Source organism: Bacteroides sp. HPS0048, assembly GCF_964240755.1.
Lineage (GTDB): Bacteria > Bacteroidota > Bacteroidia > Bacteroidales > Bacteroidaceae > Bacteroides > Bacteroides nordii.
Window position 1 is genome coordinate 1 of record NZ_CAXSVC010000017.1, and the last position, 115,343, is coordinate 115,343.

Here is a 115,343-nt window from a genome sequence, read left to right on the forward strand (position 1 = left end):
TATCTTTCGTAGTTAACATTTATTAAAGCAATATTCTGCGGAAACATTTGGTTTTAATAGAGTATACGAGGAACGGGGCGATCCTCTACGAAGAACAAACAGACAATACATAAGATATTACAGAATGAAAAGAAAAAAAATAATCATCAATATTAATTGTAAATATAAAATCCAACAATACAATTAACAGAACTTTTAATCGGACTTCTCAAAGGCCAGGGTATACACTTTTACAAACTATATCATTGCCAGTTATTCACTTTCACTCAACTTATAGTTTTTCTTCCCTAATATATTCGGGTCTTTTTATATAATATATCCATTTTATTAGAGTATTTAATAAAATATTTAATTAAATACTTGCAAGTTTATAATTTTATTGTTTTATTTGCCGAAAAGATTGAGACATTCTTAGAAAAACAGGTTTCTAATCTCCTATAAATAGAAGATTAGAAAAAGGATGCACAAAGAAAGTGCAACAAACTACTATCCATTAGAATATATACTATTTTTAGAAAACCAATAATCTGTACAATCATAAAAACCAGGAAATATGAAAATCAACAATCGGAGGGAATTTTTAAAGAAATCAGTATTGGCAGGCACCGCCGCTATTACCTTACCGTCATGGCTCTCTTCATGCATTTCAAAGGAGCGAGAAACTACAACTGACGAAATCCGGAACAAACTCATCGTTCCCACAAATAATGCACTAAAAATAACCGGAACTTTTCTGGATGAAATATCTCATGACATCCCTCATCAGAACTGGGGAGAAAAAGAGTGGGATGCCGATTTCCGACACATGAAAGCAATTGGTATAGATACTGTCATTATGATCCGCTCAGGATATCGTAAATTTATTACTTATCCATCTGAATATCTGATCGGTCAGGGTTGCTATAAACCTTCGGTCGATCTTTTGGATATGTATCTGCGACTGGCTGATAAATATGGTATGAAGTTCTATTTTGGCTTGTACGACTCCGGAAGATATTGGGACACAAATGATCTCACCTGGGAAATAGAACACAACAAACATGTAATTGATGAAGTCTGGAAAAATTACGGAGAGAAGTATAAAAGCTTTCAGGGATGGTATATCAGTACGGAAATCAGCCGGAAAACCAAAGGTGCAATCGGCACATTCCACGCATTAGGAAAACAATGCAAAGATATTTCAAACGGACTGCCTACGTTCATATCTCCATGGATTGACGGAAAAAAAGCTGTACAGGCTTCAAGCGCCATGCTCAGTAGGAAAGATTCAATTTCAGTGAAGGAACACGAAGAAGAATGGGATGAAATATTTGCCGGAATCAGTGATGTAGTAGATGCTTGCGCTTTCCAGGACGGACAGATAGATTATCATGAACTGGATGCCTTCTTTGAAGTAAACAAAAGACTGGCCGATAAATATGGATTGAAATGCTGGACAAATGCCGAATCTTTCGACAGAGATATGCCTATTAAGTTTTTCCCTATTAAATTTGATAAATTACGACTTAAACTTGAGGCAGCTCAAAGAGCCGGATACGATAAAGCCATAACATTTGAATTCTCTCATTTTATGAGCCCGCAGTCAGCTTATCTCCAGGCCGGGCATCTGTATGATCGCTATAAAGAATATTTCGATATCAAATAATAAGCAGAAATGAACCAATCAAAAACAAATATAGGATATATCATATTTCTATCGGTAGTGGCCGCTTTAGGAGGTTTCCTATTCGGATATGACACAGCCGTTATTTCAGGAACAATAGCACAGGTATCACAACAATTCGGGCTAAACACCCTTCAGGCCGGATGGTACGTAGGTTGTGCGTTGATAGGCTCTATCGGTGGTGTCGCCTGCGCCGGAATTCTAAGCGACAGAGGTGGCCGGAAAAACACAATGATTCTCTCGGCCATACTATTTTCGGCATCTGCCATAGGTTGTGCGTTAGCATCCTCCTTCAATGAACTGGTGATATACCGTATTATCGGTGGAGTCGGTATCGGTGTCGTTTCTATTATTTCACCATTATATATATCCGAAGTATCCGTTCCCCAATACCGGGGACGACTGGTATCATTATACCAATTAGCCATAACCATCGGTTTCTTAGGGGCTTATCTGGTCAATTACCAATTAGTGCTTGGAGCCGATGCCGCTGCCCAATCGAGTAACCAATGGATCGTTAAAATCTTTTCAGACGAGATATGGAGAGGAATGTTGGGTATGGAAACAGTTCCGGCATTACTCTTTTTCTTAATCATTTTCTTTATTCCCGAAAGCCCCCGTTGGTTGGTCCTTAAAAATAAAGAAATGCGGGCAAGTCGTATTCTGCAACGAATTTATGGCAGTAAAAGCGAATCCGAGGTACAGATAAGTGCCATACGGCAAGTTGCCGGCGGAGAATCCAAGTCCGAATGGTCTCTACTTTTGCGGCCCGGTATACTCAAAGCAGTAATTATCGGGGCATCCATCGCTATCTTAGGGCAATTCATGGGAGTGAATGCCGTACTTTATTATGGCCCGTCTATCTTTCAGGAAAGTGGCCTCTCCAGTGGAGATTCTCTTTTCTACCAGGTGTTGGTGGGAATGGTTAACATGCTCACTACCGTACTGGCATTGGTTATCATCGATAAGGTCGGACGAAAGAAACTCGTTTATTATGGCGTTTCGGGAATGATAATCTCGTTAGTGCTTATTGCATTTTACTTCATCAAAGGAGCCGAATTGCAAATACCAAGCACTGCATTATTGATATTTTTCCTAAGCTACATATTCTGTTGTGCCATATCCATATGTGCTGTTATCTGGGTACTTCTATCCGAAATGTACCCTATCAAAGTCCGGGGACTGGCTATGTCCATTGCCGGATTCTCGCTTTGGATCGGAACATTCCTCATCGGACAACTTACCCCCTGGATGCTACAGAACCTTACTCCGGCGGGTACATTCCTCATCTTCGCAGGCATGTGCGTTCCATACATTCTGATTATATGGAAATTAGTTCCCGAAACCACCGGAAAAAGCCTCGAAGAAATAGAAAAGAACTGGAATGAAAAATAATTTAATAAATAAAATATATGTAAATAAAACCTAACTATTTATTATTCACGCACATATTCAAGTTCCGTGATAATAGGAAGATGATCTGACAATAATGAGTGAACCGCCTGGGTTCGTACTACTCTCCACCCCTTTTGAGGACGGGCGTATAGATAGTCAATTTTTACTTTAGGTTCCCAGGCGGGAAAAGTTAAAGCCGAATCGGTTGCATCCCACCAATGACGAGCCATAATTTTCTTTATGACTTTAGAATTGGGTTCAGCATTAAAATCTCCGCCAATTATCACAGGATAAGAAGAAGTTTTAAAATAATCAGTGATGTATTGTGCTTGTAATTCGCGAGTTTTCTCGTCTGTCACATCCAAATGGGTGGCTGCAAAAAAGATAGTATCTGATTTCCCAACCTCAAACAATCCTTCAAGAAGAGCGCGAGGTTCCGCCCCTTGAGGATTAGGCAACATTAATTTGTTTACACTTATATAAGGATGTTTGGAAAGTATTCCAATACCGTAATAACCACCACTGAAATGAATCGTTTTTCCATAGAGTCCGAACATATTTGTTTTTCCGGCCAATTCAGAGAGCATATCTCTGCCGTTTTGATGAGGCGCAAGTGTCCGGTGGGTATTTACATCCACCTCTTCAAGAGCTACGAAATCAGGTTGAAAAGCTTTGATGTGTTCCGCTAACTGATCAATAGTTGCAAGTTCACCGAATCTCAGATTATAAGTCATCACCCTGAGTTTCAAAGTGTCCTGAGCATTTATATTCAAAGTGGATAAAAGAATGAGAATAAAAAATAATTTTTTCATGGCATACTCGATTTTGGAAACAAATATATTATTAATATTTATTTTTAGTTACTAATATTGCAATTTATTAACGCAAAAGGATGAAAAGGGCAAGTAATTATCAAATAATTGCATTTTGCAATGATAACTTTAAATTTTAAACGAATTTCAAGTTACAAATGAATTAAGAAACCCGATAAAATCAGATTTTTCAATCCAATAAGACTAAAATAAATAATATTTTTAGAGAACCATCGCAATTATCATACAAATCCGTTTTTTATGAAAAAACAAAACGATATAGAATCTTTTATTTCCGGCAATAGAGAGACCTTTGAATCACTCTACAACAGTTATGTAGGAAAGATTTTCAATTATATAAATTCGTTTATATATGACTCAGACCTGGCGAAAGATATTACTCAAAACACGTTTCTCCAATTATGGGATTCACGATCAAATCTCGATGTGAATGGCAATATTGAAGGCTATATATATTCTATTGCCCGAAATTTATTATTCCGTGAAATACGCCGTCTCAATATCTTTAAAAGTTATGCCATCAAGGTACAGGAAACCGCCAAAGAAGAGGAAGAATCGGACATAGAAGAAAATTTATCACGCGATATGATAGAACAACAAATTCTTTCTCTATTGGCCGAACTTCCGGAAGCACGTCGCAGAATATTCCTGATGAGATGGAGCAAAGGACTGTCTAACAAAGAAATAGCACAGGAACTTTCTATTTCAGAAAAAACCGTTTCTACCCAAATACATCGTACGATTAGTTTTCTTAAGTCCAAAATGGGCTCTGCTTTCATGATCTTTATTTCAGTATCTTCGATAAATTTCTAAAATATTTCATTTTCTTGTAATCCTTTTGTGGGAGCTGTGGATATATACTATAAATAACCACAGAAGATGAAGATAGAACGCATAAAACATTTAATCACGAACCTGCTCACAGGCTCTTCTTCAACATCCGAACGTGCTGAACTGGCCAAATGGATGAATTCTGAAGATGCCGAACGCAATAGCAGGGAAGCATGGGAAAGTGCCTCCGAAGATATTGATGAATCGCTCAAAAGTGAAATATGGAATAACATTCAGCTAAAAATCAAAGGAGCCGTTTCTTCCAAACCTGTATCGCCCAAACATAGCATCAAACGTCGTATTTACTCCATTCCAGGAGTTGCTGCCGCTATTGCAATTATAGTATGCTCAACATTTACTGCATACTTACTATACAATAATTTTGCAGAACATCAAGAGAATATGGAGAGTAACATCTATACTTTTGAAGTGGAACCGGGCCAAAAAGGGAGTATGCGCTTAGCAGACGGTACCATAGTACATTTGAATTCTGCATCTAAGATATCATTTTCCGGTAATTACAATTCCGAAGAGCGCATGGTAAGTCTTAATGGGGAAGCTTATTTTGAAGTAGCCAAAAATCCTGATAAAAGATTTGTTGTAACATGTAACGGAGTAGACATTGAAGCTTTAGGTACTGAATTTAACGTAAAAGCATATCCTACTGACAGCCTTATTACTACTACTCTTGCCAAAGGAAAAGTCAAAGTCTACAACAACAAAGAGAGTGTGACTCTTCTTCCTAACGGAGTAGCTACTTATAATCTGAAACGACAGACTATCAAAGCATCAGTAACTGATGATATTTCAATCGCCAATTATTGGAGAACAGGACAGCTTGTTTGTAATGCCGAACCCTTGTCTTCCATTGCGCAAACCATCGAAAGGATGTATAACGTAAAAATCAATATTAACGATGCAAAGCTGAGAAATATGAAATTCACCGGTACCATTCAGAATAACTCATTAACTAATGTCCTATATGTGATGAGCCTGAGTTATCCGCTGACATATACAGTAACCGACTCTGTAATAACAGTCTCTGCCCAAAAGAATATAATAAAAAAACATAGATAAAAATAAACCAGTTAACAAATTAAGCCTATGAAAAATAATAATTTAAAACCGTTTAAGCTGTTATGCCTGTTAGTGTTATTAGTTATAACCTATCCGGTTCACGCACAGCATTCTGTTAGTATTGCCGATAAAACAATTGCACAGGCAATCAAAATAATTGAGGGAGACACCGGTTATAAGTTCTTTTATGCAGAGAACTTACCGGATTTCACTAAAAAGGTCAGTTTCAAAACAGAGAATAAATCCATTGAAACCATACTCAATAGTTTATTCAAAGATACCGAAATTGCATATATTATTAAAAGTCAGAAACAAATCATCCTGTCAAAAAGGAGTACACAATCAAACCCTCAATCGGTCGGAAAAATTATAATTAAAGGTCAGGTAAAGGGAAGTGACGGTGAAGCTTTGATAGGAGCTTCCATCATATCCGACAACAACGTTGGAACAATCACGGACATTGACGGTAACTATGAGTTACAATTAGAAAAACCGACTACACTAACTTATACGTATATAGGTTATACTCCGCTAAAGATTAAGGTAAACAAATCTGAAATCAAGAACATCATTCTGGATAGTTCCAATGTTCTTCTTGACGATGTAGTAGTCGTAGGATATGGTACCCAAAAGAAAATAAATCTCACGGGATCAGTACAAAGTGTGAACAGCGAAGATATTCTCAGACGAAGTGTTTCTACAGGCTCCGCTGCACTACAGGGTGTAATCCCCGGACTTACTGCCATTCAATCATCTGGTCAACCGGGAGCAGACAATGCCTCTATCAAGATTAGAGGGTTGGGCTCACTGAACTCAGCAACCTCTCCATTGATATTAATCGACGGGGTAGAAGGTGACATGAACCGCATCGATTTGAATTCGGTAGAATCAATTACTGTATTAAAAGATGCAGCTTCTGCCTCCATCTATGGTTCAAGGGCTTCAAATGGGGTAATATTGGTTACCACAAAACGAGGTTCCGAAGGAAAAGTGAAACTAACATTTAATGGCTATATGGGTTATAATAAACCAACCACACTGCCTACGCCTACAAACGCCATCGAGTACATGCAGGCAGTAGATGTGGCACGTGTCAACGCAAGCCAAGAACCATTATACACCCAAACCATCGATATTTATAAAAACGGGGGTGTAGACAACATTAATTATTACGATACGGATTGGCGAAAAGAAGTAATCAAAGACCACGCAACCACCCAAAATTATTCTGTTAGTATCAGTGGCGGTAACAATATAACAAAACTTTTTGCTACAGCAGGATATTATGCACAAAACGGCCTTATCGATAATAACAAATTCACACGAACTTCTTTACGCGTAAACACAGACACCCAAATTAATAAATGGATGAAACTCGGAGTAGATATAGGCATACGCCAGGCTACTGCTAAATCTCCCGTAATGGATACTCCCGCCAATATCATAGGCAAAGCCCTGACCATGACCCCCATCATGTCGGGCATCAACGCCGATGGTACATGGGGGTATGGCATTAACGGAACCAATCCCATTGCTATGGTACAAAGCGGATGTACAACAAATAGTATTGCTCCCGAATATACTGCAAGAACAACTTTGTCTATCGATCCCTTCAAGGGCTTCAATATTTTCGGAGCATATTCATGGAAACGCGCAGATGGCGAAACTAATGCATTTGTAAAACCCTATCAGGTATACGAAAGTGGCGTATCAAAGGGAGAATTTCCAACGACAGGATCATCAAAATCAGAACATAGAACAAAAACAGTTACCAAACAATATAATCTGCAGGGAACTTATGAAAAGAATTTCCATAAGAACTACCTGAAAGCGTTAGTTGGATTTCAAAGCGAAGAATTACATAACACTTATCTGTTAGCCGGTCGTAAAAATTATTATTACGATGGATATGAAGAACTTGTAAATGGTGACGTTAGTACCGCATCGAATTCCAGTTCAAAATACGCATGGTCTATGCTGTCATACTTCTTTAGACTAAATTATGCATACAATGACAGATATCTGCTCGAAGTCAACGGTCGCTACGATGGTACTTCAAGATTCAAGAAAGGACATCGCTGGGGTTTCTTCCCTTCGGTATCCGCCGGATGGAGAATATCCGAAGAGAACTTCTTTGAATCGGCTAAAAGTGTAGTAAGCAATCTGAAACTAAGAGCCTCCTATGGAGAATTAGGTAACCAGGCTATCAGTGGCTATTATCCCTATGCTTCATCTATAGGAAGCACTACCACCTATGGATATTGGTTTGATAAAGAGCTTGCTGCCGGTGTCGCACAGATTCAGTTGGCTAACGAAGCAATAACCTGGGAAAAATCAAAACAAATTAATGCGGGTATCGATATTGGTATGTTTAATAACCGTTTGAATGCAACCTTCGATTATTATATAAAAAATATCACAGACATGCTTCAGCAATTCCCCGTTCCATTGTTCGTAGGAATGACGGCTCCATGGGAAAACGCCGGTTCGATGAGAAACAGCGGTTGGGAACTTTCGCTATCCTGGCAAGACCGTATCGGTAGTGTAAACTACTACGTCAAAGGAAATCTTTCTGATGTAAAAAACAAAGTAATAGACTTATATGGGAAAGAGTACGTAGGCACTACAACAATCACCAAAGAAGGCGAAGAATATAACTCATGGTACGGATACGTTGCCGACGGTTATTTCCAAAGCCGGGAAGAGATCAACAACTCTCCCGTATACGGTGGTAATCCCAACAATATAAAACCGGGATATATTAAATATAAAGATATCAGCGGTCCGGATGGAGTTCCCGATGGAAAAATAGATAATTACGACCGTACGATACTCGGCAACTCTACTCCGCGATATGAATTCGGACTGACATTAGGCGGCGATTGGAAAGGTCTTGATTTCTCCTTGTTCTTTCAGGGAGTGGGTAAAAGAGATGTATATTACTCCGGAGCAGGGGCACGTGCTTTATCCGGCAATTACACGATATATAAATATCAACTGGATTATTGGACTGAGGACAACCCCCATGCAAAATTCCCGATTTTACTTGAAGATCCCAGCGGAACCAATCCAAACAATATGATATCAAGCTTCTGGGTAAAAAGCGGAGCCTATTGCCGCCTGAAAAATATTGTATTAGGATATACGCTGCCGCAAACATGGATACAGAAAGCTGCGCTATCCAAAGTGAGAATTTATGCAAGTGCACAGAATCTGTTTACCATAAAAAACAACTTTTACGAAGGTTTCGACCCTGAAAACAGTATCGGATCAGGCGCAAGCTGCTATCCGTTGAACAAGACATTTATATTCGGACTCAATGTGGAATTTTAATTGATGAAAAAGATGAAAAAGACAACCTTATATAATTTAATAGCTACGTTTTTTATCACGATGGGTGTTAGCTCATGTGCCGATTTTCTCGACCAGGAAAACCCTGCCTACGATGCCGAAGGATTCTATGCAACCGAAGCAGGATTGAAAGAAGGCGTTACCGGTATTTATCCTCTTTTGTATTTCGATATGAACTGGGCAGTACCTGCATGTATTGTGCTCGACCATTATACGGCATACGGACTCGAACAAGATGAAAATAGTTCGATTGGTGCAGGGGGAACGTTAAATCCCGACAATGGAAAGATTCAGGCGTTCTGGACCGGAGAATATCAAATAGCCGCCCGTGCCAATTCTGTAATTTACGGTGCCAAAGATGCCGTAGCAGGAATGAGTGATGCGGCCAGGCAGTATTATGCCGAAGCACGCGTACTAAGGGCTTATGCTTATTATAATCTTATATCGGCATTTGGCGATGTACCTTTCTTTACTGCTCCTGTAACTATCGATGAGTACAAGGTAGGACGTACTCCAAAAGGAGAGATTATCGATTTTCTGATAAAAGACCTGAACGATGCTGCCGATTATCTCCCGTGGACCGCAGCCCAACGGGGACGGGTAGACAAAGCCGTCGCATACGGATTAATAGCACGTATAGGATTATTTGGTGGAAGCTTTAATGTAGAAAATAAAGCCGCCGAGTACTTCAGCATAGCCGCCGATGCAGCAAGTAAGGTGATCGGTAAACGTAAATTGGCACCCAAATTCTCCGACTTGTTCAATCTGACCGGCCAGGCTAAGAGTGAAGTCCGAGACGAACTGTTATGGGAATTAATGTATTCTACAAACGGAACGAAAAAATTGCATACAGTAGGTTATGGACATTCATCGCGTAACTATGCATCATCGGTACGTTTCCCGAGTTCTCTGATTGTAGATACTTACGAATGTATCGATGGAAAACGTATAGACGAATCTCCTCTTTATGACCCGAAACAGCCTACCTTAAACAGAGATCCGCGTTTTAATGCCACATTAGCAGGACATGGTGACACAATAAACTATACCATTACCGACGGCAATAACCCTCAAAAACTTATTCTAAACATTTATGATGATAAAACCCGGTTCTATCCCCGTAGAAACGCCTGGTATACCGCACCGAATGTAGATGTCACTTCTACCAGCCCCTCACTTGTGAACAGTGGAGTAGGATATTTATGGCGCAAATATGCCGATGAAAATACCGAATTGCTGATGAGTTCTTCAAGCAATCTTATTCTGATGCGTTACGCCGAGATACTCCTTTCGTATGCCGAAGCCAAAATTGAACTCAATGAGTTGGACGAATCGGTATATTCGGCCATTAACGAAGTACGCAAACGCGCCGGAATGCCGGAGGTTTCGACAGACAGGAAAGGAGATCAAAACAAAATGCGACAGTTAATACGACGCGAACGCAAAGTTGAATTGGCGCTCGAAGGATTACTCTTCGTTGATGTTCGGCGCTGGGGTATAGGTGATATGCTTAACGAGCATCCCTCTTACGGACAACCTAAACCGGACATCAGATATGAAGGATTAGAGCCAACTGATATTCCTGATTTTAAGACAGACGAACGGCACGACCTTAATGATATTCCTTCATATGAGGCTTATAAAGACAAACTCAGGGTGCGCGACAGAAACAGATATTGGGATCCGAAATTCACATGGTGGCCTATCCCACGTTTGGAAACAGACCGCGACCCGAATCTTACTAACCCTGATTATTGATAATCACCATATAATACCCGTAAACTCATAGATTATGACGAAAAGTTGTTTAATATCTATTCTTGTCTCTCTCGTAAGCTTAACTGCATCGTGGGGCCAAGCCAAAGGTACGCAAATTACCGAAACCGACTCGACCGTGACACTCCGGAATAGCAAAGTGAGAGTTGAATTTCCTAAGGGCGAAGCTTTCGATATCTCGAAACTCACCCTTAGCGGAAAAGAATTAATATTGGGCAAAGGATATAATACTGTTCCGTGGACACTCACCTATAAAGGTCCCCAAGGAGAAAATCCGGTGCTTTTCCCTTCTCATGGAGAATATACCGGATGGTCGAAAGGAACAAAAAACGGTAATACTGCCATTGCTTTCAAGTGGAACATGAGACTCACTTACAATGATTTGGTCCCGGTGGTAATGACTGTTTCTGTTCCTGACGATTCAGAACTTATCTATTGGGATATCCAGGCGGGAACTCCCGAAGGTTGGTTGATAAGTAATACCCAGTTTCCACGCGTAACCGTAACGCGTCCTGATGATGCCAAATTAATCACCTCAGCAGGCTGGGGTGCGGAGTACGAGCTGAAGAATCCTCAGGTGTATTCTTCAAGCTACCCTTCGGTAACCGGTTCTATGCAGCTCCTGCTTCTTCACAATTCAGACGGTTCAGTCTATTACGCTACCGAAGATAAAGAAGCTTGCGGCAAAGACTTCAGAGCTGCCGTAGGCGAAAAGAGTGTTACTCTATTAACAGATATTGTAGCTTCCGAAGGTTGGTCGGACGATACAACCGAAACATTTACTGTTCCATGGTCAACAGTTATCGGATATTCAAATATCGGTTGGCAAGATGCCGCAACGAAATGGTACCGCCCTTTCACTTTTACTACCGAATGGGGAAGTAAACCTTTGGCATCCCGTAATATACCACAGTGGCTTTTGGATACCGATATCTGGATTAGAGCAAAAGGAGTAAACGACACCGTAAGAAGTGCCGTAAATAAAGCCATCGACCTGTATGGCAAAAACACCTTTGTTCACTGGTACTTCTGGCACCATTATCCTTATGATACGCATTATCCCGACTACTTCCCGCCAAAAGCCGGCTTTGCCGACATGATAGCCGAAGTAAGGAAAAGAGGTTGTCATACCGTTCCCTACATTAACGGCCGGTTGTGGGATCCTGACAGTGACAGCTATAAAACTCTGAACGGGGCTTCTGCCTCGTGCAGAAAACCAGACGGTACACTTTATACCGAAATTTACCCAACGTCACAGGTATTGAACACTGTCACCTGTCCCGCATCCGGACTGTGGCAAAACATCATAACCGATCTTGTAATAAAAATCCAAAAAGAGTTGAAAACAAACGGAGTATATATCGACCAGATAGCGGCAGCAGCCCCTCAGCCCTGCTGGGCTACCAACCATGGACATGCCTGTGGCGGAGGTGATTACTGGCATAAATCTTACCGTCATCTGATGGACTCTCTCCGTACTCATCACCTGGAACCGGGCAACATACTTATAAGCGAGGAAAATGCGGAATGTTACATCGATATGTTCGATTTGTTGCTTACGGTCAATTCTCCTCACAACGGCTGCAAGATTGTGCCTTTGTTCCCGATGGTTTATTCCGACAGGCTCATCACCTCGGCTTATACTTACTCTCCTACCGACAGAGTGAATCGTGGTGATTTTCTGTATCAAACCATGCAATGCTTTCTGTATGGCTCCCAATTAGGATGGGTAGATCCAACTTTGTTAATGAAAGACGAAGCCAAAAGAGAAGCTAATTTTTTAAAGACTCTTTCTACGTTACGCAAAAAACAACATGACGTTTTTGTTGGCGGAAGATATATAAAAGAAATCATACCGGAAGGAGATAATCCGTCAATAGATGTCCCCGGATTCGGAGAGATGAATGTTGTTGCCGGTTCCGAATGGCTCTCTTCTAAAGGTCAGAAAGTTCAATATTACGTGAATATGGACAGTGTCGATCATGAAATAGTATTGCCTGACCATAAAAAGATTACTGTAAAAGCCCTGCAAGGCATAAGAATAAATTTATAGAGTCATGAAAAACAGATATTCTTTACCATTATTTTTATTGAGTTGCCTCACATTCAGCTCTTTTGCTTCCAATACCTGGAAACTGCAAAATGTCGAATATCGTGTGGATACTTTATCGCACATAGTGATAGGTCCCGGAACTACCCAAACAACTTTAGCTCTGGAAGGACCGGTAAAGCTACGTGTGTTTTATACAACCACCGATATGACCAACCCGAATGTAAACCTGAAATTAATAATGGGGAAAGATAATCTGACAAGTAACGTAACCGTACCGAACATGCCGGCATCTCACAACGATCCCGAAAATATATATTTTGCCGGGGTGAATGCCGATTTCATTGGTGGTATGGGCCCTGTAGGTACAACTGTGGCAGATGGCGAACTCTATAAGAGTTATAAGGGAACCGGCTGGTATGCAATAGGTATTGATAAAGATAAGAAATTCTGTTCTGGTGCCCCCTATACGACATTTAAATTAGTCTCGCCAAATGCCGGACAGGCATCTATCAAAGCTGTCAATGCAGTACGTAGCGATAATGAACTGATATTATTCACTTCGCGTAAAGGAAGTACTACAGGTACCAAAGGTGCGGGAGTAGAAGTAGGAGCTGTACCTGTCGATGGCCCATTGAAAGCCGAGGGAACAACTAAAATGCGTGTCACCATTGCACCGGTCAAAGACGTTGGCAATATGTCAATCCCGGAAGGAGGGTTTGTCTTATCCGGTACAGGATTTACAGCAAATACATTAGCCAAAATGCAATTAGGTGAAGAGTTTGAAGTGACTCCAACCCTCTATTTTGACAACGTAGTGAAAACAGATATCATGGAAATGTGCGGCGGATGCCCGATACTCTTACAGGGAGGCAAAATCCTTGAAACGCAAGGTGCATTGGATCATCTGGCCAACCGGGAACCCCGTACGGCAATAGGCTATAATTCGGACGGGACAAAGGCCATACTGCTGGTTGTCGATGGTCGCCAAACAGGAGTATCGGTCGGTGTACCTTCAAAAGACCTGGCTGCAATCATGCTCAATCTGGGATGTACGGAGGCTCTGAATTTCGATGGCGGCGGTTCCTCTACTTTATATGTCAAAGAATTGGGAGTGGTCAATACACCAAGTGAAGGGAGCCTGAGAGCAGTCAAAAACGGACTGTTTATCACAACTCCCGTCACTGAGGACAAGGTAATAGCAGAAATTCGCTTTGCCGACTACGCTAAAAAAGTGGAACGCAATAGTTATTACTCTCCGGTGATATACGGCTACAATGCACAGGGTGTGTTGATTGATACGAATGTAAAAGGAATCATGCTTTCCTGCAGTGCGAAATTGGGAAAAGTACAAGAAAACGGGAGTACGGTACTGTGTAATGGTACAGGTACTCAACTACTAACAGCCTCTTTAGATGAATTGACATCAACAATACTCGTTACAGTAGAAAGTTCCGGAACAGGAATAACTTCCATAGCTGATGGAGACAAGGATGTAAATATCTACCCCAACCCCATAAGAACAGGAGAGCAAGCCCGTATCAATTTCAACGGAAGCGCAAAAATAAATATTTATAATGCTACCGGACAATTGGTAAACAGTTTTAATTGTGAAAATAGCGAAGACGCCGCGGTAACACTACCGACCGAATCGTTAAGCCCAGGGTTTTATATGATTTCAATATCAGGTGAAACATCCAATAAGATAGCCAAATTACTGATACAGTAATTCAATCAAAAATAGTTCTATTGTTTAACTTAAATTTCAAAGGTGATGAAAAAACAATTACTTACAGCAGCGTTAATGCTAACCGGCATGTTCGCTTTGACTCCTTCTGTTGCAGATGCGAAGTCTACTATGGATTCAAATCTTACTTTGTTATGGATGAACACGGATGTGGCTCCATTGACATTGGACGTACGCCAAGGTTTTGGTAGAGATGGAAAATTCTATCTTCAAAACAAGGCAGCCAAGACAATCGAAGTATGGAATGAAACCGGAAAAATCCAAGAAATTCCTTCCGGAGCAGGTACTAACATTACTTTCGATGATGCAGGAAACATCCTCGTACGTATCGGTACATTTCCTGATCCTTTTAACAAGGATATCAATGAATTGAGAATTATTCCTGCCGACGGCTCAGCAGCGATAGATATTGCATTAAGCGGTATCACAGGAGGACGTCTCGACTTTTGGGGACATGTTCAAGGCAACGTACTTGATAAGGAAACCGGCGGTATCATATACATGGGTACCACCTATTACCCCCAGCTGGTAGAAATACCTATCATAGACGGTAAACAAGATGTGGCCAACACATACACTTACACATATGCAAGCCCCTTCGAAGTCGCAGGAAACTTTGCCACTACTACGATCATCTCAGCTTGGGAAGGAAAAGAAAATGTGTCTATTTTAAGTCCGTTATTTAATAAGACGAATTGCAATTCCATCCAAAAATTATCATTGGATGAAGACGGAAACTGGTCGCACGACTCTTATTATATAACACCCCGCCACAGCGGATGCGCAGGATTCTATATCTTCAAACTCGGAGGACAAGATTACATCGTATATCCTTCCGGCTCAAACAACGCTGACGGCTTCACCGTATCAAAACTGGCTACGAAAGCTATCCCTGATGTTGAAGAGAGTGATGAATCGGTAAGAATAGCAACAAAATATTCAGAACAAAAAGATGATGGTAATCCCATGTATATCGGCAACGCTTTCTACGGAAATCATCTTTCGGCTGAAGCTATCAGCGAAACCCAGGCTCATATTTATCAATACTTCCCCAGTGGATACATTGCAAAATATTTATTCACAGTTGAAGGTGGTACCGGTGTTGCAAAAGTAGAAACTCCCAAAGCAACAATTATCGGTGGTAAGGGTGAAATAACCATCGAAGGTGAACCGACTTTTATCGAGGTTTATACCATTGGCGGTACTCTTATAAGCCGAAACGAACACAATGTTAAGTGCATTCCGGGAACATATATTGTTAAAACAGATAACAATGTAACTAAAGTTATGGTTAAGTAAATGCCATTCGTTCAAATATCATTTTCTTAACATAACCAGTTACACAGGATAACAGAGAGAAGAGGTTGTAGTATTTTCTTTCTACAGCCTCTTTTTATCAATCACATTTACCTAACTATAAGAAACCATCTACACCATGAAGAAAGCCATAATACCTATATTATACGCTCTCGTCTTTTCATTTGGCAACGTACTGGCCGGTAATAAGCCATTACCTAAAGATATAAATTCGATTATAAACCAACTTACTTTAGAACAAAAAGCCCGGCTTCTGGTAGGATGTACGGGTAGTGATAACGGCTTAAGCCACATGGTTGCAGGTTCCGCAGGATATACCTTTCCTATCGATTCTTTAGGCATTCCCTCCATCAACCTGGCAGATGGTCCGGTCGGTGTACGAATCACCCCTGTTCCATCGAATTGGAAATACATCATATATGATTCTCTGGGCATCCCCTCTACAGGCCCGGCAGAAAACCCGGTAAGCGGGAAATCCCCCTATCCAATTAAAAAATACACCTCTTATTGCACCTGTTTCCCCTCCACTACCGCATTAGCCGCCACCTGGAATAAAGACATAGCACGACTGGAAGGCAATGCAATAGGCGATGAAGCCAGGGCATATGGTGTCGATATCGTACTTACACCGGGAATCAATATCATGCGCAATCCTCTTTGCGGACGCAATTTTGAATATTTCTCCGAAGACCCTTACCTCTCAGGCATCATGGGAGCAGCCATGATTAACGGAATTCAGGACAAAGGCATTGGGACCAGCCTAAAGCATTTTATAGCCAATAATCAGCAAACCGGCAAACTCTATAACGACGCACGCATCTCACAACGCGCACTACGCGAAATTTATCTCAAAGGATTCGAAATCTGTATAAAAAACTCCGATCCATGGACCGTAATGGGTTCTTATAACAAAATTGGAGGTAAATATACTCAGGCTAATCCGGAACTACTTCAAACAATTCTTCGCGACGAGTGGAAGTACAACGGACTGATAGTGACCGATTGGTATAAAAAAAGGGATACCGCCGACCAGCTTAACGGTGGAACAGATTTAATGATGCCGGGAGAACAATCTCAAATAGACGAAATAATAGCCGGAGTAAAAAGTGGCCGGATCAGTGAAGCTACTTTAAACAAAAGTGTAAAATATACATTGGAACTCATTTTCAAATCTATTTCTTATAAAAACTGGAAGTATACAGAAGCTCCCAACCTTTCCGAAAATGCAGAATTAGCGCGTAGTATAGCCACCGAAGGAATGGTATTACTGAAAAATGACAACTCTTTTCTTCCCATACCCAAAGGGACTAAAATTGCTCTGTTCGGTGCTACTGCATACAAGTCTATTGCAGGCGGTACAGGTTCATCAAATGTAAATAAAGCTCATATTACTGATATATCTACCGGACTTGAAAATGGCGGCTATCAACTCAACAACAGATTGAAAGGAATCTACACAAAATTCGTAGAATTCCAGAATGATCTTCTTGATAAACACCCCCAAAGTACTGACTGGGAAAAATTATCTTATAACAGGACAGTCATTCCCGAAATGGATCTGACAAAGGCAGAAAATACCATCGAACAGGAAGCTAAAAATTCTGATATTGCACTAATCGTTATCGGTAGAGGCTCCGGAGAAGAATCCGACAGAAGGTTAGAGGGAGATTTCTATCTTACTCCCGAAGAAAAATTTATGATCGATAAAGTATCCTCCCAATTTCATGCCTTAGGAAAAAAAGTAGTTGTAGTAATGAATGTCTGCGGCGTAATGGAAATGAATTCCTGGAAAGAGAAACCGGACGCTATACTGCTGGCATGGTTTCCGGGGCAAGAATGTGGAGATGCCATAACAGATATAATTAGTGGGAAAGTAAACCCTTCCGGAAAACTCCCGATGACTTTCCCGACAGATTATTTCGATATTCCTTCTTCTAAAAACTTTCCAATGGTAGGAGAGACCAAGAGTGGCAAAAATTTCGATTATACCAATTATGAAGAAGATATATGGGTGGGCTACCGTTACTTTAATACAGTAAAGCAATCGATTGTTTATCCTTTCGGATATGGACTATCTTATACCAATTTCTCTTTCAGCAAACCCAAAATAGAAAGAAAAAATAATAAATGGATCGCAAATATTGAGGTGACCAATACAGGTAATGTATCCGGCAAGGAAGTGGTACAACTCTATATTTCTGCTCCTGAAACCTTCATTCAAAAACCCGATATAGAATTAAAAGCCTTTGGAAAAACCCGGGAGTTAAAACCCGGAGAAAGTGAAATAATAAAACTTCAGTTTACCGATTATGATATAGCTTCATTCGATGAAAACAATTCGCAATGGCTTACATCAAAAGGGAAATATCTCCTGTCTTTCGGTTCTTCAAGTAATGACCTTAAGGTTACCATTCCATTCAGTATCCGTAAAGATAAAACCTGGAAAGTGAATGATGTACTAAAACCCGTTGAGAAAGTAAACGTTATGAAACTCTCCATTAAATAACCGGTTTACAAAAACGATTACTACCATTATTGAAAAAAGTCATAACTGATAAAAAGAAAAGAATGTTTATCACAACACTTAAAAAAAAATATATAACACTTATAGTCATAATAAGTATCCTTACCGGAGTAAATACGACACTGGCAGCTTACCAGACTGATGTAATATCAGATATGGCTCTTATCTATCAGGGAGGTACTCATCGCCCCGAATGGACGGAAGACGAACTACGTCCCTATGTCATACATACTTTTGCCGATGGACGTATGGACTGGTTTTTCGACTCTTTTTTATTTTTTGAATTTACAGATAACTGGCAGATAGCATTCGGGTATAATTATGGAGCACGAAATGCCAGAAAGAGTGATTGGGAATGGTTACTCAACAGAATCTTTGAAAAAGGTAAATCCCTCGATGCATTGAATTCGTGTATCGAACATTATAAAACGATTATCGGAGAACCTCAGTTTAAACACAAAATAGTATTAGGGGTAGTATCGCCTATTACTGATCAAACCGATTGGGGAAGCCTTGATGGAGAAGTATTAAACTTTGCACATCGGAATGACCAGATAAAAGCTGCAAAATGGTACATTGACCAACTCACAGAACGATTTAACGAAGGAGCATACGAGAATCTCGAACTAACAGGGTTTTATTGGCTTGAGGAGAGCACTGCTAAATGCGGAGATTTACCAAAAGATGTAAGTGACTATATCCACCAACTGGATAAACGATTTTACTGGATTCCATACTGGAATGCTCAGGGGTATAACTTATGGAGAAAGTTAGGATTTGATACTGCTTTTTTACAACCGAATCATTTCTTTGACAAAGAGATAGCAGATGATCGCCTCCTTCAGGCATGCAATACTGCAAATAAATTCAATATGGGATTGGAAGTAGAGTTCGATAGTCGTGTATTATACGAAAACGAAGATTCATATTACAGTAGACTGGAGAGTTATATCAATGCTTTTGAAAAGAATAATGTCTTTGAAAATTCGGCAATAGCCTATTACTCAGGAACAAAAGGTATACTTGATATGTATCGTTCAAATTCTATCGAAAACACTCTTATTCTTGATAGAATAGCCAATCATATATTAAAAAGGCGTAGCCGGAGCGTAGGTATTGAAACTACCAATGACCCGAAGACTGATGTTATTGTGGCAGGGGGTATCGGAGAATTACGTATAGAGGGAATCGCCGAATCGATCAAGATATACACTATAAATGGAATACTTGTCAGTGAAAATACCAGAAAGCTACAATGCGCACCAGGTGTTTATATAGTAAAAATTGACGGAGAAACCAGAAAAGTTATTGTACGATAATAAACTAATAGAAACTTATTTATAAAAAGAACAAACATGAAAAAGATTTTATATTTCTTAGTGATACTAATCATTGTAGCTCCTATACATCTGATAGAAGCTCAAAATAGTCAAAAGAACAAGTATAAAACCAGTAAGATCAGAGATCTTGCATTAATATACCAGGGAGGTGTACAGAGAATCGACTGGACTCCTGATCAGTTTGTCCCGTATGTCACCCATCAGTTTGCCAACGGCACGAAAGACTGGTTATTCGATGGCTTTCTGTTCCTCGAGTTTGCCGATGGTAAAGGTCATAATTATGCCTATGGATATGCCAAAAAGCAGGCACGAAAAATAGAGTGGGAATGGCTTCTCGACAGGTTGTTTGAAAAAGGGAAAGCGCTGGATGCATTAAACCAGTGCATTGAAAATGAGAAAAAAAACATCGGAAAACCATCCTTCAAACATCAAGTCATTTTAGGAATTGCTATACCATTACCTAAACAAAAAGACTGGGGAAGCATCGATGGAAATCCTCTTGATTTTAATCAACAGTCTGACCAGGTTAAAGCAGCCCAATGGTATATAGACCAACTCATGACCCGTTTTAAAAAAGCTAAATACAAAAATCTGGAACTTGCCGGTTTCTACTGGGTAGATGAAGATATAGCAACCTGTAAAGATCTTCCTAAATATGTAAGTCAATACATCCACTCAAAGAAAAAAGAGTTTGTATGGATCCCCTATTGGAAGGCCAAAGGATACGAACAGTGGAAAGACTTGGGATTTGATATCGCATATCAACAGCCGAACCATTTCTTCACAAAGGATATCCCTGACTCCCGGCTGGACGAAGCTTGTGAACTCGCTTTGAACAATGGAATGGCTATGGAATTCGAATGTGACAGCAAGGCTCTTTACGATTGTGAGGATTCTTCGTATGACAGAATGTTAGCCTACATCGAGGCATTTGAGAAACACAAAGTATTTGAGACCTCTGCCATTGCATATTACACCGGAAGTAAAGGATTTATTGACATGTATAATTCTACTTCTCCGGAGGATAAGAAGATTATGGATCGCCTGGCACGTCATATTACTGCCCGTAGAAATATGAAAGCATTAACCAAATAGATGGACCGGATTATATTAATTATATGTATGTTTATTTCCCTATCGTCTTATTCTCAAAACAAACTGAGCATAATAACGAAGACAGGGGAAGATGTATATATATCTTCTATGATCGATGACCGTCATGTAATAAACTACTGGTTCAAAAAATGCATGGCCAATGACTTATTTACATTTTACCGTGTTTCCATTACTTCCGATTCCACTAATACTCAAATAGTAAATGAAACCTATAGCGATAATATAGGTCCATTTAACATTCTGGAAGGCGGTTGGTGTGGCGGTAACCATCTGTTCCTGGATGAAAAAACCCAAACAGCCGAAACATTTTCTATCAAATTGTATGCTGATGGGCGTAGTATCACTACTGATACTACGCTCAAAGCACATACAATTAAAATTGAAGTAAAAAATTACATTATTAACCCGCTCAGTGCAAAAGAAAGAGATAATCAGATATACTTCACCGATACGCTGTGCACTGAAAATGTAAACTACACAGTAAACGGTAATAGTATCCAGGTAGATTTATCCCATGATTATACCAATAGAATCCCGGTTATAATAGAAAAATATTATGGGATGCAATCTATGTTTAAAAACGAAAAACAACTTCTTACTCCTTCAGGTGAATATGCGTATTGGACTGATATAAAGAAAGTAAGCAGGTTCAAGAAAAAAGATTTCCCCCGGTTCAACCGATATATTGAGAAGGGAGATTCTTACTTTCAAGCCTCCTTTCTCCTCAATCGCAGTTTGGGAACACACAATGAACTTCCTGATGATGATGTTATTTTCATAGGTAATTCATGGACCAAATGCTATCATAAACTGATAGGAAACGTACCACGTACTGCCGGTGACTACGATTCATGGAGTGGAGTTTATACCTGGATTACGACACCACTACTCGACAATGAATCCTCATTCGCCTATGACGGATTTATTGATGGAAAAAGAGCTATCTTCTTCAGCAATAATATAAAAGGGAATTTTACCATTCCTTTCCCGGACAGTACAATATACAAGAAAATAAATAGTATAGAAAACTCCTCTGATTCTAAAATCAAAAGAAAAAACGGTTTTATTTATCTTTCTTGCAACTCACCGGGGAGTGTAATTATCTCATTGAAAAAATAATCTCAAATTTTAGAATATATGAAAAAGAAACTAACATTGATTTACTTAACAGGACTTCTTACAATCAGCATTACAAATGTAAATGCCCAGCCAAAGGTCGTCGCCCACCGTGGACATTGGGATACCGAAGGTTCAGCCCAAAACTCCATCAGAGCACTAATTAAGGCAGATTCCATTAAATGTGACGCATGTGAATTTGATGTATGGTTAACGGCCGATAAACAGCTTGTGGTAAATCATGATAATACTATAAACGGTTATGAAATAGAAACCACTTCCTCTGATACCATCCTCAGCCAAAAGTTAAAAAACGGAGAGCTCTTACCCTCATTAAGTCAATTCTTGGATGTTGCAAAACTTCTCACAGTAGATCTCGTACTGGAAATAAAACCTCATAAAAATAGAAAGCACGAAGCAGAAGCCGTCAGCATGGTACTCAACATGGTACAAGAAAAAGGTTTGGAAAATAGAACCTCATACATTACATTTTCCAGAAATGCTTTTGATGAGCTTGTAAAACAAACTAAACGACCGATTCTTTATCTGAATGGAGTAGCACCGGATGTATTAAAAAGTATTGGAGGCACAGGAGCCGACTATCATATTAATGTATTCAAAAAAAATCCCGAATGGATAAAACAACTTCATAATTTAGGGCTTGAAGTTAACATCTGGACAGTTAGTGATCCTGAAGGGATTCAATGGTGTATTGACAATGGTGCCGACTATATTACTACAAACAATCCCGAATTAGTACAGAAAATGATTAAAGAACACTATAAATAACAGCGGTATTAAACAGCAATTTTACATAGAAGATAGAAAAAAAATCATTTATAATGCAAAAATTACTATATTTGTGTTGGAGAGTAAAAACCAATGCATATAAATAAAGAACAGGAAACCTCATTTTCACCCTCAAACAGGCAAGAAAATCATCTTTGGATTGATTTTATTAACGGAGATGATAAAAGTTTCGAACTGATTTACAAGAAGTATGTCGGGGTTCTTTTTCGTTATGGCATTCAATTCACTCAAAACGAAGATATTGTAAAAGATGCTATACATGATGTTTTTGTCCGCATATATAAGAATCGCACACAATTGAAGAAAGAAGTTAATATCAAATTCTATCTTTTCACCGCTCTCAAAAACAGTCTGTATAACACATTCAAACGCGAAATGGTATTCGAGAAACTCGAAGAACAGGAATTATATAATATATTAGACCATTCAGATGAAAACAAAGCGTTGTCAAGTCTGGAACAGGAATCGACAAGAAAAGTAATTCTGCAACTAATGAACCAACTGACGGACCGGCAACGCGAAGTCATTTATCATCGCTTCATAGAAGAACTCTCTATGGAAGAGATAGGCATCCTGATGCAGATGAATACTCAGTCCGTACAAAATCTCATTCAGCGCTCATTAAAAAAAATGCGCGAAAGCCGGTTACCTCTTCATCTATATATTTCATTGATATACAAAGTTATAGATACTGTATAATCTATTCCCGTACAACCACTTTTTCACTTTTCATAAAAAAAATCACTTAAGGTGAGTATGTTTTCCGCTACCAATTGTATTCTGTATGTTACCGTAAACACAAGGAAAGGATTAAAGAATACATGAATTATAAAGGATACACCTATAAAGAACTACTACAGGATGATTTTTTCCTGGAATCACAGCTCACTCCAACAAATGAAAGTATCCGTTTCTGGGATACTATCATAAAGAATGACGAGGCATTAGCTTCTGAAATCAACCGGGCACAGGAAATTATTTGCAGAATACCTTTCCGGAAAAAAGAAATTTCAACAGATGCGCAGGATGAATTACTAAACAGAATTAATCAAAGCATTGAAGTTACTAAAAAGGAAAGGAGCAAAAAGCATTTATGGATCACTGTATCGGCAGCAGCAAGTATTGCATTATTCTGTATATTGGGTTGGACCTACTACAGTGATTTTTACTCAAATGATAATTTAATGGCTATTGAAGAAGTAGCAAAGCCCACCCAGTTCCCCTCAGAAGTACAACTCATACGAAGTAACAACAACGAGATGACTATCCAGGGAGAAGAATCCGTCATTCAGTATGATGAAAAGGGTACACTTTCTATCAATTCCGAAAAAGTGGCTACTAAAGAAAATGACAAACCGGAAAAAAAGCAATCAAAATTCAATCAGTTAATTGTACCACCATGCAAACGTTCATTCTTGGCACTCTCAGATGGGACCAATATATGGGTAAGTGCCAATAGCCGTGTCGTTTATCCGGAAATATTTGAAGACGATAAGCGAGAAATTTTTGTAGAGGGAGAAGTATATCTGGAAGTATCACCGGACAAGAAAAGGCCATTTATAGTAAAAACAAATCAGCTGGATGTAAATGTATTGGGAACAAGTTTCAATGTATCTGCTTATGAAGGAGACAGTAATACAGCAGTAGTGCTTGTCAGCGGAAAAGTAAATATTCATACCAAAAATAACCTGGAAGCAACACTCGCACCAAGTGATATGCTTTGCTTTGAATCCGGTAAGATTTCCCAAAGTAAAGTCAATACAGAAAATTACACCTCCTGGCGTTATGGTACTTATATGTTTGATAACGAAGAGTTTTCCAATATATTAAACAAACTATCCAAATATTACGGTCGGAAAATAGTATGGACGAAAGGAGTTGAAAAACTTCACGGATCGGGAACACTCAATTTAAAAGATGATATATTTAAACTGCTAAAAGGTCTGGAAGCTGCAGCACCAATAACCTTTACTCCAAAAAGTGATGAAATATTTGTAGATGTTAAACCCTAAAAAAAAAGTAAATTTATGATAACTTAGAAAAACACAATAACCCTAAAAAACCGGACGATACTGCAATATCATCCGGCTGTAGATTTCTAATAACTGGACTGACTGCAACCAGTCCAATTTTATTCAAACAAAAATCATTGTAAATGTATGAAAAACATATGTATAATTGGCAAAAACAGATGCCAATTAAATAAATTTATGAAAATCGGTCTTATAACTTTCTTAGCCACTACGTGCATAATCATCGACTCATTTGCAAACAGTAGCTATGCCCAGGCAACACATATTTCTATAGATGTTGAAAACACGACTTTAAAAGAAGTATTCAGAGAAATAGAAAGAAACAGTGAATTTGTAATTTTCTACTTAGAAGAAGACGTAGATTCCAATAGAAAAGTATCCTTAAAAGTCAAGAACCAGACAGTAGACAAAGTTCTTGACAAAGTATTGGCAAAAACCAATAATTCTTATCTGATAGACGACAAACAAATCTTTATTACTAAAAAGGATAAAATGGCTTCTCCGGGTATTCCGGCCGTCGCTCAACAAAAGATAACCGTGAAAGGCGTGGTAACAGATATAAACGGCGAAAAGTTACCCGGTGCTACCGTTGTAGTAGAAGGTACTCCCAGGGGAGCTATTACAGATATTGACGGTACTTACACTATCGACGTAAATAAGAATGAGAAACTTACTTTTTCTTATCTTGGAATGGCGAGCCAGACAATTGCTGTCGGAGATAAAAAGATTATCAATGTAACACTGAAAGAAAAGGAAGATATGCTGGAAGAAGTAACAATCGTTGCTTTTGGAAAGCAAAAAAAGGAGAGTGTAATCTCCTCCATTCAGACAGTACATGTCAAAGACCTGAGAGTTCCCTCCAGTAATCTGACAACAGCCCTTTCAGGACGTATAGCCGGAGTCATTTCTTATCAGACGAGTGGTGAACCGGGACAGGACAATGCGGAATTCTTTATCCGTGGTGTAACCTCTTTTGGCGCAGGAAAGGTAGACCCGCTTATCCTGATTGACAATGTGGAAGTATCTTCCAATGACCTGTCACGACTACATCCGGACGATATTCAAAGTTTCTCTATCCTGAAAGATGCTACGGCAACTGCTTTGTACGGTGCTCGCGGTGCAAACGGTGTAATCCTCGTTACAACCAAAGAAGGAAAAGAAGGGAAAATAAAAGTCTCCTTCCGCGTAGAAAATTCCTTTTCTTCACCCACCAAGAAAATAGAGATGGCAGACCCCATCACTTATATGCGGCTTGCCAACGAAGCGGTAACCGCCCGGAATCCCCTGGCTCCGGTACCTTACTCAAACAGCAAAATCGATAATACCATCCGCGGAACAAATGAGTATGCGTATCCGGCAGTAGACTGGATGAAGATGTTGACCAAAGATGTAGCCATCAATCAAAGAGCCAATCTGAATATTTCGGGAGGTGGTAAAGTAGCCCGGTATTACATTGCAGGTTCTTTTTCTCAGGACAATGGTATTCTGAAAGTAGACAAGCGCAACAACTTTAATAATAACATCAATCTGAAAAAGTATCTGATCCGTTCTAATATAAACATCAATCTGACCAAAACGACAGAAGCAATCGTTCGTGTACATGGTACTTTCGATGATTATTCGGGGCCTATCAGAGGAGGCAGCGAAATGTACAGGAATATTCTGAATGTAAGCCCCGTACGTTTCCCTGCTTATTACGAACCGGATAAAACCTATGCCGGTACTACACACATCCTGTTTGGTGGTAATGAGGGGGTGCAATATATGAACCCCTATGCCGAAATGGTAAAGGGCTACAAGCAGGAAAGCAAAACAGTAATGATGGCCCAGATGGAATTGAAACAGGATTTTGGAAAATGGGTAAAAGGGTTGACAGGCCGCTTGTTGGGTAATACAATCCGTACTTCCGGTTTTGATGTAACAAGAGCATACAGCCCGTTCTACTATGAATCAACCTATGACAGACTCACAGATAGTTATACCCTGACAGAACTAAATCCGGACACTGGTGAAGAATTTATCAGCTATAATCCGGGAAGTAAAACGGTTATCAGTTCATTCTATGGAGAAGCTTCTCTTGCTTACAATCGCGATTTTAAAAAGAATGCAGTAAGTGGTATGTTAGTAGCCATTGCGCGTAACTCGCTGACAGGTAATGCTTCTACTCTTTCCGAGTCTTTACAGAAAAGAAACCTGGGATTATCAGGACGTTTTACCTATGCATACGACTCCCGTTACATGGCAGAGTTCAACTTTGGATATAATGGCTCGGAGAAGTTTGACAAAGGGCACCGCTGGGGATTTTTTCCTTCATTCGGACTTGGATGGTCTATCTCCAATGAAGACTTCTGGACAGACAATCTGAAAAAAGTTGTATCCAAACTCAAATTACGTGCCACATACGGTCTGGTAGGTAATGACGAAATCGGAAAAGAGAGTCAGCGTTTCTTCTATCTTTCACAAGTAACCATAGGTGGCGGAGATAGCTTCAGCACCGGATACGAATTTAACGGAAGAACCCGTAAAGGAGTAAAAATCAGTAATTATCCCAACTCCGAGATCGGATGGGAAATAGCTTACAAAACAAACCTCGGTGTTGAGTTCGGACTGTTTGACGGAAAGGTAGATATCATGGCTGACTTTTTCAAAGAACGCCGTACCAACATTCTCCAGTCCAGAGAAGATATTTCCACTTCAATGGGACTATGGGCTACTCCGGATGTTAATGTGGGAGAAGCGAACGGTAAAGGTATCGATATATCAATAGATTACAACCACTCTTTCCATAAAGACTTGTGGATGGTAGGACGAGCCAACTTTACATATGCCAAATCTACCTACCGCTTCTATGAAGAACCTGATTATAGTGCCATTCCCTGGAAATCAAAAATGGGTATGCCTATTTCGCAGAAATGGGGCTATGTGGCCGAAAGACTTTTCATCGATGATGCAGATGTTCAGAACTCTCCCCGGCAGGATTTCGGTGAATATCTGGCAGGCGACATCAAATACAAAGACATCAACAATGACGGTGTTATCAATGAAATAGATATGGTACCCATCGGATATCCTACCACACCGGAAATCAACTACGGATTCGGACTTTCCTTCGGATATAAGAACTTCGACCTCTCCGTATTCTTTCAAGGCTCCGCCCGCTCCTCATTCTGGATAGACGCTGATAAAATGTCTCCATTCAACCAATCCACTGCCAACGGAAGAGTGATTGAAACCGGATTGGCCAAATTCATTGCAGACGACCATTGGTCATTGACCTCTCAGAATCCGAAAGCATACTGGCCAAGATTATCAAACACGCTTATTGCCAACAACAACCAACGCAGTACTCAATTTATGCAGGACGGTAGTTTTCTTCGTTTCAAAAGTGCGGAAATAGGTTATACACTTCCCAAGAGTTTTACGAACAAGATGAGGCTGACCACCTGTCGTTTTTATGCAAGCGGTACCAATCTGTTATTATTCAGTAAGTTCAAACTTTGGGATGTAGAAATGGGTGGTAACGGATTAGGCTATCCTATCCAGCGCGTTATTAACTTAGGACTTAATCTTTCATTCTAAAAACATATACATTATGAAAACATATCTGACGATTTTTAAAACCTTTATCCTGATACTCTGCATTTCACTGGCATCCTGTCAGGAATATTTAAATGTAGTTCCGGACAATATCCCCACAGTAGATCATGCATTCAAAAACCGGCACGAAGCAGAAGGATTCCTTTATGGCTGCTTTTCCTTCCTCCCTTCATTTGCCGATGCCGGTTCCAATCCGGCACTTCTTGGTGGAGACGAAGTATGGTATATTGATCCTGTAACCGGCATGAGCCCTCGCCTTTGGTACATTGCCCGTGGCGACCAGGGTACCAATGCTCCTTTGGCAAACTATTGGGGTAGCAAACAGAATGGCGATGATCTGAAAGGAGGTAAAGCAATATTCACAGCATTGAGCGATTGCAATATCTTTCTTGAAAACATTCACAAACCTTATGATCTGACAGAAGAAGAACGGACCAGATGGGTTGCAGAAGTAAAATTCTTAAAAGCATTCTATCATTTCTGGCTCTTCCGCATGTACGGACCTATCCCATTAATTAAAGAAAACCTGCCTATCAGTTCCACATCCGAAGAAGTACAAAGATACCGGGAACCGGTAGACGAGGTAGTAAGCTATATCGCATCCTTACTGGACGAAGCTGCCAGTGATCTTCCGTTACAGATAGAAGATCTGATGAATGACCTGGGAAGACCTACCCAACCGATGGCACTGGCTGTAAAAGCGCAACTCCTTACGTTAGCTGCCAGCCCGCTCTTCAACGGTAATCCCGACTATGCGGACATTACCGACAACAGAGGTATTCATCTTTTCCCGCAAAATTACAGTGCAGACAAGTGGAAAACAGCCGCAGATGCACTCAAAACGGCCATTGATGTAGCACATGAAGCCGGTCATGATTTATTTGACTTCAAGCAGACAAACTATGCAAGCAAACTGAATGAAAAGACAATCCTGGCTATGCAAGTGAGGGGAGCCGCTACAGAAAGATGGAACAAAGAAATCATCTGGGGCGATTCTAATTCAAACACAGACAACCTGCAACGTGCCTGCCACCCCATCTTCATGAGCGGACAAGGTACAGGCGGCCTGCGGAAATGCTATGCCCCTCCTTTAAGAATGGTTGAACAGTTTTATACCGAAAACGGAGTACCGATCGAAGAAGACAAAGACTGGGTAGGAGTAGATCCAATGGGAATAAAGACAGCATCTGCCAGTGATAAGTTGTATATCCAGGAAGGATTTGAGACAATCAATCTTCACTTCAAAAGAGAAGCCCGTTTTTATGGTTCTATCATTTTCGACGGAGGTACATTTTATGGTAACAGCAGGACCACTTCCGATGATAATCTTTGGGTAACCCAATTGAAATTCGGCAATATCGGTGGAGGTACCAATCCTTCAGACAGACATTCCAGCACTGGTTACCTGTGCAAGAAAATGATCCATTATTTATCGTCCGTACCTGACAACAGCGACCAGTTTACCCAACACAGATATGCTTTTCCTATTATACGCCTGGCCGATCTTTACTTAATGTACGCCGAAGCACTGAACGAATGGAAAGCAGCCCCGGATCAGGATGTATATGAATACATCGACAAGGTGAGAGCCAGAACCGGACTGGAAGGTGTGGTAAAAAGTTGGCAGGAACATTCATTGACTCCGGACAAACCGAAAAACAAGGAAGGAATGAGAGAAATTATACGCAGAGAACGTATGAACGAGCTGGCTTTCGAAGGCGTTCGTTTCTGGGACCTGAAACGATGGAAACTGGCAGAAACATACCTCAACAAACCGATACGTGGCCTGAATATTCTGGGCGAAACAACACAGGATTTCTATCAGGTGAAAACTGTCTATCAATTGAAATATACAAAGAAGGATTACCTGTGGCCAATCAAACAAAGCGTTTTGTTAAGAAACAAAAACCTGGTACAAAACTTAAACTGGTAATTGTAAACAGATTAGTAACAGTTTAACAATAAAACAAAATGAAAAGAAATTATATAGCATACATATTGTTAACAGTTTCCCTGATGTGGAGCTGTTCGGAAGTAAAAGACTGGCAGGATGAAAAAGACAATATTCCTCCTAAAAGTGTAACAGACGTAGTAGTAGAGAATATAAACGGTGGTGCAATAATCACCTATAAACTACCCGATGATCCCGATCTTCTGGCTGTAAAAGCAGTGTACTACTACAAAAAAGGAGAAGACCTGAAGGAAGCATATTCATCTGCATTCAATAATACAATTTCACTGGAAGGCTTTCCTGATGTAAACGAACGTACCGTACAACTATTTGCCATTGATAAAAGTATGAATCACTCTGCCCCTGTAGAAGTACAGATCAAGCCTCTCCTTCCTCCGGTAGAAATGATTCGTAAATCACTAAAAGTAAACCCTACATTCGGTGGAGTCTATATGCTATGGGAAAACGCACAGGAAGACGAGATATCTATCACTCTTTATAGAAAAGATGCTAAAGGTGACATGGCATTCTATGATGCCTATTACAGTAAAGCCAAAGAGGGCAAATACACGTTCAGAGGATTGGAAAACGCGGAACAGGAGTTCTATTTCGAGATCAAAGACAAATGGGGAAATTATTCAGCTCCGCTGGATACCATACTGACTCCTTTGTTTGAAGAAGAGATCGTTGGACGTAACAACAGTGGCGATATCTGGCAAAGATGGGGATGGGACGATAAATCTTGCATTTACAGAGGTGACATCGTAGGGCAAGAAGCCGCTGCCAACCGTCAGTTCCGCCTGATTCATGATGGTAACACCTGGAATAATTCTACCTGGTGGCATACCAAGGGCAACAAGCTGTCCGACTTTATCGACTGGCCTAATGCCGAATATACAGTAATGCCCTTGTACTTCACCATTGATATGGGCAAAAAAGCCTCTTATAGCCGGCTCAGGTATTGGATGAGAAGCCGTAGTCCCATCTTCTCAGCACAAACATTTACGAGTTTCGAAGTATGGGGTACCAACAATCCCAAACCCCTCAACCAGATAGGAGACGGAAGTAAAGAAGATAACCTGAAGTACTGGACGGAATGGTCGGAAGTAAACGGTACGGATGAGTGGAAGAACGATTGGGAAAAACTGGCAGATTTCAAACTGACTTTACCCTCAGGAGCCACGGACCCCAATTTACTGACCAATGAAGATACCGAATTTATAAAAGCCGGATTTGAAGTAGAAATGGACCCGAAATACGCTAATGAACCTTTCCGTTACATTCGTTTTGTGGTTCGTGAATGTAGGGAACCCAGTGCTCAGATTCAGCTAAGTGAACTTAAATTCTGGGGAGCGTATAAAGAATAATTATAGAAAAGTATACCAAAGAGATGATTGACTGAAACGCAGATTAACCCGGATTCCCGCAAAGTAAATAAACGGAAAATAAAAAAGAACCGTCTTTCTAATTTGCACGAATTTGTGTTAATTTGCGTTCTATCGAATTAATTCATTTCTCATAAATGCATCAAAGTAAATGTCGACAAAAGTCCTGTATATCATTATCTTTACTATATTTGCGTCAACCTCTGTGGCGCAAAATAGGATTCTGAAGAAGTTTCCCGAAGGTTACACTCCGGAAGAGGTAGGAATCAAGGTTGCCAACCGCTTTTTATCCGGTAAACACATGCTACATGGTGGTAAATGGATACATTATGCTGAAGTATGTACCTGGTACGGAGCAGTGCGTTTTGCCAGCGAAAGCAAGAATAAAGAGTTATCCAGGCAGTTACAAGAACGTTTTGACTATTTGTATACAGCAGAAAGAGATCTCCTGCCCATCAAAAATCATGTCGATTTGAACATGTTCGGATGCCTTCCTCTGGAACTCTATCTGATAACAAAAAAGATGCAATACCTGGATTTGGGAATTTCTTATGCCGACACACAATGGGAACTACCTGCGGAAGCCTCAGCTGAAGAAAAAAGGTGGTCCGACAAAGGACTTAGCTGGCAAACCCGCTTGTGGATAGATGATATGTATATGATAACCATCTTGCAATCGCAAGCCTACAGAGCAACGGGCAACCGGAAATACATCGACCGGACTGCACGTTCAATGGCCGTCTACCTGGACGAATTGCAACGCCCTAACGGGCTGTTTTATCATGCCCCGGATGTTCCTTTCCTTTGGGGAAGAGGCAATGGATGGATGGCAGCAGGTATGGCAGAACTTTTGAAAGTATTGCCCAAAGACAACCCGGATCGTCCGCGTATCCTACAGGGGTATCTTGATATGATGAAAAGTTTAAAACAATATCAGGCAGAAAACGGTATGTGGAATCAGTTGATAGACGCTCCCGATTGCTGGAACGAGACTTCCGGAACGGCGATGTTTACCTACGCCATGATCACAGGCGTAAAGCAAGGCTGGCTGAAAGCCCGGGAATATGCTCCTGCAGTCCGTAAAGCATGGCTATCACTGGTCTCTTATATCAATGAAGCCGGAGATGTAACAGAGGTATGTTCGGGCACCAATAAGAGAAATAACCGGCAATACTATTATGACCGACCCAAAAAAACAGGAGATTATCATGGACAGGCACCCGTACTGTGGTGCGCTTTCGCATTAATGGAAAACAAATAAATAGGTATGAAATTATATTTAAGTTTATTATGTACACTACTGTTATCCGGCTGTTCTATGACGCGGAATGAGAAATATGCAGACTACGTTAACCCCGTCATTGGTACAGACATACAAAGACATGCACGAGGTGACAAAGCACCCTCAGAAGAGAAAGGACAAACCATGCCGGCAGTCGGTGTACCCAACGGAATGACCAACTGGGTACCACAAACACTGGAAGGAGAGCATAAATGTAATCCCCCTTATTATTATTACCACGACGAAATACAAGGATTCCGTGCCAGCCATTGGATCAGTGGCTCATGTACACAGGATTATGGCAGTGTAACAATAATGCCTGTCACCGGTGAATTAAAAACAAATGCCAGAGAGCGTGCTTCCCAATTTAGCCATGATGAAGAAACGGCAAAGCCTTACTATTATCAGGTGATGCTGAAAGATTACCTGATTCATGCCGAACTTACAGGTTTGTCTCACGCAGGAATCATGCGTTTTAGTTTTCAATCGGATAAAGATCGTTATGTCATTATAGAACCCAATAGTGACAAGCAACAGGGGTATTTAAAAATTGATGCAAAGAGCAGGGAAGTAACAGGTTATAATCCCGCCTACAGAATCTATCAGGGAAGTGGAAAGAGTGCCGGATTCAGTGGATATTTCGTCATCCGGTTTGAAGAAGATTTCGACTCCTTCGGAACATGGAAAGACAGCGAAGTCACAACGGGAGAAACAGAAATAAAAGGGAACAAAAACAGGATAGGGGCCTGGATTAAACTCGCTCCTGAAAAAGGGAACAGCATACAGGTAAAAGTAGGTACCTCTTTCACCAGTATTGAAAATGCCCGTAAAAATCTGGAAGCAGAGATTCCCGGATGGAATTTCGAGAAAGTAAAGAAACAGTCGGCAGCCAGCTGGGAGAAAGCACTGAGCCAGATAGCTGTAAAGAGCAGCGATGAGAAGAAAAAGACTCAATTTTATACCGCTCTTTACAATGCCCGTATGCTGCCCCGCACTTTCAGCGATGTGGAAGGTTATTATCCCGGTTTCTCCGAAAATTACACCATCCATCAAGCCAAAGATTTCACCTATTATTGCGATTTCTCCATGTGGGATATCTACAGAGCCGTATTACCCCTCTACTCCATTCTTAGCCCGTCTCTCACAGGAGATTTTTCTAAATCTTTCATTGTAAAAGGGCAACAAGGCGGGTGGCTGCCTATCTTTCCACTATGGAATAATTATACGGCAGCCATGATCGGCGATCACGGAATAGCCATGATGGGGGATGCCATCCTGAAAGAGGTTCCGGGATTCGACTATGAGGAAGCCTACCGGCTTATGCGCAAAAATGCATTTGAAGTCAATACAGACCGGAAAAGTTATGTAGAAGGTAAAGGACGCCGGGGTCTGGAATCCTATCTTCAATACCACTATATCCCATTGGAAGACAATGTATGGGATGCATTCCATAAGAGAGAACAAGTATCCAGAACACTGGAATATGCCTATGATGACTTCGTTCTGGCACAAGTAGCCAGGAAATTAGGAAAAACAGATGACTACAGAACATTGGTAAAAAGGGCCATGAACTATAAAAACGTGATCGATCCGGAAACCGGCTATGCACGCGGACGTTATGCAAACGGAGAATGGATCGAACCTTTCGAATTCGATAAATTTGTAGATTATATATGCGAAGGAACACCTTACCATTACACATGGTATGTTCCCCATGATGTAAACGGACTGATGAAACATATCGGCAAAGAGCGTTTCCGGACACGTCTCGACACTTTCTTTGAAAAAGATTACTACTGGCACGGCAATGAACCGGGACATCATATTCCCTACCTTTTTGCTTTGGCAGGTGAAGCCTGGAAAACTCAGAAATGGGTACACAACATATTGAATAGAGAATATTATCCTACGCCCGATGGCCTGAGCGGTAACGACGATGCCGGACAAATGTCCGCATGGTTAGTGTTCAGTATGGTTGGATTTTATCCGGTATGTCCCGGTATGCCTTATTACGTCATTGGCAGTCCGGGCTTTGAAGAGAGTATCATCACGCTGGAGAATGGAAAAAAATTCAAGGTAGAGGCCAAAGGATATACAGAGGAAAACATCTATATCCAGTCGGCAACCTTAAACGGACAGCCTTACAACAAATGCTATATTCTGCATGAAGACATACTGAAAGGGGGTACTCTATCTTTCGTCATGGGAAATACTCCCAATAAGCAATGGGCATCCGATGCCGATGCAATGCCTTACGTTACAACAGAATAAGACACAATTAATATAAATACAAATCAAAATTATGAAGAAGTGGATATTAGGAGGGATAGGGCTCTGTATGTTTCTGCCTATCCTGGCACAACAAATTCAAAAAGAGGGATATCTGGTAATGGACATGGTACATCACAACCCCGGAGATGCCATGACACAGAGTGTTTTCCGCAAGCCGGAGAAGTTAGCCTCTTTTGGCATGAATGGCATGGTCATCAATGAGTTTAAGTTCCCGCAATGTGCCGTCAGTTTCTCAAAATTCGACAAGCGTATTTTCCCGAAAGGATCAGAAGAAAAAGCATGGATCGAAACACTGACAAAAGAAATCAGAACACAGATCAAAGCGTGTCACGAGAACGGTTTACAAGCGTTCTATTTCACTGATATCATTGTATTACCCCAAAAGTTAGTTGAGCTCTATAAAGACGAGATTTGTGACGAGGATGGAAAAATATCTTTCGAGAAGCCCAAAACCTGGGAGATTCACCGGATCATGCTGAAAGAATTATTCGAGCGTTTCCCGGAGATGGACGGATTGGTGATCCGTACCGGAGAGACTTATACCCACAACATTCCGTATCACATAGGAAACGGCCCGGTAGATTATAAAAACAGATATGATAAAAGCATTGAGATACATGCCCGGCTAATGAATCTGCTCAGAGAAGAGGTATGTGTAAAAAGAAATAAGAAGATTATATACCGTACGTGGGATTTTGGTTTCTTCCATGTCCGCCCGGATTATTACTTAGCCGTTACCGAGCAAGTAGAACCACATCCCAATCTCTATATGGCTATCAAACACACCAATGGAGACTACTTCCGGACTTTCCATTTCAACAAAACGATCACATTGGGTAAACACAAACAAGTAGTGGAGGTACAATGCCAGCGTGAGTATGAAGGAAAAGGAGCTTATCCGAACTATGTGGCAAATGCCGTAATCAATGGCTTTGAAGAGACAAAGCAGGATGCTTCTCCCCGTTGCCTGAACGATGTGAAAGATAATCCATTGTTCTATGGCGTATGGACCTGGTCGAGAGGTGGAGGCTGGTACGGTCCTTACATATCCAATGAACTTTGGTGTGACCTCAATGCCTACGTGATGAGCCAATGGGCCCTGAATCCTAACCGCACAGAAGAAGATATTTTCAATGAATACGCACTGAAAATTGGTATATCCCAAGAGACTCTCCCATTCTTCCGCCGTCTGTGTATGCTGACCCCCGATGCTATTATCCGGGGAAGAGGTTCACTCCTGCACTCCGTCAATGTGACCTGGACACGCGACCATTACTTAGGAGGAATCAACCAGCTAAAGAGAATCTTCGATGAAATCTTAAAGAAAAACATAGTCGACGAGTCATTGTACGAAATGAAACTTTCCGTAGCACTCTGGGAGGATATAGTAGAATTATCCGAAAAGATACAATGCAACGACAAAGCCATCGAACAGTATATCAAAACCTCTTCTCTATATGGACTCTGGCTCCACAGAATTATGGAACAAGGCTGGATTGTCATGCTTAAAGGATACCAGGGTGAGCAAACAGGTGTATATGATAAAACAGCAATTAAACTCGCACTCGAAAAATACGATCACTCATGGAATGAGTATCGCCAACTGAAAGAAAATAACGGGGATTGTGCCACACTCTATTATGATCAACACGTTAAATTCAATGTGGGTGGTGATCGTACTAAAATCGGATTTGTAGATGGTATGGGAGCAACCGTTAACAAGTATCGCGCAATGGTAGAATAACAGAGATTCAAATTAACATTATTAACAGAGTCTCTCAACTACCATTGTTAAGCTTACAAAAGTACGTACTTTATACCTATAGAAGTACGTACTTTTGGTATATAAAGAATACTAATTAACACACAGTTAAATACGTATCTTTATAATGCTCCTGATTAATAAATAAAGTATCTATGAAATACGGATTAGAAGAACAAACCCTACAAACCATCTTTCTTATATTCGGCAAATATCCGGAAGTAGAGGAAGTAATACTCTATGGTTCAAGAGCTAAAGGGAATTTCAAGCCTTTCTCTGACATAGACGTCACTTTAAAAGGGAAGATCTCACCAGAGACCTTACTCTCCATCAATTGTGCATTCTCCGAATCCTCACTGCCATATCTGTTTGATATTTCAATATTTAATGATTTAAATAATCAGAATTTGATTGATCATATCAACCGTTGGGGAAAAGTTATTTATACCGTCGCCTCAACCGATATATCAGCCAACCAGCCATAATCAAAGCAAATCCGATTACAATACCAAAGGCCCATCCTCCAAGCTCCATTTTAATAGACTCCCAACGAGATAACTGCTTCTCGATGGGATAAGGTACACAAATACTATCCGTCCGATTGATATAAGTCGTATCATATACAAGTTTATTTCTATATTCAACATGCCAACGATCACGAAAAACAGTATCCCCTTTCATAAACATAAAAATACTATCATGTACGTGGATAGAATCACGTAACCAGCGATCGCGATATTCTGTATTTATCTTAACCGTTTCTATCGGAACATATTTAATACTATTACAAGATACCAACCATGCCCCGATGGATAGGAGCATGGTCAGTATGTAAATAAACCGTTTCATGGTTTCACAATTGTGTTACGCAAAAAGTTATTAAACTCGCTTCGCACATCGAAGCACGGGCAGCTTTTGATATATTCTCCCGGTTCAACTTCACCACTGTCATCAAGATCAGGAGAAGTATCGCGATGTCCAAGCAACTCAATGATATCATATTCTTTAAATAACTTTGCAACCAGATCACGAAGAGAGTTCTTCTGCGCTTCTGTCCGGGTATCTGCCGGACGTCCATTCACATCGAGCCCACCAATGTAGCAGATACCAATACTGTGTTTATTGTATGACACCCCGGAAAATCCTTTCGTATTGCAGTGTGCACCATCAATAGAGAGTGGCCGTCCGTTCTCTACAGTACCATCAAGATCAATTACAAAGTTATAACCGATCCGGGTGAACCCCCTTTGTCTGTGTATACAGTCAATATCTTTTGCACGTAAATCCAGTCCGGCACGTGTGGCCGAACAGTGAATAATTATTGAATCAATTGTTCTCATTTTATTAATTAATAATCACTTGGTGGCTGCCGGTTGGCACATCCTCGTACATCACATTTCTTTATCTCAGCTTCTTTCAGTTTTAATTCAAGCTCATGTCGTTTATGAATTTCCTCCAAATGGGCTGACTGCTCCTGTCGGAGTTCATTATACAAAGAGTCAATCTTTATATCACGTTCGGCCATTCGCTTTTCCAGCCAATCTACCTGCTTACGTTCATTTTCATTCTCCATGCTGTCTGCTGAAGCATCTTCCTTCCGGGCATTCGTCTTACGATTCACCCAAAAAGTAATTAGCCAAGTAATTGTAGAACTACCACCTATAGCGCCTACTATTGCCAACCAATCATTTAATTCCATATTTTCTTTTTATCAAAAAGATAATACTACTTTTATACTGTTTTCATAGTATTATCCCTTTCGAGGGAAATATTTAAAGTTTTAGCCGTCCTGCTTGCGAAAGTTAGGCGGTTTTTGATTTGAGTATATCAAAACAATTTAACAAACACACACCAAATATTCAAGACACAAATGAACTACTGCTAAATTACAAAAGTAAATTTTAAATTATTCTGCACGCAGTTTTAAAAATCCATTTGAATCAACGTATAGTTTATTTAAATCAAATAGATAATTTCTAACTAATATTCCCGATGCAGAATACTCAATCCTATTTATTGGCACAGTATCATCCTCATAAGCGTAACTGTATGATCTAAAATATCCTTCCTGAGCATCAGAACTTGATTTCACACCTATAACACACATGGTCCTTCCGATTGAATCCTCGATTCTTAAATGTCTGTTATTCGGATCTATCACTACCTTATTTCCGTCTTTATTAGACGAAAAGATACCAGTCAAATTAACTATGCCGTCCTTGTCAACTTTAAAATTATCATTTACATTCAATCCTGATGCTTTTATAGCACTTGCGAGCATATTACCTGTCGTATTTACATTTCCTGCATCATCAATCGAGAAGACAATCTCACCATTTTTAAGTCCAAACATCCCTGAGCGTTTTACTCCATCAATTGTAATACAGTCTTTCCCTTGAGCCACTCCTGTCAATGTCCCATCGGCACTTTTTACTCCACTGAACATGGTGGGAGTAACAATGTATTCAGAACCAATCTCCGTTGCATAGCCATTCCATTTTTTCAACCAATCCGGAACATCTGCATCCAACCCCGGTTGTCCATCCTGCCCATCCACTAAAATAGGAATTGTTTCTTCATCAAGGATAATGGTTCTTTCTGAATTTTTAAGTAAAACTAATATGCTTGATGAATTACTATCAGCCGATATTGTCAAAGTTCCAGAAGTTGAGGTAACGGGATCATCGCTCCTATCATTTCTAGCCGAAATAAACACTTCACCATCAGCGCAAATAACAGGATCAGAAACACCTGTCTTTTTATATGCTTTAATCGTGAGTGTATTCCCATTCTTGAAATCTCCATCCTTGTCTAGCGAGAATAAAGAAGGAGAACATATAAGATAATATATCGTAGCCGGAATACCGTCTACACCTGCACAGACCTTTGTTATTGTCATTACAGTAGTAGCCACTACAACTCCGGAAATGGAAGCAGTAAAAGTCACAATCATAGGATCAAGGCCAGCAGACATATTATTTAGAGTGAATTCCATTCCATTACCATTTGTGATAAAACTATAATCGGTGAAATTAGTTTCAAAACTAACATTGTAAATTGCATTTTTAACCTCGGTAGCACCTAAGTATAGTTGAACTGTACTTTTTGCCAGTTCCTTCAAATCCGATAGGCTCAGAAGATTTCCATATTGATCGCATGGTATACTGGCGTTATCATTAGTAAGATCCAGTTTGTATACACTTGCACCGGGTTTACCATCCAGACCGTCCGCAACTTCAGGAAGTTCCTTCTGTGAAACTATTGAATTACCTTTTAACAGACGCAGTTTAATGCCATCTTGAAAGTACTGGGCGGACATCGTATCTTCAATGGACCACGGCAGGTATTCCGGGCTATAGTTTTCGTCCATAGGCGTTATATATTTAAGGGCTAACCCTTCGGTTGTCATGGCCTCATTCGTGGTTATATTTACAAATCGGTTACCGATCGTCTTCTTTATCGAATACTTCATCTCAGAGGGATAAGGCATCCCTTTTTTAGGATTGCGTATGACTGCCACAGGCGTTATGATCTCATATATGACTGCATCGTTCCCAGGCTCTCCTTTTATTCGTATCGGGCTCCCCCAAGTCCCCAAAGAAGCGTGTTCGGCTACTTTCTGACTCATCCAAACGACTCCACTTGTAGCATCAGTATGCCAACCTTCGGTTGTCCCGTCACCAGTAGGCAAATCCGGATCATCCGGATCATCATTGTAAGTTATAAAAACAGAAAGTCCGTCAGTTCCTTGCGCGCCATTAACACCATTATTTCCATCGGCTATCATTAGTTCCCATGCCATACCATTATAGATATATACCCGACCGTTATCCGTATCACGATATACCCAATTCTTTTGAGGAGTCGTAGGAGGAGTGGCGGAATCCCCTTTCCATATAATACTTAAACCATCTTTACCGTTAATACCATTCATTCCATCCTTACCATTCATTCCGTCCACAGTCATCAAATACCATGTATCATCTTGATAAACATAGCATCTCTTATCAGTGGTATTACGATAATACCAACCATTTTGAGGATTAACAGGATGCGAATCAAAATCACCTTTATAGAAAAGGCTGACTCCGTCTTCCCCATTAATACCATTTATACCATCCATACCCGGATTACCCTTGTCACCCTTATCCCCTTTCAAATTCTCTTTCGCTTCATCTGAAAGGTTATCCCAGGTCAAAACTACATCCTGCATTGTACATACATACTTCCCCTTCGATTCATCCCATTCCCAAGAAATTGTACCTCCGGCAATGTACCCGGATTTGTCAGCGTTAAATTGTGCAGAGCCATCACCGAACATGGCTGAACCGTCCGGCTTGATCTGATAAACAACATGTTTATTTACTGTTCCTTTTATCATACCATTCTCACAATAGAATCCTTTCATATCGCCTTCACCCGGTATGCTTCCTCCCATTCTCATATTAAGGCAACCCTCAAAGCTTTTCGAGTTTATATTAAAGAGGATATCAATAGCAGGTTGCCCTCCTTCGTCTGCATGTAAATAAATAGCAGATTGCCTGTCTTTATTTACTCGATTACCAAACTGAATAATTTCATCGCCCGGCTTCGGGATGTTCATTTCCCCACTACCACCAACATACTCAATTCCATCTTTATACTCAAGCGACCCCATAAATTCTGTAGCAGGAATAATAAGAGTAGTGTTATCATTAATAATATCAGTTATTTCTACCCAATAGAATTTCGCCACATTACTAAAATGCTGACAACGGATAAAATCATGGGGTACAAAAGACATCTCGTCTTCAATTGTGATATACCAATTACCATCTTCCTTCAATTCCGCTGTTTTAATCTTACCATTACCCTGTGAGATATTTAATGCACCTTTTATACAACGTATTTTACTAATCAGCATTTCAAACACAATCATTGTCCTTCGAACTACCAGCTCATCCGTTTCTATTCGCCATATACCGGACACACGTTCCCAGATTTTCCAACCATGCCCGGCAAAGCCGGACACAAAATCTTCTATATACTCCGGGATTAGCTTTCCCGCCTTATTCAATATTTGTTTTCCCGTAGCTTTTGCCGACGAGAGGAAACCGGATACTCCGGTTGATGATAATATAGCCATAATCAATATTTTTATTATTTTAAAGAAATCAGTTATTAACTTCATATAGTTTAGTAGGCATATATCCTGTGTAAGTAGATAAAGGATATATAATTGAAGCAGATCCGGACATAACACCAGACTTATATACGTCTACAGCTTCATCCGGTACATATATGGCACCCACACACCACAACCCTCCATAATTTATAGTTGTTGGTGGAATCATAGATTTGAAAATAACTGTCACATTATTACAATTCTCAAACATAGTCTGTCCAATTTTGGTAATATTGCCTTCAAATACAACTACCTTTAAATTAGAGCAGTTACCATAAGCCCTATAATTAGTTAGAATTATATTGGGCGGTACCAATGAAGCTGAGATCGGGGTAAGATTAAACATATTTTGAGGTAATGCATTAACTATACCCTTTATCTCACCAAAGTCACATTCTTCTAACGACACACATGCACTAAAGCTTAATAACGGCCAATCACTAGAACTTGCAGGATTGTCTGCTGTAAGTGTAAAAGAATTCATTTTGAATCGTTTTAAATTAGTGCAATCACTGAACCCACCATTCATTACGAAACCTTTATTAGCAGTAGCATGGTATATAAAGTCCTTCATAGTAAACTCCTCTAAATCAGAACAATCATAGAAAGGCATATACATATTACCTCCACCTGTTTCTAAGTAAGTAACAGAATCGGGCAGGTTAGCTTTTTTAATTTTACTCTTATAGAAACATCTGTTTCTTATAGTTACCAAATTAGGAGGGAAATAAGCATCCTCTAAACTACTCCCTTCAAAAGCTATATTACCATATAAAGTACAGTTAGTTAATTTTTCAAATCCTTTTAATGATTTGATTTCCTGATTACCCTTCAAAAATTCACTTGGTATTTGAGTGATTTGATTTGCATCTGATGCACTTATACCTCCATCTTTGTCAGTATCATATCTTGAAATCATCATTTGAGCTAACAACGGATCAGTAAACCTAATAAAATATTCACCCGTTATATTCAATACCAACTTCTTAAATGTATTCCTCAAAGCCTCAATAGAATCTTCATAGCAATTTGCATTGATATTCAACGTGCCGTCCAACACCGGATAGTCGTCCTCACCGGAAAGTCCTTCACTACTCAAACCAGAATAGGAGCCATCCGCCAGTTGTACCAGTTTATCCAACATCTCCGAACTCTCATAGTTCTCATCAAATCCAACGGCACGTATGCGCTTCAAAGCATGTGCTCCTCCCTGATCATCTTGTGTATTCATTATATCTACAAGCAGCCTCATCGGATCAATGCGTGGACAATCGACCACAAAGAAGTCAGTGATAATCCCTTTACACAAGTCAATTCCCACACCTTCATTGGTCATCAAAGAATAGTTTGCCAGCGTCAGATATTGATTGTATGCACTAAACTCCACCGTACGTAAACCACCACCGGCAGGAAGAATAACTTGTACAAGCGATGTTCCATCCGCATGTACCTCCTGCAAATGTGTACAAGCTGCCAGATTCAGTGTACCGGCCAATGTAGATATATTCGACAATAGCAGCCGTTGTAAGGATACGCAATTAGAAATAGTCAATGACGAAATAGAGATGACAATGGGTTCTGTCTTACTACCCAATCGGATATCACGTAACATCTGTCCCTGAATGATCATCGATCCCTGTACATTCTTATTATGCCAGTCACCTATATCCTGCAGATAAGAGGCCCCCTGAATAGCATTCTGCTGATCACCGGACCCGGACAGCTCTATCTCCATTTCACAAACATCACCGGACTTCGTACGTGTCCCCCGGATAATTGACGTACCATTGGCTATTGCCGGATACATATCCATAGCCGGAGTCAACTCATACTTTATGGTATTTCCGGCAGCACGAACAGTGATTGTATCTGTCCCTCCGGCACTGAAAGTCCCAAAACTATATTTAGACATCATATACAAGATGCGCTTGGTTATCCACCTCTGTTCTGCCAGATAATGATCGCCAAGGCTCTGTGTGATAGGATCGGTATCATTGGAGTATTTTCCCGCATTATAAGCAAGCTTACCATTCTCATAACAATACTTTGCATCCGCATTATAAGCGTTCTCCGGGAAATACTCCTGTGCATTGTCAAAGAAATACTTCTGATAAAATGCGTAAATCTTCTCCAGGTCATTACCACTCTTCAAGCCACCAAGTGTTTGCATGGCTGTCATCATTTTGCGCATACTTGTTACCTTCTCATCCGGAAAAGCCAGTTCCATCAGATTAAAGAAGTTGTTTGTCTCACCGTTCCAGATGGAAGCTCCCGTTTTGTCCACATCATGTGTTTCTACACTATATTCTTTGTCCGGCAATCCCCGGTTGGTGGTATCAAAACGAGTATCCGCATCATCTACACGCCATCTCCACTTCGATATTTCCGTTCCAAAACAGTAAGGGTACGTATTCTTTGCACGCTCATCCGTACCTGCATTAAATTCTACATTATTCATAAAGAACAACGTATCCTCCACATCCCAATACAGCGAAACTTCTTTCCTGAACTTAGCAATACGGGCATTGACAAAAAGCATATTCAGTTCATCGCCCGTTTTGTTTTCCAGATCGGTAGCCCCCAATCCATACCCTTTATCCACAAGCTGAGAGACAAGGTTTATCGTGCCATTACCTATATCGGAAGGAATAAATTTATTTTGTGAGGACTCAAAATAGTACACATTATATAGGTTTACATCCCCTTCTTTGGCTATCCAAAATTCACAAGGCTCATTGCGGTACGTTATCACTTGGGCATTCAGCTCATCCAATGTGCCATTAAAGGGTTTCAGACGTGGAGAACACTGATAAACCATATTATAAGCAGGAATGAATTTAGAGATTTTATCCAGTTCCCCCTCACCGAAGTTCCATGAATTTGCACCATTATACTGCCATGCCTCTTTGTCTTCGTTGTAAAACACGTTGTTATTCCACGGGACGCGAAACAAAGTACACAATGGAGAGTTATCCGATCCTTCAATGCTCAAAAGATCCGGGAACAGATCCGTATCAAATCCAAACGTATATTTATCCCCTTTATCCGGTCCGAAAGTATACAACCCTCTGAATATATAAATCGTTTCACCCTCATCATTTACCTGTTTTTCAAAGCATACAAATGGAATCTGATAAACAGCCACACGTGCATTTGCATATTTCTCTGTCTTCATCGCCTCATTCAGCAAGCCCACTTCCCGATACAGGTCCTCATAAGAATTCACCGAACCTATCTTATGTGAATGCATAGAGGAAGCAAAATTCTTCTTTGCCGTGAACTTCTGCCCTGCAGGAAGAAAAGGCGTCATCTGCCACTTCTTTGCAGAAGTAGTCCCATCGGCATGTGTTACCACAGAATTCACTTTATCGAGCTGATAACGGGTATTCCATATCCAGTACTTCATAGAAGAAGTTCCCTGTCCTTTGGCTGTCACATTGCTGATTGACACATTCCAGTCGGGATGATCGTAGAAAAATACCTCCAGTGTACCTACCCGCGAGGTCTGGTCGGCCATAGAAGGAATCGTGTTGTCATATACTATCACATTAAACTGATCTTTCGTATTTTCAAAGTCGATCTCCGAACCATTTGAGTCAAAAATATCATTATTTGCTTTGGCGGCCGTTTTCTCATTTATATCGGATAGCCAGTTGATATAGTTGGTCATCACCCCCTGTGAGGTCAATCCGGAGTCGTAAACACGTATTCCATAAATATCCACATCCGCATATTCAGATCCAATGACAATACCGCCACTATGCGCAAAGTAATCATTACTTTCATAGGTAAACTCACGATTCTTCACTCCGTTTACATAGAGAATACACAGATTGAATCCGGAGTTCCCGTATGCATCCGGAAGAATAGTCAGTGCCAGACGTGTACGTTTTCCTTCAAATGTATGCAAGCTCTGTATATCCTCATTTTTGAGTGACTGAGAATGCATAATAATCTCATCGGCATATATATTAAGCCCCACAAAGGAATCTCCCGAAGCAGATGAAATCGTAATAACAGGCTCCGTATAATCCGTCACATTATCAATCCTGTAATCCACTTCAATGGTTTTACCCTTGCGTGCGCACTCTACCTCAAAAGGTTTGTAGTCCATTGTCAGCATAGATCCTGCAAGTAGCCGGAGGGTTTTATTTCCATCCACATCCGTCATCCAACCATCATTACCCCAGTTCAGATTTTTCCAGACTCCGGTTATACAGGAACCATCTACCTCATTGATGATCGACTTATAGTTTTCCTGCCTGTTGGAACGTGTCTTCGGATTCATATAAAACACCGAACCTGCCACAGCAGAATATCCCAAAGAATTGTTCACAGAGAAAGAGATCGGACTTACCAGTTCCATTTCTCCATCCAGAATATGAATCACAATTTCAAAATCTGTGTTATCCATTGTTTCAATTTCCATCGGAAAAGAGAAAGTATGTTTAGTCGAACAGGCAATATTATCCTCGGTTGAGGTAAATACAGACATACTATCCTGCTTCACTACAAACTGTGCAGAAGTAGTCACATTATCACCATCGTACATGGCATACTCAAACAGAGTATTCTCGGACCAGTTGATAGCTTTGACCAATGCATTATTCACTGCCACCAACTTGACTTGTTCGCCCGGAACAGCACAAATTACATTGAAAGACACCGTCTTCGTCCTTATACTCCCATCAGAATTTGACACATAAGCAGATATTCGGAACACTCCGGTCTTTCCGGGATGAGGAATGGCATAATTGTAAGCAGTTTCCACATATACACTTGTACCTAAAGCCACCTCATAAGACTCATTATAATCTGTACCGGATATATTTACATACAGAGTTTTAGATACATTGCCACCAATATAAAGAGGAAGTGTCACGTTACCGGTGTAAGCTGTCCACCATTTAAAGTTACCGGCATCAACAGACAATGAAGTGAGCTGAACGGTGTACACAAATGCCGGTGTAGTAACCTCCGTCACTGTTCCCGTCACTTTAATCATCACATTATTAACTCCGGAAGTCAAAAACTCAGCTACATCAATAGTAGTTGGAACTGCAGAATTAACAGGTAGCTGTTTGACCACTGCATATTCATCACTATTACTGCTCTTCACTGATATCAGGCACACTCCACGTTCTCCCGTATCTTCATAAGCTTCACCGGAGTCATAGCGTTCCTGAGAAACAAAGGTGAACTTCAAAAGGCAAGGTTCCCCTTTACTTACCGAGATATTCTTGCTATCAAGGTTATTTGTAATACGTACATTACGTTGTATCCCGGTAGAGCCTCCTCCGCCTAACTCCTTCTTTTCCCAGGCAGTTCCTGTCCACTTATATAGTGCATCCTCATTAAACACATAGCACACGCATCCTTTGAGCAGATAAGAGGTATCAAGTGCATCTCTTTCGGAAGTTGTATTAACGGGAATCCAGCCGCTACGTATTAATCTCTCTACAGCCCACTCTTTCGTACCGGCTTTACGAACCAGAATATCATCCGTATCCGAAAATGTATCGGCAGTATCGTCTACATTGCGTAACCCGCCAAGCGTGGTGGCTCCATCACTTGCCGGAACTTCTATCAATGCAACAGAAAGGGGCTGTGAATCATCATCACTCTCTTCGATGATATTGGCTACAAGGCCGTCACCACCATCGTTCTGTTCTATCAACGCACCCAAAAGCTGATTACGTGCAGAACCCGATTTCACCAACAGCCCATTGTTAAACTGTGCCAATCCTTCAGAAGTCAATCCTTTCAAAAAAGTAATAAGCCCGTCTGCCTCATCATCTTGCTTCTTATTAATAAACTCGCTCAATGCACGTTTGGCCGAATAAGCATTCCGATCTCCGGGTTTTGTTTTGTCACTCGAAGTAATCAGATAAACACCACTGCCGCCGCTTCCGGTATACGTCTGTCCTTTGTAAGTCAACGAGTCCAGTTTACCTTCCAATTCTCCCAAACGAGAATAAGAAGCTGTTTCACCTATGGTATAAACAGGAGAATCATAAGGAAGGTCAAGATTATATTCAAACCCGATAATACGTGAAATCCGCCCTTGTTCAATATATGCCGGATGGATAAGGTTCACTCTGGCACCCACCTCAAAACTCTTCAACTTCCCGCCATTATAAATATAAGTGGAATTCATTTTGCAGGTATAGACAGACGGATCTTGCCTGGTCTTCTCTATATACTTCTGAGCTTTCTGCTTCAATTCATTTTCGGCATCACCCATCAGTCCGACAGATACAAACTTAGTATCATATCCATAAAGCACATAGATATCTCCTTCTTTGGGTACCAAAGTATCTCCCGGCAATTCACGTCCGAAATTATCATTGCGCACTATCTCGAATACCTGAGCCTGAGGATTGCACGAACCATTAGGCAACCGATCCGGAATAGGAGTTTCCCCACCCTCTTTATCACAAGGATTAAATATGACTGTAAAGTCCATTCCATTCAGGGCACCGGACTGAAAAATGATATGCAATTCCTGCCCCGGTAATCTATAATCTTTAGAAAAGACCAGTTTATTGGCAGTATCCGTTTTCTTATCTTCCGGGTTGTACTTACCTCCATCCTTAAATCGGAATGCGTTCCATTTTTTATAGACAGGCTTCTCCCCGTTTCCCTCCGTTTCATCTATATATACATGCGTCACTACATCGGTTATTGTGCCTATTCTATGCGGATAAACATCATCAAACACCACTACATCTTCTACCACTTCCTCAGCAGACATCCCCTCATAAGCATCCATATAAGGCGTATCGGCAGGAAGCATCAGCCGTCTTTGCACAACACCATCCACAACTACCGCTTCATCAGCAGGCCGATAGTCAGTTGGCAGATTACGAGTAGACCCAAAAGCATAAACACGGGTGGCAAATACCGACTGACTATCCTGCCGGCTCATCTCCGCCACATTAACACCAAATTCAAAATCTACAGGATCATTATACTCACAACGCCCGAAGTGAATAGATTTATTTGTTATCCACCACTCACATTCCCATGTTTCTGCCATCTTATTAAGGGCATCAATCAGGTTCATGTTGTCATAGGTGATCAATTTGGCAGACTGCTCTACCGTACTATCAATATCAATGCTAAAGTGTTCATCCTTGTATTTATAATCCAGAGCAACCAGGTTCTTCAGCAAGGCATTCAGATGGGTTTCCAAGGTAGCGGTAAGGCTCCATGAAGTCTCTTTCCGGATATACTCTGTTTTCCCGCCAACTGTCTTTTCGTAAACAAACATGAAAACTTTGTTTTTCCATTTCCAGTAATAAGCATCCAGCCTCAGCTCATAGTCATATCCACAAGTAGCATTGTTATAGGTTGGTTTTTGTATGTCTACCAGTTCAAAAATACCGGTAGTATCATCCGGCAACTCTACAAAATCCCCCAACTTCAGTTGTACAGGCTCCTTTGTACTGAATTTCAGAGTGACATAATCTTCCTTCATCAGCGTAAACTTACGCTTACTGCCGACATTGGCTTCAACGCTTTCGCATTTGCCTCCATCTCTATGTTTTATCTCTATCATATTGCTTCATCATTAGAGGTTGGTTTCTTGTTCATTCTATCACTTGGATCCGGCTCTATAAGCTTTAAACTGAATTTAGCAATGCCTTGCATAAACTGGCTGAACTGGCTGCACGAAACATAGATCGTTTTGTATACAACCTCCTCCTGGTATCCGGTTTCGATGTTCAATACTCCGGTAGCAAGTACTTCTTTGCAAAACAAATTATATTTATCAAAAAAAGCACTTTTAGTTGCTGCCGTCAGGTTGAGTTGAAGTGTCAGATTCCTTGCCTCCACTTTAGGATTGGCTACAAGTATCTGCTTTCCGTGTTGCAAGCGACTCTCATTCTCAATAAATGCCTTATTAGCAGGCGGCGTCATAAGCTCAGAGAGTGAAGATTCACCCAGACTGATCCCCCATTTTTCATCGGCATTTTCACCGTTTATAATCAATTTCTCTTTCATAATATCACTACTGTTTCGTCCTTATTTATTTCCACTTCACAATTCCCTACGTTCACCAACAGAATCACTGCATAGTTAGAGGCAGTAATTCTCGCTTTCGCACCGTGCATCAAAATCACTTTATGTACTTTGGTATTATCAGTGAACACCAGTTCGGCCTCCGTATCACCAATCAATGCTACCTTCTCATCATTGCATGTATTGACCGGCCCTGCATCCACGTAAACCCCGTATGCGGCAACTTCACTACTCATCTCCCGGAACATCTCCAATGACGGAAAATTATTCTCTTCACAAAACTCACGCCCTTGCGGAGTAAAAAACAGCCACACAAGGCTTTTCCAATCACTCACACCATTCGATTTGCTACATGCCCCGGACAAAGAGGCTGACTTCATTATCTCATCTACCGTTTTCATAGTCTTCCTGTATTTTGTTCTATTCTATCAAGCTTATCTCCAAACCCCAATAGCACTTTCGTGTGCTTTGCTATATCCTCCAGGTGTCCGTTAGACATCACTGCCAGGTTCCTCATTTCCGTCAAAAGAATATTCCCGTCGGATGCAGTAGTACACAATGAAGACAAATTGCCCAATACGAGTAGCATAGAGTTCTTTATCTCTTCATTAGATATTTGCAAGGCAGTGAATCGTCCGTTGAGTTCCGACCCCGTCTCCTGCGACATGCTTTCAAAACCACCTTTAGAAGAATCTGCCTGAGAAGTAGATTTCTCTTCTCCCTTCAAGTATTCATCCGCCCAGCCATATTTGCTGTCCAGTTCTTTTGTAATGGCTTCTGCATCTTTTTCTATCTGTTCACGTTCCCAGGTGGAAATAATACCATCGCTGTAGTAATCGGCGAGCTTTTTCCGTAATTCCTCCATCGGTTTTGAAGAAGCAGCTTTCAGCGATTCCATAATCATCTGTTTAATCATGTCTTTCACCAGATCTTTAGAAGACTTCGCCCGGTCATTTCCCGCCGACCACGCATCAGCATACGCCTGTGCAAATTCATCGATGGCAGATTTAAGATCGCTACCCATTATGGCATCAAGCTGTTTCTCTTTATTTTCTCCGATTTGCTTATCAATGGATTCAAGCTGATTTTGCCACTCTTCGATACGTCCGTTATCCGATTTCTTTTTATTCTTTTCTTCGGCAATCTGCCCCTGGATAAGTATCTTCTGCTGTTCCAACAATTCATTCTGCTGATCAATGAGCTCCGATGCATCCGTCGAGTATGCCTTTTCAATAGCCTCTCCAAGATTATCATACGATTTTTCAAGCCCTTCTACCTGTTCCTGCATGGCCTGTATACGCTTCTCATTTTTAGCATCATGTATCTTGGCAAGAGAAGAAGAAAGTGAAGACACTAAACCAATAGCAGCACCCGCAGCAGCACCCCAAGGTCCGAAAGCAGCCCCTGCTTTGGCGCCGTCCATCGCTCCACCTACGGCATCCATCGCCACGCCAATACCATCGGCTATACCTGACATAGTATCATTGCCGAAAGCATCTCCGATGCCCGCCAGTGTATTGGATAGAAACTGCCCCGCTTGCATGGCGCTATTAAGCCCCTGTTCTATTTCGGCAAGTCCTTCCTGTACTGTTTTTGCATCAGCTCCGGCGGCAAAAGCTTTCTTAAAGCCCTTACCCATTTTATTGAAGGAAGTTTCACAGGTATCGACTTCTCGATTTACATTCTTTATACCGTCTTCAATTATTTTTAATGTTCCGTTATCAGCCCCATCAGCATTCGTTTTTTTTAAAACATTAAATGTTGCCTCGGTCATATCCAAACTCTTACCTTTTTCCGGATCCCATTCACCGTTTTTAACAAAAGCCAAAGCTTCTTCTGCTTCACTTGCTATTTTTCTTAGTTCTTTTACGCTATGCGTACTCATATCTGAAAACAGCTTACCAAAAGCACTCGTACTTTTGATAGCTTCAATATCCAAATTGGATAAAGCTTGACGTGTTTCAGCCTCAATAATAGCTTGCTCAACTTTACTCTTTCCTTTCTTTTTGGCTTCCGCAAGGTCAATAATAGCTTGCCGTTTTTGCATATAATCGCCATACGCTGCAAGAAATTCATTCATAGTCTGCTTTTGGGACTCAAAATACACTTTCGTTTCTTGATCTTTTTTTATAGAAGCATTTGAATACTTCGCTTGTATGGGCTTGGCATTTTCTTTCGGCAGAGCTGTTATTTTTGGCGTGAACGTCCTCTTATTGGTTTCCCAATCTGGGTTATCCTTTTCCCATAAAGCGCGTTCTTCCTTTTGTAATTTTTGCAATAACTCACGCTCTTCTCTCTGTATTTCTAAATATCGCTTATCATAATTTAATTGAATTTGGGCAAGGGCTTTCTCCTCTCCCTCTTCTTTTAAGTCTATCATTTCTTGTTGATACTCCAACTCTGAATTTATTTCAGCTTCTTTACGAGCTTTGATCGCCTCTAATGCTGCTTCTTTCAGACGTTCTTGCTGAGTACGGGTTTTATTAATTTGCTCGTTCTGCCCATCAAAATCTTTACCTGTCTTCAATTTAAAGGATTCTTTCAATGCGTCAACTTTTTTTATAGCGCTTTCTAACACATCATCATTAATAATTCCTTTTTTCGACTGTTCGCGAAGATCGCTGACACTTTTCCCGGCATTTTTTATATCAGTAATAAGTTGACTCAAACTTTTGTTCTCCTTTGGTACATTAGTACTCTTTGTAATTGTATTACCAATAAGCATATTAGCAAAATCTTCGTCAGTTATCCGAAATTTTATTTTATACTCATCAATTATGTTTTCGGTAGCTTTCATCTCTTTTGCTATCTCCGAACGCAGTCCCAGTATATTATTCCGGAAATCAACTAATCCATCTTTTGCATTACTCCCCCATTTAACATCCCAGAATGTTGTATTTTCTAAATCCTTTATAATAGATGGAGATAGCGCTTCACCACGCATCGCACTATCAAAGAACTGTTTATATAAATTAGTTCCTTTATTCTGTCCATACTTATCAAGCAATGAGTTATAGGCAACATCCAATTTTTCACTAATAGTCTTATCCAAATTATCTTGTTCCGCTTTAAAGAAAGTCTCAAATTGACGTTGTCCTATTGACATACGCATATTTTCAACCAACTGAGTATACACGGTTGAAAGATTTCCAATCCGATCAATCTCACCGTCAATTCCTTGATAATACTGACCGTAATTATCTACAATGGTTTTCTTTATCTTTTCATATTCTTCTGTTCCTTTCTTTGTTTCTGCAAGCCTTCTCTCCAAAGAGGATAGTTTGGAAATCTCTGAAGCAACACTTTTTTCTACATCAGAATTAGCCTCACCTAAACGATTATGAGCTCTCTCCAGTTCCGTTTCAGCAGTAGCAACCTTAAATATCGCATAAGATACGCCGACTAAAGCAGCCGCCATGAGAGCAAATGGACCAGCAAGCATTGCTTTATTCAATATACCTTGCTGAACAGACAATATTTTCGTAGCTGCAATATTTTTCATCGTAGCTGCAAACTGTAGTTCCTTTGTAGCTATATCGTAAATTCCATAAGTCTTAGTGATAGCATAATAAGAGATAGTAGCAGCCTTATAAATCCCATAAGTAGCCACTAAGCTCATTAAAATACGTCCTACCTCCTCATAATTCTCAACCATATATTTAGCAATATCAAGTGAACCATTAATAGCTACTCCTTGTGATTTCCCTATTTTGTTCAACATAATATTCCAGGCATCCCCTAAATTATTAACTTTTCCTACAATCGTCTCAGATTGCTCTTCTATTAAATTATAGAACTTCCCACCTTCATTAGTCAAATCATTAATAACTTTCTTAATTTCCGGAAATCCTATTTCTCCGGCAGAAATCATTTTATTCATACTTTCCGTAGTAGTCCCACATGTATTTGCCAATTCTTGAAGCAGAGAAAATCCTGAAGAATTTAATTTTTCAAGTTCAGAAAAAGACAAGCTTCCTTGTGACATTACATTTCCATATAGAGTTGTCAACTGTTCAAGTGGAACCCCCAATCCTAAGGCAATATTTCCCAATTGAGTAAGAGTATCATTTACCGATTCTACCTCCAACCCATAAGATATCAATTGTTTTGCACCAGCCCCCAATTCTGTTACAGAAAAAGGAGTAGTACCAGCCAATTCCATTATTTGAGACATTAATGCATCTGCCTCCCCTTTGCTTTGCAATAATGTTTTAAAAGATACTTCAAGTTGTTGGAACTCACCACGTACTTTAACGACATCACTAATAAAACTTTTTAGTAACTCTGTTTTATTAATCTCTTTCCAAACTTTTTTAAAGGAAAGAGAGATCTTTTCATTAAGAGACATTACTTTTTTTCCTTCCTGTTGGTACTCGGAATATATGCCTTGAAGCACAATGCGTATCTGCTCTACATTCTTTATCAGATCAGCATTATTACCTGCAACATTAAAATTTACATCTGCCATACTATTTATAATTAAGTTAATACTGAACAAAAATATCTGGTATTTTCGGATCAAAGAAGAATCTACTAAGATGAGATGTGACATTAGAAAGATTGTCACAATAAAAAGAAAAAGGCCTTATAATCTGTTGCAAATAATGGAATGTTTTATGAAATATCGAAAAGCTTTTGTAAATTCAAGAAAAAAAATTATATTTGAAAAAAATATGCAATAAGATAATCATGAAAAAAAATCTATTATTAAGTGCCTTACTGATCTTATTTAGTAATTATGCCTTTACGCAAAACTTTAACAAAGAAAAAGACCATTTGATTGCCATGTCTAATGACAAATCGAAACATATTTTTGTTGAATTCTTAAAAGAATTTGGCATTAATCAGGAAATAGGCTTAGGTGATAATATCACTGCTTACAATGAATACAAAAAGAAAATAAAACTTGATAAAGAGGGAAACATTAAACTCAAGAATAATCCTTTTTTTACATCCATGGAATATGAAAAAAACAAATATGGCATTATAAAATCCATACGATTAAATTTTAAAGGTAATATGTTTCAACCGATTCAAGACAAACTAATTTCTTTGTGCGGAGAGCCGGAATCAAACAGCAACTCAGGCATTTTTTACATTCCCCACAAATATTATATACTTTTACGTACGTTCTCAGACATGTCTTATCTAAGAATTAATGCTATTGATTTTATGACAAACTATGCAAAATATGACGAATTTGGAGATGCAGGCATGGTTTACTTCGATGAAAGTCCCGCACACTTTTTAGGCAATTCAACAATGGATTATATTGATTTTGCTTATGTATATAAAAAAAAGGATTATAAAAAATTTGGTGTTAAAAACACCTATTCTGGAGAAGATTGGTTATTTATTGATAAGATTCAATTTCTGCTTGATGATGGAGAAATATTAAATTTAGCCGTTGAACCGAATCGTAGAGTTGAAACATTCGTACGTATTAACACGTGCAAAGAGGTGTCAGTATCAATGGTTTCCCTTGAATTTATTAATAAAATTTTAAACTCTTCAAAAGTAAAAGTAAAAGTAAATGGCGATAAGGGATACTTTGTATTTGAACTATCTCCGATACATAAATATCAAATATTAACGGCAAAGGAATATTATGATAATTATATTATTCCGGAAATACAAGAAGAGTAACATTATGAATAGATTATTTCCTTTATCAATAATCACACTATTTTGTTCTTGCATCTCCAGGATTCATGCGCAAAAGTCCATAGATGAAGATTACACACATGTCTAACTAAACTTGATGTAGGAGCCAAAAACTGTTATGGTACTATGACAAGAACAACTTATATTATTCAAACCCATGGATCTAATTAAAGTCAAACGTGATTATGAAGATTTAGGACAGATTGATATCAACGAATCATAAATTCAAATTACGAGATAATATACAGTAATTATGATTTACCGAATAATTATTATTGACTAATATTTAGCAATATAAAACCCAATATGTAATTTAGTACCATCAATTGATTTCCAGATCTTACCAAATGAAAAAGACAACTTATCGTTCATTTTCATAGCCTCTTTTCCTCCTTTCTGATACTCTGAAAATGTGTTTTGAATCACAACACGCATCTGTTCTACTTGATTAATAAAAACGGTATTATTACCCGCAACGTCAAAATTTAATTCTGCCATATATCTAACTCTTAAATTAATAATGAGCAAAAATATCTTGTATTTACCCAATTATAGATATTTTACATCACAGAAGCTTGACAATAGAACAATTGTCACAAATTATTTTGATTACAATATTATTTTATGTAGTTTTGAACAAAAAACAAACAGTTATGAAAAAAGTCATATTTATATTACTTACACTATTATCAATTCTTATTACCAGTTGTTCACAAACAAATGAATCAAAAGCAAAAAAAGTTATTAAAGAATATTTCAAAGAAACACTGGATGATTATGACAGTTACTCACCTGTATCTTTTTCAGAAATAACGATGGCAAAAACGAAATGGGAGTTGCCTAAAAAATTAGAACCAGAACTTGAGAAGTTAAAGAAAATTGCAAAAAAAATAAATCAATCGGGATATGGTAATATTAATATTACCTCCGATGCAGATTATCATATTCAGTATTTAGATAAGTATTCAGAGATAATATCTAAAAAAGAATCAAATGACAGCAAAGTAAAAGAAGCTAAAGAATGGAAAGCATTATGGCTTGAATTCAAACATTACCAAGACATTATATATGCTTCTAAAAATAGCTTTCAACCGGAATTCATAGGATGGAAGATGACACACAAATTCAGAGCAAAAAACAGAATGGGAGGTAATGAGTTAAATGAAATTGAATTTCAATTTGATAAAGACATCACAAAGGTAGTAAAAGCAAGAAAGGTTAAATAGGAATTAGTAATTTTTTCTTTGTACCTAATAATGTTTCATCAAATTATAACTATGAAAAAAGTTACATCTATTTTATTCGCACTGCTATCGATTCTTATTACCAGTTGTTCACAAACAAATGAATCAAAAGCAAGTCCAATAATAGATAAATAATGAAATAAACACTCAAACAAAATACAGTTATGAAAAGCACATTTATGATCTCCACTACCAACAATATAGAAGGTTGCCCTATCAAAAAATATATTGATGTAATATGTTCAAACATCGTAATAGGTACAAATATCTTCTCTGATTTTGCAGCTTCATTTACCGATTTTTTCGGAGGACGCTCCGATTCGTACAAAAGAAAGCTGGAAATCATATACAATGAAGCATCCAAAGAACTGAAACAAAAAGCACTGACCGTAGGAGCCAATGCGATTATAGGGTTTAAAGTTGATTTTGACGAAATCTCCGGAAAAGACAAATCCATGTTTATGGTATCAGCTATGGGCACAGCATGTGTGATAGACTACAAAGAAGAAAGTCCTTCTGTTATTAAAACCAATGAAATAATTAGCCAATTTGATATAGATAAAGAAATAAATAGAAGACACATTATAAGTAAAATCAATAAAGATGTAGCAATCACTGATGAATGGGTCGAATTCTTATTAGAAAATCCACAAATAGAAATAATTGATAATCTATTGAAAAGATATGTTGAGTATGACAGAAATTATGAAACGTACAAAGGGACAATTAACACCATCGAAAAACTCATCGCTATCTTCCCTAAAGAAGTAGTGATCCCTAAAGTATATGAAAAATACCAATCCCACAGCACTCATATCAAAACACTAATTGAGAATTGCAAACTTTTTAGTGCAAGTAAAATTCTGGAATTATGCGATAAGGACATTCATCTGGCCATTGATATACTTGATACCAAAACAGATTATTATAAATCGGATGATTTAGAATTAATGCAGAAAATCATCAATAAATTATCTTCTCTTCCAGACACGGGCAAAATTGAAATGGTGAAAGGTGGGCTACTAAGTAAGGAGCAAGAAAAATTCATATGTCAGAACGGACATAAAAATTCACTTGAGTCAGAATACTGTGAAAGCTATAATTGTGGAATCAATATGAAAGGATTAACCCAGGATGAAACGGAACATATCAATATGTTAAAACAAAGAATAGACGTTCTTAAAAGCATTATACAAGCCTAATTTTAAGAAATATAAGATTACACAGTGGAGCAAAAACATGAAATATTCAAATATTTAAAGAAAACATTGTACAATATTATATTTTTTAATAACTTTGCCAAATATTAATTAAAACATACAAACTTATGAAACAAACTTTATTATTTCTTACTATCGCCCTGTCGATAGTTTTCACCTCCTGTTCTAAAGATGATGATGAGCCAAAGTTTAATTATGACATTAATACCCTCATTGGTACATGGGAGATAACTGAGGTTGATACCGGAGATGGATACACTATCTGGATTCTTGGAGCAACATCTGCAACATTCAATTCGGACGGAAGCTATGTAGGAAAAGGATATTTCGGAAATGGAAGTGGCACTTATAAAGCTGAAGGAAACACCATTACTTGTTTTGTAGACGGTAAAGAGTTTTTAAAATACGATGTTATAAATTTAGCATCAAATAATTGTGAACTAAAAATGTACGTAGAAGATGGGACATCCATAAAGATAAAGTGCAAAAAAAAATAAAGAAGATTGTTGTGATGGATGATTCCGAAGCACCAAACTTCTACCACATAGATCCCTAATATAAAAGGAACAGCGCATTCTTAAATTTTGGATGCGCTGTTCCTTTTTTATCCATCGTAATCACTTATCATCTTCCTCACCAAATCCTTATTGCCGGGATCATCTGCATTAACAACCGTTCCTCCACCTTTACCAAACTGCCTGCGTTCTTCATCGGTGAGATACACCGTTGTGATAGCATCGGCAAACAACATATTCAGATTTACATAACTAATACCCCAAAGAACATAATCCATCGTCCATCCATAACGCTGACAGGCGAAATCAATCAACAGCCCATAGATACTCTTTCCGCCAAAAGTAAGGCTGTTACCTTCTCCCTTGATTTTTCCAATACGTGCTTTCTGTTCCCGATCGGCATCAATGCCGAAATACTTGATAAATTCTTCTGTTTTATCACTCGAAAAAATGACAGACAAGATAGTAGCCAGGTCTTCCACCGAAGTATTATCCTTCAAAAAGACAGCACGTTGATATACTTTCTCCACATTCAGAAGGTTCTTTCTATCGGCAAATGTAGAATAAGAGATGATGCGGCACACAATATCCGGATATTCTTTGCATACTCTCATTGTCTCTGCCAAAGGATTGAGAGCCAATAAACCGGCATTAATATCCAATTCCAGATATAATTTTTTCAGTATCTGCGTTTTCCCTAATGTGGGTGGATAAATAGAGAAGTCTCTTTTACCAATTCTGAAACGAACCGGGGTTTCGGTCAGTGCATCAGACACATTTATTTCAATTTGTTTGTCCATATATTTATAATGATAAAAAATAAGAGCGCTTTTCAGGGCGCTCTTACCTAACTAATGAATCTGCTTATTTGCCTGCTTCAGGATCCGCAGGGGCTTCAGACTCGGTTTTAACATAAGGTTTTACCTGTGCTCCATCTGCCGGTTTCAACACATCCACTGTGTATTTCCACTTCTTACCTTCGGCTGCATCGAAAGTTTCTTCCAGAGATACGATGGAACGGTCAATCAGAATACCTTCGCATTCCGGATCTTCCGGAATCAGACGGAAAGCATATTCACCTTCGATAACACCATCAAGATCGGGAATTGGTTTTGTACGACCTTTGGCAGCACGAACTTCGAATTCAAAAGTAAAAGTACTCTTTGCATACTTCACTGCCTCTACTTCGCCACCTTCTACTTTGGCCTCTTTCTTCTCACCTTTGGTAGGTGTCAACTTGGTTGAACCTTCAACCGGATCGTAACCCAATGGTTTAAATTTAAGTGCTTCTGCACCATCACATTCAGCAAATTCAATTGTGGGTTTTCCCCATGATAACTGTGCCATAATTTTAAATTTTTAAAAATTGATTAATAAATTATTATAAAGAAATTTCGCGTTCCAAATCTTTAAGAACTTGTAATTTCATATCACAAAAGTAGGGAGTAAACAGATAGAGAAGAAATATTTGAAGGGTATAGCTGTGACCTTCCGAGTGTAGTCATAAAATCATGAAAAAGAAGGAAACTCACCACAGAGTTTCACAGAGTACTATTCTTCTAATTGAAACGCAGATTAACGCGAATTTTCGCAAAAGAACAAATATAAAAGAAAGAATATCAATACTTTAATCTGCGTTCTATCCGGATAATAAACTTTGAAAACCGGTAGAAATGCACAAAAAGCATCGGCTTAAAGTATAAATGCCATTGGTGGTGATACTCTCCTTAATTGAAGAATACCACCACCAATGCCCACTTATACGATCACTCAAACGTTGCTTTCCTCTAACCTTCCCATAATAAATGTATAGGCCTGATCAACACTCGTCTGAAAATCTTTATAAGTTCGATAATCAACTATTAGCCTATTACTGTCATTAGAAATTATAGTTTTGGCAGACAATCCGATAACGTCACTCAGTGTATCCCTCAATCCGTTCAGCATCCTTCCTCCACATGCCAGCTTTTGGGGGAAATACAGATAAAGAATAATAAAAACGAACTGCTTCCGAAGCTGGACAACATTATTCTTATAATGCCCTGAGTTATGAAATTCACAAAACCAGGTATAGATTGTAGGAATGAGTTTTAAATCGTTAAGCTTAGGAGCTGATAACTTCAGTTCACGTTCGGATATCTCACATTTTTGTTTGTGTATACTTTCTAAGTCAACTATTTCATCAAACATAGTATATTCAGTTTAAGTGTTAATAATAGGATTGCTTTTTAGCCCATAGTAAAGCTGCATAGATGGCTCTGGAATAAAGTCTTATTTCTTCTTTTGTGTAGAGAAAACTAACACGAAAAGCTACATTTCGTGCTTCAATCATCAGTTCACTATTCGTTTTCATCATTTTTGCATTGTTCATATGTTTATGGTATATTAGTTTACCGCCAAAAGTAAGGTTTGGCAGATTAACGGAACCAATATATCACTCTGCATTCATGACAATCATAAAAAAGTCACGCAATAAAAATGTAAGGTTATATAAAGTAACTTGTAAATCATTTTAGGCAAAGAAAGAGCTAACAAGAAAATATCAGAATAAAAAGACACTGAAAGACATACACCACTTCATCTACTTTACAAGGCGATGCACTTGCAACAGGCTGATAATCAACACTTATAAGATTGTACACTTTTGTTATACAAGAATGTACAATCTTATATGACAAGAGTGTACAATATTGCATGGTAAAAGTGTACAATCTTATAGTTCGTTGGCTATTTAGTTTAAAAACGGAATTCGAATGGACTGATGAGCCGGTATTGGTGGCATTGAATGCAATATCGTGATGGAATTAATAAAAGTTTCGAAAAATGCAGTTATCCTGTCTTTTTGTTCCTATATGGCTGATTTTCATGACACCCTTATTCTAATTATTACTGCAATTAGAGAATAAAATGCATAATAATATCAATTATTATGCGTATTCTATCGCATAATCTTTCTTTAATTGGATAATCATGCACATTTATTCGGCGCGTTATCCTAATTTTCCCGGTATGATAAGTTCGGTTCCTCTACGAGGAACAACTCGAACCTCGTAGAGAAACGACTCGAGACTCTACGAGAAAAAATAAAATCGCCTAAAAAGACGTTTTCGAACGCTAACTGAAAGTAAAACCCACCCCGATCACAACTATTAAAAGTATAATCAAATAAACTCATAAAGATAAATTGTGTAATAAATATCAAAAGAACAAGATATTTTTGTTACATTTTTCTCCATATACCGTACAAATAAGAATAATAAAAGCCGGAAATGCCGAAGATTTTTATTACTTGCAAGAAACCTTCCCTTAATTAGAGGATTCTAAAGGATCAGGAATGTCACTTTGTCAAATCGTAAGTAAGTATGTACTTTGAATAGATACGAACTAATTATTATTTTTCAGACATAAGAACAAAAGAACACATTTTCTGTATAACCTCCATAAACAGCTTATTTGTTCTTATGTTCTTATGTCTAATCTCCATCTATACTGATAGGATAAAACTATCCTGAATATGTTGCCAGTCTGGACAAATTCAACATAGAAAATGAGGTAACCAACAGTATACACCTGCATCAATTCGATTTTTTAATGCGAGCAACATTATAATTCCCAATCGAATTTATTTCCTTTATAATATATTTCCATAACTTTGGCCCGTACTATCAAAAACACTCTCTGTATATGGATAAAAAATACATTATAGGCTTACAGAAGGGCTCATACTCCGATTTCAATAAATTATATGACCTTTATGCAGATAGATTGTATGGCTTTGCTTACAACCTGACACATTCGTCAGAGATGGCAGAGGAAATTGTGCAGGAAGTCTTTTTAAAAATCTGGCAGATGCGGGAGCACTTATCTCCCGAATATTCTTTTCGTTCTTTTCTCTTCACGATTGCCAAAAATAAGTTCCTAAATGATCTGAGAAACCGGCTCACCTTACTTTCTTATGACGAATACATAACTCAACTGGATGATGCGACGGAAAGAGGAGAAAACTCCACAGAAAGTGAGTTTAACTTCAATGAGTTGAATGAACAGGTCCTCCAGTCCAAAGACAAACTGAGTAAGCGGCAAAAGATGATATTCGAAATGAGTAAAGAAGAAGGATTGTCAAATCAGGAAATTGCTTTGAAACTTGGTATCTCCGAACAATCTGTTAGAAATCAATTAAGTAGCGCACTCAAAGTACTTAGAGAAGAACTCATTAAAATCGGTTTTTCTTTCGCTCTCTTTTTTATGAGTCAGTGGTAAACCTAAAAAAAGTTAATAACAAAGGATACATATGTTACATGATTCGTATTTCTGTGTATCACTTATAAACGGACAGGATTGATTATGGAGAAACAGAATAATATACTTGAAAAATATATTCGCGGCAGCATCAGCGAAGAAGAATATAATGAATTGCAACAGCAGATTCAGAATGATTCTGATAGCAGTGTCGGGGATATGCTAAATGAGTGCTGGCAAAAAGACCTGAATATCCACGTTATGCCCCGGGCTGCGAAAGAACGGACCCGGAGACTGGTTAACGAAAAGATAAAGAAGGACATAAGACGCATCTGGTTCAAACGGGTGTCGACCATTGCAGCTTCTATTCTGATACCCATATTAATCATCTCTACGGTTTATTTCTATAAGGAAATGGACCATTACAAGCAGATACCCAATATCGTATCTGTCAACAAAGGACAACGAGCCGGTATTACACTGCCTGACGGAACAATTGTTCATTTGAACAGTGAATCTAAACTGACTTATACTCCGGACTTTAATGGTAAGTTGCGAGAGGTGGTTCTGGAAGGAGAGGCCTTTTTTGAGGTCACTCCCAATAAAGAGAAACCTTTCATTGTGAAAACGTCCGTTTTCGATGTAGAGGTATTGGGAACTTCCTTTAATGTCTCGGTCTACAATGATGAGAATATTGTAGAAACCGCACTTATGGAAGGAAAAGTGAAACTGACGATGCAGGGCTGTCCGTCTAAGCCTGTTTATCTGACGCCTTCACAGAAGTTTATCTATTCCAGAAGCGATCGGCAAGGTACTATCTCTATCATGGAGGGAGATACCGAACTGGCCTGGAAACAAGGCATACTTGCATTCAGTGCAGAACCGTTGGAAGAGGTTTTCCGGAAAATAGAACGCTGGTATGGAGTAACGATGCACTACGACAAAGAAAGCTTAGTGGACGATAACTTCACAGGACAATTCAAGATGATTTCCATCCAGGAAATGATGAATATATTGCGCATGCACTATAACCTGAAATTTAAAATAGAGAATAATGACATATACATAATCTAAAAACAGAAAAGCATATGAAAAATACCGATTAAAAAAATCCTTTCGTCCTCCACCGTTCCGTCCTTTTTTTTAGGAAGCTGATAAAAATAATCAAAACAGTTTCTTAATATCCAAATTCGTTTTAATCAATTCAATTGACAGGGAGCCTTCTCAGGTTGGCTCCAAGCCATTGCTATGCCCTTTTTTAAACAAAAAATGCTTATGAAGAAAATAATAATGTATATTGCCTTACTGATGTTGCCGATCCTTTGTTCAGCCCGTAAAGCCTTTGTGATAGAAGAAGGCCGAACCGTGATACTGACAGGTAAACACGCTTCATCACCGGCACTGCTTGCAGCACACGAACTGCAATATTTCGTAAAACAATCATTGGGGATACACGTACCCATAGTGAATGAATTACCATCAGGACCCACCGGAATTATCTATGTGGGTAACAGTGAATATACGGATAAAATACACTTTGAACCGCAGGAATATCTGATACAAATCACTCCGGAAACAATCGTTCTGATGGGACAGGACGAAAACTATGACAGTGATGGGGGACGCGATAACAACGGTATAACACCCTCAAAAGACCGGTTAAAAATTAACTACTCAAAGCTGACGGGTAATTCATCGGCCAACGTAGAGTTGACGCTACCATCTATTTATGATGCACAAGGAACTTGTTATGCTGTATATGACTTCGTTGAGAACTATCTGGGTGTCCGTTTCTATGGTCCGGCTCCACTAAATGTGATTGTTCCCAGACAGAAGCAACTGAAACTGGCTCCAACCCGAGTGATGCGTTCTCCTGCAATCAAATACAGAGACAGTAGCTATTCTTTTGATTGGCCGATGATGAAAGAACAATATTTTGAAGCTACACCGGAGATGACCCAACTATTCCTCAGAAGAATCCGGTTTGGCGGAGAGAAATGGGCTGCCAATCATGCTTTCACAGCTTATCAGGACCGTTTCCTTCAAAAGAATCCGGATCGTCCGGAACTCTTCGAGGGTTATCATCCCGAATATTTTGCCGTCGGACGTACCGGAGGGCCTCACGAACGTCAGTTCTGTTACACCAATCAGGCATTTATCAAACAGGTGGCCAAAGATGCCTGCGACTATTTTGACGGGCAGCCCCTGAAAGGTGAACAAATAGCTTTAGGAGACTATTTTGCAGTGGTTCCGCTCGACAATGCCAACTGGTGCCAATGTGAAGAATGCAGCCGGCAACTGGCTATTGATAAAGATAATATCCGGGGAGAACACTTCAATTGCGGTACTGCCACCCATTACCTGTGGACCTTCATCAACAATGTAGCTAAAGAGGTAAAGAAAACGCATCCCGGAAAAAAAATAGCCGCCTTGGCCTATCATGTATATGCTTATCTGCCTGAGGATATAGAACTGGAAGATAACATATCGGTAGCCCCCTGCCTTCACCCACGCAACTATTGGGCACCAAAGATGAAAGAGAATGAAGCTGATTTCTACAAAGACTGGATTGAAGAAAGCAGGAAGAGCCATCGCCCCGTCTATCTGTGGAATTACCTGTGTTTCCCAACCGAACGCGGACTGGTACAGGGGTTCAACGTATTTCCCGGCTTCAGTATCCACCAGGTGGCCGAAGAAACAAAAATGTACGCCCGGGATGGTGTACGAGGCATATTCCTTTGTGGAATAGGAGAGCAGTTTGATTTCTATGCCACCATGAAACTCTATGATAATCCGGAATTAGACATAGACCACCTGCTAAATGAATTCTTCACCTCTTATTTTGGTAAAGCAGCCCGCCCCATGCGCAACTTCTATGACAAAATAGAACAGGTATACAGTGATTCCAAAAATTATCCGTTGGACATTCAGACTAAAGATGCACAGTTTCACCAGACAGAAGCAATAGCATGGGAATACCTCGGGACAGACCGGGTAATGAAGGAACTGGAAGGGTATATCCGTAAAGCACAATCGCTGGCAGGTAGTCCGGCAGAAAAAGCACGCGTGGACTCATGGGTGAAAGGAGTCTGGGAATATATGCAAACAGGTAAAGCCAAATACATATCTAAAAAAGCAAAAGAATGAAACTTATCAATCTCTTTCTGTTCCTCTTCCTGCTGGGATGCGTAAGTTGCAAAAGCCCGGAAGAGAACATACCCAACGAGTCTATACAGATTATTCCTCTGCCAAACAACTATGAGCTCAAACCGGGAAGTTTCTGTATGACCGGACAAACAACGATCGGAATAGATACTTCTGATCCGGCAATGGTAGCTCTGGCAGAATACTTCAACGAAAAGACAAGTGATGCTACCGGATTCTCTTTACCGGTTGGTGACTCCGGAACAATCGTCTTTCAATTAGGCGATTATAAAGAGTTGGGAGAGGAGGGATATCAGTTGTCTGTATCCTCCGGGAAACTCGTGCTGAGTGCATACAGGCATCATGGTATATTCAACGGCATACAATCTGTTCTTCAACTACTCCCTCCGGAAATAAAATCGAAAACAGTGCAACCACAGAAAACATGGTACATCAATTGTGTAGAAATCACCGATAAACCTCAGTTCGCATGGCGCGGGCTGATGCTTGACGTCAGCCGGCACTTCTTTACCAAACAGGAAGTGAAGCGGTTCATAGACCAAATGGCAGAATACAAGTATAATGTGTTTCACTGGCATCTAACCGATGATCAGGGGTGGAGACTTGAAATAAAATCACTGCCTGAACTGACCAATATCGGTGCATGGAGAGCTCCCCGGGTAGGTAACTGGTGGGAAAGAGAACCACAACTTTCTACCGACTCTTTGAGCTATGGAGGGTTTTATACTCCGGAAGACATCCGGGAGGTTGTAGACTATGCCCGGAAACGCTATATTACGATAGTGCCCGAAATAGATATACCCGGACACAGTATGGCTGCCCTGTCGGCATATCCTGAGATTTCCTGTACGGGTGGTCCTTTTCATGTGAATGTAGGAAATACATTCTATACAAAAACGGAAAACTCCTTGTGTGCAGGCAATGAACGGACATTTGAAGTTCTTGATACTGTATTCTCTGAAGTTGCCCGCCTTTTTCCTTCCCCATACATACATATCGGAGGCGATGAATGCTATAAGGGCTTCTGGGAGAGATGTCCCAAATGCCGGATGCGAAAACAAAAAGAACATCTGAAAAATTCGGAAGAACTGCAAAGCTACTTTATAAAACGAGTGGCCAACATGGTTCAGAAAAAAGGGAAACAGGTTATCGGATGGGATGAGATACTGGAAGGTGGTTTAGCTCCGGAAGCAATTGTAATGTCATGGAGAGGTATAAAGGGAGGTGCGGAAGCTGCCCGCCAAGGACATTCGGTTATTATGACTCCGAGCGATCATTGTTATCTGGATTTCTATCAGGGAGACCCGACAGTTGAACCGAACACTTACGCTATGCTTCGCCTGCAGGACTGCTACAAATATCAGCTTATCCCTGACAGCATAAATCCGTCTTTAGTAATGGGCGGACAAGGAAACCTCTGGACGGAATCCGTACCTCACTACCGTCAGGTGGAATACATGGTCTGGCCCCGTGCTTTAGCTATATCCGAGACATTATGGACCGATGCCCGGCTACGTAACTGGAAATTCTTTGTCCACAGGGTAGAACAACAATTTGAGCGATTCGATCAATCCGGAGTTAACTATGCCCGCAGCATTTATGATCCGATAATCTGTCCGCACCGGGATAAAAAGAACGAACTGAAAATAGAACTAAAGACAGAAGTAGAGGGGCTAAGCCTGTTCTATACATTCGACAATACAATCCCTGATGTCTACTCCAATATGTATACAGATACACTTTCTGTTCCTAAAAATGCATCGATGCTCCGTGTAGTCACTTACAAGGGACAGACACAAGCAGGCAGACAGGTTGATGTTACAATCGAGGAGCTGAAAAAGAGAGTGACGGAATAAAAAGTAGTATGTTATAAAACATAAAAAAAGAGATGTTACAAATAAAGCCAATCGGTGTACTACTTACAGAACGGACAAGGACAAAGAAAAACGAGACATCTGACTAACAAGTAAAAACACCTGAAAATCACTTATGATAAAATACTTAAAATCATTATGAGTACAAGAAAATTTCGCATAATACTGCTTCTATTGTTAATGACCGGATTCGTATCCACCATTAATGCCCAGGAGCAAAAGATTTCTCTCTCACTTAACAATGCCACATTGAAGCAGTTCTTTAATGAAATAGAACACAAAACCGATTACTCTTTCTCTTATCGCGAAGGAGTATTGGACAACCGGAAGGATATAACGGTTTCTGCACAAAACAAAGACCTGTTGGAAGTTCTCAAAGCGGTACTCACTCCAAGAGGATTAAGCTTTAGCATACAATCCAAATCAGTAGTCATCATTCCACAGCAACAGGTAGCGGCAAGCAAACCGGTCATCATCAAAGGAAAGGTTACAGATGCTACCAACGAACCACTTGTGGGAGTTACCATCCGGGTTAAAAATGGTAATGAAGGTACAACGACCGATATGGACGGTAACTACTCAATCCAGCTGAAAAACAAGAATTCCGAACTTCAGTTCTCTTACATCGGTTACAAACAAAAGGATATAAGAGTAAAAGACAAAACGGTAGTCAATGTACTGCTGGATGAAGATAGCCAAATGTTGAATGAAGTAGTGGCCATCGGCTACGGTGTGATGAGAAAAAGAGATCTGACAGGTTCTGTAGCCCGCATCGGAGAAAAGGATATAAACAATGTACCTACGATTCGTCTGGACCAGGCACTGACCGGTAAAGTATCGGGTGTACACGTCACTAACACTTCCGGTGAACCGGGTGCAGCTACCAATATCCTGATCCGTGGTGGTAACTCTATTTCAGCAAGTAATCAGCCTTTGTATGTTGTAGACGGATTTATCGGTGCAGGCGATCTGAACCTGATTGACCCCAATGATATAGAATCAATAGAGATTCTGAAAGATGCCGCAGCTACTTCTATTTATGGTGCCAGAGGTGCCAATGGTGTGGTTATCATTACTACTAAAAGAGGAACCGAAGGTGGTAACAATGTTACAGTGAATGCTTACGTCGGTATCCAGCATGTTGCCAAACGGTTGGAAATGCTCAATGCGCGTGAATATGCCGAAATGCTGAATCAACAGGATGTGGCTGCCGGACAAGAGCCTTCTATTGAGAATCCCAGTATCTATGAAAAAGGTACCGACTGGCAGGAGGAAATACTCCAAATGGCTCTGATGCAGAATTATCAGGTAGCAGCTTCGGGAGGAAGTAAAGACACCCGTTACTATTTATCATTGAGTATGTTCGATCAGGAAGGTGTCATCAAAAGATCCGGAATCAGACGTTATCAGACCCGCCTCAACTTGGACAGAAAGATAGGTGATAAGATAAATATCGGGGCTAATTTCCAATTTTCCCACTCGTCCAGAAAACCCAATCTGGTAAGTTTGGGAGGATTTGATTACCAAAGCTCGGCTCTGGCAACTCCTCCGACCATGCCTATTTATAATGAGGACGGTTCGTATGCAGCAGACAGCCCTTCACGTGTGGTAAGCAACAAGATTGACAACGTAGTAGCACAGCTTAACCTGCGTAAGAAAGAAGAAGCATCAACCACTGTCTATGCAGGTATATTTGCAGACTGGGAAGCCATAAAAGGATTGAAGTTCAAAACTTCTTTAGGATTGAACGCCAGCACCAGTAAAACGAATGAATACAAACCCGGTTCACTCCCAACCATGATGCAGAATAAAACCAAAGGTGAAGCGTGGATCAATCAGGGGGAAGGTTATTCTATCTTATGGGAAAACACAGCCAACTATATGAAAGAGATAGCCGAAGGACACCACCTGACTGTCTTGGGAGGATATACTTTACAATTCGGACGTAACGAAGGACTAAACCTATACGGAAAAAACTTCACCAATGACTTGTTGGACTGGAACAACCTCTCCGATGCAGAAACCAAAACCCGCCAGATAGGCAGCTCTGCTTCCGAATGGGCCATCATATCGTATCTGGGACGCATCAACTACTCTATTCACGATCGTTACCTGCTCTCGCTTGTAGGCAGATACGATGGTTCATCCCGTTTAGGCAAAGATAACCAGTTTGCTTTCTTCCCTTCCGTAGCGTTGGGATGGAGACTCTCGGAAGAGAAGTTCATGAAGCGATTTTCCAAACTGAATAACCTGAAACTGAGATTCAGTTATGGTCTTTCCGGAAATCAGGATATTGCACTGTACCAGACATTACCGTTGATGAAACAACAAAATGTGATGTTAGGCGACATTCCGCAAATCGGATACATCCCCGATCGTTTAGGAAATGACAAACTGAAATGGGAGACAACGGCTCAGTTCGATTTTGGTGTGGAGGCTTCTTTCTTCAATTCACGTTTGAATATAGAACTTGACTTTTATTCTAAAAGAACCAAAGATCTTTTACTGGATGTGGAGTTCCCCTATATCTCAGGATTCAAGAATGGTTTCATGAATGTAGGTAAGATCTCAAACCAGGGAGTAGAGCTTATGATCCGTACTACCAATATCGCTACAAAAGACTTCACATGGTCTACCGAATTTAATATCTCTACAAATAAAAATAAAGTCTTAGCGATGGGACCGGATAAAGATTTTGAATACACCTTCCGTCCGGGTTTGGGTACACATCCTTACTCCTGGTTAAAGGTAGGCCAGCCCGTCGGAGTATTCTATGGCTATATTATGGACGGTATTTACCGCTCACGTGCACAGATTGAAGCCGGCAATGAGCCGAACGCTTCACTCGGACAAAAAATCTACCGGGATATTAATGGGGATGGCGTGGTTTCCATTGAAGACCAGACAACCATCGGCGACCCGAATCCCGATTTCTTTGGAGGTATCAACAATACGTTCACTTACAAGAATTTCACTCTGAGTGTATTTTTACAGGGAACGTATGGAAATGACATACTTGCAGGAGGTGACTTCCTGTATGCCACAGTCGATCCCCGGTTTGTAAATCAGTACAAACGGGTAAAGAACTTCTGGTCACTCGACAATCCCAACGGAAATTATCCTAAACTCTATTCCAATGACGAATACCAGCCTTCTACCTACATGATTCATGATGGTTCACATCTGAAGATAAAGAGTATCAGCCTGTATTACAACTTCCCGGTTAAGAGCTGGAAAAAGAATAAGACGATTCAGGAACTGCAATGTTACGTTACCGGTACCAACCTGTTCACGTTCACCTCATACAAAGGATACGATCCGGAGGTAAATACCGGAAAAGAAGGCGGTTATAAGGTCTATTCGGCCAACGTGCTACGGGGTATGGACTTTACCGCTTATCCCTCAGCGAGAACTTATACTTTTGGCTTTAAAATCACATTATAATGAAAAGAATCATGAAAAAACTAAAGATAATGGCACTGTGCATCCTGACTGCTACTTGCAGCTCGTGCCTGGACATGCTCGATAAAACACCTATATCACAACTCAGCGTCGGTAAACTGTTTGAAACAGCAGACGGGGCAGAAGCTGCCGTATCCGGATGTTACAGTTTCCTCAACGGAACAGGATATTACAGTCAGGACAGATGGTGCTTTGCCTTTGAAGGCACCGATATATCCGGTAGTGCAGGTGGCTCAGCCAATTATCAATGGACTTCCGGTGAAAACCGGTGGAGTGACTGGTGGCTCACCACTTATCAGGCAATCGGCGCTTGCAACACAACCATAAGCCGCATAAAGCAATCAACCTTTGATGAGACCCGCCGTACTTCACTGTTGGCAGAAGCCCGTTTTCTACGTGCTTTCTACTATTATCATGCATTGACTTACTGGGGAGGCGTACCCTTATTGAAAGATGAGATAACTTCGCTGGATCAGGTAAAGAATATAAAGAGAGCCACACGGGAAGAACTTTCAAATTTCATCATTGATGAACTCACTGAAGTATCGGACATCTTGGAGAAAAGCCCTGCCATCGTAGCAAGAGCCAGTAAAGGAACCGCACTTACCCTGTTGGCAAAAATGTACTTACTGCAAGAACAATGGGAAAACGCAGCAAAGACCTGTGAGCAAATCATGGGCCTGAACAAATATAAACTGTTCGACAACTATAGCGACATCTTCTCACAGGCATTCGAGAACCAGCAGGAACACATCTTCTCTATTCAGTTCAATGCTGACTATACCGACTTCTCGGCCCGTATGTTGTGGTACCTGGGTCCGAGCAAAGAAGAATGGGACAAGTTCAATGGTTTGGGAGGAAGTTCGGCCCCCACTTCCTTCTATGATAAATACGATGAATGGGACCTGCGCCTTGAACACAATCTGGCCAAGACCTGGCGGGGACAGGCTTTCAAAGACAGCCGTATCGCCATCATTAAATACTGGGACAGAACCGGTAAACAAATGCTTGACCACGACGGACTGAACTTCCCCGTATTCCGCTATGCAGACGTTCTTCTCATGTATGCCGAAGCACTAAACGAATGGAAAGGAGCGCCTACCCAAGAGGCTTATGACGCAATCAATGAAATTCGCGAACGGGCAGGGGTAGATGAGATAGAAGAGTTGGATTACAAACAATTTCAATCTCTCATTCGTGATGAACGTGCCCGCGAATTATGCTATGAGGGACATCGCCGATTCGATCTTGTGCGTTGGGGAATACTTGTAGAGACGGTAAAAAGAATCAGTAAAGAGATTAACTCAAAGGGAGGTGAATACATTAGTGAAGCCCATAACCTTTGCCCTATCCCTCAGACAGAGATTATAAAGAACTCAAATTTGGAACAGAATCCAGGATATGAAACTACTAAAAAATAAAAGCGATATGAAATCAACATTCAAGCTACTTCTGCTTTTAATGACTCTCTCATTCATTGCTTGTGACAAGAACGAAGATGACTTCTCAAAAAAAGACAGTTATCTGTATGTATGGAACATACGCACATGGAATGTGGGTACGGAAAGTAAACTTTCTGATATAAAAGTAACCTATTTCTTCAAAGGGGATACCACCCGGATACAGAATATTAACTTCTGGGTAATCAAAGAAAAAAGTACCCTCTATGCCGAAGAGGCCATGAAACATACCGACAGGGCTTTTCAGGTAACGTATCCTCAGAAAGACCCGAACCAGAAAGAGTTCAAAAATCAATGTTCTTTCCGCTTCAGTGAAGGATTCAATGTAGATTATGACGGTGATCCGATTGTGCCGGGAGGAAAATACAGGCTGGTAGTAAAAGCCATTGCTACCGACAACAAAGTGGTAGACAGCCCTACTACCGAATCGGGGGTATTCGAGATATACGACCCTAACAGTCCTGAAGAATAAACTTTGTTTAATTTAAAATAAATACCAAATGAAAAAGAATTTGTTTTTATGCCTGCTGTTTTTGTTAGGCATTCTCAATGTATCTGCCCAAACGACAGGTAACAAAGGTTTCAAGTTGAACGTAAATTCCGGAAATGCTTATCTGGATTGCGGAGATATCACACAGCTCAACAAAGCCGGAGCCTACACCATAGAGGCATGGGTGAATATAACCCTGGACGAACTGGCCGATCGTTTCATTATCTTCAAAAAAGAGCAACCCGACGAGCGTAACCGTATTAAAGTGCAGGTAGAAAAGAATGGACAGATCTACGTTATGCAGGCTAACGGAGACGGTGCTTATGCACAAACATCTGCCGGATGCTATCCGAAAAGTGGCTGGCACCATGTAGCCTTAGTGTATGACGGAACAAAATCAAGCACCGACGAAGGAGTTATCATTCTCTATATCGACGGTATCCGCCAGTCTTTCTCTAATGCTTTCTTCAAACCTACCACAGGTGACATTGACGCGTCATTCGTATTGGGTGGTGCTTCTCTTGCCTGCTACGATGAAGTCAGAGTATGGAACAAGTCTCTCAGCCTTGAGACCATATCTAAATGGAAAAGCTATAAAGTACTCGATACACACCCGGATAAAGCCAACTTAGTGGCCTATTATGATTTCCAGAATGTAACAGATACCAATGTTCCCGATTTACAGGGTGCTTATCCGGCTACTTTTAAAGCAACGGAAGCTGAAGTAAAAAACATCGACCTGAAGATCTTTAAAGAAGTAGGCGAAATGACTATCGAAAGCAGTATGGTTTCTCAGAAAACAGGTAATGCCTATGCGAAAGAAGATAATATTGAATTGCTTACTCTGAAAGTAAACACCGTTGGTGCAGGCGAACTGGCACTCACCGGACTGGACTTCTCGCTGAACGGTACAACCAAACTGACTGATATTGCCACTATTAATGTGTACTATGCCGGTGACAAAGCACAGATCACAGACGAATCACTCACAATGAACTATCAGGCACTTCGCCCGGGTACCGGCAAACTGGAGTTACGTGATGGAGATAACGCAGGCAAACAGCCGCTTAGTGTAGGAAATAACTTCTTTATCGTAGCCATCCGGTTGAAACCGACTGCTACTGACGGAAATAAACTGGACGGACAAATCACCAAACTGTACTTCAGTAATGGAAAAGATGTAGTTCCTGAATCTTCTGATCCGGACGGTGATATGACAATCCGCCAAATCAACAAGCTCGATGCGGCAGCTTATACACAGAAGTGTACTGACTATAACAATAAGATAGTATTCGGCTGGTTCCCCTGGTTCAGTGTTACTACTATTGACAAAGTAGACTGGAAAGGCCTCACTCATATTGCTCCTATTGGTTTTGAAATTGACAAGGGAGGTTATACCCCCACCTTCGAAGATAAAGGTATCGATCTGAAATGGCCCTGGATTGACTTTATCAATGCAGCGCACAAAAATGGTGTGAAAGTATTGGCTGCCATCACCGGTAATGTTCGCGACGGTGGAAATACAGCTTTCTATGTAGATCTGTTTGGCGATTCACAAAAGATGCGTGCTGCAGCCGTTGCCATAGCTAAGTTTGTTGACAAATACAACCTGGATGGTATTAATATGGATATTGAAGAGTTTTACAACTCCGTCCCCAATCACGGTGCAAAATATAATGAACTGGCTAAATATATAAAAGAAGAGCTCGACAAAATCAATCCGGATTTCGAACTCTCTATTGCTACCTATCCGGGAAATGAAAGCAATGAATGGGATTTCAAAGGAATGCTCAAAAGTGCCGACTACCTCACTATCATGATGTACAACATCGGACAAACATTCACTTGCCCGTTGAATGATGCACAAAGAAGAATCAAGCAGTTCTGGCTGGATATCGACATTCCCGCATCTGACATTGTTATCGCATGGCCCTACTATGGTAATATCTACAAGAACGGATCAAAATTCGGAACAGCCACTTTAGGTGATGTACCCAAGTATGCCAAAGACAATGATATCACTTGGGATGACGCAGCAAAATGTAATGTTTATAAATATACCGAAGACGGTGCCAATATGGTGGCTTATGCCGAGGATCTCCAGAGCCTCCGCTTAAAATATGACTATACTACCAAAGGCGGCTTCAAAGGTATTGGTATCTGGGCATTGGGTCAGGATGCAGGTATGGAAGACCAGGCATACGGATTGATTCGCGAATTCTACGATTCTACCTATCAAGGAACAGGAATCAGCAAGAACCAGTCCAATGGTAACATATCCGTTTACCCTACTGCTGTGGAAGATGAATTGTTCATCAACTTAAAAGACAATGACGGAGCCAATGTTACAGTCACTGTTTACAATATGATGGGACAGGCATTGAAAAACATAAATTTAGCTTCCGGCGTACGGTCTGTTCACCTTAACAGCCTTTCTACCGGTTGCTATATAGTGAAAATTCAATGTGAATCAGAAGTGGCAAGCTTTAGAGTTGTAAAGAAGTAAACCTTTTCGCTCTTTTTGGCAGATATTAAAACTCACCACAGAGTAACACGGAGTTTCACAGAGTATTATTTATCTGATTGAAACGTAGATGAACGCAGATTTTCGCAAAGGAAAACAAATATATGATAAAGAACTACAATCTTTTAATCTGCGTTCATCTGTGTTCATCTGCGTTTCAATAAAGATAAACTCTGTGGAACTCTGTGAAACTCTGTGGTGAAAAACTTCTGACACACCCGCTTTTTCTTCGGTAGATTTCCAGTAAATACAGATATTATGAGGTACAAAATTCTTCTGCTACTCCCGATAATGGCTTTTCTTGCCACCTTACCAATACGCCTGTATGCAACTAATGAATGCTTATCCCCCAATGAGACAGTATGGTTTCGCTATCCGGCCCAAAGCTGGTCCGAACAGGCTTTACATATCGGCAATGGTTATATGGGTGCCTCTTTTTACGGGGAGGTAGAGAAGGAACGTTTGGATATCGCTGAAAAGACATTCTGGGCAGGAGGTCCTCATGCTGCCTCCGATTTTAATTACGGAATAATCAAAGGAGGTAAAGACAAGATAGCCACTATCCGGCAGTTAATAGTAGAGCGCCGGTTTGCTGAAGCCGATTCCCTCTCCCGTATCTACATGACCGGAGATTATACTAACTATGGCTATTTTTCAATGGTGGGTAATCTGTGGATTGACTTTGGCAAAAACAAACAACCCGTACAAAATTACCTGCGCGGCATCGATCTATCCACATCCCGTGGTTTCGTTGAATATACACAGGGAGGTGTACAGTTTAACCGTGAGTATTTCTGCAGCTATCCTGATAAATTGATGGCACTTCATTTCACGGCCGATAAAGCAGGGAAGATCAGTTTCTCTCTTTCCCATTCACTCGTCTATCCGCCCGAAGAAGTCATAGAAAGTGAGAATGGACTTACTTTCAATGGAATCATCCGGAAAAACGGATTAAGCTATACCATTCGTATTAAAATTGTTCAGCAAGGCGGAAGTGTCAAAGTAGCCCATCAACGGATTGTAGTAGAAAAAGCCAATGAAGCCACTGTATTCTATGCGGTCGACACTGAATATGCTCCTGTATACCCCCTATATAAAGGAGAGAACCCGCAACAAAATACCGGAAAGGTAATAACAAAAGCCATTACAAAAGGCTACGAGACAGTCAAAAACACACATATATCCGATTATCAAACTTTGTACAATCGGGTCAGATTCACTCTTACCGGAGACACGGCTTCCGAACAACTTCCAACCAATATGCGTGTGAAACAATTGCAGAAAGGATTTACCGACGACGCCTCTCTGAAAGTTTTAGGGTTCAACCTCAGCCGTTACCTGCTGATAAGTGCCTCCCGCCCCGGCACACTACCTTCTACCCTGCAAGGTGTATGGAATACCTTTGAAAAGGCTCCGTGGAACGGAAATTTCCAAAGCAACATCAATCTCCAGGAGATGTATTGGGGATGTGGACCGACCCATTTACCGGAATGTGAAGAGGCTTATCTGGAATGGATTGAGGGTCTGGTAGAACCCGGACGGCAAACAGCCCGCGAATATTACGGAACGAAAGGCTGGGTGAGCCATTCTACCGGAAATATATGGGGCCACACCGTTCCCGGTGATGATATCCTGTGGGGGCTCTATCCTTCAGGAGCTGCCTGGCATTGCAGGCACCTGTGGGAACATTATGCCTTCAACGGAGATAAAGAGTATCTCAGAACAAAAGGATATCCTATTATGAAAGAAGCTGCCGAATTCTGGCTGGAAAACATGGTAGAGTATCAGGGACATTTCATTATTGCCCCTTCCGTATCAGCAGAACACGGCATTGAAATGAAAAACGGTTCTCCGGTAGAATATTCTACCACAAACGGTGAGCAAACGGAAGGAAGACTTTTTACCGTGCCCGCCTACCAGGATATAGAAATGGTATATGATCTATATAGCCACGTAATCAAAGCAGCAGAATGCCTGAACACAGATTCTGTATTCCGCCAGAAGCTGCTCATTGCTAAAAATAAGCTACTACCCTTGAAGATAGGACGCTATGGACAATTGCAGGAATGGATAGATGATGTGGACAACCCACACGATCATCATCGCCACCTTGCCCACCTTTATGCTTTGTATCCGGGAAATAGGATATCATACACCCGGACACCTGCATTAGCCCAGGCTGTCCGGAAATCTTTAGAGATGAGGGGTAAAGGTAAATTTGGCGACAGATGGCCTCACACGGGAGGCAACTGGTCTATGGCATGGCGTACCGCTTTATGGGCCAGACTTTACGATGGCAATCAGGCTATCGGAACTTTCAACCGGATGATTAAAGAAAGTGGTTACGAAAACATGATGTCCAATCAATCGGGAAATATGCAGGTAGACGCTACAATGGCCACCTCAGGGCTTTTTGCTGAGATGTTATTACAATCTCACGAAGACTTTATACACCTTTTACCTGCCCTGCCTACCGAATGGCCGGAAGGCAAAATTGAAGGATTGATGGCAAGGAACGGCTATCAGGTAACGATTGAGTGGAAATATGGAAGACTGACAAAAGCGGAAATTGTAATCCCACAAGGGATGGACAGACCGACAGTAAAAATACAAGGCATTCCTTTGTCAGAGACAGACGGCAGAGTGAGTTTTATCCCCTACTCACAAAGCACCTCACACACTTTGTTCTGAAACTCTCTTGCTTTGGCCGCCGAAAGTACATTCTGATTCATAATGGCAAAGGCTATTTCATGCCCGTTAGCAGCCTTCAGATAGCCTGCTAAGGCGTTAATTGCTGTATAGGAACCTGTCTTGGCATGAACATTCTTACAGGCTTTTCCTTGCTGCATTCTATACTTCAATGTTCCGTCTACTCCGGCAATGGGAAGAGCCTTGTAGAGTTTCTGAAACACATCTGTACGGGAATAGGCAAATTTAAGGAAATCGACCAAAAGGGCAGGAGAGAGGTAGTCATAGTTGGATAGTCCACACCCATCGGCTATCTTATAATGGTCGGGATTGTGTCCCAGCTGCTTTATCATCTTCTTTATCTCAGCAATGCCCTCTTTGGCCGAGACATACTTCTTCCCGGTGGCTTGTGCCCCCAGACGACAAAGCAGGGCCTCTGCACTCAGGTTATCGCTTTCCTTCATTATCTGGGTAACTACCTTCTGTACAGAACACTCCGAACGCGCCATGCAAACGGATGAACTATCGGGAGTAAAAACAGAAAAGACATAGTTTAGAGGTACCTCAATACCTTTGTTGCGGAGCTTTTCAAGAAAAGCATGCATAAAGAAGTCCTGTGAAGAGAACACATTGATATCTGCACTGCGTCTCACCTCTACATTGCCTGTGACCGTGATATTGTTCTTATTTTCAAGCCATCCCCTGGTTACGGTAAACTTTCCGGCAGAGGGAGTACGTGTCCGGGTTGCATTGCTGAGGCTGTAATAAGAGGACTCCGGATAGCAGGAAACCCGCGCCGTATCTCCCTGAACTGCACCCGGAGCAGCTGTTACCGTCACCATTCCTTTGTGATACATCAACGGAGAAAGATAGGGCTGATAAGCTTCCGGCGTATCATCCCATGCCCATCCGCTCCCCCAATAGAGGGAGTCTTTCATGGAAATATCTCCATAGATCCTCCCATCAATAACGGAGAAAGGAGAAGTGATGATGGCATCTACTAACGTATCCATACTAAGTTCATCAAATTCGGGATCAAAACCTCCTACTACATACAAATCTCCACGCAAAGTATCATGCTCTATGACTCCATTGTACCAGACCTCGGTACGAAACGGCTCGTCGGCATCCGAACGGGAAAGGGCAGTAATAGCAGTCAGCAGCTTCATAGTCGATGCCGGGCGTGAAAGTTTAGTATCCCGATACGTATAAAGCGGCTTCTTATCAGTAAGATCATAAACAGATATACCGACTTCAGATCCCTCAGGCAAGGTTTTCAACAATGAGTTGATGCGGGAAGAGAGAACCTCCTGCCCCCATAAAACCGGAAGGCAGGAGGATAAAATAAGGAATAGGAAAATTCTTTGCATACGTTTAGTTTCTTAATCACAGGGCTTCCCTGAATATTTCGGCTACTGTGGGGTGGGGGAATACAATCTTCTTCCACTCCGTAGTAGTCAGTTTCAACTCTACTGCCATGCCAGCAAGGGTGATAATTTCGGAAGCAGGATTACCAAGTACATGGGCACCCAGGATCGTTTTATCCTCACCGATCAATAGTTTGCACATACCGTTCACACCTTCATTTTCAGCAACAAAACGGCCTGAATACGCCATGGGTAATTTAACAATGTGATAGGGAATACCTTTTGCCAACAGACTTTCTTCAGTATGCCCCACTCCGGCAATCTCCGGATTGGTATATACTACACCGGGGATGGCACGATAACTCATCACATCGTCCCTACCAAGAATGGTATGTACGGCTACTTCTGCTTCGCGAACCGCCGTATGGGCAAGCAGCGAAAAGCCTGTAAGGTCACCACAGACATATACACCCGGTTCGGAGGTCTGCATTTTAGAATTAACGGCAACGTTCCCGCGTTCCGTCAATACCAGTTTCAGATTTTCGAGTCCGAAACCTTTGGTGACAGGGCGACGGCCTACACTCATCAGTAGCTTTTCCGCAATCACACTACCGGAGCCTTCGGCATTCTCATAAGAGACTACAGCTTCTGTTTCATTTTGCGACAGAGAAATAACCTTCGTGCTCAGGAGGAATCGGATACCTCGTTTCGCATATTCGGCACGAAGCAAGGCAGAAAGTTCTTTATCCATTCCGTTTAGTATCTCATCCAGCATTTCTATCACTGTCACCTGTACACCAAGGCTATTGAAGAAAGAGGCAAACTCCATTCCGATAACACCACCGCCAACGATAGCCAGTGAAGCAGGTAATTCTTTGTTATCAAGCGCATCGCGATGCGTCCAGTAATTCACCGTATCAATGCCTGCGATAGGAGGAATAAAGGTTTCAGAACCGGTACAAAGTATCAGATTCTCACATTCGTAAGTCTCTTCACCACAACGAACCGTGTTCTTATCCACAATCTGAGCCATGCCCTGCACAATCGTTACATTGTTGGAAGTTAGTTTACCTTTCACTCCCAATACCAGTTTACGTACTACTTTACTCTTACGGGCAATTATCTTCGACAAATCAAAAGAGACCTCCGGCACGGTTACAGCATATTTGGAAGCATGTTTCGCTCCGTCATACGTCTTTGCCGAATAGAGCAAAGTCTTGGTAGGAATACATCCTTCGTTAAGACAGACTCCACCTAAATTCTGCTTTTCAAAAAGCAAAACACTCAGTCCGGCTTTGCCGGCTGTTTCGGCAGCTGTGTAGCCCGCAGGACCGCCGCCAATAATAATTACCTGGTATTTCATATGATTCGAATTAGTTCCACTAACCGTTATTTTTTATCTTCTCCAGCCACTCCATAAACTCCCGCTCTTTGACCGGCATCACCGATACAAATTTATCTTTACCGTATTCAATCAATACATATTCGGTTACCGAGAAACGGCCGAACTTCATTGAATGATGCTTTTGCACAGAGATAATATCTTTGAGAGCAATTGTCTTCTTACGTGTAAAGCGTCCGTAAGAAAGAATCAGTTCACCCTGTGACGTGACGGTATAGGTGGTATGAATCACCTGTTCGATCACCACAATGAGCAACAGCATCATAAAAGCAGCAAGCAGAATATACTTACACCACAGGAAGCCAAACGCGTTTGCTCCCAGTGCCACCAGAAGAAAATATTGATACCAGGCAATGCGGGCATGGAAAACTCGGTTCATTTTGTCAGATTTTTGCTGCCAAGTTAGCAATTTTATGAATTAATGGCAACGAAAAGTACAATGAAAACAGTTATTTTGTAGTTTTGCGGTAATAAACATTTAGATTATGGTTAAAAAGTTCGATTTCCTCGTCATCGGTTCCGGTATTGCCGGAATGAGCTTTGCTTTGAAAGTGGCACACAAAGGAAAAGTAGCCCTTATCTGTAAGAGCGGTTTGGAAGAGGCAAACACTTATTTTGCACAGGGGGGAGTGGCCTCCGTTACGAATCTCCTGGTAGACAATTTCGATAAGCATATTGAAGACACAATGATTGCCGGTGACTGGATCAGTGACCGTGCTGCCGTAGAAAAAGTTGTACGGGAGGCTCCGGCACAAATCGAAGCACTTATCAACTGGGGAGTAGAATTCGATAAAAACGAAGAAGGAGAATTCGACCTGCACCGCGAAGGAGGGCATTCGGAATTCCGCATTCTTCATCACAAAGATAATACCGGAGCTGAGATTCAGGACAGTCTTATCAAGGCTGTACAACGCCATCCCAACATTACAGTAATCGAAAATCACTTTGCGGTTGAGATATTAACCCAGCATCATCTTGGGGTGACTGTCACACGTCAGACACCGGACATCAAATGTTACGGTGCTTATATCCTCGACCCGAAAACCGGGAAGGTAGATACCTACCTGGCAAAGGTAACACTTATGGCAACCGGTGGGGTAGGAGCAGTGTACCAGACAACTACCAATCCGTTGGTAGCTACCGGAGACGGTATTGCTATGGTATACCGTGCCAAGGGAACGGTGAAAGATATGGAGTTCGTACAGTTTCATCCTACAGCGCTTTATCATCCGGGCGACCGTCCTTCTTTCCTCATTACCGAAGCCATGCGTGGCTACGGTGCCGTACTCCGTACGATGGACGGTAAAGAGTTCATGCAGAAATATGACCCCCGTCTTTCATTGGCTCCGCGCGATATCGTAGCACGTGCCATTGACAACGAAATGAAAAACCGGGGTGATGACCATGTCTATCTCGACGTCACTCACAAAGATCCCGAAGAGACCCGGAAGCACTTCCCGAACATTTATGAGAAATGCCTCAGCTTAGGTATTGACATTACAAAAGAGTATATTCCGGTTGCTCCGGCGGCCCATTATCTCTGTGGAGGTATCCTGGTAGATCTCAACGCCCAGTCGTCTATCGAACGGCTTTATGCGGTGGGCGAATGCTCTTGTACAGGTTTGCATGGTGGCAATCGCTTAGCTTCAAACTCTCTGATCGAAGCCGTTGTGTATGCCGACGCAGCTGCCAAACATACGTTGGAAGTAGTAGACCAATATGATTATAATCCGGATATCCCGGAATGGAATGACGAGGGTACCCGTTCGCCCGAAGAGATGGTATTGATTACCCAAAGCATGAAAGAGGTGAATCAGATTATGAGTACGTATGTAGGTATCGTTCGAAGTGACCTTCGCTTGAAACGTGCATGGGACCGGTTGGATATCCTTTATGAGGAAACAGAAAGCTTATTCAAACGCAGTGTAGCATCTAAAGAAATTTGCGAGTTGCGTAACATGATTAACGTGGGATATCTCATCATGCGTCAGGCGATGGAGCGAAAAGAGAGCCGCGGACTGCATTATACAATTGACTACCCGCATGCAAAGAAGTAATTTCTAAAAAAAATAGTGCATCTTTAATCCTCACAACAAGGCAATATTACTGCCTATTATTGTGGAATTAAAGATGCACATCTTTTTCAATTATCCTGGTTGTATCTTAATACCGTGTCTATAGAGAATCCTATTTAACTACTACCTTACGGGTTACCTCTCCATCGGCTGTCTGCAACTTCACAAGATAAAGTCCGCTACCAAGGTTGATGTTATCAGTTCCACCATTTGCTGCTTTCTGAGCAACTACCGAGCCCAAAGTATTGAATACGGTAACCATTCCTTCGGCACCTTCAAAAGAGATACCATTATCGTTAGAGTAAACATTGAAAGTATCCTTAGCAGAAATATTGATGATGCCTACACCTTCGGGAATTTCACCATACCCAACTTCCAGATCATCAATATAACGAATACCGTTACTTCTGAGCTGAATATCAAAGGAAGTAAGGTCCAATTTGGCAAGTTCTACATAAATACCATATTGTTTCCATTCGGTAGTAAGCTCCACATAAGGCACATTATCCCAGTTTCCTCCGTTTGACGGATTATATAACTGGCCAGTACCAATATGCATTTTTGTTCCATCTACATCGCTTTTTGCCCAGAATGTATAATAGAAATCATCACCTCTATCTATGAAAAACGGATTAGCAATATAATCTTCCGCATATACACTTGTCACCTGTGATACACCTACGTGCCAGCTAAACCAGGTAGACACAATACCTGTAGTAATAATCTTACAAGCCTTGTCAGCTTCCCCATTACGGTTCTCTGCTTTTTCAAAGGTTACCTCTACCTTGTTAGTACCCGAAGTCCAGTTATTATTAGAAGGAGATACCCAGCCGGCAGGTCTTACACCTATCACATTTTCTTCTGAATCTTTGACGTCCACCCAACTGTCAAAACTGGTATTATATCCGTCTACAAAATACTGTGCATTCATGTTTGCACTTACAAATAATAATGCTACTGCGTAAAATAATTTTCTCATACGAATTGATTTAAAAAGTTAATAATTATGTTATTGAAGTCTACTTCTTACTGTCGTAATGTTCATACCGGTTCAGAGCTTCCAGAAAGTAGTAATCGGCATAAACCAATGGGACATCAATTTCTTGATTGTGAGGGATACTACCCACACTATGCATCAGGATAAAGTTATTGTTAGTGCCCGGAACTGCCCGGTAAGCCGGTGAAGAGAGTGATTTAAGTATCTTAACGGCTGCATCGTAATATGTCTTTTCATTCGGTACATACGTAGCCAGTTCCAGAAAAGCAGAAGCAACAATAGCCGCCGCCGATGCATCACGGGGAACTACTTTAAAGCGGTTAGGATCATAGGCCCAATCGGGAACATACCCTTCCTGTCCGGCATTAAAATCCCAATAAGGAACCCCGTCTTCGGGAAGATTCGGATGATTGAGCCAATAGTCTGCCGTATGTATGGCTATTTCGAGGAATTTCGGATTCTTCGTTTCACGATAAGCCATTGTATAACCATATATAGCCCATGCCTGTCCGCGTGCCCATGCCGAATTATCGGAGAATCCCTGACAAGTGGCCTGATGAAGAACCTTTCCTGTCAACGTATCATAATCTACTACGTGATAATTGCTATAATCTTTGCGCAACTGATTCTTCGCAGTTGTCTCCGCATGGGTAGTGGCTATCTTGGCATACCTTGTATCGCCTGTCACTTTAGAAGCAAAATAGAGTAACTCTAAGTTCATCATATTATCAATAATCACCGGATAGAACCACTCATCTCTCCCATTCCAGGCTTTCCGATAATTCCATGACTTGATGCATCCTGTCACCTCACTGAAACGGGTAGTCAGAGAATTGGCAGCTTCTATAATCACATCCTTATATTCTTCTTTACCTGTAAGCCGATACGCGTTACCAAAACTGCAATAGATAAGAAAACCAATGTCATGATGACTTGTCAGCTTTTTCATCGGCTCCAGAGCCTCGGTCCATTTGATAGCACTCTGTTTCCAATTCTCCTCGCGGTTGTGTTCATAGATATACCATAAACATCCCGGATAGAATCCTTCCGTCCAATCATTCTTCGGGGTAGCAATCAGCTTTCCATCCTTGCCTGTAGTACGCGGATACACAGTAGGTTCGGGAACCGCTTTGAGTTGATTGCTCAAATGTTGTTCGGCAACTAAAAAATCGTCATCAATGAGTGCTTTCTTTTTGTCCGTTTGTACACAAGACATACAAAGAGAACAGCTCAGCAGTAATAGTCCAATAATTCGCATATAGGTTAATGTTTTCGTTATGTATTTTTTCTTTAGTAGTCAAGTAGTTATCACTTCGTTAGTAGTAAGTAGCAGATAGCATCCTACTTAACTACTTTGACTACTTACCATTTAACTACTATTTTACTGTTCTCCAGTACCATAATACCAGCGCAGGTTACTAAGTGTCAGTCGCCAGGTATAAAATGGGTTACCACCACGATATTTCTCAACGGCACGGATAAGGTCATGATCCATTTCAAAAATCTCATCAGCAGCATACATGGTACCACCGGGGTTATAAGGTTTATTATAGTCACTACGCTGCTTATCGGGCGCCCATTCTGTTTCTACGAATTCTAAATGTGGATTCTTAGCCGGATCAAGCAGGTATGGTTTCCAGAAATCAACACTCTTCTTTATTGAAGCTCCCCAATTAACATCCCGTGCATAAAATTCATCGGCCGCTTCATAACCCTCATAACAGGCTATTGCATGACAAATTTCAGCAAAAAACAGTAAGTCGTAAGCATGGTAAGCAAAAGCATCACGTCCTAACAAATCGGTAGTAGTACCATTAGGATATAGATTATTTTTCACCCAGGCAGGATATCTGTTCTTAAAGTAATCTATCACCGTCTTATCATTCAATGCTAAACCATAATGATAGAACTGTTGATGAAGACAAGTTCCCCAGTTATTTTCCCGCAGATCATTATCTTTAATAAATACATTGACACGTTTTCTGAACCAACTGTCTATCTCTTCTCTGTCTTCCTGTGAAATCACATTGCGAATGATACTATATCCTTCTACAGCCGGAGTATAAACACTCTCATGAATATTTGATTTGGACACAGCAACATTTACTTTTCCCCAGGCTTTCAGATATTCAACCGCTTTATTGAGGAATTTCTCTTCCTGCGAGAACACATAAACAACGCAAAGCTGGTAGATGGCATTCATCTCATCTTTAATCTCTATATTAGCAGGATTGTTGGAAGTTGAGACCGCAGTAGTAGTTTTCCTATCATTGTTTACAATACTTTCCGCCGGATTTCTCATCTGCTTAATGTATGCACTCTTAGGAGGATTATTACCTTTCTTCTCAATATCTTCTTTCATCTTATCATAATGATAACGGGTCATCATCAGATTGGGAAACATCAAATCTACATTATCCGTAGACTGGCTTTTCACGGCAAGCGAACCGCCTACCAACAGAAACAGGAGTAAAATGTGCTTTTTCATCGTCTATTATATTAATGTAACCAATGTGGAATAGTTGTTGTCAACTGATCACAGGAGCAAATGTAGGAAGGATGCTGCAAACCCAGGTTGATGTATTGTATCAGCAGTAGTATCGAATTATCTTTCGGACAATATAAACCTATAATACGGATAAAAATGCCCGTATACGGTCATATACACAGAACATGAAGAATAAGTTTCTTCCGAACAAAAGCAAAGGGACACTTCAGATAATATAATCCCCATTTCGTCCAACGGACAATAAAATCATCTATTTCGGACAATAGACAACATCTGATTTTCGCAACATCCCCTACTTTTGTAAGTAGTAAAACAAAATCAGCCTCACAAATTGATTAAATTATGAAAAACAAGATCATTACCTCTGTGCTGTTAGCAGCATCTATCTCTTTCTCCGGTAACATGTCCGCACAAGAACTCTTCCGGGCAGACTTTGAAACCTACGAAACAACTCCTTATTTTTTCCGTTTCGGCAATAAAGGAAAGTTAGGCGATTACAAACCTAAGTCACGCTGGATGTATTCGCATGAAGTAATAGATAATCCGGTACCTTCTGCTGAGGGTAACAACTCAGCCAAAGTATTACGCTACTCTTCCATGGAAGCACGTAATTATGGATTAAAATTCCTGTTTGATACCCCCATTGGCATTGATGACTTAAAAGTAGTAGAGTTTACAATCTATCAACCACTTAATGTGATTGGTAAGGATACGGACGACTTTGAAGATCCCGCCGAAAAACAAGATATCTGTATCAAACTGCTATCTAAGTTCAATACCACAAATGATTTCAGACAGGACGACGGTATACTCCTATATAAATCTGTCTATGAATTTACTACTGAAGGAGAGTGGATAACCTATACGTTCAAGTTCAATAAAACAGAGTACTCCAGCCAGATAAGCAAATTCACAAATGGAGTATTGGGAGTAGCTATCTTACCTACTTATAATTCAAATGTCACGCTGTATGAAGACGAACAGCACGTTTGTTATATCGACAATATCACAGTCAACCCCGTACCTACCGGTATTAACAACCAGAATACCGAAAAACTGATGATTAACTACAGTAACGGACAACTCATTATTTGCGGTACAGAAAACGGCCCCGCCCGTATAACGGTTTACGACACGAACGGATGTGCGGTAACAACATCAGAAGTCACCGTAGAAAACGGAAAAGCTTCACTAACTTTGCCGCTTGATAATAATAAGGTATATTTGGTAAATGTAGTCACACAAAATCAGAGTTATCGCCAAAAGATCAGTAAACTATGAAACGCATACAAACCTGTTTGATACTAATCGGACTGCTGTGTATCAGTAACCTGTACGCAACAGATAATGAAAAGACAGAAACAATCCGTCGGTTAAGACAGGAGTTTACAACACATATCAACGGAACTCCTGTAACCACTTATACGCTGCAAGAGTCCTTGGCCCTGATTGACGCAGAAGGCCGTTTTACAGACAAACGTGCAGAAGAAGAGATAATCATCCGCAACAATTATGCTGCCGGAACCAATATGGCTCACTGCATTCAAATTAATAACCTGACCCGTGACTGCTTTGAACGGTTACAGGTTATAGCCGAATCCTATCGCGGGAAGAAGAATCTTGATCCTCAGGATAACGGGGTACAAACCCTTTTACGCGGCATCGCCTTTTACGGTAAAATGGAAAATGAACGTAATAATGACGCTCCCGGACGCTTCCATGCTTCCTGCTTTGCCACTCCACGGGCAGCCGTAAAAATCTACTTTGCGCTACTTGACCTGATGGACAGAATCGAAACGGGCGAAGTAAAAGACTCAACAGCCCTTCTGGCACACCAAAAACTATTTGATGTGGGTTTTCAATCGTGGACACAACCCTACAGACACGATGAGACAGACAAAAATGTGGTAAGCGTAGAGAGATTCCGCAAACACGTCTGGTGGGTAGGAGGCAATGCACTCGATTATCGTCCGGTATTGGAGGCAGCTGTCATGATGAGCTCGGTTCCTATGATAGACGTACTCGCCGAAGTAGCCATCCGTTCGCTCTCTGTCGTATCACAAACCACTTATGACGAGGCTTTCTGGACAGAAGGCACCACTGCCGATGGGGCCGGATGGGGGCACGGTAAGCAATGTCTCGTTTGGGGATATCCTATAGATGGACTGAAAGGAACGTTCCGTATACTGAAGTACCTGCAAGGATCTCCGTGGGCCAAGCAACTCTCGCGGGAGAATGTGGAAGTAGTACTCAACTACATCCGTTGCTCTGCCTTTTATCATCATAAAGGTATCATTCCACCACTTGTAGACCGAGGAAACATGACACGTAAAAATAACCGCCGGGGCAATGTGCCTTCACATATCCTGGCCAAAACATTACTGGCAGACTGGCATTCGTCACTCACTCCTGAAGAGGTAAACGAACTGAAACAGTTTGTTGATGAATCCTCCCGCCAGGATGTGCAAATGGCTTCGGCACCCGATGGATACTACCACGGTACCCGTTATTTCTATAACAATGACGACCTGATAAAGAAAACCAATGATTACTATCTCTTTATCAATATGGGATCTGTACGGGTAGACGGATTGGAGAGTGCTTATCCCGGTGCAGCAGGTTATAACCTCTACAGCGCCGATGGAGTCACTCTTTTCCAACACGATGGAAGTGAGTACCGTAACATCACCGGAGCCATGAAACTTACAGCCTGGCCGGGTGTCACTACACGACAAACGCCTACAGAACTAAACCCAATCGAAAACTGGAGTGGATATACCAGTTCTTATGATTTCGCCGCCGGAGCAACCGATGGTAAAGGAGATTTTGCCACCGGTTTCATCTATCAGAAAATTAATGCGAAGATGAAAGGAGATCCGGATGCCTCGGAAGCCAAAGATGTAAACAAAGACATATACGGCGTACGGGCTTACAAAAGCTACTTTATGTTTGATGATATATTCCTTGCCTTAGGAGCCGGAATCACCAACCTCTCTCCGGAGAAAGAAGGGAATATCACTACCACGATTGAACAGACTTATAGTCCGGTTGCTCCTGAAATAGTAAAGAAGGGAAAAATCAGTTGGATACGCCACGGAGGTTTCACCTACGGAGTAATTCCCCAGCAGACTTCAGGTGAAATGAAATGGAACCGCGAAGAACGTGCTACCAATTGGCAAAAACTTTGCAAAGCCAACACAGAACCGGAAACAACAGTACCGGTATTCCAGATGGAAATCGTACACGGACGGGAAATAAAAGATGCTACCTATGCTTATGTAGTAGATTGTAAAGGCGAATTCCCCCAAAAGATACCTGCCATACTGGCTAACAACACCCATCTGCAAGCAGCCGAAAACCCAAAAGGAACAAAGTTAGGAGCCGTTTATTTTGATACCTCCGTTACAGCAAAAGGTAAATTCGGAACATTCAAGGTATCTTCGCCCGCAGCCCTGTTTGCAGAGAAAAAGGATGGAAAACTCATTCTCACAGTAACAGATGCTTTGATGAAAAAGGATCTGAACAGCCTGACTGTATATACCTCTGTGCCCGTCAGAGGTGAAGGAGTCAGCAAACAGTCTAAGAATATCTATGAAATAAAGATTCCCCTACCGGCAGGAGCGCATTGCGGACAACCTGCTACGGTAACATTAGAATTACTCTGACAACTCTATGAATCAACCTGTATGAAACAAACGCACTTTTAAGTGGATTCATTTTCCGCCTTCTGCTCCGGTTTATACACTACTATAAATCAAGAGCAGAAATGCGGAAATTGATATAATGTAAAATCTAACTAAGCAATATTTCAAATTTAGTTCATACTATGACAGCGTTTTATTGAAACGCAAATGATCGCAGATTTTCGCAGATTAAATAGCTGCGCTATATTTGAGCGATGATATGCTTTGCGTAAATCTGCGAGTTTCTGCGTTTCAATAATAATATCATATAATTTCGAAAGATTACTTACCATTAATAAACTATCATTTTATGAAAAAGAAGCTTTTAACTTTTTTAATGGCACTGGCTCTATTAACAGGCGGCGGTGCATTGGTTCAAGCACAGACAAAAGGTACACATTCTTTCTGTCTGGGCGATAATCAATTCTGGCTGGATGATAAACCGTTCCAGATTATCTCCGGCGAGATCCATCCGTCACGTATCCCCGCAGAATATTGGAAACAACGAATACAAATGATCAAGGCAATGGGATGTAATACCGTAGCTTGCTATATCATGTGGAACTATCATGAAAGTGAACCGGGTGTATTCGATTTTCAGACAGGCAATAAGGATCTGGAAAAATTCATCCGGACTGTGCAGGAAGAAGATATGTTCCTTTTATTCCGTCCCGGACCTTATGTTTGCGGTGAATGGGATTTCGGTGGATTACCTGCTTATCTGTTGTCTACACCGGATATAAAAATCCGTTGCATGGACCCACGGTATACTACTGCTGTGGAGCGTTATGCTACTGCAATAGCCCCTATTATCAAGAAGTACGAAGTTACCAATGGCGGCCCTATCATCATGGTACAGGTGGAAAACGAATATGGAAGCTATGGCAATGACCGTACATATATGAAGTGGATTCATGATCTTTGGAGAGACAAAGGTATTGAAGTCCCATTCTACACAGCTGACGGAGCTACTCCTTATATGCTTGAAGCAGGAACACTTCCCGGTGTAGCCATCGGTCTTGACCCGGCTGCTTCAAAGGCAGAATTCGATGAAGCCCTGAAAGTACATCCCGATGCCAGTGTATTCTGTTCCGAGCTTTATCCCGGATGGCTTACTCACTGGCGTGAAAACTGGCAACACCCGTCTATCGAAAAGATTACAACGGATGTGAAATGGCTGCTTGATAATGGTAAATCGTTCAACTACTATGTGATACACGGTGGAACAAACTTTGGATTTTGGGCAGGAGCCAACTCCCCCCAACCCGGTATTTACCAACCGGACGTGACCAGCTATGACTACGATGCTCCTATCAATGAAATGGGACAAGCTACCCCCAAATATATGGCGTTACGTGAATTGACCCAGAAGTACAGTAAAAAGAAACTTGCCCCGATTCCTGCTCCGATCCCAGTCATTACATTCCCTGCAACAGAGACACAGAAATATGCAAGTATCTGGGATAACCTTCCTGCTGCTAAACCAATTGTTCAGCCACTTCCGATGGAAATGATGAATCAATATGAAGGAATGATATTGTATCGTACGAAACTGATTGGTCACAAGAGCGGTACACTCCGTGTAGATGAGGTACACGACTACGCTACTGTCTTTCTGAACGGACGCTACATCGGAAGTATTGACCGTACACTGGGACAACACTCTATTGACCTTCCAGTATCCAATGTAGAAAATCCGGTACTTGATATCCTGGTAGAGAGTATGGGACGCATTAACTTTGCCGCACAGATGATTGACCGTAAAGGTATCACCGACCGTGTCACTCTGAACGGAATGACATTAATGAATTGGGACGCATTTAATATCCCCATGTCTACAGAGTATGTATCCAAACTGAAACAAACCGACACTGTGCGTCCGGGTATGTTCTTCAAAGCCACTGTACAACTGGATAAAGCCGGAGACTGCTACATCGACATGAAAGACTTTACAAAAGGACTTGTTTATGTCAACGGACACAACCTGGGACGCTTCTGGAATGTGGGTCCTCAGTACCGTCTGTATTGTCCGGGAGTCTGGTTGAAAGAGGGTATAAACGAAATCATCGTCTTTGACATGCACCAGACAGAACCAGGAGTAATAAAAGGAGTAAAAACACTGGAATAAAAACAACAAAACCAGGGTGCACCCTGTATAAATTGGCATATTTTGTCTGTAATAGGGGGCATTTTTGTCCGAATACACTATTGTAGCATTCACCAATACACAGAGTGCAGCCTGGTTCAAACCAAATACATTTTATTTGCACAACCGGAATGAGAGATAAACTTCACATCTCCATACCGCAAATTTATCAAGTCATTAATTTTTTAATCTTAGAAAAGCTATGAACACAGAAACGTTACATTTTAAATTTCTAAAAGTGTTTTGCTGTGTATTGCTACTGCAACTGGGATGGAGCCATGCGCTCGGAGCTGTGACAGAAGCAAATCAGACCCGCCAGATACAGGGTGTGATCACTGACAGTCAGGGAGAAACCTTACCTGGCGTAAATGTATTGGTAAAGGGTACATCCATTGGAGCTATCTCCGATATCGATGGTAAATTCACTTTGCAAGTACCGTCACCCAAATCCGTATTGATTATCTCTTATATAGGATATGAAACATACGAAGTGATTGTGGGTAACAAAACATCATTCAACATCGTACTGGAAGACCAGATGAATGCATTGGATGAAGTAGTCGTAGTAGCCTACGGATCACAAAAAAAACAAACGGTAACCGGTGCCGTAAGTATGATGAAAAGCAGTGAACTGGTGGCTGCTCCGGTAGCCAACGTAACCAACGCACTGGTTGGTAAATTGCCGGGAGTAGTTACTCAACAGCCGGGTGGACGTCCCGGTGAAGATGCCGCCACTATCCTGATTCGTGGTAAGTCTACCTTCAACGATGCCTCTCCTCTTATTATTATCGACGGTGTAGAACAAGAATCATTCTCACAGCTTGATGCAAATGAGATTGAGAGCCTTTCCGTATTGAAAGACGCTTCGTCTACTGCCGTATATGGTATCCGTGGTGCAAACGGTGTTATCCTGATCACTACTAAAAGAGGTAAAGAAGGAAAGCCAAAAATCTCAGTTACCGCTAATTGGGGATTACAGCGTCCTACACAGATTCCCGAATTTTTAGGTTCATATGAACACCTGGTACTTCGTAAAAAAGCATGGGAGAATGATGGAAAAGATCCGTTGCAGCAAGATAACGGACTGCTCACAGATGAATCATTAGAAGGTTTCCGATTGGGAGAAGATCCCTATCGTTATCCGGACGTAAACTGGTATGACGAAATGGTAAACAAAAGAGGTGCCCTGCAACAACAGTATAATATCAACATTTCCGGAGGTACCAAAGCAGTGAAATACTTTATCTCACTGGGATACTTGAATCAGGGTGGTATGTTCAAATATACCGACCTGCAGAAAGACTACAATCCTCAGGTGTACTATCGTCGTTTCAACTTCCGTTCAAACATCGATTTAAATATCAACAAGTACCAGACCTTATCTGCCAATATCTCCGGCCGTTCAGGTGAAATGAACGGATTCAAAGGTGCATCAGGCAGTTACTTCCAGGGATTGATCGCCAAAGAACCCTGGAGACATCCTATCTATAATCCGGATGGTTCTATTGCCGCTGTACAAGGTTCGGGTAATCCGCTTACCAGCATTGCATACAGTGGATATGAAAACTCAAAAACTAACTATTACGACATTGTAGGAACTTTGCACAATGACCTGAGCTTTATCACAAACGGCTTGTCATTTGATATGAGTATATCATTCAATAACAATTTCGGCTCAACAAAAAAATATACAGATGGTATTGATACTTATTATTATGAGCCCAACACCGGACGTTATGACCAGTTAGGTGAAGACTCGCCCTTCCGCTTTAGTGAAGATAAAAAGACCGATCCAATGCGACGCACTAACTTACAACTGAAGGTAGGCTACGGACGCAGTTTCGGCAAACATAATATCAACTCCATATTAGTTTACAACCAACAGAAAACAACGAGTGGAAGCAGTATACCAAGTGCGTTGATGGGATATGCCGCCCGCGTAGAATATGGTTTTGCCGATAAATACCTGGGTGAAGTCAGCCTGGGATATAATGGCTCAGAAAACTTTGCCAAAGGTCATCGCTTCGGATTCTTCCCATCCGGCTCATTGGGATATGTGATCTCCGAAGAAGCATTTATGGAGAAAGTGAAAAAAGTTATCCCGTATTTAAAGGTAAGAGGTTCAGTGGGTCTGGTTGGTAACGACAAATCAAAAGACCGTTTCCTCTATATGGGTGAGTTTACCGGACAAGGTATATACGCAGGAGGAGGAACTCCCAGCTTTGGTTTCGGTACAACCAATCCTTCAACCAACGGAGGTATCTATGAAAAAAGAAACGAAAATAAACTATTGACCTGGGAAACGGCTTTGAAAGGCAATATCGGTCTGGAAGCCCGTTTGTTCTCAAATGATCTGTTGAGTTTTACAGTAGACGTATTTAAAGAACACCGTAAAGACATTCTTCTTCAGGGACGTTCCACTCCACAAATCATTGGTTTATCCAGCCCTTACCTCAATGTAGGTGAAGTGAAGAACTGGGGATATGAATTTGAACTCTCTCACCGTCACCATATCGGAAAGGTAGACTACTATATCCGTGGTAACTACAGTTTTGCACGCAACGAAGTTATCAATTATGATGACCCTGCAGGAACACCCGATTATCAAAAGATAGCCGGATTCAGAATAGACCAGTTCAGAGGATATCAGGTACTCGGATTTTTCCAGAACGCAGAAGATATTAAAAGCTCACCTGATCAGACAACTTTAGGAGGTCCTATCATTCCGGGTGACCTGAAGTATTGGGACCGTAACGGAGATGGCTCTCTGACAGATGCAGATAAAGTAGCTATCGGCTATTCACGTATACCTGAAATCATGTACTCCATCACTCCGGGTATTATCTGGAAAGGATTGGAAATATCCGTTCAGTTCCAGGGAGCTGCCCATGCTTCTGTATTGTTTGCCGGAAATGCCGGTTATGAATTTGGAGGCGGTGCAGGAGGTGGACAGGTTTCAGAAGTTCACAAGAACTACTGGACTCCCGATAATCCTAACGCAGCGTATCCGTCACTACACATGGCAGCAAAACACAGCAACAAGAACATCAACTCATTCCATTTGAAATCTGCCGATTACATTCGCTTGAAGAACGTGCAGATTACTTACTCATTCCCTTCCAAAATCTATCGTAAACTGGGAATGACAGGACTGAAAGCTTATTTGAATGGAAGTAACCTCTACACATGGTCCAAGATTGACAACTTCGACCCGGAAACTGTAAACAACAGCGGAGAGGTTTATCCGCAACAAAGTGTCTATAATTTTGGTGTAAACATTAACTTTTAATCAATTATGAAAAAACTATTTATCATATATGTAATAGCGGCTTCTATAGGCTTCTCTTCCTGTACGGGATTGTTTGGGGAAGGTCAGCTGGATATGGCTCCGGTAGAAGACATCAATGAGGATAAAATATTTTCGGACTATGCTATGTTCCGTCAATATGCAGATCAGACTTATTCTTATATGCCCGGTCATCTGGGACGTTTGTGGAACTCATTGGTTTCCTCTATGGGAGATGAATCACGTAATAAGGGAGGATGTACCGCTATTTTCAACAACGGAGCATGGGACGGTACCCAAATGGAATCAAGCAACAAAATGTTTGATGCCAATAATGAGATTTCAACTATGTGGCAGAATATGTACATTGGTATCCGAAAAACCAATAAAATTATCGAAAATATAGACAGGATACCTAATTTCCCGTCACAAGAGATCAGAGACCGTTGTCTGGGAGAGGCTTACTTCCTGCGTGCTTTCTTCTACTTCGAACTGATCAAACGTTGGGGAGGTGTACCTATCATTGATCATACATTGACTTTGAATAAAGATAATCTGGACTTACCACGCGACACCTATGAAAAGTGTGTTGAATTTATCGTAAATGATTGTAACACAGCTGCCAATGGCCTACTTCCCCTAAAGTATGCCGATGCAGACAACGGACGCGCTTCAGTAGGAGCGGCAAAAGCGCTGAAATCAAGAGTACTGTTGTACGCTGCCCGCCCCTTGCACAATCCTTCCAACGACATAACAAAATGGGAAAAAGCAGCCAAAGCAGCCAAAGATGTAATCGACCTGAAACTCTATACGCTCTATCCCGATTATGTAAACATGTTCTTCCAGCCGGTTTGCAGCGAAATCATCATGAATCGTCCGCGTATCAAAATGAACTTTGAACAGGGACATACCAACGGAAGTACATTCTGGACTCGTTTCATTGCTACACAAGGATATGACGGATGGGCAGGAGAATGGGTAACTCAAAATATGGTTGACATGTTTGAAGACTCTAAAGGCTATCCAATTACGAATTCTAAGATTTACAAAGACGAAGATCCATATGCAAACAGAGACCCCCGTCTGGATATGTGCGTACTGCGTAATGACCGGTTCTGGTATAATCGTAAACTGGAATTTTGGGTATCAGCCAATGGAAAAGAAACAGGACGTGACAAAGGAACCACTCATATCAATGTATTGGGTTATGCCATAGCCAAATTCTGGCCGGAAGCACATCAACGATATAAAGGTACTTCCACCTACATGAACTATATCTTCTTCCGCTATGCAGAGATTCTGCTGAACTTTGCCGAAGCACAGAATGAAGTAGGAGGTCCGGAAAGTTCACTGGAAGGACTCTCTGTAAGGGACGTACTGACAGAACTCAGAGGACGTGTGGGGCAAGTACCTGTACCGACAGATATTTCGGATACAAAAGAAAAAATGCGTGAGCGTATCTACAATGAACGGAGTGTGGAACTTTGTTTTGAAGAACATCGCTGGTATGATGTACTATCCTGGCATAAAGGAGTAGAATATTTCAATAAAGATATCTATGGTATCCGCGTAGTAAAGAATACAGATGGAACCTTCACTTATTCTCGTGAAAAATATGAAACTCCTACATTCAAAGAACACATGCATCTCTATCCGATACCTAACAACGAAGTATACAAAAGTGCCGTATTGGAACAAAACCCGGGATGGAAATGATGATGGTATAAACCCTAAAATATGATTCAAATGAAGAGATTTATATATTTGTGCACGTTTCTGTGTGCACTGCTTCTATCGGTAATGCCGGTAAAAGCACAAAAGACCCAAAAAAGCTCAACAGTAACCGTTGAGGGTATTGTGGTCGACGAAAATAATGTCCCTATGCCCGGTATTACAGTTAACGTCCAGGAAAAACAAACAGATGCTGTGACCGATGAAGATGGTAAATTCTATATGTTACTTGATCCGTCGGATGTACTGGTAGTTAACTTAAAAGGGTACCGTCCGGTTGTTACACGCCTTAACAACCAATCAGTTTACACATTGAAACTGGTAAAGTACATGACCCACGAAGATGAAATGATTGGTGTATCTTATGGAGAACAATCTAAGAGGAGTATGACTTCGGCTGTATCAAGTATTGGTACCGATGTAATTGAAAAAAACACAGTAACCAATATTGAACAGGCAATGAATGGAACTTTATCCGGACTCTATTCACTGAAAAACGGAGGTGAAAAATTCGGTAAGAGTAACTATACTTTTTATGTACGTGGTATGGCAACCAATGCCAATGCTAAACCTCTGATTTTAGTTGACGATATAGAAGCCAACATTGACTTGATGGATTTCAATGAAGTGGAAAGTATCTCTGTACTGAAAGATGCGTCGGCTTTGGCCATGTATGGTATGCGCGGAGCCAACGGTGTCATTCTGATAAAAACAAAACATGGTAGTGAAGTAAAACACTCCATTAATGTGGACATCCGCGCAGGATTCCAGACAACAGAGAGAATGTCCGATCGGTTGAATGCCTATCAATACACCACTCTCTATAATGAAGCATTAAGAAATGACGGTTCGGCACCAATGTATAATCCCGATATGTATCTCCGTGCAGACAGAGATTCCTATCTTTATCCGGACGAAAACTACAAAGACCGTTTCATTGGTAAAAACTCCCCCTTCCAGCACTATAACTTTTCGGCTTCGGGAGGTAACGGACTGGCACGTTATTTTGTAACTGCCGGTTATATGAAACAGGAAGGTATCTTCAAAGATGCTGCTGCCAATAACACATACGAACGTTTCAACTACCGTTCAAATCTGGATATTAACCCGATTAAGGGAATGCTGTTCAATATTCTGGTTTCTGCAGCTATTGACAAGAGTTCGGCTGCTAACACAGGTTCGGAAGTACCTGCCGCTACTAATTCCGTATTTAACACTCTGATGACTCTGCCGGCAAACGCTTTCCCAATGTTCAATAAAAACGGATCACTCGGAGGTACTTCTGAGTATCAGACGAATCCTTACGGACTTTTGAACCGTCACGGTTATCGTAAAGACGAATCTCGTCTGCTCAATGTACAGGTAAAAGGTAAATATGACCTGGATATGTTGTTACCAGGGCTTTCGGTTGATGCTTATTATGGTTTCGAAAACTTCAATATGCAGTACCTGAGCATCAATAATACGTATGCTGTATTCCAGGAAAACGCAGATGGCACTTATACACAGTTTGGTAAAGATGAATATAAGAACAGCCGTAAATCAGAGATGATGGGCGGATTCTACCGTTACAATACACTGGGCGCAGGAGTCAACTATAACCATACTTTCGGAGATGTACACGATCTGGCAGTCCGCTTGTTCTATAATCACTCCAGCGAAACAGTTCCGGGCGATAATCCCGATTACAAATATCAGGGGCTGGCAATGCGTGCACAATATGGTTTCAACAAACGTTACTATGCAGAGGTTACAGCTTCCTATCAAGGTTCCAGTAATTACAAAAGCGGAAAACGTACCGGACTTTTCCCTGCTATCGGATTGGCATGGGTTGCTTCGGATGAGAAGTGGCTCCAATCAGTAGAAGCAATCGATTTTTTGAAGTTCAGAGCATCTTATGGTATAAACGGTAATGACCAGACCGGCGGACGCCGTTTTCCTTATCGCCAAGAATTTACCTCCGGAGGCGGATATGCATTCGGTAATCCCAACGGAAGTACAGATGGCTCACAAGAAGGAACATTGGCCAATCCCAACGAAACATGGGAAAAGTCATACAAACTCAATGTAGGATTCGACCTTGAACTCTGGAAAGGTCTTTCATTGACAATGAACTATTTCAATGAAAAACGCCGTGACGTATTGGTAGATTACTCTAATATCGTTCCTTCACTGATTGGTATCGGTCTGTCCAAATACAACGGCGGATCAATTGATAACCAGGGTATCGACCTGAACATCCTTTATAACAAACAATACAAGGATGGCGGATTCTTTATCGGAGGAAATATGGTATGGGCAAAAAACAAAATTATCGACTTAAAAGAAGTAGCTTACAAATATGCTCACCAATACCGTAAAGGACACTCTATTGGTACACAATTCGGTTTTCAGACCAATGGATTGTATACCAATGCCGATCAACTGGTCAATGCTCCTACAGGCTCTTTCGGAGCGCCTGTATTAGGTGATATCATCTACAAAAATCAAAATCCGGAGGATGATAATGTAATTGATGAGTCTGACAAAGTAGCATTAGGAAACACCCTACCGGAGATTATTTTCGGTGCTACATTGGGTGGTAACTACAAAGGATTTGATATTCAGTGTAATCTGGAAGGATCGGCTTTATTCTCTACTTTTTATACTCCGAATAAATTTACTCCTTATGCTTATGAGAATCGCTGGAATCCGGCTAACCCTACTGTGCAGACAGCATATTCGGGTTTGAGTATCTCCCGCGATTACAACACACAGACTTCTGATTTCTGGGAGAAAAAAACCTCTATGCTTCGTATCTCGTCAGCAGAAGTAGGATACACATTCCCCAAGCAACTGGTAAGAAAAATATTCCTTTCTTCATTGCGTCTTTATGTGAATGCAAACAATCTGTTTACTTTCTCAAATGCAATTGACGGTCGTAACCCGGAAGCTATGAATGCCGGATATTCTGAATATCCCCTGCTGAGAACATTCTCGGTTGGTATATCTATAAAACTTTAAAAACACTACGATTATGAAAATCAATAAATATATTATAGGTTTAGGTTTGACTTTCTCTTTTCTTTTCGCCGGCTGTGATTCATTTCTGGACCCGGAAAAAGATGGTAAACTGGGAGAAGACGATATATGGAATGAAACCCGACGAGCTTTCGGATTCATGAATGATGCGTACAACAAACTACCCAGCGGCTACAACCGGATTGATAACGCCATGTTGGCAGCAGGATGCGATGAAGCAGTACACTCGGACGTGACAAGCGATATCAAAGGTTTCAACAATGGTACATGGGATTCTTATTTCCTTGTAGAAAACGTATGGACTAAAAACTATGAGGGAATCCGGATCGTAAACCGATTCCTTGAAAAGATTGATGAACTTAAAATGCCGGTAAAGCCGACTACTTCCGGAACGAATGAAGAGTTGGTCCGCACCCGCGAACGTATGAAAGGAGAAGCCCACTTCCTGCGTGCTTATTTCTATTTTGAATTAATCAAACGTTACGGTGGTGTACCATTGATTACAAAATCATTGACGGCTGAAGAAGCCCAACAAGTAACACGTGCATCCTATGACGATTGTATGAAACAGATTATCGCTGACTGTGATACTGCTGCCAACCGGTTACCGGAACAATACAAAGGAAGTTCCGAAAGTGTAGGGTTCGATGATAAGAAAGAATTAGGACGCCCCACTACCGGTTCTGCTTATGGTTTGAAATCACGTGCACTTCTCTATTGGGCAAGTCCGTTGAACAATCCTAATAATGATAAGCAACGTTATAAACTCGCGATTGATGCCGCTCAAAAAGTTGTTGAATCGGCATTCAGATATAAGTTGATGGCTTTTACTGATGAAGATGAAACCTTTACCGACTTGTATGCCGTTAGTGAAAACTTCCTGCAATATCATCGGGAGATAGTATTCTCTACCAAATATAACACTACAACAAGTGTAGAAAGCCAGAATTCCCCACTCACTATGGGAGGAAAGGGATTGACGAATCCGACGCAGAACCTGGCAGATGCTTTCGGTATGGCTAACGGAAAAGGGATCAACGAACTGGGATCAGGATATGACAAAGATCATCCTTATGTAGGACGCGATCCGCGCTTCTATATGACTTTTGCTTATGACGGTTCTACATTTACAGTAAATGACAAAACTCAGACTATTGAAACATTTGAAGGTGGAAAAGATGCGACTGCTACTAATAAAACCGCTACTAAAACCGGATATTACCTGAAGAAGCTTCTTTCACCGCAAGCTGTATGGGATGGACGAACCAATAATATCACCCGTACCTGGATATTGATGCGTTATGCTGAAGTGTTGTTGAATTGCGCGGAGGCAATGAATGAATATTATGACACACCAAGTGCTGCACCCAAAGATTCAATCTATAAAGTAGTAGAACTTATACGTAAACGTGCTCAACTGAATCCACATAAACTACCCACCGGACTAAGTAAAGAAGAGATGCGTGAAGTGATACGTAATGAACGCCGCGTAGAATTGGCATTTGAGGAACACCGCTTCTTTGACATTCGCCGTTGGCGCTTGTTGGATAATCCGACAGAAAAAGCCAACTATCTGAAAATAGAAGGTATGCAAATTGTAAAGGATGCCAATGATGAACCTACTTATAAGAAATACACCGTAGAAAACCGGGTATTTGATGAGCGAATGTATCTCTATCCGATTCCACAATCAGAGATATTGAAAGCGCCGGGAATCACCCAGAACCCGGGATGGTAATTCAAATTATAGTTATATGATACTACAGAAAAAGCTGCTTCAATTACGAGGCAGCTTTTTTTGTAGTATCACATAACTTATTTCAAAGCTTCAAACAAAATGTTTCATTACTTCAAACAAAGTGTTTCAAAGCATGAAACAAGACAAAAGGATAATGGGGTTAATCTTCTTCTGACTCTTCACTCTTGTTTTTACCTTTTCTACAATTCTGTGGAGATACACCATAGAATGATTTAAAACACTTACTAAAATAACGGGGCGATGAAAAGCCCAGCTGATAGGATATCTCAGAAACATTCAGATTGGGCTGATTAGTAATCAAATACATCGCTTCTTCAAGCTTTATTTTAAGCGTCAACTCATTGGGAGTAAGTCCGGTTATTTCCTTTATTCTGAGATACAATTTACTCCGGCCAATACCCAATTCGGCAGCCAATACATTCATATCAAACTCAATATCCTCAAAATATTTTCGGATAATAGCAGTAGCACGATCTATTAATTCCTGATCCTGCTCATTGATGGCATTAGAAACAACCGGTGTCTTAGAAACATGATTAAATCTTTCAAGCAACATTCTACGGGTCCGTACCAGATTATTGCAACGTGATACAAGTACTTTGATATTAAACGGTTTCGTTACATAATCATCTGCACCAAACATATATCCTTCAACCGTATATTCCACAGAGGTTTGCGCCGTAAGTAAAACAACCGGAATATGTGATACGTCCAGACTGTTTTTAATTTTATGGCACATCTCTTTACCAGACATCTCCGGCATCATCACATCACTTAAAACAATATCGGGATGTAACTCGCGCGTAGCTTCAAAACCCTCTTTACCATTGGTAGCTTTGTATACATGATAAATAGGAGCGAAGATATCTTCCAACATTTCCAATATCTCCAGATTATCTTCTACAATAAGAATACTGGGCTTATTATCAGAATCCTTCGATTCAATATCCATTTCCCCGGCTTTCTCTTCATTAGTAAGCTCCTGCTCTTTAACCGGTTCCTCCAGCATTAGCTCTTCCAAAGCCAGATCTTCCAATACTCCATCTTTTATCAGATGGAAATTGGATTCACTATCACTCAAAACCTCTTTTGGGAAATGTTCATTGCCTGTCAGCAACGTAACAATGAAAACACTACCCTGACCAACTTCACTTTCAACCCGGATGTTTCCCTTATGCAACTCCACAATTCCTTTGGATACAGCCAATCCGATACCTGTACCCAACGTAAACTCTGAACTCTGTCCGTCAACCTGATAAAAACGATCAAATATCTTGTGAATAGATTCCTTGGAGATACCCACACCATCGTCTTCTACCCGTATTTCCACTTCATTCTTGATTTTCCGGATAGAAACAGTAATACTGCCTTTTGCTTTGGTGTATTTAAAGGCATTAGATAAAAGATTGAATATTACCTTCTGCAACTGAACCGGATCAAACCAAAGATTCAGTTTTTCCTCCATATGTTCGAACTTATAGTTAACAGAATGTTTCAAGGCATATTCATAAAAAGACATATAGATCTCTTTAGTGAAAGATACAATATCCATATATTCCACTTTCAGCTTCAGGAATCCTTGTTCTTGTTTTCGGAAATCAAGTAACTCTGACACCAGATCACGCATATGTCTGGCATTCTTATAAATTTTAAGTACCCGGTTGTAGACGGATGGATTGAGTTTATTAAGTTGCAACAATAGTTCTACCTGTACAATAATAAGGGTAAGCAGTGTACGGAACTCATGCGAAATGTTGGTAAAGAAACGAAGTTTTGTCTGATTTAATTCTTCAATATATTCTTTTTCCTTTCTTTCATATTCTAATGAGGCCTTTAACTTTGCCTGCCGCACATTGAAGCGGAAAATAGCATATAAAATACCTACCACCAATAATGCGTAAAGCAGATAAGCCCAAACTGTAGCATAAAATGGCGGATTAATTTTGATGCCAAGTTCAATTTGTTTTGTTTCCGTTTTGGCATCTTCCCATACCTCCCGAACAAGCAGACGATATTTCCCCGGACTTAAATTAGTATAACTGATAGTAGTAGAATGTGCCGGAAGCCAGGTATCATCAAGTCCTACCAACTGATATTCATACTGAAAATCGTTATTAGAAACATAGTTTGAAGTAGCAAATTCAATAAACAGGTTGTTTTTATTGTAATCAAGTTCAATCTCCTTATAGTTGGATAAAGCCGAAGAAAGAATACCAGATCCATCTCCCGGTCTGACCTCCCTGTTGGATATCCAAAGCTTATCAAAATAAAGCTGGTATTCTTTTTTAGTGGTATAAAGTAACTGTTCATAAAGGGATGTCAATCCATCAATTCCACCAAAGAAAACCTCTCCGTCTTTGGTAGAACAGACACTTGAACCTTGGTTAAAACTCATTTGAGGTATTCCGCAAACATGTTTCAATGTTCTGGTTTCAGGATCAAAAAAGGAAACTCCTTTGTTATGCAGTACCATAAGATGATCATAAGGTGATTCGGCTATATAATAACAATAGTTGCTCTGTAAATCTCCCTTTTCTGCTGTAAAATTTCTGAATGTATCCGTCTCGGGAAGATAAAGGAACAATCCGGAACCTAAAGTCCCGAAAAAAAGTTTCCCCTTACTATCCTCTAAAATATGAGTAATTCTAAATTTACCAATAGAAGTAGAATCCTCCATTACAGCATTGTATTCTTTTATTTTATTATTATTCAAATCAATCCGTACCACTCCTCCGTCCGATTTAGCAATCCACATCCTATCTTTGCTATCAATCAAAAAAGTTTCATAATAAAACTTCCTTTCTACTGCCCGGTTAATTACCTCATTAGCAGAAAGAGAAGAGAACGTCTCACTTTTCAAATCCATACTACAAACTCCTGCCTGAGTCAGTACAATGAGTTTATCTTTATAAAATTGTATATCGTTCACAATATCGTTGGGCAATGAAGCAGGCTCTCCCGGATTATTCTTCAAAACCTTGACCGTTTGGGATTTTATATCAAATATATTAAGTCCACCGGTATGCGTACCAATATATAGCAGATCTTTATCTTTTAGATATTTAATACATTTCAGATTATTATGACTAATGCTTCTGGGGTTATCTTCCTGCATGAAACTCTTGAATTGTTTCGTTTGGCGGTTAAAGAAATTAAGCCCTCCTCCTTCAGTACAAATCCATAGATTACCGTTTTTATCTTCTGCCATCTTACCTACGAAAGGAAAACTAAGATAGTTGGGGTTATTTCGCCCTATCGCTCCATAGAAATGGTAAATATCGGCTCTCGGGTTAAAATGATTAATACCACCAAAATAGGTTCCTACCCAGATATTCCCTTGTAAATCTCTATAAAGACCAAAAACAGACGAATGACTTAGACTATAGGGAACATTGTCTATTTGAGTATAACATTTCCATTTATCAGTAATAGGATCATATTTATTTAACCCATAAAATGTGCCAATCCATATATTTCCGAATTCATCCTCAACAACACTTCTCACATGATCATCGGAAATCCCATTCTTACCCGGTGAATAACGGAAGTTTGTTATCTGATTCTGAGATGAAATCCGATAAGCACCACTCGCATCCGTACTTACCCACAAATCATTTCTCTTACTCTTATACAGGTATTTCACAAAAACACCAGATAACACCACTTTCGGAGAATCGGGTGCACTGAATGGTATAGACAATAAATTATTTTCTGTCCCTACCCACAAATATTCATTATCAGCCGTAAAGATACAACTTCCGTTTCCCAGGCCCGGATCTATATCACAAAACTTACGCAAACCTTCTTTACCCTCCAGATAATAAAATATAGCATGATCGGATATCACCCAAAGCGTATCGTTTGAATAGCAAATACCATTAATTTCTTTTTGTGCCAAACAGGTAAATTGCTGTGTTGAAACATTGTATTTCACCAGATCGTGTCCGGCCCGTAAGTAGATAGCACCTTTCTTATTACCACAAATTGAATAGATTTCATTCTGGGTCAATCCCTTATTATTTTGTGAAGGGCGAAAGGCGGTAATCTCACGTCCGTTGTATCTATTCAGTCCTTCAAATGAGCCAAACCACATAGCTCCTATTTCATCCTGATAAAAAGAGAAAATACTGATTTGCGTTAATCCATCTTTTACCCCCAAATGATGGAAATACACATCATTTGCTTTGGAAGATGAAAAGAAACCGAAACAAAAAACAAATATCAGCAGAGTTTTTATCGCTATTCTATTTAATTGATCATGTATTTTTTTTGTCATAACAAGCGAAGTTTTTTGTCTTTTAGTATTAGTTATACATAAGAAGCAAAAATAAGCATTTAGAATGAATTATACAATAAGTCTTTCAATTTACTATAAACAAATTAAAGAAGCAATAGCCATCATCAACTAAATCAAAAAAGCGGCTCACCTTGCTGGATGAGCCGCTTATCAAAAAACGTATAATAATCTATTAATAGTTTTCTTTCTTTACTTCAAAATAAGCTTGCGGGTGCAGACATGCCGGACAAACTTCGGGAGCCTCTTTACCAATAGTAATATAGCCACAATTACGGCATTGCCATACAACTTCACCTTCTTTGGCAAATACAGAAGCTGTCTCAATGTTATTTACAAAAGCGCGATATCTTTCTTCATGTCCCTTTTCAGCAACAGAAATATTGCGGTACATGGCAGCAATTTCATAAAAACCTTCTTGTTCGGCAACATCAGCAAAATGAGGATAATCCTGTGACCATTCTTCATGTTCACCAGCAGCAGCTTCGAGCAGATTATTGAGAGTAGTACTGATAACACCAGCCGGATAACTGGCAGTAATTTCTACCATGCCACCTTCCAGATACTTAAACATACGTTTTGCATGCTCTTTTTCCTGATCAGCTGTTTCAGTAAAAATAGCTGCGATTTGTTCATAACCTTCTTTTTTTGCAACACTTGCATAATAAGTGTAACGCATTCTTGCCTGTGATTCGCCAGCAAACGAAGTCAGTAGATTTTTCTCAGTCTGAGTACCTTTAATACTTTTAGCCATAATAGTCTTATATATTTAATTAATTAGTAGATTACGCTTGTATTTGTTTATTTATAACACAAATATACGGAATTAGTTCAAAACAAGTCCTTCTTTCTTTATAAATAAAATCTATGAAATCATTGATAAAATTTATCATTTACAAATAATATGCTCCAAAACATGTTATTAGATTTATTTTATGTAATTTTGCAATCCTTATTTAGCAAAATCAGTAAAATCACATCGTAAATCTATATATGCACTAATTATATTGTATCGTTAAAATGAAAGTCTTAGAATTCAAACCCAAGCTGTTTTCTACACTCAAAAATTACTCGAAAGAAACATTTACAGCCGATCTCATGGCCGGGATTATTGTTGGTATTGTAGCCCTCCCATTAGCTATTGCATTTGGTATTGCCTCCGGTGTATCTCCCGAAAAAGGTATTATCACTGCTATCATTGCAGGATTTATTATTTCACTATTGGGTGGTAGTAAAGTACAGATAGGTGGTCCAACAGGAGCATTTATCGTTATTATCTATGGTATTATCCAGCAATATGGAGAAGCTGGACTCATCGTAGCTACTCTAATGGCAGGTGTAATACTCATCCTATTAGGAGTATTCAAGTTGGGAGCAGTTATTAAATTTATTCCTTATCCCATCATTGTAGGTTTCACAAGTGGTATTGCCGTAACCATTTTCACCACACAAATAGCTGACATCTTCGGACTGACTTTTGGGAATGAAAAAGTTCCGGGAGATTTTGTAGGAAAATGGATGATTTATTTTCGTCATTTTGACACAATTAACTGGTGGAATACTATTGTAAGTATTGTAAGTGTTATAATTATTGCTGTCACTCCAAGATTTTCAAAAAAAATACCGGGGTCTTTGATTGCTATTATTGTAGTGACAATTGCTGTATACCTCATGAAAATTTACGGAGGAATTGATTGTATTGATACAATTGGTGATCGTTTTACCATTAAATCCGAATTACCCGATGCCGTTGTTCCTGCACTGGACTGGGAGGCCATTAAAAATCTGTTCCCGGTAGCAATTACAATTGCTGTATTAGGTGCTATTGAATCGTTACTTTCGGCCACAGTAGCCGATGGTGTAATAGGAGACCGTCACGATTCAAATACCGAACTGATAGCTCAGGGTGCAGCCAATGTCATCGCTCCTTTATTTGGAGGTATACCTGCCACAGGTGCTATTGCACGTACTATGACGAATATCAATAATGGTGGAAAAACGCCTGTAGCCGGAATTATTCACGCTGTTGTATTACTACTTATTTTACTATTCCTGATGCCATTGGCACAATATATTCCTATGGCATGTCTGGCAGGTGTGCTGGTTATTGTTTCTTATAACATGAGTGGATGGCGCACGTTCAAAGCATTGTTGAAAAATCCAAAATCAGATGTCACCGTATTGCTTATCACCTTCTTCCTGACCGTTATTTTTGATCTGACAATTGCTATCGAAGTAGGTTTGATCATTGCTTGCGTACTGTTTATGAAACGTGTCATGGAAACAACCAAAATATCTGTCATCACCGATGAAATAGACCCAAACTCAGAATTGGATATTGCTGTTAGTGAAGAACATCTGATTATTCCAAAAGGAGTGGAAGTATATGAAATCAATGGTCCATATTTCTTTGGTATTGCAACACAATTTGAAGAAGTAATGGCACAATTGGGAGACCGTCCCACTGTACGTATCATTCGTATGCGTAAAGTTCCGTTCATCGATTCAACTGGTATTCACAACTTATCCAATCTGTGCAGGATGTCTCAAAAAGAAAAAATTACAATTGTACTTTCAGGAGTAAATGACAAAGTACATAAAGTTTTGGAGAAATCAGGATTTTATGAATTACTGGGAGAAGAAAATATCTGTCCGAATATCAATGTAGCACTGGAAAGAGCAAAAGATATCATAAGTGTACAAACCATAAACACAGAGAAGTAAACTCAGAATAGCTTTTAATTTATATATACTTTACTATAATAACATCCCCATGTTTTATATCAGAACATGGGGATGTTGTATTATAAAACATAGGGATGTTTTCAATTCCTTCTTCTAATAAGAAGCAGATGCGGAAATACCTGCTTCAGTTAATAAAGATAGTATTCTATCTAATTCTTCATGTGTAGCTTTCTGCAAATCATGGTCAGGAGTTTCACGATCAATCGTATAAATCATCACTTGCCGGGGAGCAATCTCCTTTATCATTTCTAACCAGGGTAATACATACTTATCAGAAGTATTATTCACATCTTGTCCCCGATAAGTACCTTTCATAAACATTGTCTGGATAATACAGTTTCCTTTAAAAGCTTTCAGATTATCAATTATCTCTGATACAGAATATTTACCGACAGGACGGTCAATTAGATGAATATAATCACTATCCACTGTATCCAGTTTTAAAATATTATTATCTATCTTATTCAATGCTTCGAATACAGCCGGACGATGAATAAACGTTGAATTACTCAATACGCTCACTTTTGCTTTCGGGAAATACTTATCACGAAGAGCCAGCGTATCTTCAATAATTTCCGGAAAATAAGGATGTGCCGTAGGTTCACCATTCCCGGCAAAAGTCAGCACATCAGGAAAAGGACCATTTACCAGCATATCTTTCAAGCGGGTTTCAAGTGCTTCACGTATTTCCTCACGAGTAGGCAAGGGCTTAGAAGGGCGATGATCTGCATTAAAACCACATTCACAATAGATACAATCAAACGAACATACCTTTCCATCGGAGGGTAAAAGATTTATTCCCAAAGATACTCCCAAACGGCGGGAATGAACAGGGCCAAATATAGGGGAAGGATAAATAACAGTCATGATGAGATTTTACAATTTGACGATTTACAATTTACGATTGATAATACTATCATGCAAATATATTAAAACTTCAGGCGTAATTGCATCTGTAAGTCTGCTTTTTTATTATTTCGTATCAAGTCATATCCGGAACCTATTTCATTACGATCATAGTATATCGTTTGTCCCATCCTAATTATCATCATCCAATGTGTATTCAGATCACAGCGCATATTGATTGCCAGATGTATTCCTTTACCCTGAAACGAAGGAGTGTAAAAAGTATAAAGCAAACCTTTTTCTGCAACGTATACACGGGTATCATAATTATCGGTATGAAAGAAGCTTCCTTGTAGTTCAGCCCTTAGCGGAATACAGGATAAACGGTAAGCTATCATTTGCGTAATCTGATAACCCTGACCAGCTACTTCCCCTGAAGAGTGGAAATTATTATAATCAACCGTTGTACGAAGGGAAAACAAATCATCCGGTGAATAGTTCAGCCGGTAGCGCAACCGATGGTGATAAGTTGGCAGAGTAATTTCACCACTCGTTCCGGTCACATCTCTTCCTTTTCGTTTATAACGATAATTCAGATACATAGTAAGTTCTCTATGAGGAGTAAAGTTCATTTGTAACACTCCATCAATACCTTGCGAAGGTTTACTTATCCTGTACTTCCACCAGGGAAAAGAGAATAAATCTATAGATGCAAAGAATTTCCAATGACGGAAAGGAGATATTTCACCGGCAAAATACCAGCCATTTTCATTCTGTACATTACTACCTTCGCCAAACGAACGGGCAAACATTGCCCAATAATCATGTGTATAATAACGATGTATCAACAATAAATTGGCTCCTTGTACAGGAGAATACTGCAATTTATTTAAAAGAGCAAATCCCTTTTTGCCAATAGCTGCTTCTCCCTGAAAAGAAAAACGATGCCAACGATATCCATAATCCAGTCCTACATTATAAAACCTGTTACCATGAATATTATATTTGGAATACTGTCGTAGTTCGGGTTCAAAAGAATGATCAAAAAAGTAGTAAATACCAGTCAATCCCAATTTCAGATGATTATTTGTATAAGTCATATTTCCACCTGTTAATTGCATTGTGAAAACATTCTTTTTATCAGCCTCCTTCTGACTACGATGTAAACCAGTCTTATAAATAGAAGTTATTTCACCTTCCTCTATCACTCCATCCATACTGCGATGTGAATAAAAAGCTGATAATACCAGATGTTTACTTAGTTCTACAGCAGTAGCTACTCCCCGAAAATAATTATATTCATCCGTAGAAGAATGTTTTCGTATACCTCCGTTCCGGAATGTCAATGAAGAAAGATAAATACTCTTTCCCATAAGAAAATCAGTATTCACTACTAACCCTTGACCAAAGCTTAACCGATAGTTGCCTAAAGCCAGAGTTTTCAACCGTCCTATTTTAGTTATTAACAAGTAATATGAATAGTAATCATAGCCCTGTTTATTATGTAATGCACCAAAAGGTTCACCCGCGTCTTTTTCTCCGGTTATACCGGCATAAACATTCTCTCTATACCGAAAGCCATATCGCAGAGAGTGGTACATAGAGGGTCCTAAATAAGTTTTTTCATATCCCTTACGTGTATAGAACGGAATATCCAAACGAGTTAACACTTCATGTTTACCATACCTGAACACATCCTTTAGACGGGGCAAAGACTCTTTCTTATCAACAGGTTGTACACAAACAAAAGGAAGTAAATAATGAATAGTCCGACGATCCATCTCTTCTACCAACTGTAATTCATAAATGGTTTGCATCTGCCCATGAATATACACATAAGCCAACAGGTTCTCAATCTGAATATCAGATAGAAAAGGAAGCTGCTCCAACTGTTCTTTGGTAGCGGTATTCAGATTGACAGGTTGCTGAATACGTTCAGAAAGTTCCTCAATCTTATCTTCCCAATTTATCTCTTCACTGTCATCGTTATTAACAGAGATATCCTCAATAACCTCCTCCAGAATATCCACAGAAGGGTTCTGAGCTTTATTAACAGGCATTATCAACAAGAGGTTAATAACTAAAAACAGCCGAAAAAGGCATGTGCTTTTCATTCATTTTTACTTTTGTCAGATAGCGAAGATACTTTAAATAGGTTAACACTACAAGGAATTGAACAAATAATAAAATAATCTTGTAATTTTGCGACATGAATACAAGACCTAACATAGTAATACTTACACTGTTTGCTCTGTTTCTTTCTTTCCAGTCCGTTCTGGCACAAGATAAACAAAGCAGAGGAGGATACCTTGTTCCGGTTTGTATTTATGAAGGAGATACCATCCCCTGTGTACAACTACCTACCGTTTATATTTTTAAGCCATTAAAGTTTAAAAATGATAAAGAACGCATGGAGTATTATAGGTTGGTAAGAAATGTCAAGAAGGTATATCCCATAGCCCGGGAAATCAACCGTACCATACTCGAAACTTATGAATATCTGCAAACTCTCCCAAACGAAAAAGCACGTCAGAAACACATTAAAAGAGTAGAAAAAGGGCTCAAAGACCAATATACCCCCCGGATGAAAAAACTTTCTTTTGCACAGGGTAAATTGTTAATAAAGCTGGTAGACCGACAAAGTAATCAAACCTCTTTTGAATTAGTAAAAGCTTTCATGGGACCTTTTAAAGCAGGTTTCTATCAAACCTTTGCCGCTCTCTTCGGTGCTAGTCTTAAAAAAGAATACGACCCGAATGGTGAAGATAAACTCACCGAACGGGTGGTGATATTGGTGGAAAACGGACAAATTTGAAATAGTGATGAGTAGTTTAGTGATAAGTGATTAGTTCCATGTGGTATATTCGCGCAGCTTACTAATCACTTATCACTAATTTTTAGCTTCTTAAAGAGGTCCCATATTACAATCCCCGTCGTCACAGATACATTCAGTGAATGTTTAGTACCATATTGGGGAATTTCTATACAACCATCCGAATGGTCAATAACTTCCTGTTGTACTCCTTTCACTTCATTTCCCATAACGATGGCATATTTCTTTGTCTTATCCAGTTCCAGTTCATCCAACATGATACTGCCTTCAGCCTGTTCCACCGAATAAACAATATATCCTTCATTTTTGAGGTTATCAACAGCTTCAACAGCGTTATTAACATACTTCCAGTTAACTGTAAATTCGGCACCTAAAGCTGTCTTATGCATTTCCGGATGCGGAGGAGTAGCCGTAATCCCACACAGATAAATACATTCAATACGAAATGCATCTGACGTACGGAACACAGAACCAATATTATGCAAGCTCCTGATATCATCCAGTACTACTACCAAAGGCAGTTTATCCGCTTCTTTAAATTCCTCTGCACTTATCCGGTTCAGCTCGGTTATTTTCAATTTTCGCATGTTCATATCCTTATTATTTCTTAGCTACTGCAAAAGTAATTCTTTTCTGTTAACACACCTGTTTATAACCGTTGAAAACCTGTCAAAACTTAAAGCAAAGATTTTGAAAACTAACTCTTGCATTATTCAGAAGAAGGTATAAGGAAGACTCATAATGAACAATACAAAAAAGTTAATATAAACTTTCAATGCATTCTTAAACATATTTTTCAGCACTTATTACCCTGTTTATATCCATAAAGTTTTTAACTTTGCACTTTATCAACAAGGTGTTAATACAAATTGAGAGATAGCTTATTATCAGCCAATAGCCTCTTTTCAGTTCGTTCATAATATACTGATAACTGTGTATTGGAGACTAATAACTTATCTGACAAGAAAAACAGCTTTTATTTGCTAACACTATTAACAGCCTATTATCACTAACAAAGGATTTTTCTTTAAAAAGGAGAGAAAATAAAATTATTATGAATGAACTCATAAAAGCTATTAACGAGCTGAAAAAAGAAAAGAATGCAGTTATTCTGGGTCACTACTACCAGAAGGGTGAGATACAAGATATCGCCGACTATGTAGGCGACAGTCTGGCATTGGCTCAATGGGCTGCCAAAACAAAAGCGGATATCATTGTGATGTGCGGTGTTCATTTTATGGGTGAAACGGCAAAGGTGCTCTGTCCTGAAAAGAAGGTATTAGTGCCTGATATGAATGCAGGTTGTTCATTGGCCGATAGTTGTCCGGCAGATCAGTTTGCACAGTTTGTCAAAGAGCATCCCGGATATACGGTGATATCCTATGTCAATACAACGGCTGCTGTGAAAGCTGTAACCGATGTAGTGGTAACTTCTACCAATGCAAAGCAAATAGTAGAAAGCTTTCCCAAAGATGAGAAAATAATTTTTGGTCCGGATCGCAATCTTGGAAATTATATCAACTCAGTTACGAACCGGCAGATGTTATTGTGGGATGGTGCCTGTCATGTGCATGAGCAGTTTTCGGTAGAAAAGATTCTGGAGCTGAAAACACAATATCCTGATGCCATCGTACTTGCGCATCCTGAATGTAAGAGTACAGTATTGA

General features: G+C 40.3%; 72 protein-coding genes (1 of these 72 running past the window's edge). 47 read left to right on the forward strand and 25 right to left on the reverse strand.

Annotated elements, in window-relative coordinates; translation table 11 throughout:
• The first annotated feature begins 553 nt into the window (after positions 1–553).
• Both ACESQI_RS13985 and ACESQI_RS13990 read left to right on the forward strand, forming a co-directional pair.
• Positions 554–1,645 (forward strand): DUF4434 domain-containing protein, encoded by a 1,092-nt coding sequence (locus ACESQI_RS13985; protein ID WP_002558510.1) that lies wholly within the window; start codon positions 554–556, stop codon positions 1,643–1,645.
• A 9-nt stretch (positions 1,646–1,654) separates the two neighbouring features.
• Entirely contained in the window at positions 1,655–3,058 is a 1,404-nt protein-coding gene (locus ACESQI_RS13990; protein WP_002558509.1) for a sugar porter family MFS transporter, read from the forward strand.
• 41 nt (positions 3,059–3,099) lie between these two features.
• Here the strand turns inward: ACESQI_RS13990 and ACESQI_RS13995 are convergent, their stop codons facing one another.
• A complete protein-coding gene (locus tag ACESQI_RS13995) occupies positions 3,100–3,870 on the reverse strand; it encodes an endonuclease/exonuclease/phosphatase family protein (protein ID WP_002558508.1) in 771 nt (256 codons plus the stop codon).
• Positions 3,871–4,131: 261 nt separating this feature from the next.
• Here ACESQI_RS13995 and ACESQI_RS14000 point away from each other — a divergent pair, with 261 nt between their 5' ends.
• From ACESQI_RS14000 to ACESQI_RS14100, 21 genes are all read left to right on the forward strand, one after another.
• Entirely contained in the window at positions 4,132–4,704 is a 573-nt protein-coding gene (locus ACESQI_RS14000) for an RNA polymerase sigma factor (RefSeq protein ID WP_002558507.1), read from the forward strand.
• A gap of 66 nt (positions 4,705–4,770) precedes the next feature.
• Positions 4,771–5,799, forward strand: coding sequence for a FecR family protein (locus ACESQI_RS14005; RefSeq protein ID WP_007483144.1), 1,029 nt, complete (start codon positions 4,771–4,773; stop codon positions 5,797–5,799).
• Positions 5,800–5,826: 27 nt separating this feature from the next.
• Positions 5,827–9,132 carry a TonB-dependent receptor gene (locus ACESQI_RS14010; protein WP_002558505.1) on the forward strand — a complete coding sequence of 1,102 codons (3,306 nt, stop codon included), beginning with the start codon at positions 5,827–5,829 and terminating at the stop codon, positions 9,130–9,132.
• A gap of 12 nt (positions 9,133–9,144) precedes the next feature.
• On the forward strand, positions 9,145–10,908 hold the full coding sequence (locus ACESQI_RS14015; protein ID WP_320908909.1) for a RagB/SusD family nutrient uptake outer membrane protein: 1,764 nt from the start codon (positions 9,145–9,147) through the stop codon (positions 10,906–10,908).
• A gap of 34 nt (positions 10,909–10,942) precedes the next feature.
• A complete protein-coding gene (locus ACESQI_RS14020) occupies positions 10,943–12,979 on the forward strand; it encodes a DUF6259 domain-containing protein (RefSeq protein ID WP_263666857.1) in 2,037 nt (678 codons plus the stop codon).
• Positions 12,980–12,983: 4 nt separating this feature from the next.
• The gene (locus tag ACESQI_RS14025) at positions 12,984–14,705 is read left to right on the forward strand and encodes a phosphodiester glycosidase family protein (RefSeq protein ID WP_373126374.1); all 1,722 of its coding nucleotides are present in this window, start codon (positions 12,984–12,986) and stop codon (positions 14,703–14,705) included.
• 45 nt (positions 14,706–14,750) lie between these two features.
• The gene (locus tag ACESQI_RS14030; RefSeq protein ID WP_320969731.1) at positions 14,751–16,022 is read left to right on the forward strand and encodes a hypothetical protein; all 1,272 of its coding nucleotides are present in this window, start codon (positions 14,751–14,753) and stop codon (positions 16,020–16,022) included.
• A 136-nt stretch (positions 16,023–16,158) separates the two neighbouring features.
• Positions 16,159–18,546, forward strand: coding sequence for a beta-glucosidase (locus tag ACESQI_RS14035; RefSeq protein ID WP_373126376.1), 2,388 nt, complete (start codon positions 16,159–16,161; stop codon positions 18,544–18,546).
• Between the two features lie 62 nt (positions 18,547–18,608).
• Positions 18,609–19,883: a DUF4855 domain-containing protein gene (locus ACESQI_RS14040; RefSeq protein WP_373126378.1), complete on the forward strand. Its 1,275-nt coding sequence runs from the start codon at positions 18,609–18,611 to the stop codon at positions 19,881–19,883.
• Between the two features lie 36 nt (positions 19,884–19,919).
• Positions 19,920–20,999 carry a DUF4855 domain-containing protein gene (locus ACESQI_RS14045; protein WP_195661071.1) on the forward strand — a complete coding sequence of 360 codons (1,080 nt, stop codon included), beginning with the start codon at positions 19,920–19,922 and terminating at the stop codon, positions 20,997–20,999.
• A 27-nt stretch (positions 21,000–21,026) separates the two neighbouring features.
• Positions 21,027–22,139 (forward strand): hypothetical protein, encoded by a 1,113-nt coding sequence (locus ACESQI_RS14050; RefSeq protein WP_229127698.1) that lies wholly within the window; start codon positions 21,027–21,029, stop codon positions 22,137–22,139.
• An 18-nt stretch (positions 22,140–22,157) separates the two neighbouring features.
• Positions 22,158–22,925, forward strand: a complete 768-nt coding sequence (locus ACESQI_RS14055; protein ID WP_373126380.1) for a glycerophosphodiester phosphodiesterase family protein — start codon at positions 22,158–22,160, stop codon at positions 22,923–22,925.
• 93 nt (positions 22,926–23,018) lie between these two features.
• Positions 23,019–23,645, forward strand: coding sequence for an RNA polymerase sigma factor (locus ACESQI_RS14060; protein WP_373126382.1), 627 nt, complete (start codon positions 23,019–23,021; stop codon positions 23,643–23,645).
• A gap of 122 nt (positions 23,646–23,767) precedes the next feature.
• Positions 23,768–24,958, forward strand: coding sequence for a FecR family protein (locus ACESQI_RS14065; RefSeq protein ID WP_373126383.1), 1,191 nt, complete (start codon positions 23,768–23,770; stop codon positions 24,956–24,958).
• Positions 24,959–25,156: 198 nt separating this feature from the next.
• Positions 25,157–28,558 carry a TonB-dependent receptor gene (locus tag ACESQI_RS14070; RefSeq protein WP_373126385.1) on the forward strand — a complete coding sequence of 1,134 codons (3,402 nt, stop codon included), beginning with the start codon at positions 25,157–25,159 and terminating at the stop codon, positions 28,556–28,558.
• 13 nt (positions 28,559–28,571) lie between these two features.
• Positions 28,572–30,509, forward strand: a complete 1,938-nt coding sequence (locus ACESQI_RS14075; RefSeq protein ID WP_195660206.1) for a RagB/SusD family nutrient uptake outer membrane protein — start codon at positions 28,572–28,574, stop codon at positions 30,507–30,509.
• A gap of 38 nt (positions 30,510–30,547) precedes the next feature.
• Positions 30,548–31,894, forward strand: coding sequence for a DUF5126 domain-containing protein (locus ACESQI_RS14080; RefSeq protein WP_195660205.1), 1,347 nt, complete (start codon positions 30,548–30,550; stop codon positions 31,892–31,894).
• A 169-nt stretch (positions 31,895–32,063) separates the two neighbouring features.
• Positions 32,064–33,173 (forward strand): glycoside hydrolase family 105 protein, encoded by a 1,110-nt coding sequence (locus ACESQI_RS14085; protein ID WP_373126387.1) that lies wholly within the window; start codon positions 32,064–32,066, stop codon positions 33,171–33,173.
• Between the two features lie 6 nt (positions 33,174–33,179).
• On the forward strand, positions 33,180–35,465 hold the full coding sequence (locus ACESQI_RS14090; protein WP_373126389.1) for a GH92 family glycosyl hydrolase: 2,286 nt from the start codon (positions 33,180–33,182) through the stop codon (positions 35,463–35,465).
• 31 nt (positions 35,466–35,496) lie between these two features.
• Positions 35,497–37,230, forward strand: coding sequence for a hypothetical protein (locus ACESQI_RS14095; RefSeq protein WP_373126390.1), 1,734 nt, complete (start codon positions 35,497–35,499; stop codon positions 37,228–37,230).
• A gap of 173 nt (positions 37,231–37,403) precedes the next feature.
• Positions 37,404–37,733, forward strand: coding sequence for a nucleotidyltransferase domain-containing protein (locus ACESQI_RS14100; RefSeq protein WP_373126392.1), 330 nt, complete (start codon positions 37,404–37,406; stop codon positions 37,731–37,733).
• Here the strand turns inward: ACESQI_RS14100 and ACESQI_RS14105 are convergent.
• The 8 genes from ACESQI_RS14105 to ACESQI_RS14140 form a co-directional block, all read right to left on the reverse strand.
• A complete protein-coding gene (locus ACESQI_RS14105; protein WP_122201237.1) occupies positions 37,687–38,097 on the reverse strand; it encodes a hypothetical protein in 411 nt (136 codons plus the stop codon). The genes ACESQI_RS14100 and ACESQI_RS14105 overlap by 47 nt on opposite strands.
• On the reverse strand, positions 38,094–38,588 hold the full coding sequence (locus tag ACESQI_RS14110; protein WP_373126394.1) for an N-acetylmuramoyl-L-alanine amidase: 495 nt from the start codon (positions 38,586–38,588) through the stop codon (positions 38,094–38,096). The genes ACESQI_RS14105 and ACESQI_RS14110 overlap by 4 nt, the downstream gene beginning before the upstream one ends.
• An 8-nt stretch (positions 38,589–38,596) precedes the next feature.
• Positions 38,597–38,947, reverse strand: a complete 351-nt coding sequence (locus ACESQI_RS14115; RefSeq protein ID WP_373126396.1) for a hypothetical protein — start codon at positions 38,945–38,947, stop codon at positions 38,597–38,599.
• A gap of 207 nt (positions 38,948–39,154) precedes the next feature.
• Entirely contained in the window at positions 39,155–42,373 is a 3,219-nt protein-coding gene (locus ACESQI_RS14120) for a hypothetical protein (RefSeq protein WP_373126398.1), read from the reverse strand.
• 28 nt (positions 42,374–42,401) lie between these two features.
• Entirely contained in the window at positions 42,402–49,973 is a 7,572-nt protein-coding gene (locus tag ACESQI_RS14125) for a leucine-rich repeat protein (RefSeq protein WP_373126399.1), read from the reverse strand.
• Positions 49,970–50,419, reverse strand: coding sequence for a hypothetical protein (locus tag ACESQI_RS14130; RefSeq protein WP_195660197.1), 450 nt, complete (start codon positions 50,417–50,419; stop codon positions 49,970–49,972). The genes ACESQI_RS14125 and ACESQI_RS14130 overlap by 4 nt, the downstream gene beginning before the upstream one ends.
• A complete protein-coding gene (locus ACESQI_RS14135) occupies positions 50,416–50,838 on the reverse strand; it encodes a hypothetical protein (protein WP_278508951.1) in 423 nt (140 codons plus the stop codon). Before ACESQI_RS14135 ends, ACESQI_RS14130 begins: the two co-directional genes overlap by 4 nt.
• A complete protein-coding gene (locus tag ACESQI_RS14140; protein WP_373126400.1) occupies positions 50,835–54,905 on the reverse strand; it encodes a tape measure protein in 4,071 nt (1,356 codons plus the stop codon). Before ACESQI_RS14140 ends, ACESQI_RS14135 begins: the two co-directional genes overlap by 4 nt.
• 221 nt (positions 54,906–55,126) lie before the next feature.
• On the opposite strand from ACESQI_RS14140, the gene ACESQI_RS14145 reads away from it, so the two are divergent.
• Positions 55,127–56,083, forward strand: coding sequence for a hypothetical protein (locus tag ACESQI_RS14145; protein WP_196040093.1), 957 nt, complete (start codon positions 55,127–55,129; stop codon positions 56,081–56,083).
• 297 nt (positions 56,084–56,380) lie between these two features.
• Here ACESQI_RS14145 and ACESQI_RS14150 read toward each other — a convergent pair whose 3' ends face one another.
• Positions 56,381–56,599 (reverse strand): hypothetical protein, encoded by a 219-nt coding sequence (locus ACESQI_RS14150; protein WP_373126402.1) that lies wholly within the window; start codon positions 56,597–56,599, stop codon positions 56,381–56,383.
• Positions 56,600–56,754: 155 nt separating this feature from the next.
• Between ACESQI_RS14150 and ACESQI_RS14155 the strand changes: the two genes are divergently transcribed.
• From ACESQI_RS14155 to ACESQI_RS14165, 3 genes are all read left to right on the forward strand, one after another.
• A complete protein-coding gene (locus ACESQI_RS14155) occupies positions 56,755–57,327 on the forward strand; it encodes a hypothetical protein (protein WP_373126404.1) in 573 nt (190 codons plus the stop codon).
• Positions 57,328–57,509: 182 nt separating this feature from the next.
• Entirely contained in the window at positions 57,510–58,547 is a 1,038-nt protein-coding gene (locus tag ACESQI_RS14160; protein WP_195660192.1) for a YbjQ family protein, read from the forward strand.
• 125 nt (positions 58,548–58,672) lie between these two features.
• Complete coding sequence (locus tag ACESQI_RS14165) at positions 58,673–59,062, forward strand: hypothetical protein (protein ID WP_195660191.1); 390 nt, start codon at positions 58,673–58,675, stop codon at positions 59,060–59,062.
• Positions 59,063–59,169: 107 nt separating this feature from the next.
• On the opposite strand, the gene ACESQI_RS14170 is transcribed toward ACESQI_RS14165, so the two are convergent.
• From ACESQI_RS14170 to ACESQI_RS14185, 4 genes are all read right to left on the reverse strand, one after another.
• The gene (locus ACESQI_RS14170) at positions 59,170–59,880 is read right to left on the reverse strand and encodes a hypothetical protein (RefSeq protein ID WP_373126406.1); all 711 of its coding nucleotides are present in this window, start codon (positions 59,878–59,880) and stop codon (positions 59,170–59,172) included.
• Between the two features lie 64 nt (positions 59,881–59,944).
• Complete coding sequence (locus ACESQI_RS14175) at positions 59,945–60,427, reverse strand: hypothetical protein (RefSeq protein WP_373126408.1); 483 nt, start codon at positions 60,425–60,427, stop codon at positions 59,945–59,947.
• 423 nt (positions 60,428–60,850) lie between these two features.
• On the reverse strand, positions 60,851–61,270 hold the full coding sequence (locus ACESQI_RS14180) for a hypothetical protein (protein ID WP_195660188.1): 420 nt from the start codon (positions 61,268–61,270) through the stop codon (positions 60,851–60,853).
• 19 nt (positions 61,271–61,289) lie between these two features.
• Positions 61,290–61,451 carry a hypothetical protein gene (locus tag ACESQI_RS14185; RefSeq protein WP_002558494.1) on the reverse strand — a complete coding sequence of 54 codons (162 nt, stop codon included), beginning with the start codon at positions 61,449–61,451 and terminating at the stop codon, positions 61,290–61,292.
• A 1,313-nt stretch (positions 61,452–62,764) separates the two neighbouring features.
• On the opposite strand from ACESQI_RS14185, the gene ACESQI_RS14190 reads away from it, so the two are divergent.
• The 9 genes from ACESQI_RS14190 to ACESQI_RS14230 all read left to right on the forward strand — a co-directional run bounded on the left by ACESQI_RS14190 (position 62,765) and on the right by ACESQI_RS14230 (position 78,985).
• Positions 62,765–63,340, forward strand: coding sequence for an RNA polymerase sigma-70 factor (locus ACESQI_RS14190; protein WP_373126410.1), 576 nt, complete (start codon positions 62,765–62,767; stop codon positions 63,338–63,340).
• Between the two features lie 84 nt (positions 63,341–63,424).
• On the forward strand, positions 63,425–64,393 hold the full coding sequence (locus ACESQI_RS14195; protein WP_373126412.1) for a FecR family protein: 969 nt from the start codon (positions 63,425–63,427) through the stop codon (positions 64,391–64,393).
• Between the two features lie 201 nt (positions 64,394–64,594).
• On the forward strand, positions 64,595–66,466 hold the full coding sequence (locus tag ACESQI_RS14200) for a DUF4838 domain-containing protein (RefSeq protein WP_373126414.1): 1,872 nt from the start codon (positions 64,595–64,597) through the stop codon (positions 66,464–66,466).
• Positions 66,463–68,340: a beta-N-acetylhexosaminidase gene (locus tag ACESQI_RS14205; RefSeq protein ID WP_373126416.1), complete on the forward strand. Its 1,878-nt coding sequence runs from the start codon at positions 66,463–66,465 to the stop codon at positions 68,338–68,340. Before ACESQI_RS14200 ends, ACESQI_RS14205 begins: the two co-directional genes overlap by 4 nt.
• A gap of 156 nt (positions 68,341–68,496) precedes the next feature.
• The gene (locus ACESQI_RS14210; RefSeq protein WP_373126418.1) at positions 68,497–71,802 is read left to right on the forward strand and encodes a TonB-dependent receptor; all 3,306 of its coding nucleotides are present in this window, start codon (positions 68,497–68,499) and stop codon (positions 71,800–71,802) included.
• Positions 71,803–71,813: 11 nt separating this feature from the next.
• Positions 71,814–73,241 carry a RagB/SusD family nutrient uptake outer membrane protein gene (locus ACESQI_RS14215; protein ID WP_044166093.1) on the forward strand — a complete coding sequence of 476 codons (1,428 nt, stop codon included), beginning with the start codon at positions 71,814–71,816 and terminating at the stop codon, positions 73,239–73,241.
• A gap of 7 nt (positions 73,242–73,248) precedes the next feature.
• Positions 73,249–73,752 (forward strand): hypothetical protein, encoded by a 504-nt coding sequence (locus ACESQI_RS14220; protein ID WP_007483069.1) that lies wholly within the window; start codon positions 73,249–73,251, stop codon positions 73,750–73,752.
• A gap of 28 nt (positions 73,753–73,780) precedes the next feature.
• Complete coding sequence (locus ACESQI_RS14225) at positions 73,781–76,276, forward strand: glycosyl hydrolase family 18 protein (protein WP_373126420.1); 2,496 nt, start codon at positions 73,781–73,783, stop codon at positions 76,274–76,276.
• A 276-nt stretch (positions 76,277–76,552) separates the two neighbouring features.
• Positions 76,553–78,985 carry a glycoside hydrolase N-terminal domain-containing protein gene (locus tag ACESQI_RS14230; protein WP_373126422.1) on the forward strand — a complete coding sequence of 811 codons (2,433 nt, stop codon included), beginning with the start codon at positions 76,553–76,555 and terminating at the stop codon, positions 78,983–78,985.
• Here ACESQI_RS14230 and dacB read toward each other — a convergent pair.
• Genes dacB through ACESQI_RS14245 form a run of 3 tightly spaced genes read right to left on the reverse strand, consistent with a single transcriptional unit; the run spans position 78,952 to position 82,130 of the window.
• Positions 78,952–80,352, reverse strand: a complete 1,401-nt coding sequence (gene dacB / locus ACESQI_RS14235; RefSeq protein ID WP_373126424.1) for a D-alanyl-D-alanine carboxypeptidase/D-alanyl-D-alanine-endopeptidase — start codon at positions 80,350–80,352, stop codon at positions 78,952–78,954. The two genes, ACESQI_RS14230 and dacB, sit on opposite strands and share 34 nt — an antisense overlap.
• A 16-nt stretch (positions 80,353–80,368) precedes the next feature.
• Positions 80,369–81,712, reverse strand: coding sequence for a dihydrolipoyl dehydrogenase (gene lpdA / locus ACESQI_RS14240; protein ID WP_373126426.1), 1,344 nt, complete (start codon positions 81,710–81,712; stop codon positions 80,369–80,371).
• Between the two features lie 19 nt (positions 81,713–81,731).
• On the reverse strand, positions 81,732–82,130 hold the full coding sequence (locus ACESQI_RS14245) for a PH domain-containing protein (protein ID WP_373126427.1): 399 nt from the start codon (positions 82,128–82,130) through the stop codon (positions 81,732–81,734).
• 106 nt (positions 82,131–82,236) lie between these two features.
• Here ACESQI_RS14245 and nadB point away from each other — a divergent pair, with 106 nt between their 5' ends.
• Positions 82,237–83,808, forward strand: coding sequence for an L-aspartate oxidase (gene nadB / locus ACESQI_RS14250; protein ID WP_002558477.1), 1,572 nt, complete (start codon positions 82,237–82,239; stop codon positions 83,806–83,808).
• A gap of 130 nt (positions 83,809–83,938) precedes the next feature.
• On the opposite strand, the gene ACESQI_RS14255 is transcribed toward nadB, so the two are convergent.
• The 3 genes from ACESQI_RS14255 to ACESQI_RS14265 all read right to left on the reverse strand — a co-directional run bounded on the left by ACESQI_RS14255 (position 83,939) and on the right by ACESQI_RS14265 (position 87,311).
• Positions 83,939–84,805 (reverse strand): T9SS type A sorting domain-containing protein, encoded by an 867-nt coding sequence (locus ACESQI_RS14255; protein ID WP_373126430.1) that lies wholly within the window; start codon positions 84,803–84,805, stop codon positions 83,939–83,941.
• Positions 84,806–84,845: 40 nt separating this feature from the next.
• On the reverse strand, positions 84,846–86,081 hold the full coding sequence (locus ACESQI_RS14260) for a glycoside hydrolase family 88 protein (protein ID WP_373126432.1): 1,236 nt from the start codon (positions 86,079–86,081) through the stop codon (positions 84,846–84,848).
• A gap of 123 nt (positions 86,082–86,204) precedes the next feature.
• Positions 86,205–87,311, reverse strand: coding sequence for an alginate lyase family protein (locus ACESQI_RS14265; protein WP_373126434.1), 1,107 nt, complete (start codon positions 87,309–87,311; stop codon positions 86,205–86,207).
• Positions 87,312–87,674: 363 nt separating this feature from the next.
• On the opposite strand from ACESQI_RS14265, the gene ACESQI_RS14270 reads away from it, so the two are divergent.
• The 7 genes from ACESQI_RS14270 to ACESQI_RS14300 all read left to right on the forward strand — a co-directional run bounded on the left by ACESQI_RS14270 (position 87,675) and on the right by ACESQI_RS14300 (position 102,937).
• A complete protein-coding gene (locus ACESQI_RS14270; RefSeq protein WP_195450263.1) occupies positions 87,675–88,613 on the forward strand; it encodes a T9SS type A sorting domain-containing protein in 939 nt (312 codons plus the stop codon).
• A complete protein-coding gene (locus tag ACESQI_RS14275; RefSeq protein WP_373126436.1) occupies positions 88,610–90,997 on the forward strand; it encodes a polysaccharide lyase family 8 super-sandwich domain-containing protein in 2,388 nt (795 codons plus the stop codon). Before ACESQI_RS14270 ends, ACESQI_RS14275 begins: the two co-directional genes overlap by 4 nt.
• Before the next feature lie 328 nt (positions 90,998–91,325).
• The gene (locus ACESQI_RS14280) at positions 91,326–93,143 is read left to right on the forward strand and encodes a beta-galactosidase family protein (RefSeq protein ID WP_373126437.1); all 1,818 of its coding nucleotides are present in this window, start codon (positions 91,326–91,328) and stop codon (positions 93,141–93,143) included.
• 220 nt (positions 93,144–93,363) lie between these two features.
• Positions 93,364–96,450 (forward strand): TonB-dependent receptor, encoded by a 3,087-nt coding sequence (locus tag ACESQI_RS14285; protein ID WP_195450265.1) that lies wholly within the window; start codon positions 93,364–93,366, stop codon positions 96,448–96,450.
• A gap of 6 nt (positions 96,451–96,456) precedes the next feature.
• Positions 96,457–98,163, forward strand: coding sequence for a RagB/SusD family nutrient uptake outer membrane protein (locus ACESQI_RS14290; protein ID WP_007483058.1), 1,707 nt, complete (start codon positions 96,457–96,459; stop codon positions 98,161–98,163).
• A gap of 30 nt (positions 98,164–98,193) precedes the next feature.
• Complete coding sequence (locus ACESQI_RS14295) at positions 98,194–101,181, forward strand: SusC/RagA family TonB-linked outer membrane protein (protein ID WP_373126439.1); 2,988 nt, start codon at positions 98,194–98,196, stop codon at positions 101,179–101,181.
• Positions 101,182–101,194: 13 nt separating this feature from the next.
• Positions 101,195–102,937, forward strand: coding sequence for a RagB/SusD family nutrient uptake outer membrane protein (locus ACESQI_RS14300; RefSeq protein ID WP_002558467.1), 1,743 nt, complete (start codon positions 101,195–101,197; stop codon positions 102,935–102,937).
• 160 nt (positions 102,938–103,097) lie between these two features.
• Here the strand turns inward: ACESQI_RS14300 and ACESQI_RS14305 are convergent, their stop codons facing one another.
• Both ACESQI_RS14305 and rbr read right to left on the reverse strand, forming a co-directional pair.
• The gene (locus ACESQI_RS14305; protein WP_373126441.1) at positions 103,098–107,234 is read right to left on the reverse strand and encodes an ATP-binding protein; all 4,137 of its coding nucleotides are present in this window, start codon (positions 107,232–107,234) and stop codon (positions 103,098–103,100) included.
• Positions 107,235–107,427: 193 nt separating this feature from the next.
• A complete protein-coding gene (gene rbr / locus ACESQI_RS14310; protein ID WP_002558465.1) occupies positions 107,428–108,006 on the reverse strand; it encodes a rubrerythrin in 579 nt (192 codons plus the stop codon).
• 266 nt (positions 108,007–108,272) lie between these two features.
• Here rbr and ACESQI_RS14315 point away from each other — a divergent pair, with 266 nt between their 5' ends.
• Positions 108,273–109,976 (forward strand): SulP family inorganic anion transporter, encoded by a 1,704-nt coding sequence (locus ACESQI_RS14315; protein ID WP_002558464.1) that lies wholly within the window; start codon positions 108,273–108,275, stop codon positions 109,974–109,976.
• 114 nt (positions 109,977–110,090) lie between these two features.
• Here ACESQI_RS14315 and ACESQI_RS14320 read toward each other — a convergent pair whose 3' ends face one another.
• Positions 110,091–110,864 carry a radical SAM protein gene (locus ACESQI_RS14320; RefSeq protein WP_373126444.1) on the reverse strand — a complete coding sequence of 258 codons (774 nt, stop codon included), beginning with the start codon at positions 110,862–110,864 and terminating at the stop codon, positions 110,091–110,093.
• A gap of 62 nt (positions 110,865–110,926) precedes the next feature.
• Positions 110,927–112,957 (reverse strand): helix-hairpin-helix domain-containing protein, encoded by a 2,031-nt coding sequence (locus ACESQI_RS14325; protein WP_373126445.1) that lies wholly within the window; start codon positions 112,955–112,957, stop codon positions 110,927–110,929.
• Between the two features lie 95 nt (positions 112,958–113,052).
• Here ACESQI_RS14325 and ACESQI_RS14330 point away from each other — a divergent pair, with 95 nt between their 5' ends.
• The gene (locus ACESQI_RS14330; RefSeq protein WP_223381628.1) at positions 113,053–113,658 is read left to right on the forward strand and encodes a DUF4294 domain-containing protein; all 606 of its coding nucleotides are present in this window, start codon (positions 113,053–113,055) and stop codon (positions 113,656–113,658) included.
• 65 nt (positions 113,659–113,723) lie between these two features.
• Here the strand turns inward: ACESQI_RS14330 and ACESQI_RS14335 are convergent, their stop codons facing one another.
• Positions 113,724–114,263 carry an RNA methyltransferase gene (locus ACESQI_RS14335; RefSeq protein WP_025866628.1) on the reverse strand — a complete coding sequence of 180 codons (540 nt, stop codon included), beginning with the start codon at positions 114,261–114,263 and terminating at the stop codon, positions 113,724–113,726.
• Positions 114,264–114,730: 467 nt separating this feature from the next.
• Here ACESQI_RS14335 and nadA point away from each other — a divergent pair, with 467 nt between their 5' ends.
• Positions 114,731–115,343 carry the 5' portion of a quinolinate synthase NadA gene (gene nadA / locus ACESQI_RS14340; RefSeq protein ID WP_002558459.1) on the forward strand. 326 nt of this gene lie beyond the right edge of the window, so only the first 613 of its 939 coding nucleotides appear in the window; the start codon lies at positions 114,731–114,733; its stop codon lies off the right edge, out of view.

What these genes read in the sequence shown, in the direction of transcription:
- ACESQI_RS14300 (WP_002558467.1), top strand. Translation starts at nt 101,195, where the DNA reads ATGAAAATCAATAAATATATTATAGGTTTAGGTTTGACTTTCTCTTTT.
- ACESQI_RS14335 (WP_025866628.1), bottom strand. Translation starts at nt 114,263, where the DNA reads ATGCGAAAATTGAAAATAACCGAGCTGAACCGGATAAGTGCAGAGGAA.
- ACESQI_RS14000 (WP_002558507.1), top strand. Translation starts at nt 4,132, where the DNA reads ATGAAAAAACAAAACGATATAGAATCTTTTATTTCCGGCAATAGAGAG.
- ACESQI_RS14260 (WP_373126432.1), bottom strand. Translation starts at nt 86,081, where the DNA reads ATGCGAATTATTGGACTATTACTGCTGAGCTGTTCTCTTTGTATGTCT.
- ACESQI_RS14190 (WP_373126410.1), top strand. Translation starts at nt 62,765, where the DNA reads ATGGATAAAAAATACATTATAGGCTTACAGAAGGGCTCATACTCCGAT.
- ACESQI_RS14010 (WP_002558505.1), top strand. Translation starts at nt 5,827, where the DNA reads ATGAAAAATAATAATTTAAAACCGTTTAAGCTGTTATGCCTGTTAGTG.
- ACESQI_RS14150 (WP_373126402.1), bottom strand. Translation starts at nt 56,599, where the DNA reads ATGGCAGAATTAAATTTTGACGTTGCGGGTAATAATACCGTTTTTATT.
- ACESQI_RS14325 (WP_373126445.1), bottom strand. Translation starts at nt 112,957, where the DNA reads ATGAAAAGCACATGCCTTTTTCGGCTGTTTTTAGTTATTAACCTCTTG.
- ACESQI_RS14035 (WP_373126376.1), top strand. Translation starts at nt 16,159, where the DNA reads ATGAAGAAAGCCATAATACCTATATTATACGCTCTCGTCTTTTCATTT.
- ACESQI_RS14110 (WP_373126394.1), bottom strand. Translation starts at nt 38,588, where the DNA reads ATGAGAACAATTGATTCAATAATTATTCACTGTTCGGCCACACGTGCC.
- ACESQI_RS14020 (WP_263666857.1), top strand. Translation starts at nt 10,943, where the DNA reads ATGACGAAAAGTTGTTTAATATCTATTCTTGTCTCTCTCGTAAGCTTA.
- nadB (WP_002558477.1), top strand. Translation starts at nt 82,237, where the DNA reads ATGGTTAAAAAGTTCGATTTCCTCGTCATCGGTTCCGGTATTGCCGGA.
- ACESQI_RS14080 (WP_195660205.1), top strand. Translation starts at nt 30,548, where the DNA reads ATGAAAAGAAATTATATAGCATACATATTGTTAACAGTTTCCCTGATG.
- ACESQI_RS14275 (WP_373126436.1), top strand. Translation starts at nt 88,610, where the DNA reads ATGAAACGCATACAAACCTGTTTGATACTAATCGGACTGCTGTGTATC.
- lpdA (WP_373126426.1), bottom strand. Translation starts at nt 81,712, where the DNA reads ATGAAATACCAGGTAATTATTATTGGCGGCGGTCCTGCGGGCTACACA.
- ACESQI_RS14215 (WP_044166093.1), top strand. Translation starts at nt 71,814, where the DNA reads ATGAAAAAACTAAAGATAATGGCACTGTGCATCCTGACTGCTACTTGC.
- ACESQI_RS14265 (WP_373126434.1), bottom strand. Translation starts at nt 87,311, where the DNA reads ATGAAAAAGCACATTTTACTCCTGTTTCTGTTGGTAGGCGGTTCGCTT.
- ACESQI_RS14320 (WP_373126444.1), bottom strand. Translation starts at nt 110,864, where the DNA reads ATGACTGTTATTTATCCTTCCCCTATATTTGGCCCTGTTCATTCCCGC.
- ACESQI_RS14135 (WP_278508951.1), bottom strand. Translation starts at nt 50,838, where the DNA reads ATGAAAACGGTAGATGAGATAATGAAGTCAGCCTCTTTGTCCGGGGCA.
- dacB (WP_373126424.1), bottom strand. Translation starts at nt 80,352, where the DNA reads ATGCAAAGAATTTTCCTATTCCTTATTTTATCCTCCTGCCTTCCGGTT.
- ACESQI_RS14065 (WP_373126383.1), top strand. Translation starts at nt 23,768, where the DNA reads ATGAATTATAAAGGATACACCTATAAAGAACTACTACAGGATGATTTT.
- ACESQI_RS14050 (WP_229127698.1), top strand. Translation starts at nt 21,027, where the DNA reads ATGTTTATTTCCCTATCGTCTTATTCTCAAAACAAACTGAGCATAATA.
- ACESQI_RS14245 (WP_373126427.1), bottom strand. Translation starts at nt 82,130, where the DNA reads ATGAACCGAGTTTTCCATGCCCGCATTGCCTGGTATCAATATTTTCTT.
- ACESQI_RS14185 (WP_002558494.1), bottom strand. Translation starts at nt 61,451, where the DNA reads ATGAACAATGCAAAAATGATGAAAACGAATAGTGAACTGATGATTGAA.
- ACESQI_RS14175 (WP_373126408.1), bottom strand. Translation starts at nt 60,427, where the DNA reads ATGGCACAGTTATCATGGGGAAAACCCACAATTGAATTTGCTGAATGT.
- ACESQI_RS14075 (WP_195660206.1), top strand. Translation starts at nt 28,572, where the DNA reads ATGAAAACATATCTGACGATTTTTAAAACCTTTATCCTGATACTCTGC.
- ACESQI_RS14105 (WP_122201237.1), bottom strand. Translation starts at nt 38,097, where the DNA reads ATGAAACGGTTTATTTACATACTGACCATGCTCCTATCCATCGGGGCA.
- ACESQI_RS14305 (WP_373126441.1), bottom strand. Translation starts at nt 107,234, where the DNA reads ATGACAAAAAAAATACATGATCAATTAAATAGAATAGCGATAAAAACT.
- ACESQI_RS14170 (WP_373126406.1), bottom strand. Translation starts at nt 59,880, where the DNA reads ATGGACAAACAAATTGAAATAAATGTGTCTGATGCACTGACCGAAACC.
- ACESQI_RS14255 (WP_373126430.1), bottom strand. Translation starts at nt 84,805, where the DNA reads ATGAGAAAATTATTTTACGCAGTAGCATTATTATTTGTAAGTGCAAAC.
- ACESQI_RS14210 (WP_373126418.1), top strand. Translation starts at nt 68,497, where the DNA reads ATGAGTACAAGAAAATTTCGCATAATACTGCTTCTATTGTTAATGACC.
- ACESQI_RS14205 (WP_373126416.1), top strand. Translation starts at nt 66,463, where the DNA reads ATGAAACTTATCAATCTCTTTCTGTTCCTCTTCCTGCTGGGATGCGTA.
- rbr (WP_002558465.1), bottom strand. Translation starts at nt 108,006, where the DNA reads ATGGCTAAAAGTATTAAAGGTACTCAGACTGAGAAAAATCTACTGACT.
- ACESQI_RS14165 (WP_195660191.1), top strand. Translation starts at nt 58,673, where the DNA reads ATGAAACAAACTTTATTATTTCTTACTATCGCCCTGTCGATAGTTTTC.
- ACESQI_RS14015 (WP_320908909.1), top strand. Translation starts at nt 9,145, where the DNA reads ATGAAAAAGACAACCTTATATAATTTAATAGCTACGTTTTTTATCACG.
- ACESQI_RS14290 (WP_007483058.1), top strand. Translation starts at nt 96,457, where the DNA reads ATGAAAAAACTATTTATCATATATGTAATAGCGGCTTCTATAGGCTTC.
- ACESQI_RS14280 (WP_373126437.1), top strand. Translation starts at nt 91,326, where the DNA reads ATGAAAAAGAAGCTTTTAACTTTTTTAATGGCACTGGCTCTATTAACA.
- ACESQI_RS14125 (WP_373126399.1), bottom strand. Translation starts at nt 49,973, where the DNA reads ATGATAGAGATAAAACATAGAGATGGAGGCAAATGCGAAAGCGTTGAA.
- ACESQI_RS14330 (WP_223381628.1), top strand. Translation starts at nt 113,053, where the DNA reads ATGAATACAAGACCTAACATAGTAATACTTACACTGTTTGCTCTGTTT.
- ACESQI_RS14030 (WP_320969731.1), top strand. Translation starts at nt 14,751, where the DNA reads ATGAAAAAACAATTACTTACAGCAGCGTTAATGCTAACCGGCATGTTC.
- ACESQI_RS14160 (WP_195660192.1), top strand. Translation starts at nt 57,510, where the DNA reads ATGAAAAGCACATTTATGATCTCCACTACCAACAATATAGAAGGTTGC.
- ACESQI_RS14315 (WP_002558464.1), top strand. Translation starts at nt 108,273, where the DNA reads ATGAAAGTCTTAGAATTCAAACCCAAGCTGTTTTCTACACTCAAAAAT.
- ACESQI_RS14200 (WP_373126414.1), top strand. Translation starts at nt 64,595, where the DNA reads ATGAAGAAAATAATAATGTATATTGCCTTACTGATGTTGCCGATCCTT.
- ACESQI_RS14225 (WP_373126420.1), top strand. Translation starts at nt 73,781, where the DNA reads ATGAAAAAGAATTTGTTTTTATGCCTGCTGTTTTTGTTAGGCATTCTC.
- ACESQI_RS13990 (WP_002558509.1), top strand. Translation starts at nt 1,655, where the DNA reads ATGAACCAATCAAAAACAAATATAGGATATATCATATTTCTATCGGTA.
- ACESQI_RS14230 (WP_373126422.1), top strand. Translation starts at nt 76,553, where the DNA reads ATGAGGTACAAAATTCTTCTGCTACTCCCGATAATGGCTTTTCTTGCC.
- ACESQI_RS14130 (WP_195660197.1), bottom strand. Translation starts at nt 50,419, where the DNA reads ATGAAAGAGAAATTGATTATAAACGGTGAAAATGCCGATGAAAAATGG.
- ACESQI_RS13985 (WP_002558510.1), top strand. Translation starts at nt 554, where the DNA reads ATGAAAATCAACAATCGGAGGGAATTTTTAAAGAAATCAGTATTGGCA.
- ACESQI_RS14180 (WP_195660188.1), bottom strand. Translation starts at nt 61,270, where the DNA reads ATGTTTGATGAAATAGTTGACTTAGAAAGTATACACAAACAAAAATGT.
- ACESQI_RS14120 (WP_373126398.1), bottom strand. Translation starts at nt 42,373, where the DNA reads ATGGCTATATTATCATCAACCGGAGTATCCGGTTTCCTCTCGTCGGCA.
- ACESQI_RS14140 (WP_373126400.1), bottom strand. Translation starts at nt 54,905, where the DNA reads ATGGCAGATGTAAATTTTAATGTTGCAGGTAATAATGCTGATCTGATA.
- ACESQI_RS14145 (WP_196040093.1), top strand. Translation starts at nt 55,127, where the DNA reads ATGAAAAAAAATCTATTATTAAGTGCCTTACTGATCTTATTTAGTAAT.
- ACESQI_RS14045 (WP_195661071.1), top strand. Translation starts at nt 19,920, where the DNA reads ATGAAAAAGATTTTATATTTCTTAGTGATACTAATCATTGTAGCTCCT.
- ACESQI_RS14090 (WP_373126389.1), top strand. Translation starts at nt 33,180, where the DNA reads ATGAAATTATATTTAAGTTTATTATGTACACTACTGTTATCCGGCTGT.
- ACESQI_RS14070 (WP_373126385.1), top strand. Translation starts at nt 25,157, where the DNA reads ATGAAAATCGGTCTTATAACTTTCTTAGCCACTACGTGCATAATCATC.
- ACESQI_RS14005 (WP_007483144.1), top strand. Translation starts at nt 4,771, where the DNA reads ATGAAGATAGAACGCATAAAACATTTAATCACGAACCTGCTCACAGGC.
- ACESQI_RS14285 (WP_195450265.1), top strand. Translation starts at nt 93,364, where the DNA reads ATGAACACAGAAACGTTACATTTTAAATTTCTAAAAGTGTTTTGCTGT.
- ACESQI_RS14040 (WP_373126378.1), top strand. Translation starts at nt 18,609, where the DNA reads ATGTTTATCACAACACTTAAAAAAAAATATATAACACTTATAGTCATA.
- ACESQI_RS14195 (WP_373126412.1), top strand. Translation starts at nt 63,425, where the DNA reads ATGGAGAAACAGAATAATATACTTGAAAAATATATTCGCGGCAGCATC.
- ACESQI_RS14085 (WP_373126387.1), top strand. Translation starts at nt 32,064, where the DNA reads ATGTCGACAAAAGTCCTGTATATCATTATCTTTACTATATTTGCGTCA.
- ACESQI_RS14025 (WP_373126374.1), top strand. Translation starts at nt 12,984, where the DNA reads ATGAAAAACAGATATTCTTTACCATTATTTTTATTGAGTTGCCTCACA.
- ACESQI_RS14100 (WP_373126392.1), top strand. Translation starts at nt 37,404, where the DNA reads ATGAAATACGGATTAGAAGAACAAACCCTACAAACCATCTTTCTTATA.
- ACESQI_RS14295 (WP_373126439.1), top strand. Translation starts at nt 98,194, where the DNA reads ATGAAGAGATTTATATATTTGTGCACGTTTCTGTGTGCACTGCTTCTA.
- ACESQI_RS14055 (WP_373126380.1), top strand. Translation starts at nt 22,158, where the DNA reads ATGAAAAAGAAACTAACATTGATTTACTTAACAGGACTTCTTACAATC.
- ACESQI_RS14115 (WP_373126396.1), bottom strand. Translation starts at nt 38,947, where the DNA reads ATGGAATTAAATGATTGGTTGGCAATAGTAGGCGCTATAGGTGGTAGT.
- ACESQI_RS14155 (WP_373126404.1), top strand. Translation starts at nt 56,755, where the DNA reads ATGAAAAAAGTCATATTTATATTACTTACACTATTATCAATTCTTATT.
- ACESQI_RS14270 (WP_195450263.1), top strand. Translation starts at nt 87,675, where the DNA reads ATGAAAAACAAGATCATTACCTCTGTGCTGTTAGCAGCATCTATCTCT.
- ACESQI_RS14220 (WP_007483069.1), top strand. Translation starts at nt 73,249, where the DNA reads ATGAAATCAACATTCAAGCTACTTCTGCTTTTAATGACTCTCTCATTC.
- ACESQI_RS13995 (WP_002558508.1), bottom strand. Translation starts at nt 3,870, where the DNA reads ATGAAAAAATTATTTTTTATTCTCATTCTTTTATCCACTTTGAATATA.
- ACESQI_RS14095 (WP_373126390.1), top strand. Translation starts at nt 35,497, where the DNA reads ATGAAGAAGTGGATATTAGGAGGGATAGGGCTCTGTATGTTTCTGCCT.
- ACESQI_RS14060 (WP_373126382.1), top strand. Translation starts at nt 23,019, where the DNA reads ATGCATATAAATAAAGAACAGGAAACCTCATTTTCACCCTCAAACAGG.